This window comes from Amycolatopsis sp. NPDC028719 (assembly GCF_055565395.1).
The window spans coordinates 205,713-316,937 of the sequence record NZ_JBVHUL010000012.1 but is presented as its reverse complement, the minus strand read 5'-3'; the positions used below and the strand labels follow the sequence as shown (position 1 = coordinate 316,937).

The 111,225-nt window shown below is 71.9% G+C and carries 97 protein-coding genes and 1 other RNA gene; 35 read left to right on the top strand and 63 right to left on the bottom strand.

Features of this window, described 5'->3' with window-relative positions:
• Positions 1-91: 91 nt before the first annotated feature.
• The gene (locus ACZ4TR_RS41755) at positions 92-1,558 is read right to left on the bottom strand and encodes an alpha/beta hydrolase (protein WP_465293657.1); all 1,467 of its coding nucleotides are present in this window, start codon (positions 1,556-1,558) and stop codon (positions 92-94) included.
• Positions 1,543-3,105 (bottom strand): alpha/beta hydrolase, encoded by a 1,563-nt coding sequence (locus tag ACZ4TR_RS41750; protein ID WP_465293655.1) that lies wholly within the window; start codon positions 3,103-3,105, stop codon positions 1,543-1,545. Before ACZ4TR_RS41750 ends, ACZ4TR_RS41755 begins: the two co-directional genes overlap by 16 nt.
• Before the next feature lie 156 nt (positions 3,106-3,261).
• Here ACZ4TR_RS41750 and secA2 point away from each other — a divergent pair, with 156 nt between their 5' ends.
• Positions 3,262-5,601 (top strand): accessory Sec system translocase SecA2, encoded by a 2,340-nt coding sequence (gene secA2 / locus ACZ4TR_RS41745; RefSeq protein WP_465293653.1) that lies wholly within the window; start codon positions 3,262-3,264, stop codon positions 5,599-5,601.
• Positions 5,602-5,654: 53 nt separating this feature from the next.
• Here secA2 and ACZ4TR_RS41740 read toward each other — a convergent pair whose 3' ends face one another.
• Positions 5,655-6,200, bottom strand: coding sequence for a hypothetical protein (locus tag ACZ4TR_RS41740; protein WP_465293651.1), 546 nt, complete (start codon positions 6,198-6,200; stop codon positions 5,655-5,657).
• Positions 6,201-6,317: 117 nt separating this feature from the next.
• On the opposite strand from ACZ4TR_RS41740, the gene ACZ4TR_RS41735 reads away from it, so the two are divergent.
• Complete coding sequence (locus ACZ4TR_RS41735) at positions 6,318-8,039, top strand: NAD+ synthase (protein WP_364520012.1); 1,722 nt, start codon at positions 6,318-6,320, stop codon at positions 8,037-8,039.
• Between the two features lie 58 nt (positions 8,040-8,097).
• On the opposite strand, the gene ACZ4TR_RS41730 is transcribed toward ACZ4TR_RS41735, so the two are convergent.
• Together ACZ4TR_RS41730 and ACZ4TR_RS41725 are read right to left on the bottom strand one after the other, a co-directional pair.
• Positions 8,098-8,712 carry a VOC family protein gene (locus ACZ4TR_RS41730; RefSeq protein ID WP_465293650.1) on the bottom strand — a complete coding sequence of 205 codons (615 nt, stop codon included), beginning with the start codon at positions 8,710-8,712 and terminating at the stop codon, positions 8,098-8,100.
• Between the two features lie 7 nt (positions 8,713-8,719).
• Positions 8,720-10,060, bottom strand: coding sequence for a S8 family peptidase (locus ACZ4TR_RS41725; protein WP_465293648.1), 1,341 nt, complete (start codon positions 10,058-10,060; stop codon positions 8,720-8,722).
• 91 nt (positions 10,061-10,151) lie between these two features.
• Here ACZ4TR_RS41725 and ACZ4TR_RS41720 point away from each other — a divergent pair, with 91 nt between their 5' ends.
• Complete coding sequence (locus ACZ4TR_RS41720; RefSeq protein WP_465293646.1) at positions 10,152-10,685, top strand: methylated-DNA--[protein]-cysteine S-methyltransferase; 534 nt, start codon at positions 10,152-10,154, stop codon at positions 10,683-10,685.
• A gap of 155 nt (positions 10,686-10,840) precedes the next feature.
• On the opposite strand, the gene ACZ4TR_RS41715 is transcribed toward ACZ4TR_RS41720, so the two are convergent.
• A complete protein-coding gene (locus ACZ4TR_RS41715) occupies positions 10,841-11,431 on the bottom strand; it encodes a DinB family protein (protein ID WP_465293644.1) in 591 nt (196 codons plus the stop codon).
• An 81-nt stretch (positions 11,432-11,512) separates the two neighbouring features.
• On the opposite strand from ACZ4TR_RS41715, the gene ACZ4TR_RS41710 reads away from it, so the two are divergent.
• On the top strand, positions 11,513-11,959 hold the full coding sequence (locus tag ACZ4TR_RS41710; protein ID WP_465293642.1) for a MarR family winged helix-turn-helix transcriptional regulator: 447 nt from the start codon (positions 11,513-11,515) through the stop codon (positions 11,957-11,959).
• On the opposite strand, the gene ACZ4TR_RS41705 is transcribed toward ACZ4TR_RS41710, so the two are convergent.
• Positions 11,922-12,494, bottom strand: coding sequence for a hypothetical protein (locus ACZ4TR_RS41705; protein ID WP_465293640.1), 573 nt, complete (start codon positions 12,492-12,494; stop codon positions 11,922-11,924). The genes ACZ4TR_RS41710 and ACZ4TR_RS41705 overlap by 38 nt on opposite strands.
• Positions 12,495-12,558: 64 nt before the next feature.
• On the bottom strand, positions 12,559-15,882 hold the full coding sequence (gene lysX, locus ACZ4TR_RS41700) for a bifunctional lysylphosphatidylglycerol synthetase/lysine--tRNA ligase LysX (protein WP_465293685.1): 3,324 nt from the start codon (positions 15,880-15,882) through the stop codon (positions 12,559-12,561).
• Between the two features lie 238 nt (positions 15,883-16,120).
• On the opposite strand from lysX, the gene panB reads away from it, so the two are divergent.
• A complete protein-coding gene (panB, locus tag ACZ4TR_RS41695) occupies positions 16,121-16,984 on the top strand; it encodes a 3-methyl-2-oxobutanoate hydroxymethyltransferase (RefSeq protein WP_465293638.1) in 864 nt (287 codons plus the stop codon).
• Positions 16,985-17,088: 104 nt separating this feature from the next.
• Here panB and ACZ4TR_RS41690 read toward each other — a convergent pair whose 3' ends face one another.
• Positions 17,089-17,955, bottom strand: coding sequence for a cytochrome c oxidase assembly protein (locus tag ACZ4TR_RS41690; protein ID WP_465293636.1), 867 nt, complete (start codon positions 17,953-17,955; stop codon positions 17,089-17,091).
• A 1-nt stretch (position 17,956) separates the two neighbouring features.
• On the bottom strand, positions 17,957-18,883 hold the full coding sequence (locus tag ACZ4TR_RS41685; protein WP_465293634.1) for an undecaprenyl-diphosphate phosphatase: 927 nt from the start codon (positions 18,881-18,883) through the stop codon (positions 17,957-17,959).
• Between the two features lie 431 nt (positions 18,884-19,314).
• Between ACZ4TR_RS41685 and pip the strand changes: the two genes are divergently transcribed.
• On the top strand, positions 19,315-20,259 hold the full coding sequence (gene pip / locus ACZ4TR_RS41680; protein WP_465293632.1) for a prolyl aminopeptidase: 945 nt from the start codon (positions 19,315-19,317) through the stop codon (positions 20,257-20,259).
• Here pip and ACZ4TR_RS41675 read toward each other — a convergent pair.
• Positions 20,245-20,799, bottom strand: a complete 555-nt coding sequence (locus ACZ4TR_RS41675) for a TetR/AcrR family transcriptional regulator (protein WP_465293630.1) — start codon at positions 20,797-20,799, stop codon at positions 20,245-20,247. The genes pip and ACZ4TR_RS41675 overlap by 15 nt on opposite strands.
• Positions 20,800-20,858: 59 nt before the next feature.
• On the opposite strand from ACZ4TR_RS41675, the gene ACZ4TR_RS41670 reads away from it, so the two are divergent.
• Complete coding sequence (locus tag ACZ4TR_RS41670; RefSeq protein ID WP_465293628.1) at positions 20,859-21,638, top strand: SDR family NAD(P)-dependent oxidoreductase; 780 nt, start codon at positions 20,859-20,861, stop codon at positions 21,636-21,638.
• Here the strand turns inward: ACZ4TR_RS41670 and ACZ4TR_RS41665 are convergent.
• Genes ACZ4TR_RS41665 through ACZ4TR_RS41645 form a run of 5 tightly spaced genes read right to left on the bottom strand, consistent with a single transcriptional unit; the run spans position 21,635 to position 26,997 of the window.
• Positions 21,635-22,432: an ABC transporter permease gene (locus ACZ4TR_RS41665; protein WP_364387683.1), complete on the bottom strand. Its 798-nt coding sequence runs from the start codon at positions 22,430-22,432 to the stop codon at positions 21,635-21,637. The genes ACZ4TR_RS41670 and ACZ4TR_RS41665 overlap by 4 nt on opposite strands.
• Before the next feature lie 9 nt (positions 22,433-22,441).
• Positions 22,442-23,281: an ABC transporter permease gene (locus tag ACZ4TR_RS41660; protein WP_465293626.1), complete on the bottom strand. Its 840-nt coding sequence runs from the start codon at positions 23,279-23,281 to the stop codon at positions 22,442-22,444.
• A 1-nt stretch (position 23,282) separates the two neighbouring features.
• Positions 23,283-24,485 (bottom strand): ABC transporter substrate-binding protein, encoded by a 1,203-nt coding sequence (locus tag ACZ4TR_RS41655; RefSeq protein WP_465293624.1) that lies wholly within the window; start codon positions 24,483-24,485, stop codon positions 23,283-23,285.
• 17 nt (positions 24,486-24,502) lie between these two features.
• Positions 24,503-25,567, bottom strand: a complete 1,065-nt coding sequence (locus ACZ4TR_RS41650; protein WP_465293622.1) for an ABC transporter ATP-binding protein — start codon at positions 25,565-25,567, stop codon at positions 24,503-24,505.
• Between the two features lie 8 nt (positions 25,568-25,575).
• Entirely contained in the window at positions 25,576-26,997 is a 1,422-nt protein-coding gene (locus ACZ4TR_RS41645; RefSeq protein ID WP_465293620.1) for a gamma-aminobutyraldehyde dehydrogenase, read from the bottom strand.
• A 109-nt stretch (positions 26,998-27,106) separates the two neighbouring features.
• Between ACZ4TR_RS41645 and ACZ4TR_RS41640 the strand changes: the two genes are divergently transcribed.
• Positions 27,107-27,835, top strand: coding sequence for a FadR/GntR family transcriptional regulator (locus ACZ4TR_RS41640; protein WP_364520046.1), 729 nt, complete (start codon positions 27,107-27,109; stop codon positions 27,833-27,835).
• 34 nt (positions 27,836-27,869) lie between these two features.
• Positions 27,870-28,577: a cache domain-containing protein gene (locus tag ACZ4TR_RS41635; RefSeq protein ID WP_465293618.1), complete on the top strand. Its 708-nt coding sequence runs from the start codon at positions 27,870-27,872 to the stop codon at positions 28,575-28,577.
• Positions 28,578-28,586: 9 nt separating this feature from the next.
• Here ACZ4TR_RS41635 and ACZ4TR_RS41630 read toward each other — a convergent pair whose 3' ends face one another.
• Positions 28,587-30,026: a PucR family transcriptional regulator gene (locus tag ACZ4TR_RS41630; RefSeq protein ID WP_465293616.1), complete on the bottom strand. Its 1,440-nt coding sequence runs from the start codon at positions 30,024-30,026 to the stop codon at positions 28,587-28,589.
• A gap of 106 nt (positions 30,027-30,132) precedes the next feature.
• Here ACZ4TR_RS41630 and gabT point away from each other — a divergent pair, with 106 nt between their 5' ends.
• Both gabT and ACZ4TR_RS41620 read left to right on the top strand, forming a co-directional pair.
• Positions 30,133-31,488, top strand: coding sequence for a 4-aminobutyrate--2-oxoglutarate transaminase (gabT, locus tag ACZ4TR_RS41625; protein WP_465293614.1), 1,356 nt, complete (start codon positions 30,133-30,135; stop codon positions 31,486-31,488).
• Positions 31,485-32,912: an aldehyde dehydrogenase family protein gene (locus ACZ4TR_RS41620; protein WP_465293612.1), complete on the top strand. Its 1,428-nt coding sequence runs from the start codon at positions 31,485-31,487 to the stop codon at positions 32,910-32,912. The genes gabT and ACZ4TR_RS41620 overlap by 4 nt, the downstream gene beginning before the upstream one ends.
• On the opposite strand, the gene ACZ4TR_RS41615 is transcribed toward ACZ4TR_RS41620, so the two are convergent.
• Together ACZ4TR_RS41615 and ACZ4TR_RS41610 are read right to left on the bottom strand one after the other, a co-directional pair.
• Positions 32,884-33,657 (bottom strand): helical backbone metal receptor, encoded by a 774-nt coding sequence (locus tag ACZ4TR_RS41615; RefSeq protein WP_465293610.1) that lies wholly within the window; start codon positions 33,655-33,657, stop codon positions 32,884-32,886. The genes ACZ4TR_RS41620 and ACZ4TR_RS41615 overlap by 29 nt on opposite strands.
• Positions 33,654-35,060: an RNB domain-containing ribonuclease gene (locus tag ACZ4TR_RS41610; protein WP_465293683.1), complete on the bottom strand. Its 1,407-nt coding sequence runs from the start codon at positions 35,058-35,060 to the stop codon at positions 33,654-33,656. Before ACZ4TR_RS41610 ends, ACZ4TR_RS41615 begins: the two co-directional genes overlap by 4 nt.
• A gap of 130 nt (positions 35,061-35,190) precedes the next feature.
• Here ACZ4TR_RS41610 and ACZ4TR_RS41605 point away from each other — a divergent pair, with 130 nt between their 5' ends.
• The gene (locus tag ACZ4TR_RS41605; RefSeq protein WP_465293609.1) at positions 35,191-36,135 is read left to right on the top strand and encodes an ATP-binding protein; all 945 of its coding nucleotides are present in this window, start codon (positions 35,191-35,193) and stop codon (positions 36,133-36,135) included.
• Here ACZ4TR_RS41605 and ACZ4TR_RS41600 read toward each other — a convergent pair.
• Positions 36,132-36,329, bottom strand: coding sequence for a hypothetical protein (locus ACZ4TR_RS41600; RefSeq protein WP_364520062.1), 198 nt, complete (start codon positions 36,327-36,329; stop codon positions 36,132-36,134). The genes ACZ4TR_RS41605 and ACZ4TR_RS41600 overlap by 4 nt on opposite strands.
• Before the next feature lie 1,687 nt (positions 36,330-38,016).
• Here ACZ4TR_RS41600 and ACZ4TR_RS41595 point away from each other — a divergent pair.
• A complete protein-coding gene (locus ACZ4TR_RS41595; RefSeq protein ID WP_465293608.1) occupies positions 38,017-38,391 on the top strand; it encodes a hypothetical protein in 375 nt (124 codons plus the stop codon).
• 1,358 nt (positions 38,392-39,749) lie between these two features.
• Here the strand turns inward: ACZ4TR_RS41595 and ACZ4TR_RS41590 are convergent.
• The 11 genes from ACZ4TR_RS41590 to ACZ4TR_RS41540 form a co-directional block, all read right to left on the bottom strand.
• The gene (locus ACZ4TR_RS41590; RefSeq protein ID WP_465293681.1) at positions 39,750-40,736 is read right to left on the bottom strand and encodes a C40 family peptidase; all 987 of its coding nucleotides are present in this window, start codon (positions 40,734-40,736) and stop codon (positions 39,750-39,752) included.
• A 17-nt stretch (positions 40,737-40,753) separates the two neighbouring features.
• The gene (locus ACZ4TR_RS41585) at positions 40,754-41,353 is read right to left on the bottom strand and encodes a hypothetical protein (protein WP_465293607.1); all 600 of its coding nucleotides are present in this window, start codon (positions 41,351-41,353) and stop codon (positions 40,754-40,756) included.
• A gap of 3 nt (positions 41,354-41,356) precedes the next feature.
• Positions 41,357-43,441 carry a magnesium transporter gene (locus ACZ4TR_RS41580; protein ID WP_465293606.1) on the bottom strand — a complete coding sequence of 695 codons (2,085 nt, stop codon included), beginning with the start codon at positions 43,439-43,441 and terminating at the stop codon, positions 41,357-41,359.
• Positions 43,438-46,422 (bottom strand): ATP-binding protein, encoded by a 2,985-nt coding sequence (locus ACZ4TR_RS41575; protein WP_465293605.1) that lies wholly within the window; start codon positions 46,420-46,422, stop codon positions 43,438-43,440. Before ACZ4TR_RS41575 ends, ACZ4TR_RS41580 begins: the two co-directional genes overlap by 4 nt.
• Positions 46,423-46,425: 3 nt before the next feature.
• A complete protein-coding gene (locus tag ACZ4TR_RS41570) occupies positions 46,426-46,902 on the bottom strand; it encodes a hypothetical protein (protein WP_364520072.1) in 477 nt (158 codons plus the stop codon).
• Positions 46,903-46,911: 9 nt separating this feature from the next.
• On the bottom strand, positions 46,912-47,178 hold the full coding sequence (locus ACZ4TR_RS41565) for a hypothetical protein (RefSeq protein ID WP_004562703.1): 267 nt from the start codon (positions 47,176-47,178) through the stop codon (positions 46,912-46,914).
• A 453-nt stretch (positions 47,179-47,631) separates the two neighbouring features.
• The gene (locus ACZ4TR_RS41560) at positions 47,632-48,489 is read right to left on the bottom strand and encodes an SCO6745 family protein (protein WP_465293604.1); all 858 of its coding nucleotides are present in this window, start codon (positions 48,487-48,489) and stop codon (positions 47,632-47,634) included.
• Positions 48,490-48,617: 128 nt separating this feature from the next.
• An RNA gene (gene rnpB, locus ACZ4TR_RS41555) (RNase P RNA component class A) lies at positions 48,618-49,024 on the bottom strand.
• Between the two features lie 81 nt (positions 49,025-49,105).
• Complete coding sequence (locus ACZ4TR_RS41550) at positions 49,106-50,356, bottom strand: NAD(P)/FAD-dependent oxidoreductase (protein ID WP_465293603.1); 1,251 nt, start codon at positions 50,354-50,356, stop codon at positions 49,106-49,108.
• Positions 50,353-51,159 (bottom strand): 4Fe-4S domain-containing protein, encoded by an 807-nt coding sequence (locus ACZ4TR_RS41545; RefSeq protein ID WP_465293602.1) that lies wholly within the window; start codon positions 51,157-51,159, stop codon positions 50,353-50,355. Before ACZ4TR_RS41545 ends, ACZ4TR_RS41550 begins: the two co-directional genes overlap by 4 nt.
• An 8-nt stretch (positions 51,160-51,167) precedes the next feature.
• Positions 51,168-51,845 (bottom strand): DUF4142 domain-containing protein, encoded by a 678-nt coding sequence (locus ACZ4TR_RS41540; RefSeq protein ID WP_465293601.1) that lies wholly within the window; start codon positions 51,843-51,845, stop codon positions 51,168-51,170.
• Between the two features lie 237 nt (positions 51,846-52,082).
• Between ACZ4TR_RS41540 and ACZ4TR_RS41535 the strand changes: the two genes are divergently transcribed.
• The 5 genes from ACZ4TR_RS41535 to ACZ4TR_RS41515 all read left to right on the top strand — a co-directional run bounded on the left by ACZ4TR_RS41535 (position 52,083) and on the right by ACZ4TR_RS41515 (position 58,564).
• Complete coding sequence (locus ACZ4TR_RS41535) at positions 52,083-52,661, top strand: sigma-70 family RNA polymerase sigma factor (protein ID WP_465293600.1); 579 nt, start codon at positions 52,083-52,085, stop codon at positions 52,659-52,661.
• A complete protein-coding gene (locus ACZ4TR_RS41530) occupies positions 52,658-53,152 on the top strand; it encodes a hypothetical protein (protein WP_465293599.1) in 495 nt (164 codons plus the stop codon). The genes ACZ4TR_RS41535 and ACZ4TR_RS41530 overlap by 4 nt, the downstream gene beginning before the upstream one ends.
• A 31-nt stretch (positions 53,153-53,183) precedes the next feature.
• A complete protein-coding gene (locus ACZ4TR_RS41525; RefSeq protein ID WP_465293598.1) occupies positions 53,184-55,964 on the top strand; it encodes a LuxR C-terminal-related transcriptional regulator in 2,781 nt (926 codons plus the stop codon).
• A gap of 57 nt (positions 55,965-56,021) precedes the next feature.
• Positions 56,022-57,134, top strand: coding sequence for a dimethylsulfone monooxygenase SfnG (sfnG, locus tag ACZ4TR_RS41520; RefSeq protein WP_465293597.1), 1,113 nt, complete (start codon positions 56,022-56,024; stop codon positions 57,132-57,134).
• Positions 57,135-57,322: 188 nt separating this feature from the next.
• Entirely contained in the window at positions 57,323-58,564 is a 1,242-nt protein-coding gene (locus ACZ4TR_RS41515; protein WP_465293596.1) for an SLC13 family permease, read from the top strand.
• Positions 58,565-58,609: 45 nt separating this feature from the next.
• Here the strand turns inward: ACZ4TR_RS41515 and ACZ4TR_RS41510 are convergent, their stop codons facing one another.
• The 4 genes from ACZ4TR_RS41510 to ACZ4TR_RS41495 all read right to left on the bottom strand — a co-directional run bounded on the left by ACZ4TR_RS41510 (position 58,610) and on the right by ACZ4TR_RS41495 (position 63,223).
• Positions 58,610-60,352 carry a hypothetical protein gene (locus tag ACZ4TR_RS41510; protein WP_364520088.1) on the bottom strand — a complete coding sequence of 581 codons (1,743 nt, stop codon included), beginning with the start codon at positions 60,350-60,352 and terminating at the stop codon, positions 58,610-58,612.
• A gap of 181 nt (positions 60,353-60,533) precedes the next feature.
• Positions 60,534-61,658, bottom strand: a complete 1,125-nt coding sequence (locus tag ACZ4TR_RS41505) for a bifunctional RNase H/acid phosphatase (RefSeq protein WP_465293595.1) — start codon at positions 61,656-61,658, stop codon at positions 60,534-60,536.
• Positions 61,655-62,392: a zinc ribbon domain-containing protein gene (locus tag ACZ4TR_RS41500; protein ID WP_465293594.1), complete on the bottom strand. Its 738-nt coding sequence runs from the start codon at positions 62,390-62,392 to the stop codon at positions 61,655-61,657. Before ACZ4TR_RS41500 ends, ACZ4TR_RS41505 begins: the two co-directional genes overlap by 4 nt.
• 9 nt (positions 62,393-62,401) lie before the next feature.
• The gene (locus tag ACZ4TR_RS41495; protein ID WP_465293593.1) at positions 62,402-63,223 is read right to left on the bottom strand and encodes a Nif3-like dinuclear metal center hexameric protein; all 822 of its coding nucleotides are present in this window, start codon (positions 63,221-63,223) and stop codon (positions 62,402-62,404) included.
• A 31-nt stretch (positions 63,224-63,254) separates the two neighbouring features.
• Between ACZ4TR_RS41495 and ACZ4TR_RS41490 the strand changes: the two genes are divergently transcribed.
• Positions 63,255-63,812, top strand: a complete 558-nt coding sequence (locus ACZ4TR_RS41490; protein ID WP_465293592.1) for a chorismate mutase — start codon at positions 63,255-63,257, stop codon at positions 63,810-63,812.
• Here ACZ4TR_RS41490 and ACZ4TR_RS41485 read toward each other — a convergent pair.
• Positions 63,789-63,920 (bottom strand): hypothetical protein, encoded by a 132-nt coding sequence (locus ACZ4TR_RS41485; protein ID WP_364520098.1) that lies wholly within the window; start codon positions 63,918-63,920, stop codon positions 63,789-63,791. The genes ACZ4TR_RS41490 and ACZ4TR_RS41485 overlap by 24 nt on opposite strands.
• Positions 63,921-64,044: 124 nt before the next feature.
• Between ACZ4TR_RS41485 and ACZ4TR_RS41480 the strand changes: the two genes are divergently transcribed.
• From ACZ4TR_RS41480 to ACZ4TR_RS41470, 3 genes are read left to right on the top strand one after another with little or no spacing between them, the layout of a single operon-like run.
• Entirely contained in the window at positions 64,045-64,506 is a 462-nt protein-coding gene (locus tag ACZ4TR_RS41480; RefSeq protein ID WP_465293591.1) for a low molecular weight protein-tyrosine-phosphatase, read from the top strand.
• 60 nt (positions 64,507-64,566) lie between these two features.
• A complete protein-coding gene (locus tag ACZ4TR_RS41475; protein WP_465293590.1) occupies positions 64,567-65,403 on the top strand; it encodes an SURF1 family cytochrome oxidase biogenesis protein in 837 nt (278 codons plus the stop codon).
• 50 nt (positions 65,404-65,453) lie between these two features.
• Positions 65,454-66,074, top strand: coding sequence for an FMN-binding negative transcriptional regulator (locus ACZ4TR_RS41470; RefSeq protein ID WP_465293589.1), 621 nt, complete (start codon positions 65,454-65,456; stop codon positions 66,072-66,074).
• Between the two features lies 1 nt (position 66,075).
• On the opposite strand, the gene ACZ4TR_RS41465 is transcribed toward ACZ4TR_RS41470, so the two are convergent.
• Together ACZ4TR_RS41465 and ACZ4TR_RS41460 are read right to left on the bottom strand one after the other, a co-directional pair.
• The gene (locus ACZ4TR_RS41465) at positions 66,076-66,966 is read right to left on the bottom strand and encodes a cobalamin biosynthesis protein CobD/CbiB (RefSeq protein WP_465293588.1); all 891 of its coding nucleotides are present in this window, start codon (positions 66,964-66,966) and stop codon (positions 66,076-66,078) included.
• Between the two features lie 84 nt (positions 66,967-67,050).
• The gene (locus ACZ4TR_RS41460; protein ID WP_465293587.1) at positions 67,051-67,734 is read right to left on the bottom strand and encodes a FadR/GntR family transcriptional regulator; all 684 of its coding nucleotides are present in this window, start codon (positions 67,732-67,734) and stop codon (positions 67,051-67,053) included.
• A gap of 102 nt (positions 67,735-67,836) precedes the next feature.
• On the opposite strand from ACZ4TR_RS41460, the gene ACZ4TR_RS41455 reads away from it, so the two are divergent.
• The 4 genes from ACZ4TR_RS41455 to ACZ4TR_RS41440 all read left to right on the top strand — a co-directional run bounded on the left by ACZ4TR_RS41455 (position 67,837) and on the right by ACZ4TR_RS41440 (position 70,631).
• Positions 67,837-68,331: a gluconokinase gene (locus ACZ4TR_RS41455; protein WP_364520110.1), complete on the top strand. Its 495-nt coding sequence runs from the start codon at positions 67,837-67,839 to the stop codon at positions 68,329-68,331.
• Positions 68,328-69,695, top strand: a complete 1,368-nt coding sequence (locus tag ACZ4TR_RS41450; RefSeq protein ID WP_465293586.1) for a GntT/GntP/DsdX family permease — start codon at positions 68,328-68,330, stop codon at positions 69,693-69,695. Before ACZ4TR_RS41455 ends, ACZ4TR_RS41450 begins: the two co-directional genes overlap by 4 nt.
• Before the next feature lie 106 nt (positions 69,696-69,801).
• Positions 69,802-70,122, top strand: a complete 321-nt coding sequence (locus ACZ4TR_RS41445; RefSeq protein ID WP_465293585.1) for an ArsR/SmtB family transcription factor — start codon at positions 69,802-69,804, stop codon at positions 70,120-70,122.
• On the top strand, positions 70,119-70,631 hold the full coding sequence (locus ACZ4TR_RS41440) for an SRPBCC domain-containing protein (RefSeq protein WP_465293584.1): 513 nt from the start codon (positions 70,119-70,121) through the stop codon (positions 70,629-70,631). The genes ACZ4TR_RS41445 and ACZ4TR_RS41440 overlap by 4 nt, the downstream gene beginning before the upstream one ends.
• Before the next feature lie 48 nt (positions 70,632-70,679).
• Here the strand turns inward: ACZ4TR_RS41440 and ACZ4TR_RS41435 are convergent, their stop codons facing one another.
• From ACZ4TR_RS41435 to ACZ4TR_RS41410, 6 genes are read right to left on the bottom strand one after another with little or no spacing between them, the layout of a single operon-like run.
• On the bottom strand, positions 70,680-71,648 hold the full coding sequence (locus ACZ4TR_RS41435) for an N-acetylglucosamine kinase (RefSeq protein ID WP_465293583.1): 969 nt from the start codon (positions 71,646-71,648) through the stop codon (positions 70,680-70,682).
• Complete coding sequence (locus ACZ4TR_RS41430; RefSeq protein WP_465293582.1) at positions 71,645-72,910, bottom strand: 6-phospho-beta-glucosidase; 1,266 nt, start codon at positions 72,908-72,910, stop codon at positions 71,645-71,647. Before ACZ4TR_RS41430 ends, ACZ4TR_RS41435 begins: the two co-directional genes overlap by 4 nt.
• Positions 72,907-73,797, bottom strand: coding sequence for a carbohydrate ABC transporter permease (locus ACZ4TR_RS41425; RefSeq protein ID WP_465293581.1), 891 nt, complete (start codon positions 73,795-73,797; stop codon positions 72,907-72,909). The genes ACZ4TR_RS41430 and ACZ4TR_RS41425 overlap by 4 nt, the downstream gene beginning before the upstream one ends.
• Positions 73,794-74,777 (bottom strand): carbohydrate ABC transporter permease, encoded by a 984-nt coding sequence (locus tag ACZ4TR_RS41420; RefSeq protein WP_465293580.1) that lies wholly within the window; start codon positions 74,775-74,777, stop codon positions 73,794-73,796. Before ACZ4TR_RS41420 ends, ACZ4TR_RS41425 begins: the two co-directional genes overlap by 4 nt.
• Positions 74,774-76,132, bottom strand: coding sequence for an extracellular solute-binding protein (locus ACZ4TR_RS41415; protein WP_465293579.1), 1,359 nt, complete (start codon positions 76,130-76,132; stop codon positions 74,774-74,776). Before ACZ4TR_RS41415 ends, ACZ4TR_RS41420 begins: the two co-directional genes overlap by 4 nt.
• Positions 76,133-76,155: 23 nt before the next feature.
• Positions 76,156-77,397 (bottom strand): ROK family transcriptional regulator, encoded by a 1,242-nt coding sequence (locus tag ACZ4TR_RS41410; protein WP_465293679.1) that lies wholly within the window; start codon positions 77,395-77,397, stop codon positions 76,156-76,158.
• 202 nt (positions 77,398-77,599) lie between these two features.
• Between ACZ4TR_RS41410 and ACZ4TR_RS41405 the strand changes: the two genes are divergently transcribed.
• Positions 77,600-77,923 (top strand): hypothetical protein, encoded by a 324-nt coding sequence (locus ACZ4TR_RS41405; protein ID WP_465293578.1) that lies wholly within the window; start codon positions 77,600-77,602, stop codon positions 77,921-77,923.
• A gap of 139 nt (positions 77,924-78,062) precedes the next feature.
• On the opposite strand, the gene ACZ4TR_RS41400 is transcribed toward ACZ4TR_RS41405, so the two are convergent.
• From ACZ4TR_RS41400 to ACZ4TR_RS41375, 6 genes are all read right to left on the bottom strand, one after another.
• Complete coding sequence (locus ACZ4TR_RS41400) at positions 78,063-78,791, bottom strand: dienelactone hydrolase family protein (RefSeq protein WP_465293577.1); 729 nt, start codon at positions 78,789-78,791, stop codon at positions 78,063-78,065.
• Between the two features lie 170 nt (positions 78,792-78,961).
• Positions 78,962-79,981 carry an NAD(+) diphosphatase gene (gene nudC, locus ACZ4TR_RS41395; RefSeq protein ID WP_465293576.1) on the bottom strand — a complete coding sequence of 340 codons (1,020 nt, stop codon included), beginning with the start codon at positions 79,979-79,981 and terminating at the stop codon, positions 78,962-78,964.
• The gene (locus tag ACZ4TR_RS41390; RefSeq protein ID WP_465293575.1) at positions 79,981-81,360 is read right to left on the bottom strand and encodes a M16 family metallopeptidase; all 1,380 of its coding nucleotides are present in this window, start codon (positions 81,358-81,360) and stop codon (positions 79,981-79,983) included. The genes nudC and ACZ4TR_RS41390 overlap by 1 nt, the downstream gene beginning before the upstream one ends.
• The gene (locus tag ACZ4TR_RS41385) at positions 81,357-82,649 is read right to left on the bottom strand and encodes a M16 family metallopeptidase (protein ID WP_465293574.1); all 1,293 of its coding nucleotides are present in this window, start codon (positions 82,647-82,649) and stop codon (positions 81,357-81,359) included. Before ACZ4TR_RS41385 ends, ACZ4TR_RS41390 begins: the two co-directional genes overlap by 4 nt.
• 9 nt (positions 82,650-82,658) lie before the next feature.
• Positions 82,659-84,257, bottom strand: coding sequence for a DUF2207 family protein (locus tag ACZ4TR_RS41380; protein WP_465293573.1), 1,599 nt, complete (start codon positions 84,255-84,257; stop codon positions 82,659-82,661).
• A gap of 2 nt (positions 84,258-84,259) precedes the next feature.
• The gene (locus tag ACZ4TR_RS41375; RefSeq protein WP_465293572.1) at positions 84,260-85,978 is read right to left on the bottom strand and encodes a DUF2207 domain-containing protein; all 1,719 of its coding nucleotides are present in this window, start codon (positions 85,976-85,978) and stop codon (positions 84,260-84,262) included.
• A 501-nt stretch (positions 85,979-86,479) separates the two neighbouring features.
• On the opposite strand from ACZ4TR_RS41375, the gene ACZ4TR_RS41370 reads away from it, so the two are divergent.
• Entirely contained in the window at positions 86,480-87,574 is a 1,095-nt protein-coding gene (locus ACZ4TR_RS41370; RefSeq protein WP_465293571.1) for a neutral zinc metallopeptidase, read from the top strand.
• Positions 87,575-87,760: 186 nt separating this feature from the next.
• On the opposite strand, the gene ACZ4TR_RS41365 is transcribed toward ACZ4TR_RS41370, so the two are convergent.
• Positions 87,761-88,831 (bottom strand): RDD family protein, encoded by a 1,071-nt coding sequence (locus tag ACZ4TR_RS41365; RefSeq protein ID WP_465293570.1) that lies wholly within the window; start codon positions 88,829-88,831, stop codon positions 87,761-87,763.
• A 33-nt stretch (positions 88,832-88,864) separates the two neighbouring features.
• Here ACZ4TR_RS41365 and ACZ4TR_RS41360 point away from each other — a divergent pair, with 33 nt between their 5' ends.
• Positions 88,865-89,872, top strand: coding sequence for a stage II sporulation protein M (locus ACZ4TR_RS41360; RefSeq protein WP_465293569.1), 1,008 nt, complete (start codon positions 88,865-88,867; stop codon positions 89,870-89,872).
• On the opposite strand, the gene ACZ4TR_RS41355 is transcribed toward ACZ4TR_RS41360, so the two are convergent.
• Genes ACZ4TR_RS41355 through ACZ4TR_RS41335 form a run of 5 tightly spaced genes read right to left on the bottom strand, consistent with a single transcriptional unit; the run spans position 89,869 to position 95,092 of the window.
• Complete coding sequence (locus ACZ4TR_RS41355; RefSeq protein ID WP_465293568.1) at positions 89,869-91,161, bottom strand: DUF58 domain-containing protein; 1,293 nt, start codon at positions 91,159-91,161, stop codon at positions 89,869-89,871. The two genes, ACZ4TR_RS41360 and ACZ4TR_RS41355, sit on opposite strands and share 4 nt — an antisense overlap.
• A 1-nt stretch (position 91,162) precedes the next feature.
• Complete coding sequence (locus tag ACZ4TR_RS41350; RefSeq protein WP_364527252.1) at positions 91,163-92,128, bottom strand: AAA family ATPase; 966 nt, start codon at positions 92,126-92,128, stop codon at positions 91,163-91,165.
• Entirely contained in the window at positions 92,125-93,264 is a 1,140-nt protein-coding gene (locus ACZ4TR_RS41345) for a DUF4350 domain-containing protein (protein ID WP_465293567.1), read from the bottom strand. Before ACZ4TR_RS41345 ends, ACZ4TR_RS41350 begins: the two co-directional genes overlap by 4 nt.
• Complete coding sequence (locus ACZ4TR_RS41340; protein WP_465293566.1) at positions 93,261-93,902, bottom strand: DUF4129 domain-containing protein; 642 nt, start codon at positions 93,900-93,902, stop codon at positions 93,261-93,263. Before ACZ4TR_RS41340 ends, ACZ4TR_RS41345 begins: the two co-directional genes overlap by 4 nt.
• A complete protein-coding gene (locus ACZ4TR_RS41335) occupies positions 93,896-95,092 on the bottom strand; it encodes a hypothetical protein (protein ID WP_364527243.1) in 1,197 nt (398 codons plus the stop codon). The genes ACZ4TR_RS41340 and ACZ4TR_RS41335 overlap by 7 nt, the downstream gene beginning before the upstream one ends.
• A gap of 250 nt (positions 95,093-95,342) precedes the next feature.
• Between ACZ4TR_RS41335 and ACZ4TR_RS41330 the strand changes: the two genes are divergently transcribed.
• Positions 95,343-96,362: a neutral zinc metallopeptidase gene (locus ACZ4TR_RS41330; protein WP_364527240.1), complete on the top strand. Its 1,020-nt coding sequence runs from the start codon at positions 95,343-95,345 to the stop codon at positions 96,360-96,362.
• Here the strand turns inward: ACZ4TR_RS41330 and ACZ4TR_RS41325 are convergent.
• Together ACZ4TR_RS41325 and ACZ4TR_RS41320 are read right to left on the bottom strand one after the other, a co-directional pair.
• Positions 96,355-96,783, bottom strand: a complete 429-nt coding sequence (locus tag ACZ4TR_RS41325; RefSeq protein WP_465293677.1) for a hypothetical protein — start codon at positions 96,781-96,783, stop codon at positions 96,355-96,357. The two genes, ACZ4TR_RS41330 and ACZ4TR_RS41325, sit on opposite strands and share 8 nt — an antisense overlap.
• 105 nt (positions 96,784-96,888) lie before the next feature.
• Positions 96,889-97,968, bottom strand: coding sequence for a potassium channel family protein (locus ACZ4TR_RS41320; RefSeq protein ID WP_465293565.1), 1,080 nt, complete (start codon positions 97,966-97,968; stop codon positions 96,889-96,891).
• 92 nt (positions 97,969-98,060) lie between these two features.
• On the opposite strand from ACZ4TR_RS41320, the gene ACZ4TR_RS41315 reads away from it, so the two are divergent.
• On the top strand, positions 98,061-98,378 hold the full coding sequence (locus ACZ4TR_RS41315; protein ID WP_465293564.1) for a DoxX family protein: 318 nt from the start codon (positions 98,061-98,063) through the stop codon (positions 98,376-98,378).
• A gap of 94 nt (positions 98,379-98,472) precedes the next feature.
• On the opposite strand, the gene ACZ4TR_RS41310 is transcribed toward ACZ4TR_RS41315, so the two are convergent.
• Positions 98,473-101,721 carry an ATP-dependent helicase gene (locus ACZ4TR_RS41310; protein ID WP_465293563.1) on the bottom strand — a complete coding sequence of 1,083 codons (3,249 nt, stop codon included), beginning with the start codon at positions 101,719-101,721 and terminating at the stop codon, positions 98,473-98,475.
• Between the two features lie 103 nt (positions 101,722-101,824).
• Entirely contained in the window at positions 101,825-105,037 is a 3,213-nt protein-coding gene (locus ACZ4TR_RS41305; RefSeq protein ID WP_465293562.1) for an ATP-dependent helicase, read from the bottom strand.
• 223 nt (positions 105,038-105,260) lie between these two features.
• On the opposite strand from ACZ4TR_RS41305, the gene ACZ4TR_RS41300 reads away from it, so the two are divergent.
• Positions 105,261-105,584 carry an MGMT family protein gene (locus ACZ4TR_RS41300; RefSeq protein ID WP_465293561.1) on the top strand — a complete coding sequence of 108 codons (324 nt, stop codon included), beginning with the start codon at positions 105,261-105,263 and terminating at the stop codon, positions 105,582-105,584.
• 28 nt (positions 105,585-105,612) lie between these two features.
• Positions 105,613-106,476 (top strand): siderophore-interacting protein, encoded by an 864-nt coding sequence (locus ACZ4TR_RS41295; RefSeq protein WP_465293560.1) that lies wholly within the window; start codon positions 105,613-105,615, stop codon positions 106,474-106,476.
• Between the two features lie 3 nt (positions 106,477-106,479).
• Here ACZ4TR_RS41295 and ACZ4TR_RS41290 read toward each other — a convergent pair whose 3' ends face one another.
• Both ACZ4TR_RS41290 and ACZ4TR_RS41285 read right to left on the bottom strand, forming a co-directional pair.
• Positions 106,480-107,286, bottom strand: coding sequence for a uroporphyrinogen-III synthase (locus tag ACZ4TR_RS41290; RefSeq protein WP_465293559.1), 807 nt, complete (start codon positions 107,284-107,286; stop codon positions 106,480-106,482).
• The gene (locus ACZ4TR_RS41285) at positions 107,279-108,247 is read right to left on the bottom strand and encodes a helix-turn-helix transcriptional regulator (RefSeq protein ID WP_465293558.1); all 969 of its coding nucleotides are present in this window, start codon (positions 108,245-108,247) and stop codon (positions 107,279-107,281) included. The genes ACZ4TR_RS41290 and ACZ4TR_RS41285 overlap by 8 nt, the downstream gene beginning before the upstream one ends.
• Positions 108,248-108,310: 63 nt before the next feature.
• Here ACZ4TR_RS41285 and ACZ4TR_RS41280 point away from each other — a divergent pair, with 63 nt between their 5' ends.
• Complete coding sequence (locus tag ACZ4TR_RS41280) at positions 108,311-108,706, top strand: DUF3224 domain-containing protein (protein WP_465293557.1); 396 nt, start codon at positions 108,311-108,313, stop codon at positions 108,704-108,706.
• A gap of 9 nt (positions 108,707-108,715) precedes the next feature.
• Positions 108,716-109,813, top strand: coding sequence for a DNA glycosylase AlkZ-like family protein (locus ACZ4TR_RS41275; RefSeq protein WP_465293556.1), 1,098 nt, complete (start codon positions 108,716-108,718; stop codon positions 109,811-109,813).
• 265 nt (positions 109,814-110,078) lie between these two features.
• On the opposite strand, the gene ACZ4TR_RS41270 is transcribed toward ACZ4TR_RS41275, so the two are convergent.
• The gene (locus ACZ4TR_RS41270) at positions 110,079-111,104 is read right to left on the bottom strand and encodes a uroporphyrinogen-III synthase (RefSeq protein ID WP_364602123.1); all 1,026 of its coding nucleotides are present in this window, start codon (positions 111,102-111,104) and stop codon (positions 110,079-110,081) included.
• Positions 111,105-111,225: the final 121 nt, after the last annotated feature.

Sequence of the window (111,225 nt, the reverse complement as noted above, 5' to 3'; positions counted from 1 at the left end):
GGCTGCATACCTACAATCACCACCGCGGACACACCGCACTCGCAGGCCAATCACCCGCCAGTCGCGTCCCCAACCTCACGGGGCAATACAGCTAGCAGCGGGCGTCGGCGGCGGTGCCGCCGATCAGGTAGCCGATGCCCGCGCGGTCGACGCACGCGTTGCCGCCGAGGAAGACCGTGTGCTGGACCCCTTCGTAGGTCAGCAATGCGCTCTTGAGGTACTTCGCGAGGTCGACGCCCTGCTGGTACGGCGTCGCGGGGTCGTGCGTCGTCGAGATGACCAGGGTCTTCGGCAGCCCTTCGACGCGCGGCACGTGCTCGGCCGACGTCGGCGGGACCGGCCAGGTCGAGCAGATGTCCAGTTCGCTCGTGTCGGGCGTGCCGCCGGTCAGAAACGGCGCGCCGGCCAGCATCTCCCCGTGCGCGCGGTCGATCGCGGCCCGGTCGGTGACGCGGGTGTGGTCGACACAGCGGACGGCGAAGTACGCGTCGACCGCGCCCGCGTAGTGCCCGTCGTGATCGCGGCGGTAGTAGTCGTCGGCGAAGGCCAGCAGGGTCCGCCCGTTGCCCTCGGCCACCTGCGCGAGCGCGGCTTTCAGCGCGGGCCAGTCGGCGCGTGAGTAGAGCCCCGCGAACGTGCCCGTGATCGCGTCCTCGAACGACAGCTTGCGGTTCCCCGCGGGGAGGGGCTTCGTGCTCAGCGGACGCACCAGCCGCTGGAACGCTTCGGTACGGCCGGCGAACGGGCACGCGCACCACCTGCCGAACTCGTTCAGTGCGTCCTGGAAGCCCGCGGCCTGCGTGACCAGCGAGTTCACCAGGCCCTGGGCGGGGTCGACGGCGCCGTCGAGCAGCAGCGCGCGGACGTTGCGCGGGTACGCCTCGGCGTAGGCCGCGCCGATCTGCGTCCCGTACGAATAGCCGAGGTAGGTCAGCTTCTCGTCGCCGAGCGCGGCGCGAAGGACGTCGAGATCGCGTACGACGTCTCGTGTGCCGACGTTCGCGAGCAGCGTTTTGCCGTACTTCGTCGCTTCGGCGCACTTCGCGCCGTACGAGGTCGTCTCGGCGAGCTGCTTCTTCACCCCATCGGGCGACATGTCGCTTTCGATGTCGGACGCACGGTCGGCGTCCTGCTCGGCGTCGGTGCGGCAGATGATCCGGGGTTCGCTGGTGCCGACGCCGCGCGGGTCGAAGCCGACCAGGTCGAAGCGGTCGAGCAGGGGCGCGGCGGCCGGCGACTTGGCCAGCGCCGCGGCCGTCGACGTGCCCGAGCCGCCCGGCCCGCCCGGGTTGACGACCAGCGAGCCGATCCGCTGTTTCGTGGCCTTGTGGCGCAGCAGGCCGACCGAAATCGCCGGTCCGTCCGGCGCCGCGTAGTCCAGCGGCACGGTCAGGTGGGCGCAGTCCAGGGAATCGCCGCACGGACTCCACGCGAGCTGCTGCCGAGTGAACTTTCCCGGGTCAGGCGGCCGGGAAGCGGGCGGCGGCACGGGCGCCGGAGCACTCGTGCACGCCGCCAGCAGCACCGCCAGGGCGGTCAGACCTACTGCCCGGTGCACCGGGTCCCCTCCGGCGGCACCGTGCCGTCGAGGAGGTAGTCCGTGCCCGCCTGGTCCACGCACTTCACGCCCTGCAGGAACACCGTGTGCTGCGTGCCCTCGAAGGTGAGCAGCGCGCCCTTCAGGCCCCTCGCGAGGTTGACGCCGGCCTGGTACGGCGTCGCCGGGTCGTTGGTCGTCGAGATGACCAGCGTCTTCGCGAGGCCTTCGACGCTCGGCACGTGCGGCTCCGACGTGTTCGGCACCGGCCAGAACGCACAGGCGTCACGAGCCGCCGAAGCCGGGCGGCCGTCGTCGAGGAACGGCGCCACCTTCACGTACTCCTCCTGCGCCTTGAGGATGACGGCCGGGTCGGTGACGCGCGGGTCGTCGACGCAGCGGATCGCGGTGAAGGCGTCCTGCGTGGTGCCGTACTTGCCGTCGGTGTCGCGCTCGTTGTAGATGTCCGCGAGCTTCTCCAGCGTCACGCCGCGCTGCTGCCTCAGCTCGTTCAGGCCGGTGTTGAGCGTGTCCCAGAGGCTCTCCTGGTAGAGCGCCTGGATGACGCCGGTGGTCGCGTCCTCGTAGGAGAGCTTGCGGCCGTCGCCGACCTGCACCGGGAAGTCGATCAGCGGGCGGACGAGGTCCTGGAACGCCTTCACCGCGGTGTTCGCGTCCTGGCCGAGCGCGCAGTCCTGCTGGGCGGTGCACCACTTCGCGAACTGCGTGAACGCCGTCCCGAAGCCCTGGCCCTGGGCGACCAGCGACTCGACCGCGTCCTGCTCCGGGTCGACCGCGCCGTCGAGGATCATCGCGCGGACGTTCTTCGGGAACGCCTCGGCGTAGGCCGAGCCGATCCGGGTGCCGTAGGAGTAGCCCAGGTAGGTGAGCTTTTCGTCGCCGAGGACCGAGCGGAGGACGTCCAGGTCCTTCACGACGTCCCGGGTGCCGACGTTGGCCAGCATCCCGGTGCCGTCGTCGGTGCGCTGGGCGCACTTCGCGGCGAAGTCCTTCTCCTGGGCTTCCTGCTTCAGCACGCCCGCCGGCGAACCGTCGGTCTCGCTGTCGTCGGCGCGGTCGGCGTCGCGCTCCTGATCGGTGAGGCAGTGGATGGCCGGCTGACTCGCGCCGATCCCCCGCGGGTCGAAGCCGACCAGGTCGAACCGCTTGCCGAGGCCGGTGCTCGTCGTCGGCTTGACCAGGCCGGCGGCCGCGACCATGCCTGACGCGCCCGGCCCGCCGGGGTTGACCACGAGCGACCCGATCCGGGAGCCCTCGTCGGTCGCCTTGTGCCGGAGCAGGCCCAGCGTGATGGTGTCGCCGGCCGCTTTGGCGTAGTCCAGCGGCACGGTCAGCCGGGCGCACTGGACGTCTTTCGCCTGGAACGCCGACCGCGCGTCCTCCGACGTCGCGTAAGGTGCGCAGTCGCCCCAGCTCAGGCTCTGGCCGTAGAACCGCTCCAGACCGGCGGGGACGGGCCCGGACGGCGGGTGCGACTCGGTCGTCGGCGCGGGCGCCTCCGGCTTGCCGGTGGACGTGCAGGCGGCCAGCGAGGCCGCGATCAGCACGGATGTCGCAATTGCGGTGATCCGGAGACGACCGGACCTGGCGCTGGGATGAGGGAACACGGTTGGATCGTCCCATCCGGCCGCGGAACTCGAACGCACCACCATCGCGTTGGGTGGTGGAAGGCCGGTCGAGCGAGAGAGAACGGGAGACCAGGGGTGGCAGCACTGATCAGCCGGGTGGGCAAGAAGCTCCGCCGGATCATCCAGCGGCCGGGCAGCGTCGAGCTGACCCGCTACGAAGCACTGCTGCCCGCGGTCGAGAAGCTCGAACCCGAGCTCGAGAAGCTCTCCGACGAGGAGCTGACCGAGCGGGCGGGCAAGCTCCGCGAGAAGCTGAAGGACACCGCCTTCGGCGACGACCAGCTGGTCGAGGTGTGCGCGCTGGGGCGCGAGGCCGCCCGGCGGGCGCTCGGCGAGCGCGCGTTCGACGTCCAGGTGCTCGGCACGATGGGCCTGCTCAGCAAGCACGTCGTGCAGATGGAGACCGGTGAGGGCAAGACGCTCGCCGGGGCGCTGGCCGCGGCCGGCTACGCGATCCGAGGGAAGCGCGTGCACGTCGTCACGGTCAACGACTACCTGGCCCGGCGCGACGCGGAGTGGATGGGCCCGGTGTACGCCCTGCTCGGCGTGTCGGTCGGGTGGGTCGAGCCCTCGCACTCACGCGAGGAACGCCGCGAGGCCTACGCCAAGGACGTCACGTACGGCGCCGTCGCCGAGATCGGCTTCGACGTGCTGCGCGACCGGCTGGTGACTTCGGTCGACGACCTGGTCCAGCCCGACCCCGAGGTCGCGATCGTCGACGAGGCGGACTCGGTGCTGGTCGACGAGGCCCGCGTCCCGCTGGTGATGGCCGGCTCGATCGACCACACCGACGCCGACGAAGAGGTCGCGAAGGTCGTCCGGCGGCTGCGGCTCAACCTGCACTACGAGACCGACAGCGAGGGCCGCAACGCCTGGCTGACCGACGCCGGCGCGTCCGTCGTCGCGAAGTCGCTCGGCCTGGAGGTCGACGACCTCTACGGCGAGACGGCGTCGGACCGGCTTCCCGCCGTGAACGTCGCCCTGCACGCGCACGCGCTGCTCACCCGCGACGTCGACTACCTCGTCCGCGACGGCAAGGTGCAGCTCATCAACGCCGCCCGCGGCCGCGTCGCCGAGCTGCAGCGCTGGCCGGACGGCCTGCAGGCGGCCGTCGAGGCGAAGGAGCAGGTCACCGCGACCGACCGCGGCGAGATCCTGGACTCGATCACCGTCCAGGCGCTGCTGGCGCGCTACCCCGAGGTCGCCGGCATGACCGGCACCGCGGTCGCCGTCGCCGAGCAGCTCCGCGAGTTCTACGAGCTCGAGGTCGCGGTCATCCCGCCGAACACGCCGAACATCCGCGAGGACCTCGAAGACCGGATCTTCGCATCGCCGTCGCAGAAGCTGCGGGCGATCGAAGAAGAGATCCGCACGGTGCACGAGACCGGGCGGCCGATCCTCGTCGGCACCCAGGACGTCGCCGAGTCCGAAGAGCTGGCCGAGAAGCTGGCGAAGGTCGACCTCGAGTGCGTCGTGCTCAACGCGCGCAACGACGCCGAAGAGGCCGCGATCATCGCCGAGGCCGGCAAGAAGGGCGCGGTCACCGTGTCCACGCAGATGGCGGGCCGCGGTACCGACATCCGGCTGGGCGGCACCGACGGCGCGTCCCGCGAAGAGGTCGTCGAGCTGGGCGGGCTGCACGTCATCGGCACCGCGCGGTACCCGTCGAGCCGGCTCGACGGCCAGCTGCGCGGCCGCTCCGGCCGGCAGGGCGACCCGGGCAGCGCGATCTTCTTCGCGAGCCTGAACGACGAGCTGGTGCTGTCGAACGCGCCGGACGTGCCCGAGGGCATCGTCGACGACGAAGAGACCGGCGAGATCACCGACAGCGCGGCGCTGCGGCAGCTCAACCACGCCCAGCGCGTCGCCGAGGGCGTCGACCTGGAGATCCACCGCAACACGTGGCGCTACACGCGGCTGATCGAGCGGCAGCGCCGTGACCTGCTGGTGCACCGCGACAAGGTGCTTCGCACCGCGTACGCGGCGGAGCAGCTGGAGAAGGCGCACCCGGAGAAGTTCGGCGAGCTGAAGGAAAAGCTCGACGACCAGGACAAGCTCGAGCAGATGTGCCGCGAGGTGCTGCTGTTCCACGTCGACCAGCTGTGGTCCGACCACCTGGCGTTCCTGACCGACGTCCGCGAGAGCATCCACCTCCGGGCGCTGGCGCGGGAGACGCCGCTGGACGAGTTCCACCGCGCGGCGATCCCGGAGTTCCACAAGATCATCAACGAGGCCGACACGCGGGCGGCGAAGACGCTCGAAGAGGCCGAGCTGACCGACGAGGGCATCGACCTGGGCGAGGCCGGCGTCCGGCGGGCGAACACGACGTGGACCTACCTGGTGCACGACAACCCGTTCGACTCCGACTTCGAGCAGACCATCAAGAAGGTCCGGAGCATGATCAAGCGGAAGTAGCCTTCTTCGCCGAAGCCGGGGGTCTCCGTTCGCGGAGGCCCCCGGTTCGCGTTTCAGGACGGCACGGTGATCCCGGAGATGCAGTAGGTCTGCTGGATGCGCTGCACCCGCAGCTCCCCCTGCACCGGCTCGCGCCCGATCGTGCCCGTCAGCGGGACGCGGATCTCGTCCGCTCCGGCCCGGCTCGGCGCGCCCGCGCTGAGCTGGGCGTTGCGGCTGCCGAGCGTCCTCACCGCACTGGCGACGACGCCTTCCGCGGACGCGCACGCCGCTTGGCGGGCCCCCGTCGCGTCGTCGCCCAGGACGGCGAGGATGAACTTGCCCGCGACGACGCTGCCCGAGTCGAGGTCGAGCGGAGGTCCGTCGGTGCCGCGCGAAGCCGGCCGGCCGTCGGGGACGAGGAAGCCCGGCGCGAAGAAGCCCGTGATCACGAAGATCACCACGAGCAGGAAGCCGACGCTGCCCGCGATGAGGCCGATGAGCAGGCCGTTGCCCTTCTTCGGCGGCATCCCGCCGTACTGCTGCGGATAGCCCGGCGGCGGGTAGCCCGGGTGCTGCTGGTGCGGGTACTGGCCCGGCTGCTGCGGCGGGTACGTCACGGCTCTCCCTGTCCGGTTGGTCCGGTCGGCGGCAACCTACTCGCGGCCGGAAACCGGCCGTGGCGTTTCGCCCACATTCGCTCGGCCGGCCGGGTGGCCGTGCGTCAGAATGGCCGTATGCCGCAACTGCGCATCGCGCTCGCCCAGGTCAACCCCACCGTCGGCGACCTCGACGGCAACGCCGACCTGCACGTCGCCTGGACCCGCCGGGCCGCCGAAGCCGGCGCCCACGTCGTCGTCTTCCCCGAGATGTCCCTGACCGGTTATCCCGTCGAGGACCTTTCGCTGCGCAAGACCTTCGCCGCCGCTTCCCGGCAGGGCGTCGAGTCGCTGGCGCGCCGCCTCGACGAGGCCGGCTGCGGCGAAGTTCTGACCTACATCGGCTACCTCGACCTCGACGAAGTCGGCCCGCGCGACGCGGCCGCGGCGCTCTACCGCGGCGAGGTCGTCGCGCGGCAGTTCAAGCACCACCTCCCGAACTACGGCGTGTTCGACGAGCACCGCTGGTTCAAGCCGGGCACCGAACTCGACGTCGTCCGGTTCCACGGGCTCGACATCGGCATGGTCATCTGCGAGGACATCTGGCAGGACGGCGGCCCGATCTCGGCGCTGGGCCGCGCCGGCGTCGACCTCGTGGTGGCGCCGAACGCGTCGCCGTACGAGCGGTCGAAGGACGAGCAGCGGCTGCCGCTCATCGCGCGCCGCGCCGCCGAAGCGGGCGCCCCGCTGGTCTACACCAACCAGGTCGGCGGCCAGGACGACCTCGTCTTCGACGGAGACTCGCTCGTCGTCCGCGCCGACGGCACGGTGCTGGCGCGCGCGCCGCAGTTCGTCGAGCACCTGCTCGTGCTGGACATGGACCTCACCGCGGGCGGCCACGCCGGCGACGGCGAGCTCGACGGCCTGCACGTCCGGCGCCGGGTGCTGAGCTCGGACCCGCTGCCCGCCTACGAGCCGACCGCCGAGCCGGTGATCAGCGAGCCGCTGTCGGACGAGGCCGAGGTGTGGTCGGCGCTGGTCGTCGGGCTGCGGGACTACGTGCACAAGAACGGGTTCACGTCGGTGACGTTCGGGTTCTCCGGCGGCATCGACTCGGCGGTCTGCGCTTCGCTGGCCGCCGATGCTTTGGGCGGCGACAACGTCTACGGCGTCTCGATGCCGTCGCAGTACTCGTCGGGCCACTCGAAGGACGACGCGGCCGACCTCGCGCGGCGCATCGGGGCGCACTACCGCGTCGAGCCGGTCGAGGACATGGTCCGCGTGTACGTCGAGCAGCTTTCCTTGACGGGGCTGGCCGAAGAGAACATCCAGGCGCGGACGCGGGGCATGCTCCTCATGGCACTGTCCAACCTGGACGGTCATCTGGTGCTGGCCACGGGCAACAAGACCGAGCTGGCGGTCGGGTACTCCACGATCTACGGTGACGCGGTCGGCGCGTTCGCCCCGATCAAGGACGTCTTCAAGACGCACGTGTGGCAGCTGGCGCGGTGGCGCAACGCCGAAGCCGTCAAGCGCGGTGAAACCCCGCCGATCCCCGAGAACTCGATCTCGAAGCCGCCGTCGGCCGAGCTGCGGCCGGGTCAGATGGACTCCGACTCGCTGCCGGACTACGCGCTGCTCGACGACATCCTCGACGACTACGTCGAGGGCGACCGCGGCTACGCGGACCTCGTTTCGGCGGGGTTCGAGCCGGAGACGATCGACCGCGTGGTGCGGATGGTCGACAAGGCCGAGTACAAGCGGCGCCAGTACCCGCCGGGCACGAAGATCACGTTCAAGGCGTTCGGCCGGGACCGGCGGCTGCCGATGACCAACCTGTGGCGCGAGGGCAAGGCCTGAAGTCCGTGAAGGCCTCCTTACCGGCATCTTGAGCCGGTGAGGAGGCCTTCACGGCTTTTCAGCTGAGCGCGACCTGACGGCCTTCCGGGGTCCGGAGAGCGGCGGTCAGGCCCGCCCTGTCCGCGCGGCGGACCAGCAGTTCGAGGCCGAGCGCGTCCGTCACCGCGAGGACCGAGTCCGGGTCCGGGTGCGTGCCCGTCACCATCAGCAGCGGCAGGGACGGCAGGCCGCGCGTCGTCGGGTGCGGGGTGCTGCCCCAGTCGATGAGGAACGGGTGGAGCGTGCCCGGGGTGCTCGGTGGGGTCAGCCGCCAGCGCAGCAGTTCGCCGTCGCCGGTTTCGCGGGACATCTCCCGCGCGTCGCCCGGGTCGAAGCCGTGGGCGCGGGCGTTCTCGATCGTCGTGTCGAGGTCCGTGGTGCGGACTGCCCACGCGACGAGCGCGGGCTCGGTGAGGTCGTCGATGCCGAACGGCCGGGGCGCTTCGGGCTCCGGTTGCGCCGGGTCCGGGCCGATCACCTCCAGGTACATGCCGGCGCCGAGGTCGGCGAGGTGGTTGGCGGTGCCGAGGCCGACGTGGCTGCCGCCGGGCGCGGGCGTGACGCCGGTGAGTTCGGTGACGCGGGCGACGGCCTCGGCGAGGTCCGGCCCGGCGTAGAGGAGGTGATCGAGCACCGCGCCATCATCCCGCGCCGACGGCGCTCGCCGCATCGACCATCCCGTGGCCGTAGTAGGTCGTGCCTTGCTTTGTCGACTTGCAGACGGTGTCCGGACACGGGAGCGGCGTCGCCGTCTCGTAGAGAGCGCGCTTGATCCGTTCGGCACCCCAGCGCGGGTGCTCGCTCGCGATCAGCGCGGCGACGCCGCTCGCGTGCGGTGCGGCCATCGACGTCCCGCTCGCCGAGCGGTATTCGCCGTTCGGCCAGGTCGACCAGACGCGTGCGCCGGGGGCCGCGACGCTGATCCGCGTCGCCGAGTAGTTGGAGAAGCTCGCTTTCAGCGCGTTTTCGTCGAGCGCGCCGGTGCCGACGACGCCGGGCAGCTCGTGCGGCAGGCGGGTGCACGTCGGGTCGATCGGGCGTTCCACCGGGGTGCTGTCGGCCGGGCTTTCGCGGTCGACCGAGCGCGTGTCGAGGTTGATCCCGGCGTTGCCGGCGGAGGCGACCACGAGGACGTCGCGACGCTGGGCGTAGGCGACCGCGCGGCCGACGGCGAGCTTGGCCGCGGCCTGGTCGGGCTGGTCGTCGCAGTTGTAGCGCCACGGGATCGAGCGGTAGCTGTTGTTGGTGATCGCGAAGCCGTGTTCGGCGGCCCAGACGAACCCGCAGACCATGCTTTCGGCCGTCTCGGTGTCGTCGAGTTCGGCGAGTTTCACGGCGGCGATCCGGACTCCGGGTGCGACGCCGACGACGCCGGATCCGTTGCGGGCCGCGGCGATCGTGCCCGCGACGTGCGTGCCGTGGCCGTCGAGCGTCGGCCGCCAGGCGCCGGGGCTGCGGTCGGCCCAGCCGGAAAGGCAGGACACGGAGTCCTTCGCGTCGAAGGCCGGTTTCAGGTCCGGGTGGGTGTCGTCGACGCCGACGTCGAGCACGCCGACGACGGTGCGCCTGCTGCCTTCGGTGACCTCGTGCGCTTCGGGCAGGTGCAGCGCCGGGGCGTCCCACGCGGTGCCCTCGGGCGGGACCTGGCCGGAGTTCGGCGAGTTCGGCCCGGTGTAGCGGACATCCTTGCGGGGCGCGAAAAACTCCTTCGGGATCTTCGCGGTGCGCGTCGCGCCGACAGCGTCGATGCCAGGTGTCCTTCGGACCTTCGCGGCGAAGTCGTCCTTCGCCGTGTACGCGACCACGACGCCGATCTGCGGGTAGCTCGCGACGACCGTGCCGCCCGCTCTGTGGACGGTCCATTCGGCCCACCACGTGTTGTGGGCGACGACGACGTGCGGCATGACGAGCGGGTCCGCTGTCGCTGTCGCGGGTGTCATGATGCCGAGCAGGACCGCTGCCACCAGGATCGCGCGTCGCACCGAAAGCCTCCTCGAACTCGGCAAACCACCCAAAGCGAACCTAGCGATCAATCGTCTCCGCGGTACCCCTCTTCGGTCGTAGGCTGATCGCATGACAACGGGGTTCACGGTGTTCGACACGGCGCTCGGGCCGTGCGGGCTGGCGTGGCGGGACGACGTCGTGACCGGGACGTCGCTGCCCGACGGCGGCGCGGCCGGCCTGCGCGCCCGGCTGGCCCAGCGGTTCCCGGACGCCGTCGAAAGCCGGCCGCCGGCACCGGTCCGAGCGGCGATCGACGGGATCACCGCACTGCTGACCGGCGCGCGTGAGGACCTGGCTTCGGTCCGGCTGGACTTCACGGGCGTCCCGGAGTTCAACCGCCGCGCGTACGAGATCGCGCGGACGATCCCGCCGGGCAAGACCCTGACGTACGGCGACATCGCGCACCGGCTGGGCATGCCGGGGTCGGCGCAGGCGGTCGGGCAGGCGATGGGGAACAACCCGTTCCCGATCGTGGTGCCGTGTCACCGGGTCATGGCGGCGGGCGGGAAGGACGGCGGGTTTTCGGGGCGGGGCGGGGTCGCGACGAAACGCCGGATGCTCGTGATCGAAGGCGCGCTGGCGGACGAGCCGACCCTGTTCTGACCCGGTCCGAGCGCGGAAGGGTCAACTCACGTGATTCGAGGGTCGACACGGCCCGGCGGACGTCGCCGCCGGGCCGGGGCCGGGGTCGCGAACGGACGACGCGTACCTGGAGGGTCGGCTCGCGTACCCAGGCGGTCGGCCTGGGGGCCTGGGGGTCAGGCGGGGTGGGGGGTTGGGGTCCAGGGCTTGATCCACGGGGTCTCCGGCCAGCCCTCCGCCGCCGCCATCAGGGGGATCGCCGTGCCGCCGTCGACGTGCTCGCGGATGATGTCCGCGTGGCCCGCGTGGCGGGCCGTCTCCTCGATCAGGTGCAGCAGGACCCAGCGGACCGACCACGCCTCGACGTCCTGCGGGTACCAGGGCACGCCCTTCGGGACCGGGACCGCCTGGCCGAGGTCCTCGATCCCCGCGATCACCTCCGCCGTGCGGGCCGCGACCTCGTCGTAGCGGGCCAAGACGCCGGCCAGCGTCTCCGACGGCCCCAGGCTGTACGCGTCCTGGTACTCGGCCATCGCCTGGTCGAACGGCTTCTGCGGCAACCGCAGCAGGATGTCGATCCAGCCGTCCTCCGTCGAGGCCACGTGCTTGACCAGGCCGCCCACCGACAGCGAGCTCTTCGTCGGCGTGAGCCGGGCCTGCTCGTCCGTCAGCCCGTGGGCCGCCACCTTCAGCACGTGCCGCTGCTGCTCCAGGTACCGCAGCAGCCCGTCACGCTCGTCGGCCACCGGGGGCACGTTTCCCGCCATCGAGATCAGCTCCTTCGCGTTCGTTGCCGGGATCCTCCCACCTCCCCCCGACAATTCGGGCGCACTTCTACAGTTGGCGAAGTGTCCACCGAGAACATCCCCACCGGGGCGGAGCTGGCCGACGCGCTGCGGCGCATCACGCACGTCCTGCGCCGGTACGCGGGCGCGCCCTACGCCAAGCGGGGCTGGCCGGCGGCCCAGGTCCAGCTGCTGCTGATGGTCGACCTGCTCGGCGACCGGCCGCGGATGGGCGAGGTCAGGCGCCGCCTGGGCGTGACCGGCCGGGCGATCACGTCCGCCGTCGACGCGCTCGAGCGGGACGGCCTGCTGCGGCGCGAGCCGGACCCGACCGACCGGCGCGCGAGCCTGCTGGCCGTCACCGAAGCCGGCCGCGCCCGGCTCGAGGAGATCGAAGAGATCCAGCACGGGCACGCCGACGAGACGTTCAGCGTGCTCGACCCGGCCGAGCGCAAGACGCTGCTGGAGCTGCTCAGCCGCCTCGAGGCGCATGTCGGGGCGCGGGCTTGATGAAGGCGTACGCCCCGCCCAGGCCGTAGAGGACCGCGCGCACCCCTTGCTCGACCCGGCTGACCACGCCTTCGGCGGTGTCCAGCTGCCGCGCGAGCACGAGGGCGGCCCAGGTGACCAGCACGACCACGAGCCCGGCGACGGCGAACGCGCGCCAGCCCGGCGGCCACCACAGGATCAGGCTGACCACGCCGACCGTGAGCACGACGGTCGCCAGCGACGAGAGCAGGACGCTCTGCTCCGGGTACGCGGCCTGCAGCAGCGCGACCAGGCCGAACACGCTCACCGAGATCGAGCTGAGCCGCGCCGTCCAGTGGACCGGGCCGAGCCGGTGCAGCGGCGGCCCGGCGAGCAGGAACGCGACCCCCGAGACGGCCAGCAGCACGCGGAACACCGGCGGGCCGCTCAGCAGCGCCTCGACCGGGTCGTGCACCGGCGAGACGCCCGTCGGCAGGAAGAATTCCAGCAGCCATGCCGAATACGCCAGCACGGCCAGTCCCATGAGGAGGGCCGAGGCGATCCGAGCCGTGCGCACGTGGCACACATTAAGCGACCCGGGCCCCCTGGGCCGCATCACCGTGATCAGATCGATCGAAGCGTTATGCCTGCGGCCGGACGAAGGGAAAGAGGACCGTCTGGCGGATGGAGGCTCCGGTGAGCATCATCAGCAGCCGGTCGACGCCCAGGCCGAGCCCGCCGGTGGGCGGCATGCCGTGCTCGAGGGCCAGCAGGAAATCGTCGTCCAGCTCCATCGCTTCGACGTCGCCGCTCGCCGCGCGCAGCGACTGCGCCTCCAGCCGCCGCCGCTGCTCGATCGGGTCGGTCAGCTCGGTGTAGGCGGTGCCGATCTCGGAGCCGAACGCGATGAGGTCCCAGCGCTCGGCCAGCCGCGGGTCCTCGCGGTGCTGGCGGGTGAGCGGCGAGACGTCGGTCGGGTAGTCCGTGTAGAAGGTCGGCAGCACGGTCGCGCCCTCGACGAGGTGCTCGAACGCCTTGAGGACGAGGTCGCCGTGGCTCGGGTCCTCCCCCACCGGTACGCCCGCGGCGAGGCACAGCCGGCGCAGGTCCGCCACCGAAGTCCCCGAATCGACCCGCTCCCCGAAGGCCGCCGAAACGGCGTCGTGCACGGTGATCACCGGCCAGTCGCCGGAGATGTCGTGCTCGACGACCTTGCCGTCCGCGTCGGGCCTGCGCACGACCTGGGCGCCGTACGCCGCTTCGGCCGCGTGCTGGACGAGCTCACGCGTCAGCGTCCGCATCGTGTCGTAGTCCGCGTACGCCTGGTACGCCTCGAGCATCGTGAACTCGGGGTTGTGCGTCGCGTCGACGCCTTCGTTGCGGAAGTTCCGGTTCAGCTCGAAGACGCGCTCGACGCCGGCCACGCACAGCCGTTTCAGGTACAGCTCGGGCGCGATCCGCAGGTACATCCGCATGTCGTAGGCGTTGATGTGCGTGACGAACGGCCGGGCGTTGGCGCCGCCGTGGACCGTCTGCAGCATCGGGGTCTCGACCTCGAGGTAGTCGGCGTGGTGCAGCCGATCGCGCACCGCGCGGACCACTGTGGACCGCAGGCGCAGCATCGCCGTCGAGTCGGGGTTGACCGCGAGGTCGAGGTAGCGCTGCCGCACCCGCGTCTCTGGGTCGGTGAGGCCCTTCCGCTTGTCCGGCAACGGGTGCAGGCACTTCGCGGTGACCGTCCACTCGTCGACGAGGACCGAGAGCCCGCCCCGCTTCGACGTCACGACCTGGCCGCTCACGCCGACGTGGTCGCCGAGGTCGACGCCGGTCCGCCAGCCCGTGAGGTCGAGTTCGCCGGCCTCCAGCATCAGCTGGATCTCGCCGCTGAAGTCCTTGACGCGCGCGAAGCACAGCCCGCCGAGCGTGCGCATCGCCAGCACGCGCCCGGCGATCCGGACGCGGTGGCCGGTCGCGCTGTCCGGCCGCAGGTCGCCGAACTTCGCCACGACGTCGCCGATGTGGTCGTCCCGGCGGAACCCGACCGGGTACGGGTCGATGCCGGCCTCGCGCAGCTTGGCGAGCTTGGCCATGCGGACGCGGACCTGCTCAGGCCGCCGCGCCTGCTTCGCCGCCGGGACCGCCGCGGACTCCTCGATCTCCCGGACGCGCGCGACGAAGTCGTCGCCGACCGTCTCGAGCCGCAGCGCCCGCGACCGTCCGGTCGGGACGAACCCTTCGAGCGCGCCCGCGACGATGCCGACGCGCGGGAGGCGGCGCGCGGAGGAGTAGCAGAGGAACCGCGGCTCCCAGTCCGGCCCGTACTTGGCGTTGGACCGGTACAGCGACTCCAGCTGGAAGAACCGCGACGCGAGGCTGAGGACGCCGCGCCACGCCCGCAGCACCGGGCCGGCGCCGATCCGCTCGCCCTCGGAGAAGACCGCGCGGAACATCGCGAAGTTGAGCGAGATGCGCTGCGCGCCCAGGTGCTGCCCGGCCGCGACGACCTCGGCGATCATGAACTCGTTGAGGCCGTTCTCCGCGTCGCGATCGCGGCGCATGAGGTCCAGGGAGAGGCCCCGCCGGCCCCACGGGACGAACGACAGCAGGCCGCGCAGCTCGCCGTGGGCGTCGTAGGCCTCGACCATGACGCTGCGGCCGTCGCTCGGGTCGCCGAGCCGGCCCAGCGCCATCGAGAAGCCGCGTTCGGTCTCGGCGCCGCGCCAGGCCTGGGCGCGGGCGAGCAGCTCGGCCATCTCGTCGTCGGGGATTTCGCTGTGGCGGCGGACCTGCGAGGTGTACCCGACGCGCTGGATGCGCTTGACGGCCTGGCGCACCGAGCGCCGTTCCGGCCCGGCGAGGCTGAACTCGCGGATGTCGAGCACCGCTTCGTCGCCGATCTCCAGGGCGCGCAGGCCGGCGTCGGTGTACGCCTTCGCGCCGCGCTCGCTCGCCCCGAGCACGCCGGGTGTCCAGCCGTAAGTGCGTGTCTCGTCGAGCCACGCGCGGACGGCGTCCGGCCACGCCTCGGGGTCGCCGACCGGGTCGGCGCTGGCGACGCTGGTGCCGCCGAGCACGCGGTAGGTGACCGCCGCGCGGCCGTTCGGCGAGAAGACGACGCTCTTGTCGCGCCGGGTGGCGAAGTAGCCGAGGGAGTCGTCTTCGCCGTGCTGGGCGAGCAGCCGGCGCACGCGAAGCTCTTCTTCGTCCGTCCGCAGGCGACGGCTGCGGACGCCGCGGAAGAGCATGTACAACGCGGCGGTGGCGACGGCCGTCGCGCTCAGGTCGATGAGCACGTCCAGCCAGGCCGGCCCTTCGCCGACGCCGATCCGGCGCAGCTGCAGGTTCTCACCGGTGGCGTGGTTGACGACCCAGGCGAAGCGCTCCCACGAGTCGCCGAGGTGGCCGGGAAACGCTTCCGCGAGTCCCCAGCCGACGAGGATGACGGCCGCCAGCCCGCCGAAGAGCATGGCCAGGCCGTCGCGCCAAGCGCTCGGCGCGAGCCGGGCGGGGAACGCCTTGCGCAGCGCGAGCAGGAAGAAGATCAGCGCGACCGACAGCACGTCGGCCACGGTGAGGGCCCACAGCTGGACCGGGATGTGCCGGACCTGTTTGGACCCCAGCGAGAGCAGTTCGGGCGACCACAGCAGCGTCGCCTGCAGGGCGAGGGTGAGCACCAGCCCGACGACCTGGAACAGCACCAGCGTGTACAGCGCGGCCTTCTTGCGGCGGCGCAGCGCGGCCCCCAGCACCACCAGCAGCAGCACCATCACCAGGCTCGCGCTGGTCGGCACGCTCAGGCTCGAGAAGGCCATGTCGATGCCGTTGAGCAGGTGCCCGTGCGGGCCGTTGGTGAACAGGAGCAGCACCGAGAAGACCGCGGCCAGCTGGACCACGGTCGCGACGATGCCGCCCGCTTTCGCCTTCCAGGCGGGGAGGCGCGGGCGTGTGCTCGCGAGGGTTCCCATCGTTGCTTTCGTCGCCTTTCGCGGCCGGTCGGTCGTCATGCCCTCTTCTTGACGTGAGTGAACACAGGTTGGTTGTCCCCCGGCATCAACCTGAAGGCTGACGCCCCCTGCTACCCGGGGGTGTGAAGCTGGTCGCACGGGGTTGGGGCCGGTCCGGGGGCGTGTCACGCTTTGAGACGCCTCTGCTCCACGACCCGGGGACCTCACCGAGGCCTCGAGGGAAGGACGGTCGACGACGATGTCTGCCAGCGCCGAAGAACCCGCCCCCTACGGCACCGGACCCGCCGCCAAACCGGCGCCGGGCCGGAAGGTCCGCGTCCACCACCTGCGCGAGCTCAAGGAACGCGGCGAGCCGTGGCCCATGCTCACCGCGTACGACATGTACACCGCCGCGCTGTTCGACGAGGCCGGGATCCCCGTGCTGCTCGTCGGCGACTCCGCGGCCAACAACGTCTTCGGCTACGACACCTCGCTGCCGGTGACGGTCGACGAGCTGCTGCCGCTGGTCCGGGCGGTCACGCGGTCGGTCAAGCGGGCCCTCGTGGTCGCCGACCTGCCGTTCGGCTCCTACCAGCTCTCGCCGCAGCAGGCGCTGGAGACGTCGGTGCGGTTCATGAAGGAGGGCCGCGCGCACGCCGTGAAGCTCGAAGGCGGGCGGCGGTTCGCCGCGCACGTCGAGGCGCTGACGTCGGCCGGCGTGCCGGTGATGGGCCACATCGGATTCACCCCGCAGAGTGAACACAACCTCGGCGGCTACCGGGTGCAGGGGCGCGGCGAAGCGGCGGACGTGCTGCTCGCCGACGCGCTGGCGCTGCAGGAGGCCGGGGCGTTCGCGGTGGTCATGGAGATGGTGCCCGCCGAAGCCGCCAAGCGCGTCACGGCGGAGCTGAAGATCCCGACGGTCGGCATCGGCGCCGGTCCGGACTGCGACGCGCAGGTGCTCGTCTGGCAGGACATGGCCGGGCTGCGGCGCGGGAAGGCACCGCGGTTCGTCAAGCGCTACGCCGACGTCGCGTCGGTGCTGCAGGACGCGGCGACGGCGTTCGCGGAGGACGTCCGCCGCGGCGAGTTCCCGGCGCCGGAGCACGCTTTCCACGACTGACCGCGAGCGCCCCAATGTGGCCTTCGGTGCGTTGAACGCACCGAAGGGCCCCTTGGGTGCGTTCAACGCAACCAAGGCCACATTGGGGCGCTTGAGAACCTCGGTCACCGGCGCTTGAACCGCTCGGCGAGCCCCGGGTCGTTTTCCCACCACAGGCCCGATGTCGAGGCGGCGCCCGAAGCGGCTTCTTCGTCCAGCTGGACGTCGATCTGCTTCGCGCGCCGCTCGTCGTCGCGGGCCCAGCGGACGAACAGCGCCACCACGAACGGCAGCCCGGCGACGTCGCCGCCGATCCACAGGACGCCCGCGCCGATGATCTGGTCGGTGCGCGGGTCCGGCCCCCGCCCCGGGTGCGCGGCCGCGTAGTGCGCCGGCGCCAGCAGCGGGCCGAGCCACAGCACCAGGCCGAGCGCGCCGTCGAAGATCACCTCCGTGAACGCGATCCACACCGAGACCAGGTGCGGGTCGCGCCGCGGGGTCGGGTCGAGCCCCAGCCGGGTCCAGAAGTAGACGAACCCCGCGAGCACGAGCGCGAGCCGGACCAGGCCGTCGGCGAGCGAGGACCGCAGGGTGAGGTCGTAGAGCGGGGTCAGGTAGAGCACCAGCACCGGCACGACCAGCGTGAGCGTGACGACCGGCGGGAACGTCAGCGCCCGCGCCGCCTTGCCACGGCCGTGCTCGCGCAGCCACCGGGCGGGGACGGTGTCGAGCAGCAGCCGGATGGGTGAGCCCAGCGCCAGCAGCAGGGGCGTGATCATGAGCAACGTCGTGGTCTGGACCGCCCGGACCCAGAAGAACGTCGTGTCGTAGACGGCCAGCGGCGAGCACGTGACGAGCACGATCGTGACCAGGCCGGCGAGGAACGCCGCCGTGCGGCCCGGCGGCCAGCCGCGGCGGTGGGCGGCGCGCACGTAGAGCGCGCCGAGGACGAGCACGACGAGGACCGCCGGGGCGTCGAACGTCAGCGGCACGTCAGACCGCGAAGAAGATCAAGCTGCCGATTCCGGCAACGACGCAGTAAATGGCGAACGGGGTCAGCGTGCGCGTTTCGAAGTACCCGGTGAGGAACCGGACAGAAATGTACGAAGCGACCCCGGCGACGACGCTGCCGACGAGGGCCGGCCCGAGTGAAGCGTGGTTCTCCGGGGCGAACAGCGTCGGCAGCTTCAGCACGCCCGCGGCGAGGATCACCGGCGTGGCAAGGAGGAACGCGAAGCGCGCGGCGTCCTCGTGGCCGAGGCCTCGGCGCAGTCCGGCGACCATCGTGATCCCCGAGCGGCTGATGCCCGGCAGCAGCGCGAGGATCTGCGCGGCGCCGATCAGGACCGCCTCGCCGACCCGCAGCTTCGCCAGCCGGACGTCGGTCCGCTCGTCGACCGAAATCGCCCGCATGACCAGGGTCTCCTCGGTCGAGAAGTCCACAGTGTCCTCGTCCGCCGAAGGCTTCTTCCGGGAGAACTTCTCGGCGGCGTAGAGGACTCCGCCGTTGAGCGCCAGGAAGATCGCCGACGGTACCGGCCTGCCGAGGTAGTCGCGCAACAGGCTTTCGAAGAGCAGACCGGCCAGCCCGACCGGGATCGTGGCGAGCACGAGCAGCCACGCCAGCCGCTGGTCGGGCGTGCGGACCTCGCGGCGGCGCAGCGACGTCCACAGCCCGCCGATGATCCGCACCCAGTCCTTCCGGAAGAACAGCACGAGCGCGAGCGCGGTGGCGACGTGCATCGCGACGAGCACCGCGAGGTACGGCGAATCCTTCCCGATGCTCAGGTCCCGCTGCCACGACCCGCCGAGCCAGGCGGGCAGCAGGATGCTGTGGCCGAGACTGGACACCGGAAACAATTCCGACACCCCCTGCAAGGCGCCGACGACAATCGCCTCGAAATAGGTCACCGCGGACATTCCGAGCCTTTCCGTGCCACTTTTCGAAACCCCGACACCGGAACGTACCGGCCCATTCGTTAAGCACCGGCAAGGGGCACGGCCACGCTCAGCGTCCTCTCAGCGGGCGTTCACGTATATGAACTTCAATCATGTTCTTGACTGACGTTCGGACCTTGGCTTAGCGTTTAGCCCGTCGCCGCCACGACGAAGCTTCGCAACCTCGACGAGGAGGACGGAAATGCGTGTGCGGACCACCGGCCGTCGTGACCACCCCGACGGCGCCGTTCCTCCTCGCCCGGACCTCAGCCGCAGGACGTCCGAGCCCCACTGACTGGGAGCCCGCTCAGCCCGGCGGCGGGGGCGGGCTCCCACCTTTCTTGGTCGTCGTCCCGGCCTCTGGCGGCGGGGTGTCGGGACGGCGGCCAGGACCCTCCGGCACAGTGAACGGCATGGACGAGCTCTACCCGCCGATTCCCGCGCGGGCCGAAGGATTCCTCGACGTCGGGGACGGACACCGGATCCGGTGCCAGGAGGCGGGCAACCCGGCCGGGAAGCCCGTCGTGGTGCTGCACGGCGGGCCCGGCAGCGGGATCGCACCCATGGCCCGGCGGCACTTCGACCCCGCGGCCTACCGGATCGTCCTGTTCGACCAGCGCGGGTCGGGACAGTCGACGCCGGGCGCCGAGGACCTCACCGCCAACACCCTGTGGCACCTGGTCTCCGACATGGAGGCCCTGCGCGAGCGGCTCGGCATCGAGCGCTGGCAGCTCTTCGGCGGCTCGTGGGGCGCGACCCTCGCCCTCGCCTACGCGCAGACGCACCCTGCGCGCGTCAGCGAAATCATCCTGCGCGGCGTGTTCACCGTGCGGCGGAGCGAACTGGACTGGATCTACCGGGGCGGCGCCGCGAACCTGTTCCCGCGCGAATGGGAGGCCTTCCTCGCCCCGCTCCCGGCCTCGCAGCGAGACGATCCCCTCTCCGCGTACAGCGGCCTCCTGAACGACCCGGACGAGGAGGTCCGGCACCGCGCGGCGATCGCGTGGAGCACCTGGGAAGGCGCGACGGTTTCCGTGCAGCCCCAGGAGTCCCTCGTCCGCCAGTACGCGGAACCGGCGTTCGCGCTGACCTTCGCGCGGCTCGCGGTCCACTACTTCCGCCACGGCGCGTGGCTCGAGGACGGGCAGCTGATCCGCGACGCGGGCAAGCTCGCCGGCATCCCGGGCGTGATCGTGCAGGGCCGCTACGACACGGTGTGCCCACCGGTCACCGCGTACGAGCTGCACCGAGCGTGGCCGGGTTCGGAACTGAAGCTGCTGGAAGGCGCCGGGCACGCCGTGACGGACCCCGGCGTGCTGGCCGCCCTGCGAGCGGCGACGGACTCATTCCGCCAGTAGCACCGCGAAGACCTTTTCGAGCTTGGCCCTGAGCACCGCTTCGCCGGCGCGGGCGAGCTCTGTGCTGCCGATGAGCGTGCGCATCACCCAGAAGCCGGCGATCACCGCGAGCACCAGCGCGGGGCCCTCGGCGTTCTTCTCCGCCGGGAGGACGTCGGTGAGGTGCTTCTCGACGTGCCGCTCGATGCCCGCGCGCAGGATCTCCGCGGCGCGCGGGTTGGGCGCCGACCGCAGCATCAGCAGGAACGGGTCGAGCCGCCCGGCGTCCGGCGCGGTCCGGCGCACCAGCACGGCCGCGATGTCCGCGGCGAGCGTCGCCGGGTCGTCCGTGAGCACGGTCCGCTCGGTCATCGCGGCTTCGACGACCTCGGCGAAGAGTCCTTCCTTCGAGCCGAAGTAGCGGTTGACGAGCATCGCGGTGACCCCGGCGGACTCGGCGATCTCGCGCACGCCGACGGCGTCGTACCCGGCCCGGGTGAAGGCTTCGAGCGCCGAGTTCAGGATCGCTTCCCGGGTCGCGGCGGCGTTGCGAGGTCTCATGTATACGAGTGTAGACTTGCACTAAGTCTACAGGTGTATACCTCTGCGGAAGGTGGTTCATGGAACTCGAACTCGCTGGTAAACGCGCTCTCGTCACCGGCTCCAGCGCGGGTCTCGGCGAAGCGATCGCGCGGTTGCTGGCCGCCGAAGGCGCTTCGGTGGTCGTTCACGGCCGGGACGCCGACCGGGCTTCGCGGATCGCTTCGTCGATCGGCGCGGTGGGCGTCGCGATCGGCGACTTGTCGACCGACGCCGGTGCGGACGCCGTGGCCGCCGCGGCCGGCGACGTCGACATCCTGGTCAACAACGCCGGCTCGTACGACCACCTGGGGTGGACCGACGCGACGCCGGAGGCCTGGGCGTCGACCTACGAAGCGAACGTCGTGTCGGCGGTCCGGATGATCCACCGGTTCGTCCCGGGCATGCGCTCGCGCGGCTGGGGCCGGGTGGTCCAGATCGGCGGCGGGCTGGCGATCCAGCCGATGGCGATGCAACCGCACTACACGGCGACGCTGGCGGCGCGGCACAACCTGGCGGTGTCCCTGGCGCGGGAGCTGGCGGGGACGGGCGTGACGTCGAACGTGGTGTCCCCGGGCGCGATCCTCGTCGACTCGGTGCGCGAGCTGCTGACTTCGATCGCCCCGGAACACGGCTGGGGCACGTCGTGGGCGGACATCGAACGCCGGGCGGCCCAGGACCTGGTCCCGAACGACGTCGGCAGGCTGGGCCGCCCGGAGGAGATCGCGGCCGCGGTGGGCTACCTGGTGAGCCCGGCGGCGGCCTACGTCAGCGGCGCGACGATCCGCGTGGACGGCGGCACGATCCGGTCAGTGCACTAGAGCCGTCCGCCGGACGCCGTGTCGCCGGACAGGCGCTGGGCCAGGTACACCGGGACCGTCGACACCACGATCAGCACCGCCGCCACCACGTTCACGATCGGGGCCTGGTTGGGCCGGAACAGGTTGTTGTAGATCCAGATCGGCAGCGTCTCCATGCCCGTGCCCAGGGTGAACGTCGTCACGATGATCTCGTCGAACGACAGCGCGAACGCCAGCAGCCCGCCCGCCAGCAGGGCCGAGCGCAGCATCGGGAACGTCACCAGGCGGAACGTCGTGAACCCGGTCGCGCCGAGGTCCATCGACGCTTCCTCGAGGTTGCCGCCCATCCGGCGCAGGCGCGCGACGACGTTGTTGAACACCACCACGATGCAGAACGTCGCGTGCGCGATGATCGCCGTCAGCAGGCCGAGGTCGATGCCCAGGATCGTCCGGAACGCGTTGTTCAGCGCGATGCCCGTGACGATCCCCGGCAGCGCGATCGGCAGGATGATCAGCAGCGACACCGGGTTGCGCCCGAAGAACCGGTAGCGCTGCAACGCGAACGCCGCCATCGTGCCCAGCACCAGCGCGATCGCCGTGGCTGCCAGTCCCGCTTCCACGCTCGTCCACAACGCGTTCAACGCGCCTTCGTTCGACGAAGCACGGCTCCACCACTCCAGCGTGAACCGGGTCGGCGGGAAGCCGAACGTCGTGTCCGCGTTGAACGAGTTGAGCAGCACCACCAGCAACGGGAAGTAGATCACCGCCAGGCCGAGCCCCAGCGCCGTCCACAGCACCACCCGGGAGGTACGCATGAAAGGCTCCTAGAGGTTGTCCAACGCGCCGGTGCGGCGCACCGCGGCCAAGTACACGAGCATGATCACGACCGGCACCGTCGCCACCGTCGCCGCGAACGGCAGGTTGTTGGCCGCGCCGATGTTGTCGTAGACGACGTTGCCGAGCATCTGGGACGTCCCGCCGACGATCTTCACCGCGATGTAGTCGCCCAGGGACAGCGAAAACGTGAAGATCGAGCCCGCCACGATCGCCGGGAACGTCAGCGGCAGGATCACCGACCGGAACGTCCGGAACGACTTCGCGCCGAGGTCGCCCGAAGCGTCCACAAGGGAATCCGGCAGCCGGTCCAGGCCCGCGTAGATCGGCAGGATCATGTACGGCAGCCATAGATAGGACAGCGTGATGATCGTGGCCGTGACGCCGTAGCCCGGCGAGAGCCGGCTCAGGGCGCCGTTGCCGGACAGCATCGACCGCCACGCGTACGCCTTCACCAGGTAGCTCGCCCACAACGGCGTCATCACCGCGATCACCAGGATCCGTTGCGCGCGTGGCGAAGCGAGCTTGGCCATCGCGAACGCCATCGGGAACGCGACGACGGCGTCGATCACCGTCACCAGCGCCGCGATCCCGACCGTGCGGAAGGTGATCGTGCGGTAGACCGCGTCGCTGAACAGCGTCTTGAAGTTGTCCAGCGACCACTCGATGGCGACCTGGCCGGTGAACGTGTCCGTGTGCCAGAACGCCGTGACGAACAGAGCGGCCAGCGCGCCCAGGTAGGCCAGGCCGAGCCAGAGCAGCGGGGCCGAGAGCAGGAAGCCCAAGCGCAGCCTGGGCTTCCGGTAGAAGAAGGCCGAGAACGCGGTCATGTCAGCCCTTGATCTCGGTCCAGGCCTTCGTCCACTCGCCGTAGTCCTTGCACTTGACGTCCGTGCGGCCGTCGAGGCACTGGGGGATCGGGGTGGTCCAGTAGGCGATCTTCGACGCGTAGGCCGCGTCGTTGGCGTGGTAGGTGTCGCAGAGCGTCTTGTCCGTCATCTCCGCGCACGCCTTCGTGTTCGCCGGCGCCTCGCCGAAGTACTCGGCGACCTGGGCGTTGACCTTCGGGCTGATGATGTAGTCGAGCCACTTGTACGCGCACGTCTTGTGCGCCGACTTCGCCGCGACCATCCAGGTGTCCGACCACCCGGTCGCGCCCTCGCTCGGCACGGCGGACTCGAGCGGCGCGCCCTCGCCCTTGGTCAGGTTGACCGTGACCTGCCAGGCGGTGCCGACGACGGCGTCGGCGTTCTTCAGCGCCTGCGACTCCTTGAGGTAGTCCGACCAGTACTCGGACACGAGCGGACGCTGCTGCTTGAGCAGGTTCACCGCGGCGGTGAACTGCTTGTCGTCGAGCGAGTACGGGTTCTTGATGCCCAGGTCCGGCTGGTGCGCCATCAGGTACAGCGCGGCGTCGGCGATGTAGATCGGCGAGTCGTAGGCGATCACCTTGCCCTTGTACGGCGAGTTCGCGTCGAACATCACCGACCACGACGTCGGCGCCGGTGTCACCTTGTCGGTGCGCCAGGTCAGCAGGTTCGCGCCCCAGCCGTGCGGGATGCCGTAGGAGACGCCGCCGACGCTGTTCCACGACTTGTCCTTGAGGAACGGCTGGACGTCGGCGTAGTTCGGCACCAGCGCGGTGTTCACCGGCTCGGCGTCCCCGGAGGCGACCAGCCGCAGCGACGCGTCACCCGAAGCCGAGACGACGTCGTACTGTCCGGTCTTCATCAGCGTCACGGCCTCGTCGGACGTGCCGAACGGCTTGACGTTCACCTTGCAGCCGGTCTGCTGCTCGAACGGCGTGACCCAGTTGACCTTCGGGTCGTTCGAGCCGTTCTCCGCGTACCCCGGCCAGGCCAGCACGTTCAGCTGCCCTTCCGGCTGGCCGAGTGCCTTGAGCGCCTCCAGCTTCGGCGGGGTGAACCCCTGCGCGCCGGGCGGCGCGGCGGAGTTCGTGCCCGATGTGCCACATGCAGCCAACAGCAGGCTGGCGCCGAGAACCCCGGCAAGCCGCGTCTTCCTGTTCTTCATGGCATCCCTTTCGAGGACTACTGGACCTGAAAGCTGTGTTCGTTCCGCCAGCTGAGCCGGACGCGGCCGTCCGCCAAAGCGCCGTCGGTGTTCTGCCGGACGACCGAGAGCTGTCCGCCGGCGTCGAGCGCGACGGCGTACCGCACGGTCGCCCCGGCGTAGACGACGTCGGTGACCGTGCCGGTCGCGCTGGTCTCCCCCACCGCCGCGGGCTCGGACAGCTCGCCGTCGATGCGGATCTTCTCCGGCCGGATGCTGAACAGCCCCGGCCGGCCGATCACGGACTCGGCGCCGCGCCCGCCCAGCAGGTTGGACGTCCCGACGAACCCGGCGACGAACGCACTGGCGGGGCGCTCGTAGACCTCTTCCGGCGGCCCGACCTGCTCGATCCTGCCGTCGTTGAACACGGCGATGCGGTCGCTCATGGTGAGCGCTTCGTCCTGGTCGTGGGTGACGAAGACGAACGTGATGCCGACGTCGCGCTGGATCTGCTTGAGTTCCAGCTGCATCGCCTGCCGCAGCTTGAGGTCGAGCGCGCCGAGCGGTTCGTCGAGCAGCAGCACCTTGGGCCGGTTGACCAGCGCGCGGGCGAGCGCGACGCGCTGGCGCTGACCGCCGGACAGCTGCGCGGGCTTGCGCGGGCCGTAGTCCGCCAGCCGCACGGTCTCCAGCGCCTCGAGCGCCCGCTCCCGGCGTTGCTGCTTCGGGACGCCCTTGACGCGCAGGCCGTACTCGACGTTCTGCCGCACGGACATGTGCGGGAACAGCGCGTAGTCCTGGAACACCGTGTTGACGTCGCGCTCGAAGGGCGCCAGCCGGCTGACGTCCCGGCCGTCGAGCTCGATCGTGCCCTCGGTGGGCAGCTCGAAGCCGGCGATCATGCGCAGCACGGTCGTCTTGCCGGAGCCGGACGGGCCGAGCATCGAGAAGAACTCGCCGGGCGGGATGTCGAGGTCGACGCCGTCGACCGCGTGGACGTCGCCGAAGTGCTTGCGCAGCCCGGAAAGCCGGATGGCCGGCCCCGTGGTCTCGCTCGACGGCGCGGGGTCCTCCCGCGTCTCGGCAGGTGCTTGGTTCGGCATCGCCAGCCTCACAGAGCGCTCATCACGTGCTTGACGCGGGTGTAGTCCTCGAGCCCGTACAGCGACAAGTCCTTGCCGTAGCCGGACTTCTTGAACCCGCCGTGCGGCATTTCGGCGACCAGCGGGATGTGCGTGTTGATCCAGACACAGCCGAAGTCGAGCTTCGCCGCCAGGCGCATCGCGCGCTGGTGGTCGCGGGTCCAGACCGACGACGCGAGGGCGTACTGGACGCCGTTCGCGGACTTCAGGGCCTCGGCTTCGTCGGAGAACCGCTGGACGGTGATGACCGGGCCGAAGATCTCGTTCTGGCTCATCTCGTCGTCCTGCTTGAGCCCGGAGACGACGGTGGCCTCGTAGAAGTAGCCTTCGTCGCCCACACGATGTCCTCCACAGTGGACGGTCGCGTGCTCCGGCAGCCGGTCGATGAAGCCGGCCACCTTCTCCAGCTGGGCCGCGTTGTTGAGCGGGCCGTACGCGGCGTCTTCGTCGTCCGGCTTGCCGGTCTTGGTGCTCCTGGCCTGCCGGGAGAGCGCCGCGACGAAGGTGTCGTGCACCTCGTCGGCGACCAGCACCCGGGTGGCGGCCGTGCAGTCCTGACCCGCGTTGAAGTAGCCCGCGACGGCGATGGCCTCGGCGGCCGCTTCGAGGTCGGCGTCAGCGAAGACGATGACCGGCGCCTTGCCGCCCAGCTCCAGGTGCACGCGCTTGACGTCGCTCGCCGCACTGCGCGCGACCTCGATGCCGGCGCGGACCGAGCCGGTGATCGACACCATCGCCGGGATGTCGTGCTCGACCAGCGCGCGGCCGGTGTCGCGGTCGCCGCAGACGACGTTGAACACGCCCGGCGGCAGGAACTCGCCGGCGATCTCGGCCAGCAGCAGCGTCGACGCCGGGGTCGTGTCGGACGGCTTGAGCACGACCGTGTTGCCGGCGGCGAGCGCGGGCGCGATCTTCCAGATGGCCATCAGCAGCGGGTAGTTCCACGGGGTGACCTGCGCGCAGACGCCGATCGGCTCGCGGCGGACGAAGGACGTGTGGCCTTCCAGGTACTCGCCCGCGGCCCGGCCTTCGAGGACGCGCGCGGCCCCGGCGAAGAAGCGGACCTGGTCCAGGATCATCGGGATCTCTTCGGCCATGGTCAGCGCGAGCGGCTTGCCGGTGTTCGCCGACTCGACGGCCACGACCTCCTCGGCGCGGGCTTCCAGCGCGTCGGCGAGCTTGAGCAGCGCGAGCTGGCGCTGGGCCGGGGTCGTCGCGCGCCAGGTCTCGAACGCGGTCGCGGCGACCTGCAGCGCGTTGTCGACGTCTTCGGGGCCGGCGATCGGCGCGGTGCAGTAGGGGCGCCCGGTGACCGGGTCGACGATCTCCGCCGTCCGGCCCGACTTGGACTCGACGTACGCGCCGCCGACGTAGTGCTTCAGCTCATGCACGGTGACTCCTCGGTGCTGGCGGAGCTAAAACATATAAGTCCATATGTAATAGGACAAGAGGATCAGGCAAGATTGGTGCGAACGGGTACTCGACGGGCGAAGGATCACGATGCGTCAGGGCATGTCGCACAGCGCGCGGTCCGCCATGTTCGCGCCGCTCGGCCAGGTCGGGCGGGCGGAAGCGGTGGCGGCGCGGCTGGCCGACGCCATCACGCTCGGCCTGCTCGCCGACGCGGAGCAGCTGCCCAGCGAAGCCGACCTGGCCGCGCAGTTCGGCGTCTCGACCGTGACGGTGCGGGAAGCGCTCGTGGCGCTGCGGCAGCAGGGGCTGGTCGAGACGCGGCGGGGGCGCAGTGGCGGCAGCTTCGTCCGCGCGCCGGCCAACCCGCCCCCGGACGAGTGGCGCTCGCGGCTGCGCGAAGTGTCGCTGTCGGACCTGCGCGACGTCGGCGACCACTACCTGGCGATCGCCGGGGCCGCCGCGAAGCTGGCCGCCGAACGCAGCTCACCCGAGGACGTCGCCCGGCTGCGGCTGGCGACCGACGACCTCCGCACGGCGCACGGCATCGACTTCACGCGGGCGGAGCGGCAGTTCCACCTGGAGGTCGCGGCGGCGGCGCAGTCACCGCGGCTGACGCACGAGGAGCTCCACCTGCAGAGCGAGCGCGGCGGCCTGCTGTGGCTGCCCCTCGGCGCCCACCCGCACGAGGAGCACGCGGCGATCACCGCGGCGATCGCCTCCGCGGACGGCGAGCTGGCCCGCAAGCTCACCGAGGAACACATCCTCGGCGCGCTCGACCGGCTCGCGGACGTGCACCTGGACCTGCTCGCCCCCTAAACTCCGCATTACTCCGCGCATCGAGGTGAGCACCGTGAACGACACCCGCACGCTGGCCGGCGACGAGGTCGTCGAGCAGGTCTCGGCGTTGGTGGAAGGGGTCTTCGAACGGCTGAAGCCCCTGCTGGCGGCGGCCGAGTCGGTGCTGGCGGACACGCCTTCCGCGGCGGCGCTGCACCGGATCCGGCCGCAGGTCACCGAGGCCCTCGGCGGCCTGGTCGTCGGCGCGGGCTTCGTCAGCGCGCCGCACGTGCTGTCCGACTCGGAGTTCGGCTTCGAGTGGTGGACGGGCTCCGCTTCGGATCCGTCGCAGCTGTTCATCAGCCTGGACCCGGGCGCGGAGAACTTCCTGGACTACACGCGCCAGTCGTGGTTCACGGTCCCGCGCGACACCGGGCGGCGGCACATCAACGGCCCGTACGTGGATTACCTGTGCACCGACGAGTACACGCTGACGTTCACGATCCCGGTGCTCCTCGCCGGCTCCTTCGCGGGAGTCGTGGGCGCGGACGTGTACGTGCGCGAGTTCGAGCGCGCGGTGCGTCCCCGGCTGCGGTCACTGGGGCGCGGAGCGGCGTTGCTCAACGCGCAGGGGCGGGTGATCGTGTCCAACAGCGTCCGCCAGCCGACGGGGTCGCTGGTGCGCGAGGCCGACGTCCCGGCGTGGTGGTCGGCGGGCGCGGAGCCGAGCCCGGTGCTGCGCCGCTGCGGGGACTCACCGATCGTCCTGGTGACCGGGTAGCCGAGCGGGTCAGGTCTGGAGCGCGACCCAGAGTTCCGCGCGTACCCCGGGTGAGTCGAGATCGCGGCCCAGCAGCTCTTCGGCCTTCTTGATGCGGTTCCGCAGCGTGTGCCGGTGGACGCCGAGGCGCACGGCCGCGACGTCCCAATGACCGTGGTGCTCCAGCCAGCAGCGCAGCGACGTCTCCAGATCGCCGCGGCCCGTCTCGTCGTGCTCCCGCACCGGCGCCAGCATCCCGCGCGCAAACGCTTGCGCCACCGTGGGTTCGATCAGCGACAACAGGCCGCGGCCCGTGTGTTCCGCCGCCGACACCAGGGCCTTGTCCTCCGCCAGTGCCGCCTGCGCGGCCAGCTCCGCCTGCTCCAGCCCCGCGGCGAAGTCCGTTGTGGACACCGGGCCCGCCAGTCCGCCGTGCAGGCCGCCGATCCGCGCCGCGGCCTCCGCCGCCGGATCGGCGGGGCCGATCACGACCACCGACGAGCCGCGCCGCGCCGCGAACACCGCTTCGCCCTCCAGCGCGTCGAGCAGCTTGCGCCGCGCGGCGGGCGCCCCGGCGAACACCACCACCGACCACGGCGCGCGCGGTGGCTCGCCGCCGGTCTCGGCCAGCACCCGCAGCGCCAGCTCGGCCTGGCCGCCCACCAGCAGCTCCAGCAACCCGGACCGCAGCGCCTGCCGCGCCGCCGCCTGAGCGCGATCCTGTTCCAGCGCCAGGGAAAGCACCGAGACCGCGGTGTTCACGATGTGCCGCCCCGCCGAGTCGAGCGACGCCCCGACCGCGAGCACCCGGCGCGCGCTCGTGTCCAGGGTCTGCAGCACGACTTCCTGGCCGTCGAGCGGCGCCACTCGCGTACCCGTGCGAAGGCGCTCCAGCTCTTCGCGCAGCGAAGGGCCGTACGCACGCGCACCCGACGGAGCCGCTTCGGTGATGGTGGTGCGGTCGAAAAGCAGCACCCAGCCGTCAACGAGCTTCGCCAGCTTCCGCAGCACTCCCGCCGGCCCGCCCTTGCCGACCGCCGTGCGGGTCAGTTCCTGCTGGGCGCGGCCGATCCGGACCGTCGTGGCGTACTCGTCGGCCGCCACCGCCCGGGAGACCGCGCGGGTGATCGCGATGAACGGCGTCTCGCGCGGCACCTCCAGCACCGGGAGCCCCACCTCGGCCGCGGTCGCCACGAGCGCGGCCGGGACGAACTCGTGGCTCAGCCCGACGCCGAAGCCGAGTCCCGCCACCCCGGCGTCGACCAGCCGGCGCACGTAGGCCGGCGACGTCTCTTCGTCCAGGGCCAGCCCGGTCGTCAGCAGCAGCTCGCCGCCTTCGAGGAACGCCTGCGGGTCGGTCAGCTCCGTCGGGTGCACCCAGCCGATCGGGCGATCCAGAAGATCGTCGCCGGTCAGCACGCGCAGCCCGAGCGGGCGGTCGGCGGCGAGTCCGGCGAGCGTGAGTGCCATAACGGCCAATTCTACGCCCCGAACTGACCAGAAAGGCCACCTGACGGCCGTCCCGCGACCGCTCATCCTGAGGACGTCCACCCACCCGCGTCCGCAGGAGCACGCCGTGACCGCAAGCACCACCGCCGAGCCGCAGGCCCCGGCACCCCGGCAGCGCACGCTGCGCACCGAGATCCCCGGCCCGGTCTCGCGCGAGCTGCAGAAGCGCCGCGCGAACGCCGTCGCCGCCGGGGTCAGCTCGGTGCTGCCCGTCTACGTCACGTCCGCCAGCGGTGGCCTGCTCACCGACGCCGACGGCAACGTCCTGATCGACTTCGGCTCCGGCATCGCGGTGACCAACGTCGGGCACTCCGCACCGGCCGTGGTGGATCGCGTCCGCAAGCAGGCCTGCTGGTTCACCCACACCTGTTTCATGGTCACGCCGTACGAGGGGTACGTCGAGGTCTGCGAGGCGCTGGCCGAGCTGACGCCGGGCGACCACGCGAAGAAGTCGGTGCTGTTCAACTCCGGCGCCGAGGCCGTCGAGAACGCCGTGAAGATCGCGCGCGTCGCGACCGGGCGCCAGGCCGTCGTCGTGTTCGACCACGCCTACCACGGCCGCACCAACCTCACCATGGGCATGACCGCGAAGTCGGTGCCCTACAAGCACGGCTTCGGGCCGTTCGCGCCCGAGGTCTACCGCGTACCCGGCTCGTACCCGTACCGCGACGGCCTGTCCGGCCCCGAAGCGGCCGCGCTGGCGATCGACCGGATCGAGAAGCAGATCGGCGGCGACCAGGTGGCCGCAGTTGTTTTGGAACCGATCCAGGGCGAAGGCGGGTTCATCGAGCCCGCGCGCGGCTTCCTGCCCGCGATCGCGGCGTGGTGCCGCGAAAACGGCGTCGTGTTCGTCGCCGACGAGGTCCAGACGGGCTTCTGCCGCACCGGTTCCTGGTTCGCGTCCACCGACGAAGACGTGGTACCGGACCTGATCGCGACGGCCAAGGGCATCGCGGGCGGCCTGCCGCTCTCGGCGGTCACCGGCCGCGCTTCCCTGCTCGACGCCGTCGGCCCGGGTGGTCTCGGCGGCACCTACGGCGGCAACCCGATCGCCTGCGCGGCCGCACTGGGCTCGATCGAAACGATGAAGACCGAGAACCTCGCTTCGTCGGCGAAGCGCATCGAAGGCGTTGTCCTGCCACGGTTGCGTGCGCTGGCTGACAAGACCGGCGTGATCGGCGACGTCCGCGGGCGCGGCGCGATGCTGGCCGCGGAGTTCGTGAAGCCCGGGACCACCGAACCGGACGCCGACCTGACCAAGCGCGTCGCGGCGGCCTGTCACCGGGCCGGCGTGGTGGTGCTGACCTGCGGTACCTACGGCAACGTCGTCCGGCTGCTGCCGCCGCTGTCCCTGTCCAACGACCTGCTCGACGAGGGCCTCGCGGTCCTCGAGCACGCTGTCCGCACGGAGGCTCGCGCATGACCTTCCCCTTCTGGGTCGCCGGAAAGCCGGTGACCGGCGGTTCGACAGCCCTCGTCCGCCACTCCTTCGACGGTTCCGAGGCGGGCTCCCACTTCGTGCCTTCGGCCGAGGACGTCGAGGCCGCGGTCCAGGCCGCGCACGACGTCGCCGGCGAGTTCGCGACGCTGCCCGCGCACGTCCGCGCCGGGGCGTTGGACCACGTGTCCCGGACCTTGGGCGAACGGTCCGAAGAGATCGCACAGCTGATCACGGCCGAGTCCGGCAAGCCGCTCAAGTGGGCTCGCGGCGAGGTGGGGCGCGCGGTGTCGACGTTCCGCTGGGCCGCCGAGGAGGCGCGGCGCTTCTCGGGTGAGCTGCAGCGGCTCGACACCGACCCGGGCGGCACCGGCCGGCTGGCGCTGGTCCGGCGGGTCCCCCGCGGGCCCGTCCTGGGCATCACGCCGTTCAACTTCCCGCTGAACCTGGTGGCGCACAAGGTGGCCCCGGCGATCGCGGCCGGCGCGCCGATCGTGCTCAAGCCCGCGCCGGCGACGCCGCTGACGGCGTTGCTGCTCGGTGAAATCCTCGCCGAGACGGACCTCCCGGCCGGGTCGTGGTCGATCCTGCCGGTGGACAACGAGACGTCGTCTCGCCTCGTCGAGGACCCGCGGCTGCCGGTGGTGTCGTTCACCGGCTCGGTGCCGGTCGGCTGGGCCATCCGCGACCGCGTGCCGCGCAAGCACGTCGCCCTGGAGCTGGGCGGCAACGGCGCGGTGCTCGTCTGTCCCGATTGGACGGACCTCGACTTCGCGGCGCAGCGGATCGCGACGTTCGCGATGTACCAGGCGGGACAGTCGTGCATCTCGGTGCAGCGGGTGTACGTGCACGCTGACGTTTACGACGCTCTTGCCGACAAGGTCCTCGCGCAGGTCCAGGCGCTGCGCACGGGCGACCCGCGCGCCGAGGGTGTCGATGTCGGGCCGCTGATCAACGCGGACGCGGCTGCGCGTGTCGAGTCGTGGGTCGCCGACGCGGTCTCGGCCGGCGCCACGCTGCTGACCGGCGGCGGTCGTTCGGGCGCGACGGTGGAGCCGACGGTGCTGGCGGACGTCCCGGAGGACGCGTCGGTGCTGGCCGAGGAGGTGTTCGGCCCGGTGGTTTCGCTGGTCCGGGTGGCTTCGGTGGCCGAGGGCGTCGAGCGGATCAACGCGTCGCGCTTCGGTTTGCAGGCGGGGGTGTTCACGCGCGACCTGCCGACGGCGTTCGAGGTGTCGGCGGCTTTGAAGGTGGGCGGGGTGCTCGTCGGCGACGTGCCGAGCTTCCGCGCGGACCAGATGCCCTACGGCGGGGTGAAGGACTCCGGCGTCGGCCGCGAAGGCCCGGCGTCGGCGATGGCGGACTTCACCGAGGAGCGGGTCACGGTCCTGACGGGATTGACGCTGTAAGGGCCGCGTGGGCCTCGACGAGTGATGGCCCGTACCACGTGAGGTGGCGGCCCGAGACCAGGACGTACCGCGCGTCCGGGAAGTGGTCCGGGCCGTCCTCCGCCGTGAACAGGTACGGCTCGTCCGGCAGCACCAGCAGGTCCGCGTCCGCCGCGAAGTGCGCCCGCAGCTCCTCGACGTCCGGCCTCGGATACCGCTCCCCGGAAGCCGCGTAGACGTTCGCCACGCCGACGCGGCGCAGGACGTCGCCGCCGAAGGTCTCGCGGCCCAGGACGATCCACGGCTTGCGCCACACCGGGACGACCGCGTGGAACCGCACCGGCCGGACGTCGCGCCAAAGGTCCTCGGCCTCGACCAGCCAGTCCGGCTCCTCGAGCTCGTACGCCTGGGTGAGGATCCGGCGCAGTGAGCCCAAAGCGGCGGGCACGGACGCCGACGCGGCCATCACCCACACCGGGATCCCGTTGGCGCGCAGGCGTTCCACGTCCTCGGGGCGGTTCTCTTCCGAGTTGGCCAGCACCAGGTCCGGGGCCAGCTCCAGCACGTCGTCGATCTTCGGGTACTTCGACCCGCCGACCCGCGGGACGTCCAAAGTGGACGGGTGCGTGCAGTAGTCGGTGGCGCCGGCGAGCCGGCCGGGCGCGCTGACTTCGACCGCCTCGGTCAGCGACGGCACCAACGAGACCACGCGGGAAGCCGGGCCGCTCAACGGCACCGGCTCCCCGAGATCGTCGACGAGGTTCATGCGCGCTCGAACGACACCTTCCGCTTCTCGACGTCGACCGCGGTCAGCCGGACCCCGATCCGCTCCCCCGCCGTCAGCTTTTCCCCCGCACACTTCGCCATCACCGTCGGGTCCTCGACCAGGATCTCGGCCTTGTTCTCGTCCGCACGCAGCACCACCGCGCTGAACTCGCCGCCGATGTGCTCGGCCAGCACCCACGCTTCGACCTGGTCGATGCACGCCCGCTCGACCTTCGCGGCGAGGGTGTCCGAGGCCGTCATGCGCTCCGGGACGTCCGCGAGCGCCGCCCGCACCCATTCCGACACCTCGCGCCCGGCCGAAACGGCGAGGCAGATCTCCGTCGCGAACCGGTCGACCAGCCGCCGGATCGGTGCCGTCACGTGCGCGTACGCGCCGCCGATGCCCGCGTGCGTGGTCAACGCCGGCAGCTCGCCGTCGAACGCCGTGTAACCCGCGCCGCGCAGCAGGCGCGTCGTGTCGGCGTAGAGCGCCATCGACGCCGGCTGCCCGGGGTCCAGCCGGGACAGGAACTCCGACACGGTCGTCTCGCGCGCCCAGGTGATGCCCAGCGCTTCGGCCGAGCGACGCAGCCAGTCGACGGCCTCGGGCTCCGGGTCGGGCAGCGTGCGCAGGACGCCGACCCGCGCGTCGATCATGATCCGGGCCGCGGCCATGCCGGTGAGCAGCGAGATTTCGGCGTTCCAGGCGTCGACGGCAGTACGCGGCCGGCGGGCGAGCACCCAGCCGCCGTCCGGGTCGCCGCTGATCTCCTGTTCGGGCAGCTGCAGTTCGACGGCGCCGCGACGGACGGCCAGCTCGCGCCGGCGCCGTCCGAGCTCCGGCAGCGCGGCCACCGACGGGTGCGGGTTGCCGGCGTCGAGCGCGGCCTGCACCGTCTCGTAGTCGAACTGCTCGGTGGACCGGACCAGCGCGCGGCGCACCCGCGTCGCGGTCGGCTCACCCGCTTCGTCGGTCTCGATGGTCCAGAGCACCGCGGGCCGGATCTCGCCGGGGAGCAGGCTCGCCGCGCCTTCGGACAGGACCGGCGGGTGCAGCGGGACGTTGCCGTCCGGCAGGTAGAGCGTCTGCCCGCGGGAGCGCGACTCGCGGTCGAGCGCGCCGCCCGGCGGGACGAACGCGGCCAGGTCGGCGATCGCGTAGTGCACGCGGAAGCCGTGCGCGGTCCGCTCGACGACCATCGCCTGGTCGAGGTCCTTGGAGCCGGGCGGGTCGATGGTGACGAACGGCAGGTCCGTCGCGTCCTCGCGCGGCCCGGCGCTCGCGAGCGGGTCGAGCACCGCGGCTTCCGCCTCGGCCAGCACCTCGGGCCCGAACGACTCCGGCAGCGAAAACTCGGCACGCAGGGGGCCGAAGTCCCCGCCCGCCGAGTGTGTCCTGATCACGAGGGGAGGCACCCCCCAACCCTAACCCTCGAAGGGCCTTGTGATCGCCCGATCGGGCGTGGGCCGGTCGGGTGTACGTTGGCTTCCGCAATAATGAAAACCGTCTTCATTTCCAGAAAGGGCTCCGACCGTGAAGATCGCGTTCGTCGGCAAGGGCGGCAGCGGCAAGACCACGCTGTCGTCGCTGTTCGTGGCGTACCTCGCCGACGCCGGCCTGCCGGTGCTGGCCATCGACGCCGACATCAACCAGCACCTCGCCGTGGCGCTCGGCGCGTCCGAGGAAGAAGCGCTGGCCTGGCCGACGCTCGGCGACAACATGACCCTGATCAAGGACTACCTGCGCGGCGACAACCCGCGGATCCCGGACGCCGCGTCGATGATCAAGACGACGCCGCCGGGACGCGGGTCGCGGCTGGTCCGGCCGTTCGAGGACAACCCGGTGTTCGACGCGTGCTTCCGGCAGCTGGGCGGCGTGCGGCTCGGCGTCACCGGGCAGTTCGACGAGGACGACCTGGGCGTCAAGTGCTACCACTCGAAGGTGGGCGCGGCCGAGCTGCTGCTGAACCACCTGGTCGACGTCGAGGGCGAGTACGTCGTCATGGACATGACCGCGGGTGCGGACGCGTTCGCGTCGGGGCTGTTCACGCGGTTCGACGTGACGTTCATGGTGTGCGAGCCGACGGTCCGCAGCGTGGGCGTGTACCGGCAGTACGCGGACTACGCGCGCGACTTCGGCGTGCGGCTCGTGGTGGTGGGCAACAAGGTCACCGACGCCGAGGACGTCGAGTTCCTGCAGGAGCAGGTCGGCGACGCGCTGCTGGGCTGGATGTCGGCTTCCCGCCACGTGCGCGCGGCGGAGCGCGGCACGGCCCGGCCGATCACCGAGCTCGAGCCGCGCAACCTCGCGACACTGTCGTCGATGCGCTCGGCGGTGGACGCGGAGCAGCGCGACTGGGCGCGCTACCAGCGTCAAGCGGTCGAGTTCCACCTGCGCAACGCGGCGGCGTGGGCGGGCGACAGCCTGGCTTCCCAGGTGGACCCGGAGTTCGTGCTGGGCCCGGGGCTGTCGGTCTAGTCGTCGTTCCAGGCGGCGTCGGCGGCATCGGCCTGCTGGGTGCGTTCCTTGGCGATGTCGAGCGCCCGGCGGGCGGTGGCCTCGTCCGGGTACGGGCCGAGCAGGTCGATGCCGCGGCCGCGTTCGAGGTGCTCGACCTGTTTCGTGCGGGTGTTGTAGTACCACCCCTGGTCCGGGTTCGGGTCGTTGGACATGGTCCTAGGTTCGCACCACCGGGCCGGGTTGTCAGCGCTTGTACCGATAGGGGATCTCGGTCGGCGTCCCGGTGGGGCCGAAGTCCTGGCTTTCTTCGGCGTTTTCCGGCGGCGGCTGGTCGGTGAACTCGTCGAACCAGCCGCGGGGCGTGCCCCGGGGCGGGGTGGGGGGTTCCTGTCGCGAGGGTTGCGGGAGGGCGGTGTCCCGGCCGGGGAAGACGGGAGGGGCGGTGTTTCCCGGGGTCGGCGGGACCGGGGGCATGGTGCCGGGGCCCGGGAAGACCGGGCGGGCTGGGGCCGCGTGCCGGGTCGGCAGGGGCTGGGGGGTGGACTCCGGGCCGGGGAAGACCGGCTTGGAGCGTGCCGGCGGGGTGGGGGCCCAGGGAGAGTTGACGGGCGGGCCGGTAGGTCGCTGCTGTGCCGCGGGCGGTTGCTGCTGGGCCGGCGGGGGCTGAACTGCGGGTGGCTGGTGGTGGATCGGTGACAGCGGCTGCGGCTGCTGCGGAGCCGGAGGTTGCTGCGGCGCGGCAGGCTGCTGCTGCTGCTGGGAAGGCTGCTGCTGGCCCGGTGCGTGCGAGCCGGCAGGCGACTGCGCGGCAGGGATCTGCGAAGCGGCAGGTTGCTGCGGAGCCGGGGGCTGCTGCGGCGCGGCAGGCGGCTGCTGGCTCAGTGCGTGCGAACCGGCAGGCGACTGCGCGGCAGGTTGCTGCGGAGCCGGGGGCTGATGCGGGGCCGATGCCTGCGAACCGGCAGGCGACTGCGCGGCAGGCGCTTGCTGCTGCGCGGCAGGCGGCTGCTGTAGGACCGGTGCCTGCGAACTGGCAGGCTGCTGCGCGGCAGGGGCCTGCGAACCGGGAGGTTGCTGCAGGCCCAACGGCTGCGAAGCGGCAGTGGACTGCTGCGGGGCCGGTTGCTGGGCGCTGGAGGGCGGTTGCTGTTGGCCTGCTGACTCGGACTGCCCAGCAGCCGACTGCATCTGAACCGGTGCCGGCTGCTGCTCAACCGGCGCCTGCTGCGCGGCAGGTTGCGGCTGGGCCGATTCCTGCGAACCAGCAGATCGCTGCCCGGCGGGCGACTGTGGCTGGGCCGACGACGGCTGCGCGGCCGGCGGTTCTGGCTGGTCCGGCGCCTGCGAATCAGTAGGTTGCTGCTGGCCCAGTGGCTGCGCACCGGCAGCGGGCGGCTGGTCCGACAACGGCGATCCCGCTGGCAGTGGCGGAGCCGTAGCCAGCGAGTGCGGCAAGGTCGGCGGCTGTTGCTGGCTCTGCGGTACCGCAGGCGACTGCCCGGCGGTAGCCGGCGACTGCGGCTGCGGCTCAACGGGCGGTTGCGGCTCACCGGCAGCAGTCGGCTCCTGGGCTGAGGGTGACTGCACCTGCGATGCGGCCGTCGACGAAGACGGGAAGGCCGACTGTTCCGGCTGCGAGACAGCAGACGGTTGCGGCTGCACGCCGGCCGCCTCCGGATTCGGCGGTTCCGTAGCGGGCACCGCAGCAGCTTCCGACTCCGCGCTATCACGCAGCTCAACATCAACTGGCGAAGGCGCACCTGCTTCGGGCTCGGCTACCTCCTCCGGCGCGGGCTCAGCCGGTGAAGGCACAGCCGTTTCGGACTGAGCCGCTTCCAGTGACTCGTGGTCGGCCACGGCCGGTTCAACCGCTTCCGGTTGCACCGCATCTCGCGGCTCGTGCTTGACCGCCCCAGACTCAGCCGCTTCCGCCTCAACGGCACCCCGGGACTCCTGCTCAGCCACCGCAGACTCAACTGCTTCCGCCTCAACGGCACCCCGGGACTCCTGCTCAGCCACCGCAGGTCCAGCCGCTTCCGGCTCAACGGCACCCCGGGACTCCTGCTCAGCCACCGCAGGTCCAGCCGCTTCCGGCTCAACGGCACCCTGAGACTCCTGCTCGGCCACCGCAGATTCAGCCGCTTCCGGTTGAACGGCATCCGGAGCCTCGGGCTCAGCCGCCACCGGCTCACCCGCTTCAGGCCGAACCTCACTCAGGGCCTCGACTTCGGCCGGCGCCGATTCGGCTACCTCCGGCTGAACCAGACCTCGTGACCCGGCTTCGGCAGGCGCAGGCGAATTCGCATCCCGGGGTCCGGCGGCCTCCGGCCGGACCGCTTCCCAGGACTTCGACTCCACCGCCGCCGCAGACTCGGCGGTACCATCCGGCACCGTCGCCGCGGCTCCATCCCGCAACTCCGGCGCCTCGCCCCCATCAGTCTCGACCGGTTCCGGCGAAGACCCCGCCGCCTCGACCACGTTCCTCCGCTCCGGCTCGGCCGGCCGCGGTGCAGACTCCAAAGCCTCCGCCTCAGGCGCCGGCTGGTGGGCCACCGCAGGTTTCTCAACCGGCCCAGGCGCGGACTCAGCGAACGGCGCCCGCTCAGGCGCCCCTGGGTCCGGACGCAACTCCGACCGGCCCACCTCAGGCTGTCGCAAGCCGGTCTCCCCGGGAACCCCGGGCTCCACCGACCGGCCCACCTGCGCGGAAATCCCCGGCGAGGTAGCAAACGTCGGCGGGCCAACCGCCGGCTCAGGTCGTTTCCAGCCGGCCTCGACCGCCGCATGCGCGCCCCGGGCCTCGACAGCCGGAGGCTCCGGAGCCTCCGGAGCCGCGTGACGAGCCTTCGCCGGGCCCGGCAAGTCCGGCTCCGACCACTCGCGGTCCTCCTGGGGACGTCCCTGGCCCCACGCCGAACTCGACCCCGACCGACCGGGCGGCGGCACGTGCTGCTCAGGCGGGGGCGGCTGGGGCACCGTCCGCCACACCGGGGCCGGGCCGATGTTCATCGGGGCCGGCGCCTGGCCGGGCGGCCGCGCTCCCGGAGGCGGGGGCGACGGCCTGGCCGCCGGCTTGGGGATCGGGTCCAGGGACGACACCAGGACCGACGTGTTCTCCGGGTCCTCGACCTTCCGGCCACTGCGCTCGCGGTAGACCATCTCGCCGTCGGCGTCCATCTCGACCAGGTAACCCGCCTCCGCGAGCTGCTCCTCGTCGAGGTCCGCCAGCCTCTCGTAGCGCGAAGGCACCACTCGATAAATCGGCCACGCCAGCGAAGCGTGCTCGGCGTGGAACTGGGCCAGCAACGCCGCCATCTGGTGCTGCCACGGCAGCGACATCCCCTCGGCCAGCGACCGGGGCAGCACCACGTACCCCGCGTCGACGCCCGGGTAGCCCTGGCTCAGCTGGTCGGACAGGGGCGTGCTGGACGCGGGGCGAGCCGACTGCCGGGGCGGCTGGGGCGCGCCGAACAGCGCCGCCGGGTCCTGGGGCTCGCCCGGGCCGGGCTTGCCTCGCTTGCCGAATTTGCGTCCCACGTGCTCATCCTCTGCCAGTACGCGGCCACCTGCTCGTGGAAGCGCCGCGACGTCGGTGAATCGGCCGATTCGTGTCAAGGCCCTCGAGACCCATGCTAAACGCCGGGGCGGACCGCCTGCGGCACCACTTCGGCCTCGTCGAACGAGAACGGCCGCGTGTGCACCGGGACGCCGGTCTGCTGCGCCTCGACGATCTTGCCGTCGCCCAGGTACATCATCACGTGGTGGATCGTGTCCGGGTTCGACGGGTCGTTGGCGAGGAACAGCAGGTCACCGGGCTGCGCGTCGCGCACCGGCAGCAGCGCGCCCGCGTGGTACTGGTCGCGCGAAACGCGCGGCAGGATGATCCCGGCCGACTCGTACGCCCGCAGCATCAGGCCCGAACAGTCGTACGAATTCGGGCCCGTGGCGCCCCACACATACGGCTTGCCCTGTTCGCCCAGCGCGAAGCTGATCGCCTTCCCGGCGGCCTGGCTCGGCGGCAGCAGCTGTCCCATCCCGGTGCCGCAGGCGACGACGTCGACGACCTGGCCGACGTTCTCCACCAGCGTCGCCGCCATCGGCTCCCACTTGTGGTACCGGTCCGGGAAGCCCGACCGCTCGACGGCCTGCGCGGCGTCGCCCGGGCGCTTGTTCTCCCAGTCCGGCACCGCCAGCAGCACGTCGTAGAACTTGTTGACCGCGTACGTCGGGTTGGTGACCTCGGAGATCGAGCCCCAGCCCATCGACGGGCGCATCTGGAAGATGCCCTGGGAGTCGCGGTCACCGTAGGTGAGGTTGTGCAGCCCGGACTCGGTCATCCCGGCCTGGATGGCGACCTGCCACGCGCGCGGCGCCAGCGACCGCTGCTTGCCGATCGTGATGATCAGCGCGACGGTGCCCTTCTGCTCGTCGTCCAGCTTCGACGCGTCGACCGTGCCGCGCTCGCCCTCGCCGGGCTGAGTCGGCCCGACCGAGGCGTCGCAGCTCATCAGCGACACGCCCCGGGCCTGCGCTTGCTGGTTGTCGATGACGACCTTGGCGGCGACGGCGGTGACGACCAGGGCGCCGATCGCGACGAACACGACCAGCCCCAGCCACAACCCCAGCCGCCGCACGGTCAGCTCGCCTGGTCGTAGTCGGCGACGCGCCAGCCGGCGTTGGTGTTCACGACCGTGATGGCCAGCTTGGGCCCGTCGGTCGGGATCGTCAGCTGCACCGAGCTGGTGTACGACGTGCCGACGACCGGCTCACCGGTGACCTTCGTCGCCGGGATGTTCGCCGGGTCGACCGACGCCATCACCGGCAGGTACTCCTCGGTGGTGAAGGGCTTCAGCTTGGCCAGCCACTGGTCGGAGGTGATCCCGGCCGGGTGGTCGACCCAGGCCGCGGCCCACTCCTTGGCGACGCGGACGGCGTCCCCGTTCGGCGCCGCCGTCGTCGGGGTGGCCAGCGGCGCGGACAGCCGCGTCGGCAGGTTCGACGTCGGCACCGGCGCCGCGACCCCCGGCGCGGTCGCGGTGACGGAGGTGGTCGTGCCGGTGGCGGGCGAGGCCTTGGCCTGCGGCTTGCCGACCGCCTTGGGCAGCACGATGCCGAGCGCGGTGACGAGGATCGCCAGGAAGACCAGCGTCCCCATCAGGTGGCGGGGCGAGCGCAGCGGCCAGCCCCACAGGCGGCGGTAGACCGCGGCGCGGCCGCGGTTGGTGCGGATCGGCATCGGTCACCGCCCCATGACTTGGTCGGTGTCACGCGGTTCTTCGCGCACTTCGATGCCCCGCGAAGGCCGGTACAGCACGAAGACCGGCTTGCCGGCGACGACCTCGGGGTCGACGCGGCGCGGCTGCGCCCGCACGCCCGGCGTCCGCGGCACGTCCTGCGGCGTGTAGTCGTTGAAGCCGGATTCGGGGGTGCGCAGGTCGGACGGCACGACGACGGGCTCGGGCTCGTCGGTCCAGCGGCGGTCGGCGACCGGGGAGGTGTCGACGCGCCGGCTTTCCTCGCGCCGGAGCGTCGGCCGGCCGCCCGCGCCGACCACGACGTAGTCGCCGGGGTCGCCGTTGGCCGGGTTGTACTGGCCGTACACCGGGGAACCGGGGCGTCCGCCCGCGGGCAACGCCCCTGCCGGGCCGCCGTTGATGGCCCCCGGCCAGGCGCCGGACCAGGCGGCGGCCGGGCGGCCCGCGCCCGAGGTGTTGTCGAGCCGCTGGGCGTTGGCGAAGATCGTGGCCTCCGGCCGGAACCGGCCACCACCGGCGGTGGCGCCGAGCGGGCCGCGCTGCTCGCCGTCGACGACGTCGTCGGTGTCGCGCACGTTCTGCCAGAACTCGTCCTGCGGCGTCGGGCCGTTGCGGTTGCGCTTGAAGCGGGAGAAGATCCCGCCCCCGGGCGACGGCACGGCGGCGCCGACCATGCTGACCGACATCTCGACCATCTGCCACAGGCGCCGGACCGGCCGCCCGACCATGAACAGCAGCACGGTGATGAGCCCGGCGAGGACCATCTGCGTGAGCATGTTCAGCGAGTTGCCGGCGTCGAAGATGGCCTGCAGCAGCAGCGCGTGCACCCCGGCGAGCACCGAGAGCACGACGAGGTTGAAGGCCACCCCGCCGGCCACCTTGAGCACGCGGCGCAGGATCTCCGGGTGCAGCAGGGCGACGAGCCCGATCAGCGGCGCGGTGAGCGCGAAGAGGCGGATCAGGACTTGGGCGAGGAGGACCGACGCCTTGGCCAGGAGCTGGAAGAGGGAGTAGACGAGGGCTTGGCCGAGGGAGAGGAAGCCGGCTCCGGTGCGGCCGCCGGCCTCGCCGGTGAAGTAGCCGGTCGCGGGGCCGAGCTTGGTGGAGATGTCCTTGTAGGCGTTCTTCTTGCCGTCGATGACACCCTGGTTGCCGTCGTCGCCGTTGCGCAGCTGCGCCCACGTGAACGCCTGCGCGTCCAGCAAGGGGCGGCCGAACTGGTCGGCCTGCGGCGCGGTCGGCGAGCCGAACTCCCCGCGGATCCAGTTCTTGTAGACGATCTCGTTGTGCAGGTTCGTCGGCAGGACGTGCCGGATGACGCGGTCGTTGGAGTCGTCGACGAACCCGGCCTGGATGTTCGTCGTGGTCTGGACGATCGCCTTGTCGATCGGGTCGAAGTACCGCAGCATCGCCAGCGACGACGCGGCCAGCCAGACGCCGGCCAGCGCGTACAGCGCCCGTTTGCTGACCGCGGCGAGGTCGCCGCGCCAGATGTTGCGGAACAACATGATCGACATGACGAGCGCGACCAGCCCGAAGAGCTGGGCGTAGATGTTGTTGTAGACCTTCTCCGCGCCCGACTTCACCGCGCTGTACAGCGGGTTGAGCAGCCCGCCCTCGAGCACGGTGTAGTGCAGCGAGTTCGTCGCGCCGACGATGTTCTTGCCCAGGTTGAACAGCTGGTTGCCACCCCAGGTGTCCAAAGTGGACCCGGCGGGGGTGAGGTTGATCCCGGAGCAGTTCGTCTCGAAGGTGTTCCAGACGAACCCGGCGTAGCTGTAGTCGACGTACGGGCTGCCGGCCTCGCCGTGGCCTTCCGCGGGGTCGATCGCGCCGACCATGCCCGCTCCCGGGCGTTCGGGGTTGGGCGCCTCGCCGCAGGCCGCCGCGCTCGCCGCCGGGGCGGTCGCGATCGCCTGCAGCCCGAGCACGAGCATGACGGCGAACATCGTCGCCTTGCGCCCCGGCGTGCGCCGCCCGGGTCGCGGACCTTCCTTGATCCGCCGCTTGAGCGACTGCCACCCCGCGGCCAACGTCAGCAGGACCGCCAGCGTCAGCGCCGTGTTCATGCGGCGTCCCGGCCGGTGCCGCCCTTTCCACCCGTGCGGGCGTGCTGCTGGCCGCCGTGGCCGTTCTGGCCGTTCTGGCCGTTCGGGGAGACTCCGCCCTCCACTTCGCCCGTTTCGGTCGCCAATGGGTCCGGGGCTCCGAGGAGGTTCTCGTCGGCCAGGCCGACCTCCAGCTCCGCCGCCAGCTCGAAGTCCTGCTCCAGCTCGATGTCGTCCTCCGGTGGGGACGCCACGAACGGCTTCTTCTCCTCCGTGACCGGCAGCGCCAGCTCGTTGCCCGGGCGACGCGAAGGCGCCGCGTCCTTCGAACCCGGCGTCGTGTCCATGACCGCCCTCAGGTGGTCCAGGTGCGGGCCGGAGAAGTCGACGCGGATGCGCTCGACCCCGCCCGCGCCGTCGCCGAAGATGAACTGGCGGGGCTCGACGTCGCGCTCGACGCCTCGCTGCTGGGAACCCGGACGACGGCCCAGGGCCGCCACCACCTGCTCGTACCCCACCCCGACCGGCACCTTCAACAGCCGCAGGGCGTCGGCCTGGGCGTCGTCGTCGTCGAGGCGGCCCACGAACACCGAGTCCAGCAGGGCCACGAAACCCTGGATCTTCAGGAAGTCCGCCGGGATCTGGGACGACAGCAGCACCCGGACGTTCCACTTGCGCGAGTCACGCGCGAAGCGGTTCATCAGCACACGCCCGGTCGGGACCTCGGACAGGAAGAACGCCTCGTCGATCCAGACGCCCTTGCGCATCTCCTTCGGCTTCTCGTACACCGACCGCTGGGTCAGCCACGCCGCCAGGTTCAGCATCTCGACGCCGAGGGACTCCGCATCCGTCCAGTACTCGCGGGGGACGCCGTCCTTCGGCAGCGTCAGGCCCGCCATCGTCAGCACCGTCAGGCGGTCGTCGCGCGTCTCCGAGTACGGGTCCGCGTCGGACTCCGGGATGAGCAGCGCCATCCGCTCGCGCATCTCGTCGAGGAAGTCCGCGACGACGCCGGCGTGCTCGTGGTGTTCCGAAGAATCCCGGCGCAGGGCATCGATCACCTGGCCGGGGTCGGCGTCGAACCGGCCGCCGACAGTGCGGACCGCGCGCAGCAGCACGATCCGGGTCTGCGCCATGCGCGACACCTCGTACGGCAGGACACCCGTCAACACATCCAGCACGAGACGACGCCGCGTCGCGCCCGCCAGGGCCTTCTCGCGGCGCCAGGACCGCTCCGGGTCGTCCTCGTCCATGAAGTGCTCGATCAGCGGCTCGGCGACCACCCGGTACGGGTTGAGGATCCCCGGCTGGGCGTTGAGCAGGTTGATCGGCCGCGCGTACGGCCGCAGCTCCGGCAGGTCGCACAGACGGGACAGCGGACCCGAAGGGTCGAGGATCGTCCAGTTCGCGCCCGCGCGCAGCGTCTTGTAGACGATGCCGCCGCCGAGAAACGACTTACCGCCACCCAGGCCCGCCACCATGGCCGTCAGGCCGGAGCCGTCGCGGATCTCCTGGGCCATCCACGGGTCCCAGGCCACCGGGCGCCGCGTGGCCGTGCACGTCTCGCCGAGCAGGATGCCGCGGCGGTCGCCGACCTCCGCCGTCGCCGTCGGCACCGACGAAGCCGCCCAGACCACCGACCCGCGGCGCATGTACGCCGCCGAGGCCAGCGGCTCGCCCGGGATGAACTCGCGGGCCAGCGCGTACTGGGCCTCGGGGTGCTCGATGGCGATCTTCGGCTTGTAGAGGTCCAGCAGCTGCTGGGCCAGGCGCAGCGCGTCACGCTCGGTCGGGCCGGACACCGCCAGCCGCCACCACGAGCGCACGCGGGTGGCGAGCGCGGTGAAGCCCGACGTCATCTCGTCGTCGATCTCCAGCACGCGCCCGGCCTGGCGCGACAGCGACTGCGGCGGCTCCAGCTCGTGCTCGTCGGTGTAGTGCTTGACCTGCGAACGGACCTTGTTCATCTGCCGTTGGAGCTCGCCGGCCACTTCCTCGGGGCGCCGGACGTAGATGCGCGCGGAGACTTCGACCGCGGCGGGCAGGCGGTCGGCGTGCTGGATCCACGGGTCGTCGACTTCGGGGATCTGCAGGCCGTGCATCTGCCCGACGGTCAGGATCGCCAGGTGCCGTGAGACGCCGGCGTTGGAGCCGGTGCGGCCGCGGACGGTCACGGTCGGCGCGTACGGGTCGGCGTAGTAGTCGGCGGCGTCGGTGAAGCTGGCCAGGTCTTCGGGTTCCCAGGCCGCGCCCGGCACGGCGGGCATGTTCCGCGGCGCGGGCAGGCCGAGCGAGCACGAGCGGTGCATCAGCCAGGACATCTCTTCGGCGTGCACCGGACGGCCTTCCAGCCCGGCGCTGCCGATGACCTGGTCGAGGTGCTCGACCTCGGAGTCCAGCGCGGTCAGCTCGGCGTCGACGGCCTCGGGCAGGATCTTGCGCAGCACCGGCGCGGCCCGCTCGACCGCGCGGTCGACCATCCGCCGGGTCTGCACCTGGACGCCCAGGTAGACCTCTTTTTCGGCCATCGAGCGGCCCATGAGCTGCTGCTGCTCGCCGATCAGGTAGTCGTCGAACGACAGCGCGCCCGGGACGTCGCCGGGGCGGCCGTGGGCGTTGTAGACGTGCGCCTCGGCCCACATCCGGATCGGGTACGGCCGGTTCGTCACGCGCAGGTGCAGCCAGCGGCCCTGCAGCTCGGCGTACTGCCCGGCGATGGCCGCGACGAGGTCGCGGCGCTGGGAGTCCGAGCGGAACGACCAGCGCTGCGGCGCCAGCCGGTACCAGGCGTAGACTTCGACGCCCGTGCGAACCAGGTGCCCGTCGATGCTGCGCACCGCGATCGACGGGGTATAGGCGGGGATCGCCTGCTCACCGGTCAGGCGGCGGCCGTTGCCGCCCCCTGAGCCGTTTCGCGCCGCGCGGACCTGCTCGGGCGGCTGCCATGCGCCCGAGTGTGCGTCCCGACCCCGTTTTCCTCGGCTACCGCCGCGACCGAACAACGACTACCTCCCGGCCCGAGCCGCGTTGCCGCGGCTCCGGCGCGCTCGTGGTGTTCCCTGGATCGCACCCGGCGGCCCGCCGTGGTGCTGGTACTGCCGCTTCCGGCGGTGCTTCGGCAGCGGGCGCTCGGCCCGTACCCGGACCCGGCTGGCGCTGACCGCGCCGCCGGTGCCCGTGGTCCGTTCGCGGGGGGTGTTGAGCTCGCGCCCGGCCATCGAAACCACGGTGCCCAGCGGACGCTCGTGGCTGATCTTGGCCGTGAGCAGCCGGGTGATCACGATGGTGGCGACGAACGCCCACGCCGTCGAGAAGAACCCGAAGCTCCACCCCGCCCAGCGTTCGACGCCGAGGACGACGAAGAACGCCGGGATGCCGATGAGCCACGCGACGTAGCGGGCTCTCCAGGGAAAAGTCGCTTTCGGCGGGCCGAGCCACACGGCGTCGACCCGGTAGACCTCGTCATCGGTCCTGATGCGCACGCCGCCGCCTCAGCCGGTGAACAGGCCGGCGATCCACTGGCCCACGTTCACGCCCGCGCCGCTGACCGCGAGACCGATGATGGCGAGCGCGATGACCACGCCGGCGAGCCGCCGCATGACACCGGCGTTGTCGCCCTTGCCGCCGCCCAGCCACAGAAGCAGGAGAGCAACGGCCAGCAGCACCAGGGGGATGACGTTGTCGAGCAGCCACTGGCGCACGTTTCCCGTGCCCAGCTCGCCGGCGGCCAGCGTGTCGAGGGTGGTCAAGGTCATCATCGCGTTACTCCCGGTGCGCGGTGGGGCCCGCGCGGCTCTGGCTCAGGCGGTGCTTCGAACAACATCATGACGGCTACGAGGGGTAGTGGTCAAAGCGCGCTGCGTAGATGACGGCTGGCTTGTCAACCGGTGTGGCGGCCACGGTAAACGAAAACTCCACGCCCACCATCATCGCGGCAAGGGCCCTCGGGTTAAAGCCCGGGCACCCATACTTCTCAGTGTGCTGACGAACTCACCCCATTGCCCGGGATTTGCTCACTGTGGGTACTTGCGCCGTGGCCGTCGTGCGGCCTGAGACAGTGTGACATGACCCGAACGGCCCCGTCGCGCGAGTCCGCTCTGTGACGGTGCTTCGGCCGGTCGGCACACATGTCGATCTTGACCGGTCCGGCCGTCCGTCACACGGCGCTCAAAACCTCACACGAGTTTCACTACATAGCGTGATCTTGGACCTCAAGCGCGACGCTGAGCGAAAATACCCGCCGGGAACGCGCCGGCGGCGACCACGCGGCGGGTGAGGTCCCGGCCGAGCTCCTCCAGCCGGGCCAGCTTCGCCGGCCCGAGGTGGTCCCACGGCGCCGTCGCGGCGGCCTCGGTCGCGACTTCGACGCGGTCACGCAGCGCGACACCTTCGGCGGTGAGCGCACCGTCGCCGTCGAGGATCCCGCGGTCGCGCAGGCCCTGCTCGGCGGCGGCCCACTGCTCGTCGCTCCAGCCGCGCGTCAGCTTGGCCGCGTCGAGGGTGAACCCGGCGCCGGTGGCCACGTGGGTCACGAGGGCTTCGACGCCGCTCAGGCCGTTGAGGACGAGGGCGGCGATGTGGCCGTCGCCGCGGTGCTCGCGCAGCAGCGTGATGGCGTGCCAGAGCGCGAGGTGCGGCGGCTCGGGCCAGTCCAGCCCGGCGTGCGCGGCGTAGAGAGGACGTCCTTCGGCGGTGCACCCGGCGGTGGCCTCGCGGGCGAGCTCGGCGGCCTCGACGACCTGGTCGCTCTTGAGCTCGCCTTCGCCGAGGAGCCGGGTCAGGGCCGCGTCGACGCCCTCGAGCCGGGCCTTGAGGACCTGCTCCGGCGTCGCGAGGGTCCAGGCGCGCGGAATCACGCGGGCGACGACCTCGGGGTTGAAGTTGTAGAAGGTGGCGGCGACGACCTCGGGCCCGACCGGGCCCATCGCGGCCGAGCGGCCGGCGAAGTAGGGCATCCGCCCCGGCCGCAGCCCGATGCCGGTGAGCGCCTGGTCCACTTCGGGCGCGAAGTACGCCAGAGCGTGCAAGGAATCGAAGGCCGACTTGAACCGCTTCTCGTCACCCGCCATAGCGGCACCCTACTACCGGGTAACCACGCCGGGAAGGGAGCACTGAAAGGCACCTTCCGTGCGTCTGACGCGCTGAATGGCACCTTCGGTGCATCAGATGCGAGGAAGGTGCCCTTCAGCGCGTGGGGCGGACGAGCCGGCATGTAAGCCGGATCCTGTTCCCGGGTCGCCTCGCGGCTCGCCGGGCGGCGGCCATCCATCTCGGCCTGCCGTCGCCGGCAGGCTCCAGCGGCCTACCCGCAGGCTCGGACGGGCCGTCCTCGAACGCCTGCGCAGAAGCCCGGGGGCTTCCTCTTGGCCTTGCTCCGGGTGGGGTTTACCCAGCCGCCCCGGTCACCCGGGACGCTGGTGGTCTCTTACACCACCGTTTCACCCTTACCCCGGCCCTCGTGAAGCACACAGGCCGTGGCGGTCTGTTTTCTGTGGCACTTTCCCGCGGGTCACCCCGGGTTGCCGTTAGCAACCACCCTGCCCTGTGGAGTCCGGACTTTCCTCGAGCCGGGTCGCCCCGGCCCGCGACCGCCCTGCCTGCTCGTCCGCGGGAGAGATGGTAGCCGAGCGCCGGGCGGCCGCCCGGCGGCGGGCTCGGACGCCTGCCGGGAGCTTGACCGCGACCTCAGTACCCGGCTGCCGCCCGGCTGTGGTGTCGGGGGCGCTCCGGTTCCGGCGGCCGCTGGGGCGGCACGATCGACGGCGCCGGGCGCCGGCGGGCCAGCTCGGCCGTCCAGTGCAGCACCGCGGCCGGGCTGTCGAGGCCGATGAGCCCGACGAGCCGGCCGTCGCGCACGGAGCCCGTGATCGGCCGGGTGCCGGCCACCGGCGACTCCAGCAGCACCGTGTCCGTCCCGAGCATCGGCCGGCCGGCCACCTGGATCCGGACGCCGTGCTGCTCGGACCAGTACCGCGGCACCGGCGTGTACGCCGGGGAGCCGGCCGGCCCGGCCAGCAGGTTCTCGGCCGCCGCCCGGCTCATCTCCACCGCGTTGAGCCAGTGTTCGTCACGCCGGGGCGTCGCGTCGTAGCGGAGGTTGGGCCAGCGGGCGACGTCGCCGGCCGCGACGATCGTGTCCGAGCCCACGACGTGGCAGGTCGGGCCGCAGACGACGCCGTCGTCCAGCGGCAGCTTCGCCCCGCGCAGCCAGGACACGGCCGGGACGCTGCCGACGGCGACCACGACGCAGGCGACGTCGAGGGCACGTCCGTCGGCGAACTCCAGCCCGACCGACGTCGTCCCCGGGTGCCACCGGCGGATGGTGGTCCCGAGCTCCAGCCGGACGCCGTGGGCGGTGTGCAGCGCCGTGAGCCAGTCGCCGATGTCGGGGCCGAGGACGTCGGCCAGCAGCGCCCGCGACCGGCCGATCAGGACGACGTCGCGGTCCATCTCGCGCAGGCTCGAAGCGACTTCACAGCCGATGAAGCCGTCGCCGATGACGGCGACCGGACCGGAGCCGGTGGCGAGCGCGCGCTGGAGCGCCGTGGTGTCGGACAGGGTCCGGACGACGACGACCCGCGGGTGGCCGTGCGGCGCGCCGGGCAGCCGGCGGGGTTCGACGCCGGTGGCGATGATCAGGCCGTCGTAGCGGACCTCCTCGTCGCGGAGGTGGACGACCTGCCGGTTCGGCGACAGAGCCGTGACCGGGGTGTCGAAGTACCACTCGGCGTCGACCTCGAGGGGATCGGCGAGCAGCGTCTGGGCCCGGCTGACCGCGCCGGTCAGCAGGCTCTTGGACAGCGCCGGGCGGTGGTAGGCGATGTCGGGCTCGGCGCCGAGGACGACGACTTCGCCGTCGAACCCGAGCTCGCGCAGCCGTTCGGCGGCCCGCAGGCCGGCGAGGCCGGCTCCGGCAATGACGATGCGTTCGCTCACGAAGTGGCTCCCAACAGGTGGATGGCTCGCATGGGACAGGCGCGCGCGGCCGCGCGGACGTTCGGTGCTTCCCCGGCTCCGGGCCGTTTCTCGTACTCCAGCTGCCCGTCGTGGCCGAGCTGGAAGACCCCGGGCGCCTCGGACTGGCAGATGCCGTAGGAGTGGCAGCGGTGGCTGTCGACGTCGACGCGCAGCGCGCTGACCTCGGGCTCTTCGGGCACGGGGGCGATCAGCCCGGCCCGGGCGAGCGCGGCGGCGGGCAGCACCCGCAAGGCGGAGAGGAGCACCGGCGGCACGAGCAGCGTGATCCCGGCGAGCCAGACGACCGACAGGTGCCCGCTCGAGACGGCGCCGAGCCAGGCGTGCACGGCGAGCAGCCCGATGGCGAGGTAGCCGAACTGGTGGAAGCGCAGCCACCGGCCTTCGCGCGCGCCGCGGCGCAGGCCCGCCGTGATCGACACGGCGAGCACGAGCTCGAGGCCCGCGATGCCGAGCGCGTGGCGCGGGGTGCCGTCGTAGAACGGGAGCAGCAGGTCGGCGGCGCCGAACGGGTCGTCCTCGAGGAAGAGGAACGTCAGGCCGTGCACGGTGCCGGTGGCGAGGGTGAACGCGGCGAGCAGGACGTGGCCGGCGCGCAGCGCGTCCTGGCCGCTGAACCGGCGGACCCAGCCGGTGGCGGCCAGGACGCCCCAGCACAGCGTCAGGCACATGCAGAGGTAGGTGAGGCGGCCGGACAGCGCGGCGGCCTCGGCGATCCCGGTGTCGTGCGGGGACACCGGGAGCAGCGCGGCGGACGGGGACATGGGCGGGCTTACCTCCGGGTGCGCGGCGAGGTCCTGCCGGGGGTTCCGAGCAGGCGGAGCAGGCCGAACGTGGCGACGGCGGCGAACGCCACGAAAACGGCGCCGAGGGCGAGGTTCCCGCCGCCGAGGGTGTCGTCGGTGCCGTCTTCGGTGGCGGAGACGAGCAGCGACGTGGTCTCGGCGAGCCCCGTGCTCTCGAGGAGCGTCAAGTGGCCGAGCGCGGTGTCGACGGCGGTCTGGGCGAACGCGCGGACGTCGTCGTCGCGGGTGCCGGCGCGGACGTCGGAGGCGAGCCCGAAGAGGGAGCCGTACTCGGCGCGCAGGCGGTTGACGTAGGTGCGGTCGAACGCGTCCCCGGAGTCCTTCGAGAGCTCGGCGGCCCAGCCGCGTTCCTGCTCGGTGGGCCCGGCGGGGAGCGAGATGGCGAGCCGGTCGGCGACCGCGCGCAGGGCGACGTCGAGGCGGGCCTGGTCGTCGGCGATGCGGACGGCGACCGCGCGCACGCGCTGGTTGGTCGCGCGGTCGGCGGCGAGCCGGCCGGCCGGGATGGCCCACAGCGTGTGCTGCTTCAGGCGCGCCAGCAGGGTCCGGTCGGCCTGCTGCAGTTCGCCGGCGGAGGCGGGCAGGGCACAGCCGAGCACGAGCGCGGTCGTGGCGGCGAACAAGGCCACGAATCGGAGCGGCATCCCCGTTTTCCCTTCGCGAAGGAGGTCTTATCGGGAGTTACGGAAGAACGGCGTTCACCGGTTCTCTCCGTCACCTTTTAGAGACTGTGACGTACATCACAAGACACAATTTGAACCGGCCGGTTCGTACCCCGCCGCTAATGGGGTACGGAAACTAATGCAGATGGCCTATCAAGTGTTTTTGCGCTACGCTCCGGAGGCCCCACAGTCCGCCAGTCAGGTGAGGTTGCGAGCTTTATGGAAGCACCGGGCAGAGAAAGTCGCGGCCACGTCGGCTCCAGCTCGTCCGCCACGGCGGTGCAACCGCGCCCCGACACGGCGGACGACCTCGTCCCGCTGCTGTACAAAGACTTCCGCGCCACCCTGTTTTCGCAGGTACTGGCCCTGACGAACCACGACCGGCAGTGGACCGAAGACGTCGTGCAGGAGACCATGATCCGCGCGTGGCAGCACTCCGGCACGCTCGAACGCGAGCCCGGAATGCTGCGCGGATGGCTGCTCACCGTGGCGCGCCGGATCGTCATCGACGGCTGGCGGAATCGCCGGGTCCGCCCGCAGGAGGTCGCTCTGGAGATCCCGGAAAACGCCGAGTCCACCGAGCGCGCGGACAGTTCGTTAGCCGCACTGACGATCAGCCGGGCATTGTCGGAACTGGATGAGAAATATCAGTCCGTCATCACCGTCACTTACCTCGCCGGAAACACCGTCCGGCAGGCCGCGACAATTCTGGGAATTCCCGAGGGAACCGTCAAATCGCGGTTGTACACGGCGATGCGGCAATTGCGGAAGGCACTCGGCGAAATGGCGGTGCGATGAGGCGGGAGCACCGCGATGCCGCGGCCTACGAGCTCGGCGTCCTCGACGACGCGGAAGAGTTCGAAACGCACCTGGCCGGCTGTCCCCGGTGTCAGGAGCTGCTCACGGGCTTCCGGCCGGTGTCGGCGGCCCTGGCGGAGGCGGCCCGGCTGGGCTACCTGCCGGGCGGCGGTGGTCCGCCGGCCTCCGGCGACCCGGCGGCCACCGGGTCTTCCCCGCGGTCGGGCGCGGCCGGCCCGGGTTACCCGCCGCCCAGCGGCGGCGCGGCCCGGCGCCGGAAGCCGTGTGTGTTCACCGGCCGGGAAGGTCCGGCCGCCGGGGCGCTCCTGCTGCTCGCGGTGGGCATGGCCGTGACGATCGGCTGCGCGGCCCGGCCGGCCACCGCGAGGACCTGGTTCGCATCCGCTGCGTCCATCGTCTCCCCTGCTCAGGTGGTGACCGGTACCGGCCATGACCTGCGGGATCTCCCGTGGTCAGCCGGTTTCCAGTAGTCTGCCCCAACCCAACATGAAAGTCTTTACGGTGGATACCGAAGTAAATCCCGAGCAGCCCGTCAGCGGGCCTTCGGTACCGAAGCGCCCCGCCCCGCGGCTCCCCGGCCGCGAGCCCGAGCTCAGCCGCCTGACCAGCCTGTTCCCCCTCGCGCTGGGCGGCACGGCCGCGAGCGCGGTGCTGGTCGGCGAGTTCGGCATGGGCAAGAGCGCCACGCTCCACACCGCCGCCGCGCTCGCCGCGGACGCCGGCTTCACCGTCGCGATCGCCACCGGGTCGCGGCTGGAGAGCCACCTGCCCGGCGGGCTCGCCCGCCAGCTGGCCGACGCGCTCTACGAGCCGGGTGTCCCGCGTCCGGGCTTCGCCGAGCAGTGCGGCCCGGCCGGCGAGAGCGAAGCGCTCGAGCACTTCTTCGGCCTCGTCCGCGACGCGACCGAGCGCGGCCCGCTGTTCCTCGGCATCGACAACGTGCACCTCGCCGACGCCTGGTCGATGCGGTGCCTCGCCTACATCCGGCACCGCGTGCTCGACCTGCCGGTGTTGATCATACTCACCTCCCTGATCGGCCACCCGCCGCACCGCGAGGTGGCGCTGCTGGAGATGGCCGGCTGCACGCCGGCGACGATCACCCTCAACGGCCTCGGCGACGCCGCCGCGGCGGAGATCCTCGGGCTCGCCCAGGGCGAGCTCGCCACTGCCTGCCGCGAAGCGACCGGCGGCAACCCGTACCTGCTGAACGCGCTGCGGCCGCGGCTGCTGCCCGGCGCGGACCCGCACGAGCTGGGGTCGTCGCTGATCGGGCAGGTGCTCCACACGCGGATGCACGAGTTCCCGGACGCACCGGCGATCCTGCACGCCGCTGCGATCCTCGGCGAGGACGCCGGGTTCGACCTGCTGGCCCAGCTCGCCGGCGTCGACGAGCTCGAGGCGCTGCAGGCGATCGACACGATGGTCCGGCTGCACGTGCTGAACAACAGCAACGCCCCGACGCTGACCTACCCGTTCGTCCGCAACTCCCTGCTGCGGGACATGCCGAAGACCACGCGGGCGGTCAACCACGCGCGGGCGGCGAAGCTGCTGTCCGAGACCGGCGCGGCGGCCGAGCGCGTCGCCGCGCACCTGCTCGAAGCGACGTCGATCCGGATCCCGTGGGGCGTGGACGTCCTGCGGCTGAGCGCGCGCGACGCGGTGTTCTCCGGACGTCCCGAACTGGGGGCGCGGTACCTGCGACGGGCGCTGGAAGAGCGGCTGACGTCGGGGCGCCGGGTGGCCGTGCTGCTGCAGCTGGCCCACGCGGAGTTCCAGCTCGACCCGCCCGCCGCGGCGCAGCGGGTGCGCGAGGCCGTCGACACCATCGGCAACCGCGACACGGCCGCGTTCATCGCGTCGGCGATGCTGCTGTCGCTGTGCGGCGGCCAGGACGCGCGGCTGGCGATCAGCGCGGCCGGCCAGATCGCCGCGCGGCTCGACGCCGGCGGCCCGGACGCCGTGTGGCCCCTGCTGTGCATGACGTACCTGGCCGAGGCCGGCAGCCGGCTCGGCCCGCCGCCGGAGTTCCGCGACTTCGAGGACCAGTGGGCCCCGCTGACCGAACCCGCGGCGCAGCGCAGCCGGTCGGCGCTACTGGCCTTGGACGCGGTCCGCAGCGGCGAGTCGGCGCAGGAGGCCGTCGGGCACTTCGCGGCCGCCATGACGGGCGACGACGGCGACCTCTTCGAGCAGCACTACTTCTTCACCCTGGCCACGGCGGTGCTCGCGGACGAGCCGGCGCACGTCGACCGGCTGTGCCGGGTCCTCGACGTCGAGCGCGAGCCGTGGGACGTGCACGTGCCGCACGGCGCGCTGCCGACGCTGGCCCGCGGGATCGCGCTGCAGGCCAGCGGCGACCTGCAGCGGGCGAGCGTCCACTTCGAGTCGCTGCTGCGCCGCTTCGACGAGCGCGGCGGGACGACGACGTGCCCGGTCGGCGTGCTGTGCGCGGCCAAGCTCGTCGAGTGCTGGGTGGACCTGGGCCGGTTCGAGGCGGCGACGTCGTTGCTGGACCGGATGGACTTCGTCGCGAGCCAGGGCCTGTTCACCCACACCTACCTGCTGTACGCGCGCGGCCGCCTGCGCGTCGCGACCGGGTACACGCGCTTCGGGTTCGAGGACCTGCTCAGCTGCGGGCGCCGGCTCGCGCACCACGGCATGCGGTTCCCGGGTTTCGTGCCGTGGCGCGCGCACGCGGCGCGGGCGGCGCTGGCGCTGGGCCAGGCCGAAGACGCGGCCCGCCTGGCCGAAGAGGACATGACCGCCTCGACGCGCTGGGGCGCGGCGCGGCCGCTGGGCACGGCGCTGACGACGCTCGGGCTCGTCCGCGAGGACGACGAAGCCGAGCGGGCGCTGAACAAGGCGATCACGACGCTCAAGTCGTCGCCGGCCCGCTTGCAGCTGGCGGCGGCGCTGACCGAGCTCGGCACGCTGCACGCCCGGCACGGTCAGTCCGAGAAGGCCATCGAGACGCTGCGGCAGGCGGTGGAGCTGAGCGAGCACTGCGGCGCGCGTCCGCTGGCCCGGCGCGCGGCGGAGGAACTGCGTTCGGCGCGGCGCGCGCTGACACCGGCCAAGGACAACGAACACGGCTTGACGCGGCAGGAAAACCGGGTCGCCGTCATGGCCGCACAGGGGCTGACGAACCGGGAGATCGCGACCGCGCTGCACCTCACGCGGCGGACCGTGGAGCTGCACCTGTCCGGCGCGTACCGCAAGCTCGGCATCCCCGGCCGCGCGGAACTCGGTGGCGCGCTGGCGAAATCCCACCGCGGCGGGTGAGTTCCCACCGCGTGGACGCGCGTTGACCGGCTCCGGCGTCGTTGCTCTACTCGGGCCATGTCCCTCGAAGAGCCGTTGAAATTCGCCTACTGGGTCCCGAACGTGAGTGGTGGCCTCGTCACGTCCGACATCGAACAGCGGACGGACTGGGGCTACGAGTACAACCGGGATCTGGCCGTCCTCGCCGAGAACAGCGGGTTCGAGTACGCGCTTTCGCAAGTGCGGTACACGGCCAGCTACGGCGCCTCGTACCAGCACGAGTCCACCGGGTTCAGCCTGGCGCTGCTGCTCGCGACGCAGCGGCTCAAGGTGATCGCGGCCGTCCACCCCGGACTGTGGCACCCCGGCGTGCTGGCGAAGTTCATCGCCAGCGCCGACGTCATTTCGGGTGGCCGCGCGGCGGTCAACGTGGTGAGCGGGTGGTTCAAGGGCGAGTTCACCGGCCTCGGCGAGCCGTGGCTGGAGCACGACGAGCGCTACCGGCGGTCCGAGGAGTTCATCCGCGTGCTGCGCGAGCTTTGGACGAACGACCACGCCGAGTTCCGCGGCGACTTCTACCGGATCCACGACTTCGACATCAAGCCGAAGCCGGTGGCGGCCCCGCACCCGGAGATCTTCCAGGGCGGCAACTCGACGGCGGCGCGCAAGCTCGCGGGCAGCGTCTCGGACTGGTACTTCAGCAACGGCAAGGACTTCGACGGCTTCAGCGAGCAGGTCTCGGAGGTTCGCGGTTACGCTTCCGAGAACTCGCGCACTGTCCGATTCGGACTGAACGGGTTCGTCATCGCTCGCGAGACCGAGAGCGAGGCGCGCGCGGTCTTGCAGGAGATCGTCGCGAAGGCGAACGTCGAGGCGGTGGAGGGCTTCCGGTCGGCCGTGGCGCAGGCGGGGAAGTCCACTTCGGACTCGAAGGGCATGTGGGCCGACTCGGAGTTCGAAGATCTGGTGCAGTACAACGACGGCTTCCGCACGAAGCTGATCGGCACGCCGGAGCAGATCGCCGACCGGGCGATCGAGTACAAGAAGCGCGGGGCTTCGCTGTTGCTGCTCGGGTTCCTGCACTACCTGGAGGACGTCGAGCACTTCGGCAAGCACGTGCTGCCGGTGATCCGGGCGAAGGAGCAGGACCTGGCGCGGGGCGCGGCCACCCCGGAGCCGCTCGGCGTCTGACCTGCCCGGTTGACCGCCGCCCGCCGGGGCGCCCCCCCCGTTTTCCACGATACTCGAGGGCACCGACAAAACCCGCCCACGCTCGAGCGGCCGCCGCCGGGCTCGCGGAATTGTCGGTGCCTTCCGGTAGCGTGGAAACCGGGGGCGCCCCCGGTGGGCCCGCGCCGGGCGTCGATTAGCGTGGGAGCGTGAACTTCTGGGCCGGAGCGGGAAGCCTGGCGCTCCTCGCCGCCGTGCTGGTCTTCGCGATCGTGCGGCCGCGGGGCTGGCCCGAAGCGGTGGCCGCGGTGCCGGCGGCGGGCGTCGCGCTCCTGCTCGGGCTCGTGCGGCCGGAAGCGGCCGGGGCCCGGGCCGTCGAGATCCTGCCGACTTTGGGCTTCCTGGCCGCGATTCTCCTCGTGTCCTTTTTGGCCAGTGTCGACGGTGTGTTCACCTGGCTCGGCAACCGGCTCGCGGAGGCGTGCCACGGCCGGCCGCGGCGGCTGCTGGTGCTCACCTTCGCCGCGGCGGCCGGGGTGACCGCGGTCCTCAGCCTGGACGCCACGGTCGTCCTGCTCACCCCGGTGGTCCTGGCCACGGCGACGAGCCTGCGCCTCCCGGCCCGGCCGCACGTCTACGCGTGCGCGCACCTGGCGAACTCGGCGTCGACGCTGCTGCCGGTGTCGAACCTGACGAACCTGCTGGCGTTCGGCGCGTCGGGGCTGACGTTCGCCGGGTTCACGGCGGCGATGGCGTTGCCGTGGCTGGTCACGGTCGCCATCGAGCTGGTGGTGTTCCTGCGGTTTTTCGCCGCCGACCTGCGGCCGCGCTCGACGGCGGAGCCGGCCCAGCACCTGGAGACGCCGACGTTCTCGCTGGTCATCTTGGGTCTGACGCTCGCCGGCTTCGCGCTGGGGCCGCTCGGCCACGTCGAGCCGGTGTGGATCGCGGCGCTGGCCGCCCTGATCCTCGGCACCCGGGCGCTGGCGCAGGGCAAGATCCGGCCGTGGCAGCTGCTGACGGAGGCGGCGCCGCAGCTGTGCCTGTTCGTGCTGGGCCTGGCGGTGGTGGTCGAGGCGGTCTCGGAGCACCTGCTCGGTGGCCTGCTGCGCGACGTCCTGCCGTCCTCGACGAGCTTGGCCGACCTGCTCGTGGCGGCGGGGGTGGCGGCCCTGCTGGCCAACCTGGTGAACAACCTCCCGGCGACGCTGATCCTGCTGTCGGTCCTGGGCCCGCACCCGGCGCCGGGGGTGTTGCTGGCGGTGCTGCTGGGGGTCAACATCGGCCCGAACGCGAGCTACCTGGGCTCACTGGCGACGCTGCTGTGGCGCCGCACGCTGCCGGAGCACCCGTCGGCGAAGACGTTCCACGCGCTGGGGGCGATCACGACGCCGCTGTGCCTGGTGGCGGCGACCGGGGTGTTGTGGCTCAGCCTGGGCCTGGTGACGTAACCCGCAACCGGCGTGATCAGAACCGGATCTCGCGAGTTGCGGGACTCAGCCCGGCATCGTGATCGTCTGGCCCGGCTTCATCGTCGCGCCGCAGTCGTCCAGCGGGCCGCCGAAGCGGTCCGCCGCCACCGCCGGGATCGTCTTCGCCGCGTAGTCCTGTGCCGCCTTCAGCTTCGCCGGGTCGGTCACCGCGTCGCGCCGGACCCAGTCGCCGTTGCGCAAGCCCTCGATCGGGGAGCTGTAGATCAGCACGTAGTCGCGGTCCAGCCGCGGGTCCAGCGCGATGCCGTTGCCGGCCGCCCACGGGCCCCACGAGTGGATGAACGTCGGCTTCACCGTGTCGAACACGTAGTCGCGCAGGCCGGCCAGGTCGTTGTCGTGGACCAGGTCGGCGATCGGCTTGTTGACCAGGCCTGCCATGTCGACCAGCTCGAGCCGGCTCGTCATCGACGAACCGCCGAGATCCGGCAGCAGCAGGGACGCCTTCTGGATGCCCAGGATGTCCGCGTAGGTGTTGAACCCGCGGCCGAAGCGGTCGGCCACCAGGCACGCCGTGATGTTCGGGTTCTTCGCGAACTTGTCCGCGGCCTGCGCGAACCCGATCGCCGACGGGACAAACGCCCCCACCAGCACCACGACGATCCCGATCCGCAGCAGCGCCCGGCGGTGCTTGAGCAGCTCGCCCGCCGACAACGTGCCCGCGATGATCGCCAGCGGCCAGATCGGGCTGGCGAACCGGTGCTGGTACATCCAGTCGGCGACCATCACGCCGTACGCGACGATCCCCAGCGCCAGCGGCACCAGCAGTGCGATCAGCGGACGCCGCCACGGCGCCTTGACCAGCGCGAACGCGATCACCAAGGCCAGCAGGACCACGCCCGCCCAGCCCGCGTAGCCGGCCAGCTCGAACGGCCGCTTCACGGCGTCGAAACCGGGCAGGCCCTGCTGCTTGGCCACCGACGGGTTCGCCAGCAGCCGCCCGAACTCCGAGTACCGCCAGACGACGTACGCGCCGAACGGCACGGCGAACGCCGCCACCGACAGCAGCGCCAGGCGGAAGCTCTTCCAGAACAGGCCGCCACGCAGCAGGAACAGCGCCGCGAGCGGGTACGCGCCCGCGTAGATGAGCCCTTCCGGCCGGGTCAGCGCGGCGAACGCGACCAGGACGCCCGCCCACAGCGCGACCTTCGGCGTCAGCAGCTTGTCGCGCTTGACCGAGACGAACAGCGTCACCGCCAGCGTGACGACCGCGAACGCGAACAGCGAGTTCTCCAGGCCGGACACGACCCAGATGACGAACGACGGGACCGTGGCCAGGGTCAGGCCCGCGACCAGCGTGACCAGCCAGGCGAAGCGCGTGAAGACCTGCTTCGCGGCGATGTAGCACGCGGTCAGGATGCCGCCGGTGAACAGCAGGCCCAGCAGCTTCGGGAACAGCACGTAGTCGGGCAGGCCGAACAGCAGGCCGTGGTCGAAGAGGCCGACGAGCTTGCCGACGCCGAGCAGCACCATCCACGTCGGGTCGGAGAAGCCCTCGACCGGCGGGGCGCCCGGCTGCAGCACCGGGCCGAGGCCGTCGGCGAAGCTGCGGGCGTAGGAGAAGGTGATGGCGGCGTCGTCGACGATCCAGTGGCCGTACCGCGTGGCGTGGGCGGCGACCGCCGCGACGCCGGCGAGCACGGCCAGCACCGGCGCCAGCCGCGCGCCCCAGCCCCGCGTGGTCGTCGCGGGTGCCGGGTCCTCGGGGACGTCGCTCGGGGAGGTCTCGGTGAGTGCGCTAGCCGTCATGTCCTCGTCACTGTTCCGCCCGCAGGCTTCTGCCGGTGGGATACGCGCGAGCCGGCGCCCCATGAAGTGGACCCAGCGGATCCGCCACCGCGGCGACGCGGTCGGGACACTGTAGCCAATACCCCATGCGGGGTCCGCCACGCGTCGGCATTGAGCGTGATCCACCCCACATTGCCGCCGGTCAGGCCAGGTGCGAGGTGTCGTTGACCAACCGGACCGAAGCGTTGCCGTCCGGGTAGAACTCGACGATCGACAGCGACGCCAGGTCCAGGTGCAGCCGGAACAGCAGCTGCGGGCCCGCGTCGAGGCCCATCCGGAGCAGCGTCTTGATCGGCGTCACGTGGCTGACCAGCACCAACGTCCGGCCGCCGTGCTCGGCGATGAGCTCGTCACGAGCCTTGCGGACGCGCCGGTGCACGACGTCGAAGCTCTCCCCGCCGGGCGGCGGGACCGAGCTGTCGCCCAGCCACGAACCGTGCAGTTCGGGGTCGCGCTCGGCCGCTTCGGCGAACGTCAGGCCCTCCCAGTCACCGAAGTCGGTCTCGATGAGGCCGGGGTGGGTCTCGACGCGGCCGCCGAGCGCGTCGGCGACGGCCTGCGCGGTCTGCTTGGTGCGGGTGAGCGGCGAGGAGATGATCGGGACGGATTCGCCGTCGACGACCAGGCCCTCGGTCGCGGCCAGCCGCTTGGCCGCCGCCGCGGCCTGCGATCGGCCCAGTTCGGTCAGCGGGACGTCACCGCGGCCGGAGTAGCGGCGCAGCGCCGACATCTCCGTCTGGCCGTGGCGCAGCAGGAGCAGCCGGGTCGGGGTGCCTTTCGCGCCGGTCCAGGCCACGGCCGCGCGGTCCGGGCGGCGGGTCGGCAGCTTCGGCGCGGGCTTGCCGGCGGCGGGCTTTCCGGTGGCCGCATCCATGGCCTCGTTCGCGAGCCGGTCCGCATGGGAGTTCTCCGCGCGCGGGATCCACTGGTACTTGACGCGGGAGAAGCCGGCGGCCAGCTCCTTGGCCCGCTCGGCGAGCGGCTGCATGTCCGGGTGCTTGATCTTCCAGCGGCCGGACATCTGCTCCACGACGAGCTTCGAGTCCATCCGGACGTCCACAGTGGACGCTCCGAGCTCGGCCGCGGCGGCGAGCCCGGCGATCAGGCCGTTGTACTCGGCGACGTTGTTCGTGACGACGCCGAGGCTTTCCTTGCGCTCCGCCAGGACCTCGTCGGTGGCGGCGTCCTTGACGACCGCGCCGTAGCCGGCCGGGCCCGGGTTGCCCCGGGAACCCCCGTCGGCTTCGACGATGACATGCGACGTCACAGACCCGACTCCAGGGTCCGGACCAGGATCGCCCCGCAGTTCTCGCACTGGATGACGTCGTTCTCCGGCGCGGCCTTGATCTCCGCGATCGTGTTGCGGTCCATCTCCAGCTGGCACGCGCCGCACCGGCGGGACCGCAGCAGTGCGGCGCCGATGCCCTTGTGCTCGCGGACGCGCTCGTACAGCTTGAGCAGCGGCTCCGGGAAGCGCGGCAGCAGCTTCGCGCGGTCTTCGTCGCGGCGCGCGCGGGTGGTGTCGAGGTCCTTGAACATCTCGTCGCGGCGGGCGATCGCGGCGGCGACCTCGGCCTCGGCCTTGTCGACCTCGGCGCCGGTGCGCTGCGCGTCCAGGCCGAGGGCCTCGCGCTGCTCCATCAGCTCCAGCAGGTCGTCCTCCAGCGCGCTCTGCCGGCGCTGCAGGGTCTGCAGCTCGTGCTCGATGTCGGTCATCTGCTTCGAGTTGACCGACCCGGACGCGAGGAGCTTGCGGTCGCGGTCCTCGCGGGCGCGCACCGACTCGATCTCCTTCTCCTGCCGGGCGATCTCCCGGTCGAGGTCGGACGAAGCGGTCTCCACGGACACGAGCGCGTCGCGGCGCTCGCGGGCGGTCTTCTCCCCCGCGTCGATCTCGGCCAGTTCGGGCAGGGTGCGACGGCGGTGCGCGGTGCGCGAGAGCTCGGCGTCCACCTTGGCGAGCTCGAGCAACTGGCGCTGCACGGCGGGTTCGGCCTTCACGGTGCTCCTCTAAATCGATGTGCGCTCGGCGCGGACGTTCCACGGGTCGGTGCACCGCGTGGAGACGCAGATGTCGACGTTACCCGCAAACGCCTGCGCCACGACCGCCGAGGCTTGCCCGCACCACGGCCATTCGCTGGCCCAGTGGGTCAGGCCGACCAGCGCGGGCACGGCGCCCGGGTGCGCGAGGTGCTCGCCGGCGGGGTGATGCCGCAGGTCGGCGGTGACGAAGGCGTCGACGCCGGCCGCGGTGGCCTGCTTCAGGTAGGAGTCCCCGGCTCCGCCGGACACGGCGACGGTGCGGATCGGGCGGTCGGTGTCCCCCGCGCCGAGCACGCCGGGCACGGTCGCCGGCAGGGCGTCGGCGACGCGCTGGACGAACGTTCCGAACGGCTCGGCTTCGGGCAGCTCGCCGAGGCGGCCGATGCCGGTGACGCCGTCCTCGTTGGGCGCCAGCGGGCCGGTGACGCGCAGCCCGATCGCCGCCGCGAGGGCGTCCGAGACGCCGGGGTCGGCGGAGTCGGCGTTGGTGTGCGCGCAGTAGAGGGCGGTGCCGGTGCGGATCATCCGGTGCACCAGCGAGCCCTTGGCGGTGTCCGCGGGGACGCCGTGCACGCCGCGCAGCAGCAGCGGGTGGTGCGCGACGATCAGCTGCGCACCGAGGTCGGCGGCCTCGTCGACGGTCTCCTCGACCGGGTCGACGCAGAACAGCACGCTCGTGACTTGCTCGGCGGGGTCGCCGCAGACGAGGCCGACGGCGTCCCACGACTCGGCGAGCGCGGGCGGGTAGGCCTGCTCCAGGACGGTGATGATTTCGGAAAGCGCGGGCACCCGGGGATCTTCGCATGTACGGTCGCGGGCCATGCGAGTACTGGCTGTGCTCTTCGCGGTGGTGTCCGGCCTTTTCCTGGCTTCGATCCCGGCCTCGGCTTCGAGCTCGTCGCTGTGGCAGCTGACGGATCTGGCGGCCCAGCGGGTCGCGATCGCGGACCAGGTGGCGGCGGCGAAGTACGGCACGCCGTCCCCGATCGACGACCCGGTGCGCGAGCAGCAGATCTACGACTCGGTGGCGGCGCGGGCGCCGGAGCTGGGCCTCGACCCGGCGGACGCGGTGCGGTTCTTCCGCGCCCAGATCGAGGCGAACAAGATGGTCCAGCGCGGGTTGTACGCGCGCTGGGACGCGCACCCGTCGCAGGCACCGTCGACGAAGCCGGACCTCGGCGAGATCCGTCCGGTGATCGACCGGCTGAACACGGGCCTGCTGACCGAGCTGAGCTCCTCGCTCAGTGTGCGGAAGGCCCGCTCGTGCCCGACGCGCCAGCTCGTGGCGGCGGGCGTGGCGGACGTCGTGCACCGCTTCGACGTCCTGCACGCGCGTGCCTTGGGTGAGGCCACGTCAGCGACGTGCATCACTCGTTAGGGGGCGCTCCGGCGGCGGGTCCACCGCCGCCGCCGCGAGCGCCGGGTTGAGCGTCAGTTGCAGTTGCCGCAGCAGCCGCAGCCCTGTCCGGTGCACTTCGAGCAGCACCCGTGCATGATCGCTCTCCTTCCGGTTCGCGTCCTCGCGGAAACGACGCTAAGTGGCCGCGCGGGGCAGCGGGTACCGCCGAGTGAGCGGGTGACCGGGTGAACCGGCCGGTTACGCTCAGGACGTGTCGCACCTCGTCTTCGTCTGCTCCGGCAACATCTGCCGCTCCCCGATGGCCGAACTCGTCTTCCGCGCGCGGCTCGAGGACGCGGGCCTCGGCGACGCCGTCCGCGTCTCCAGCGCCGGCACCGGTCCCTGGCACGCCGGGGAACCCGCGGACAAGCGGGCCCGCGCGACGCTCAAGGCGCACGGCTACCCCACCGCGCACGTCGCCTCCGAGGTTTCGGACGAAGACCTCCGTGCCGACCTGCTGCTCGCCGCCGACGAAGGGCACGCGGAGTTCCTGCGCGCCCGCGTCGGCGATCCCGCGAAGGTGCGGCTGCTGCGGTCGTTCGACCCGTCGGCCCCCGAGGGCGCCGAGGTCCCGGACCCCTACTACGGCGGTGACGACGGCTTCGAAGACGTCCTCGGCATGATCGAACGCTCGGTGCCCGGTTTGCTGGATTGGGTGCGTTCGCGCGGGTAGAAGTCACAGCGGGCGGAGGTCGGCGGGCGGACCGGGCGGGGCACGGCCTACCGTGGTGGGGTGCGGTTGCGGTTCCTGCTCAAGCCCGGGTGGCTGGCGCTGACGGTGGTGGTGTTCACCTTCGCCATCTGCTGCTTCACGCTGCTTTCACCGTGGCAGTTCAGCCGCAACACCGAACGCGAGCAGCAGAACTCCGCGCTGGAGGCGTCGTTCACCGCACCGCCTCTGCCGCTGGCGCAACTGCTGCCGCCGGGGAGCGAGCCCGACCAGCACACCGAGTGGCACCTCGTCTCGATCACCGGCCAGTACCTCGCGGACAAGGAAGTCGTCGCGCGGCTGCGGACGGTCCAGGGCGAGGGCGCCTTCGAGGTACTGACGCCGATGCGGACCACCGACGGCACGGTCGTCCTGATCGACCGCGGGTACGTCCGGCTCGACAGCAAGTCCGGCGTGCTGCCGTACGCGCCGCCGCCGGCCGGGACGGTTTCCGTGACGGCCCGGGCGCGCGTGGACGAGACCGACCCGAAGAACCGGGACGCCTTCGCCGACGCGTCGACCGGCGGGCAGCTGCAGAGCTACGTCGTCGACTCGCGGGTGGTCGCGCGGGCCGGGAAGCTCGACATCCGGCCGGGGTACTTTCAGCTCGACACCGGCCAGCCCGGCGTGCTGGGCGCGCTGCCGCTGCCGCAGACCGACTCGGGGCCGTTCCTGTCGTACGCGCTGCAGTGGATCGCGTTCGGCGCGATGGCGCTGCTGGGCTGGCTGTACTTCACCGTGCGTGAGCTGAAGCCGGGCGGTGCGCTGGTCACTTCGTCGGAGCCTTCCTCGACTCGCCGGAAGTCCGTCGCGGAGATCCTCGCCGAAGACGAACTCGCCGAAAGTGGCCATCAGAAATAGCTCGTTATTGGCCCTTCTTCCGGGCCACTTGCGGACGTGAGACTGGGGTCATGCTGATCCACCCGTGGGACGCCGCCGACGACGCCGAGTGGCGCGAGTGGCTGTCGGAGCGCGACTTCGGCCAGCTGATCGCCGGCGGCGCGGGCCGCGACCTGCCGGTGGTGACGCCGGCGCACTTCGCGTTCGACGGCGACCACACGGTGGTGACCCACCTGGCCCGGCCGAACCCGATCTGGCCACTGCTGGAGGAACACCCCCGAGCGCTGCTGACGGTGGTCGACGACTACACGTACATCCGCGCGGACTGGAACACGGCGGCGGACCCGGCGTTCGGGGTACCGACGTCGTACTACGCGACGGTGCAGCTCGAGGGCGATGTGCGGCTGGTCGACGATCCGGCGGCGAAGGCTGCGTTGCTGGAGAAGCAGTTGCGCCACTTCGAGACGGATGGTGCGCGGGCGACGGTGAGTGCTTCGCCGGAGTCGCCGGACCGGCGGCTGCTGCCGGGGATCCGCGGGATCGAGTTCACGATCACGGGAGTGCGGGCGAAGTTCAAGTTCGGGGGCAACAAGACGGCGGAGGACCGGGCGCGGATCGGGGCTCGGTTGGCGGACCGCGGTGGACGGTTGGACGCGGGAGCCTTGGCGCAGCTGCGCCGCCGCCGCAGTTGAGTCAGCGGGACCGGCGCCGGAACCCCGCCACCACGGCCAAAACCACCGACGTCACCGCGGCCAGCCACCCCACGACCCGGGACAGCTCCACCGCCCGCGTCACGTGCCCGGCGTCCGGGTTCCGCCCCACTCCGAGCACCGGCAGCTCCGCCACCCCGTGCGGGTACACCGTCCGGCCGCCGACGCGGACCTCCAGCGCCCCCGCGAACGCCGCCTCCACGCGGCCCGCGTTCGGGCTCGGGTGGGCGATCGTGTCGCGGCGCCAGGCCCGCCATGCCCCTCCCGCCGAGCCGCCGACCACCGGGGCCGCCAGCACCGTCAGGCCCGCCGCCACGCGGGTCGGGACCAGGTGGACCAGCTCGTCGAGCCGGTCGATCGCCCAATGTCCTCGGCGCCCTGCGCGCGCCCGGCGGAGCAGGCTCACCGCCCGGGCGCCGAGCAGGCCCGGGACCCCCGCCACCGCGCCCCAGACCAGGGGCGCCACCACCGCGTCGGACGTGTTCTCCGCCAGGGTCTCCACCGAGGCCCGCGACAGCCCCACCAGCTCCAGGCCGTCGGCCACGCGCGGGTCCAGTTCGGACAGTGTCGCGCGCGCCGGGTCGAAGCGGGATTCCTCGAGGTCGCGGGCCAGTTCCGTGCCCTGCACGGCCAGGCCGGCCGCGCCGAGCACCGCCCACGTCGTCACCGCCGTCGCCGATGCCTGCACCAGCGGGCGGCCGCGGCCGGCGCGCTCGAGCAGCAGACCGGCGGCCACCGCGGCGCCGGCGACCGCGGCACCCCGGCCCGGCGCCAGACGGCGGAACGCCGTCACCGAGGGCCGGCGGCGCGGGTCGCCGAGGGCGCCGTCGGCCGCCACGCCCAACACCAGTCCGATCGCGCGCGCCGCGCTCACCCGTGCCCCCCGGCAGAAGAAAGTCCAGTTCCCGAGCAGGCTACTCGCCCCCGGAACCCACCCCACCCCGGACGAGCCGAAGCCCTACTCGACCAGCGCCGCGATCTCCTCACGCGCCTGGACGACGATGTCACGCATCGCCCGCTCCGCCCGGTCCGCGTCCCCGGCCGCGACCGCCGCGGCCACCTCCAGGTGCAGCGCCACGGCCTCGGGCTGCGGCTCCGGCGGCATCAGCCCGTGCCCGGTCCGCCCGGTGAGCACCTCCGCGACGACCTCGGACAGCTGCGCGAACATCGAGTTCCCGGACGCGCCGAGCAGCAGGTCGTGGAACGCGATGTCGAACTCGAGGAACGTCGTGAGGTCGCGGGCCCGGGCCGTCCGCGCCAGCCGCTCCCCCAGCGCGCCGAGCCGGCCGCGCTCCTCCGGCGTCGCGCGCAGGGCCGCGTACCGGGCCGCGCACGGCTCGATCGCCGAGCGCAGCTCGTTCAGCGTCGCGAGCGCCGCCGGGCGCGCGGGGCCGTCGAGCTGCCAGCGGATCAGCCGCGGGTCGTAGTGGTTCCATTCCGCCGGCTCCCGGACCGTCACCCCGACCCTGCGCTTGCTGCTGGTCAGCCGCATCGTCTCGAGCACGCGGACGACTTCGCGCGCCACCGTCCGCGAAGCGCCGAAGCGTTCTTGGAGCTCTTCGGAGCGTAGAACGGTGCCGGGCGTCAGCGCTCCGTTCGCGATCGACGCGCCGAGGGCGTCCAATACCTGCTCATGCCTCACCCGGCCAACCTAACCACCTGATTCGATTAAGTAGTACTTCATCTTGAATAAGTAGTACTTTTGAGTTTGACTCACCTGGGCACAACGAAGTGGGAGGTGCGGATGACCGTCATCGTGGTGATGGGGGTGTCAGGCTCCGGCAAGACGACGATCGGCACGGCGCTCGCGCGGGCGCTGGACGTCGAGTACGCCGAAGCGGACACGTTCCATCCGCAGGCCAACATCGACAAGATGACCGCGGGGCACCCGCTGAACGACGAGGACCGCGCCCCCTGGCTCGAAGCCATCGCCGGCTGGATCCGCGAGCACCAGGCGTCCGGCGGCGTCGTGACGTCGTCCGCGCTCAAGCGCCGGTACCGCGACGTACTGCGGACCGGCGGGAACGTCTGGTTCGCGCACCTGCACGGCGACCGCGAGATCCTCGCCGAACGCATGCAGTCCCGCTCGGGTCACTTCATGCCGGTGTCGCTGCTGGACTCCCAGCTCGCCGACCTGGAACCCCTCGAGCCGGACGAGCCCGGCGCGATCTTCGACATCCGCGACACGCCCGCGGAGATCACCGAAGCCGCACTGACCGCCTTCCGGGAGCACGCATGACCACCGTTCTCGCGGCCGCCTGGACCGGCCACGACACCCGCCTCATCGCCGCGACCCTCGTCGCGATCGCCGTCATCGTCGTGCTGATCACGAAGGTGAAGCTGCACCCGTTCCTGTCGCTGGTAATCGGTTCGCTCCTACTCGGCCTGACCGCCGGGATGCCGATCGCCGACGTGATCAAGAAGTTCTCGAACGGCGTCGGCAGCACGGTCGCGTCCGTCGGCATCCTGATCGCCCTCGGCGCGATGCTGGGCAAGCTGCTGGCCGACTCCGGTGGCGCCGACCAGATCGTCGACACCGTGCTCGGCAAGGCCCGCGGTGCCGCGCTGCCGTGGGCGATGGCGCTGGTCGCGGCGCTGATCGGGCTGCCGATGTTCTTCGAAATCGGGCTCGTCATGCTCATCCCCGTCGTGCTGCTGGCGGCCAAGCGCACGGGAAAGCCGTTGATGCTGCTGGGGATTCCGGCCGTCGCCGGGCTTTCGGTGCTGCACGGCCTGGTCCCGCCGCACCCGGGCCCGCTCGCCGCGGCGGGCGCGCTGAACGCGAACGTCGGGATCACGCTGGCGTTCGGGCTGCTCGTCGGCATCCCGACGCTGGTGATCGCGGGCCCGCTGTTCGGCAAGGTGGCCGCCCGGCTGGTCCCGGACGCGCAGCCGCCCGAGCGCCTGATCCCGGAGCGCGCCGACCCGGACAAGCCGCGGCCGAGCTTCGCCGCGACGCTCACGACGGTCCTGCTGCCGGTCGTGCTCATGCTGGCGAAAGCGCTCTCGGACATCTTGCTGGCCAAGGAAAGCGAGGCGCGCAAGATCCTGGACTTCGTCGGCGACCCGCTGATCGCGCTGCTCGTGGCGGTGCTGGTGGGCATGGTCCTGCTCGGCCGCCCGGCGGGTCTCGACCGCTCGCGGCTGTCCACTGTGATCGGTGACTCGCTGGGCCCGATCGCGGGGATCATCCTGATCGTCGGCGCGGGCGGCGGGTTCAAGCAGACCCTGGTCGACGCCGGCGTCGGCGACGTCATCACCGGCCTGGCCAAGGACGCGAACCTGTCGCCCCTGCTGCTCGGCTGGCTGGTGGCGGTGGCGATCCGCCTGGCGACGGGCTCCGCCACGGTCGCGACGGTCTCGGCGGCGGGCATCGTGGCACCGCTGGCCGCGGACATGGACCCGTCACACAGTGCACTGCTGGTGCTCGCGATCGGCGCCGGTTCACTGTTCTTCTCGCACGTCAACGACGCCGGGTTCTGGCTGGTCAAGGAGTACTTCGGACTGTCGGTCGGCCAGACGCTGAAGAGCTGGTCGGTGATGGAGACGCTGATTTCCGTGGTGGCGATCGCCCTGATCCTCCCCCTCTCCCTGGTCGTCTAGCGCAAAGCCGTGAAGGCCTCCTTACCGGCTCAAGAAGCCGGTAAGGAGGCCTTCACGGCTTTTTGGCCCGTTGACATGTGACCTTTTGGTCACCTATGTTGGGTGGGTGCAAGACGACCTGGTGTTCAAGGCGCTGGCGGATCCGACCCGCCGGTTCCTGCTCGACCTGCTCTTCGAGCGCGACGGCCGCACGCTCACCGAGCTGGAGACCCAGGTCGACATGACCCGCTTCGGCGTCATGAAGCACCTGAAGCTCCTGGAAGAGGCCGGGCTCGTCGTCGCGCGGAAGGAAGGCCGCGAGAAGCGGCACTTCCTGAACCCCGTGCCCATCCGGCAGATCCACGACCGGTGGATCGACAAGTACACCGAACGCCACGTCACCGCCCTGCTCGACCTCAAGAACGAACTGGAAGGCGAAGAACCATGACGACCACCGTGCAGGTCCACCGCGTCTACATCAAGGCCACCCCGGAACGCGTCTGGGAGGCCATCACCAAGCCCGAGTGGACGCGGAAGTACGGCTACACCGGCCTCGCCGACTTCGACCTCAAGGTCGGCGGCAAGCACCGCACCCGCCCCACGCAGGAGTTCATCGACGCCGGGTTCACCGGTGACCTCGTCGACGGCGAGGTCCTGGAAGTCGATCCGCCGCGCAAGCTCGTCATCACCTGGAAGCTGCTCATGGGGCCCGAGGAGATGTCCGCCGAGCCGTACACGACGCTCACCTACGACATCGAGGCGACGAAGACCGCCGGCACCAGGCTCACCGTCACCCACGACGTCACCGGCGCGCCGCTCACCGGCGAAATGGTCAGCGGCGTGCACGAGGACGTCAACGCCGGCCCGGGCGAGAACGCGGGCGGCGGCTGGGACTGGATCCTCTCGGACCTCAAGTCCCTGCTGGAGACCGGCGAAATCCTGGTCCCCGCGCCGTGAACGGGTCTGGTGGCCTGCCTCGCGCCGCTTCGAGGCAGGCCACCAGGTCTATGCGCGCTGGGTCGCCGCCTTCAGCGACGCCTTCGCGGCGTCCGACGCGCCCAGCGTGTCCAGCCCGAACAAAGCCGCCCCCACCACGGGGTTCACGTCGACGACGCGGACCACCGCCCGCGGCGCGACCTTGAGGCACCGGCGTTCGATCTCCGCGATCACCGGCGCGCCGATCCCGGTCAGCACCCCGCCGCCGAGGACGATCTCGGGCGCTTCCTCCGTCAGCTCGAGGTTCCGCAGGATCACCGCCGCGAACACGCTGACCTCTTCGACGAACCGGGTGACGATGTCCGACGCGACCTCGTCGCCGGCCGCCGCGACCTCGAACAGCAGCGGGCACAGCCCGTGGATCGAGGCGGCGGGAATTTCTTCGAAGTGCAGCCCCTGCACGACGTCCAGCAGCGTCGGCTTGCCGAAGTAGGCCGCCACCGCCGGCATCAACGCGGTCCGCGGGCCGCGGCCGTCCTCGGCGCGCACGGCCCACCACAGGGCCTCCTCGCCGAGGCGGTAGCCACCGCCCCAGTCGCCGGAGATCTTGCCCAGCGCGGGAAAGCGGTGGACACGGCCGTCCGGGCCGACGCCGGCGCCGTTGATCCCGGCGCCGCACACCACGGCGACGCCCACCCCCGCGCTGCCCGCCCGAAGCAGCGCGAGGGTGTCGTTGCCGACGGTCAGGGTGTCACTCCACCCGCGCGCCGCCAGTGCCGCGTGCAGCGCCTCTTCCTCGCGCGGGAAGTCCAGCCCGGCGAGGTACGCGGAAGTGTGGACCGCGAACGGCCTTTCGCCGAACCCCGGAAACGCTTCCAGGACCAGGCCTTCCAGCGCCGTGACGCAGGCGGCGACGCCGATGTTCTGCGGCGACGCACCAGGGCCACGCGACTTCCCCAGCACGACGCCGTCTTCCGAGACCACCAGGACCTCGGTCTTGCTGTTGCCGCCGTCGATCGCGATGATGGCAGGCTTCATCCGCGCGCCCAGGGCAGGTACTCGCGGTTGATCTGCACCAGCGAATCGGCGAGGGTGTCGGCCTTGGTGTACTGGCCGACCAGCGGGTGCGCCAGCAGGGCATCGGCCACGCGGTCCCGGCCACCCTTGACCGCAGCTTCCAGCGCCAGGAACTCGTACGCGGTCGTCGCCGCGATGAGCCCGGAGAACTGCGGTTCGACCGGCGGCTGCGCGATCGGCACAGCGCCCGAGGAGTCCACAGTGGATCGCGACTCGATGACGGCGTCGTCCGGCAGGAACGGGAAGGTGCCGTCGTTGCGGACGTTCACGACGTGCTCCTCGGCCGGGCCACCCGCGGTCAGCGCATGCACCAGCTGCACAGCGGCTTCCGAGTAGTACGCCCCGCCGCGCTTTTCGAGGGACTCCGGCTTCGTGTTCTGCTCCGGGTCGAGGTAGATCTTCAGGAGCTCTTCCTCGACGTCGGACACGACGTCCGCGCGCGGCCGCTCGGTGCGCTGCTTGGTGACCTGCTCGTCGTGCGCGTAGAAGTACTTCAGGTAGTACGACGGCACGACGTTCATCCGCCGCAGCCACTTCTCGGGCACGCTGACCTCGTTGGACAGGTAGTCCAGGTGCTGATCCAGCAGCTCGGGCAGCCGGTCGACGCCGTCGACGAGCGCGCCGCGCTCCCAGCTCAGGTGGTTCAGTCCGGTGTGGACGAGCTTGACGTCGTCCGCGCCGACACCCAGCAGCTTCCCGAACTGGCGCTGCAGGTTGATGGCGACGTTGCACAACCCGACCGCGCGGTGGCCTTCGTTGAGCAGCGCGCGGGTGACGATGCCGACCGGGTTGGTGAAGTTCACGATCCACGTGTCGTCCCCGGCGATCTTGCGGACGCGCTCGGCGATGTCGAGCACCACCGGCACCGTGCGCAGCGCCTTCGCGAGCCCGCCGGCGCCGGTCGTCTCCTGCCCGACGCAGCCGCAGACGTGCGGGAACGTCTCGTCGGAGCGCCGTGCCCGCTGCCCGCCGACGCGCAGCTGGATCAACACGGCCGAAGCGCCGTCCACGCCCTCCTCCAGGGACTGCGTGGTCCGCACCTGCGCGGGGTGCCCGGCGTGCGAGAGCAGCCGCCGGCTGAACCCGCCGACGGCCTCGACGCGGTAGGCGTCCGGGTCGACCAGCACGATCTCGTCGACGTCCAAAGTGGACCGGCGACCGGCGATCCCGTCGATCAGCTCCGGCGTGTAGGTGGACCCGCCACCGACGACTGCCAGCTTCATCCCTTGACTCCCGTGAATGTGATGCCCTTGACGAACGACTTCTGCGCGAACACGAACAGCACGATGACCGGCGCCATGATCAGCGCGGTCGCCGCCATCGTCATGTTCCACTCGACGTGGTGCATGCCGCGGAAGGACGCGATCGCCAGCGACAGCGGCCAGTGGTCCTGGTTCTCGCCGGTGTAGAGCAGCGGACCGAAGTAGTCGTTCCAGGTGAACAGGAAGCAGAACATCGCGGTGGCCGCGATCCCCGGCTTGGCCATCGGGATCAGCACCCGGACCATCGCCTGGAACTCGTTGCAGCCGTCGATCTTCGCGGCTTCGAGGTAGTCCTTCGGAATGGTGAGGAAGAACTGCCGGAGCAGGAAGATCGAGAACGCGTCGAAGAAGAAGTACGGCACGATCAGCGGAACCAGCGTGCCGGTGAGCCCCATCCGGACCCACAGGTCGTACAGCGGCACGATGGTGACCTGCGGCGGCAGCAGCATCGCCGCCACGGTCAGCATGAAGAACAGGTTCTGCCCGCGCCACCGCAGCTTCGCCAGCGCGTACGCCGCCGGGATCGCCGAAAGCAGCGCGCCCACCGTCGCCAGGGCCGAATACAGCAGGCTGTTGCCGAAGTACTCCAGCAGCGGCGCCTTCTTGAACACCGTCACGAAGTTCTCGAAGTGCCATTCGGACGGCCACAGGCTCGCCGTCATGGCCTGGTCGCTCTTCATCACCGCGGTGAGGAACACGAACAGCAGCGGCAGCATGAAGATCACGCCGAGCGCGATCCCGATCGCGTGCGTCGCGATGTAGGACAGCCGCTTGTCCCAGTTGCGCTTGAACCGCACCCGCGGCGGCACGCCCGCCGGTTTCTGCGGCGCTTCGGCCAGTGCGGTCATGCCCCCTCCTCCTGGTGCTGGGATTTGCGCAGCTGCCGCACGAGAATCCACGTGAAGGCGGCGCTGACGATGAACAGCAGCACGGCCATCGCGGCCGCGTAGCCCATGTTGAAGTAGCGGAAACCCTGCACGTACAGCCAGATCGGGTACGTCAGCGTCGAGTTCTGCGGCGCCCCGATGAGTTTCGAGTTGCCGGCGACGTCGGCCGTGCCCGCCGAGGCGGACGCCGCGACGATCGCCTGCGTGAAGAACTGCAACGCGTAGATGATCGAGTTGACCACGCCGAACAGCAGCACCGGCGAGATCGACGGCAGCGTGACGTGCCAGAACCGGCGGACCGGGCCGGCGCCGTCGAGCTCGGCGGCCTCGTACTGCTCGGTCGGGACGTCGAGCAGCGCGGCCAGGATGATGATCATCAGCTCGCCGGAGCCCCACAGCGCGAGCAGCGTCAGCGCGGGCTTCGACATCGCCGGGCTGTTGAACCAGAGCCCGCCGTCGATGCCGACGAGCCGCAGGAACCGGTTGACCGGCCCGAACTCGGGGTTGAACACGAAGACGAAGGCCAGCGTCGCCGCCGCGGGCGGGGCGAGCGTCGGCAGGTAGCACAGCGTCCGGACGAGCCCGACGCCCGACTTGAGCCGTGAGATCACCGACGCGATGCCGAGGGAGAACGTCACCCGGCAGACCGTCAGGACGACCACCAGCCACAGCGTGTTGTACGCGGCCGTGCCGACCAGGGGCTCGGAGGTGAACATCCGGACGTAGTTGTCGAACCCGATGAACTGCGGCGGGTTGATCAGGTCGTACCGGGTGAAGGAGTAGTAGACCGTGGCGATCAGGGGGTAGCCGAAGAAGATCAGGAACCCGAGGAACGCCGGGGCCATGAAGAAGAAGACGGTCCGGCGGCGCTTGGCCCGGCGGGCCCCCGCCCGCACCTTCGCAGGTGCGGACGGGGAAGCCTTTTCGGCGAGCGTCGTCATCCGCCCGCGCCCTTCTGCTTCAGCTCGTCGTCGATCTGCGCGTCCACCTTCTTCAGGCCTTCCGTCAGATCGGGCACCGAACCGGCCTGCCACTTCTCGGCGAAGTCGTTGACCGCCTTGAGGTGCGCGTCGCCGATCGGGGTGGTCTGGTTGGCCACCAGCTTGCCGCTGTCGTAGATGTCGAGGAACGTCTTGAACTGCGGCTGCAGGTCCAGCTTCGGCGAGGTGAGCGCCGCCTTGGTGCTGGGCACGTTCTTCAGGCCGTTGGCCATGTCCACCAGGGTGTCGGTGTCCAGGGTGACCTGCTTGATGAGCTCCCACGCGGCGCCGGGGTTCTTGGCGCCCTTGGGGATCGCGATGATCGTGCCGGTGGTGAAGCCGCCGCCGTAGTGGTCGGCCATGGTGTCGAGCACCGGCGCGGGCGCGGTGGCGTAGTTGACGTTCGGCGCCTGGTCCTTGAGGAACGCGGTGCGGAACTCGCCGTCGTAGATCATCGCCAGCTTGCCCTTGTGGAAGCCGTTGTCGGCGGAGTACTCGTCACCGAGCCCGGCCTTGAACTGCTCGACCTTGTCGTGGCCGCCGTAGAAGTCGATGAGCTGCTTCTGGAACTCGAACATCGCCTTCCAGCCGGGGTTGGTGGCGAGATCCGACTTGCCGTCCGGGCCGAGGAACGGCGCGCCGAAGTTCGGCGCCCAGTACTGGGCCTGGTTGGCGTAGAACGGCATCGAGGGCAGGAAGCCGGCGACCTTGATCGACCCGTCCGGGTTGAACTCGGTGAGCTTCTTGGTGGCCTCGAACAGTTCCGAGGTGGTCTTCGGCGGCGACGTGACGCCCTTCGCCGCGAACATGTCCTTGCTGTAGTACAGCCCGTAGACGTCGGCGAGCATCGGCATCGCGCACCGCTTGCCCTGGTACTCGGTGTAGTTGCGGACGGCTTCGGGGATTTGGTTCAGGTCGATCTTGTCGCGGTCGATGTAGGGCTTGAGGTCCTGGAAGCTGCCGGTGGAGCACCAGGCGCCCAGGTTGTCGGTGTAGAAGGAGATCGCGACGTCGGGCGGGTTGCCGCCGCGGATCGACTGGGTGAGCTTGTCGTCGTCCTGGTTGCCCTCGTGCTTGATCTCGATGTTCGGGAACTTCGCCTTGAGCTTGTTCAGGCCCGCGGTGACCACGCCGTACTCGCGGTCGGTGAACTTGGAGTACACGGTGATCGTGAGCTTGTCGTCCTTGCCGGGCGCGGCGGCCACGTCACCACCGCTCGGGGCGGCGGCGCCGGAGCACGCGCTCGTCAGCAGGACGGACGCCGCGGCGACGGCCACTGACAGGGCGCCTCGGCGGGTCCGGGTGGTAGGGGGCATGGCCCTCCTCCTCATCGGTTGGGCTACTCGGTTGGGGACGGGGCGGAACGGGTGTTCGGGAGGGCCTCCGGGGTCTTGCCGAGTGGCTCTCCGACCGCGGGCCTGCGCGACCCGAGGAGCGTGGGGGTGACGACGCCGAAGACGTCCTCACGGGCGGTGGCCAGCGCGGACTGCAGCGCGCCGGCGCGGACGGCGTTGCCCTGCACCGAAGCGCAGCCGACGGGCGTGCGCGGCAGGACCAGCTCGTGCAGCTTTTCCTGCACCAGCGCGGCGAAGTTCTCGCCGCCGGCGCGGCTCGTGTCGCCGCAGAGGAGCACGAGCTGCGGGTCGGCGACCGCGACGAGGTTGGCGATGCCGCCGGCGACGCGCCGGGCCAGGTCGTCGAGGAACGGGTGCCGATCTCCGGCTTGGGTGACGGCGTCCCACGCGGTTCCGGCGGTGATGCCGTGCGCGGCGGCGAGGCGGCAGACGGCGGGCGAGTCGACCAGGTTGCCGAAGCGGGCGCCGGCCTCGGGCCAGACGTCGCCGGTGTCGACGGTGGCCGGGTCGGGCACGCGCATCCAGTCGATCTCGCCGCCCCCGCCGGTGGCGCCGCGCAGCAGCCGGCGGCCGATCACGACCGCGCCGCCGACGCCTTCGGACAGCCACACCATGACGAAGTCGTCGACGTCCTGGGCCTGCCCGACGCTCATCTCCTCGACGGCGACGAGGTTGACGTCGTTCTCGATGAGGACGTCGACGCCGAGGTCGTCGCTGAGTTTCTGCGGGACGTCGAAGCCGAGCCAGCCGGGGATGTGCGGGGCGGAGGAGAGCAGGCCGGTCCGCGGGTCGAACGCGCCCTGCGCGCCGATCACGACGTGGGCGAGCTGGTCGCGGGTGATCCCGGCTTCCCCGGCGACGTGGCTGAGGGCCTCGCCGAAGGTCCCGACGACGTCGGCGCCCGCGTGGACGGGCAGCGGGGTCCGGTACTCGGCGAGCACGATCCCGGCGACGTCGGCGACGACGAAGTCGGCGACGTGCGGCGTGAGGTCCACGGCGGCGACGAAGGCGAGGGCGCCGTTGGCCGCCCAGAGCTGGGCGCGGGGACCCCGTCCGCCGCCGCGCACTCCGGCCTTGACGACGAGGGTGTCCTGCTCGAGCCGGGTGATGAGCTGTGCGGTGGCGGGCTTGGACAGCCCGATGGCGAGCTCGAGCTCGGCGCGCGTGAGCGGGCCCTCACGCAGGAGGACCTCGATGGCGGCGCGATCGTTGATCTCGCGCAGCATCCGCGGGCTACCGGCTCGCACTCGTCGTCTCCCGACTTAATTAGGATACTTTACAGACGGTTTCGCAGGACTGTAGTGAGCCGGAGCACAGCCGTCAACGGCCTCCGGAAACGGCCAGGTAACGCTTGGGGGCGCGCTGGGCCACGTGGCGGAAACACCGGTGAACGGGACTTCCGCTTGCGGCGACGAGGACGCTGGAGACATGACCTCGACCGTTCCGCCGTGGGACGTGCTCGGCTGCCCGGTGCCGATCGCGCGGTTCGTCGCGCGGACGGACCTCGCCGTCGTCGCGCTTCAGCACGTCGTCGCCTATCCGGGCGGCTGTGCTCTGCACCTGCACCTCAGCGTCCGGCGGGGGTCGCTGGACCAGACCACCTGGGACGGCATCGGCGAAAGTCACGCCGGCGGGTTCCACGGCCCCTCCGACGACAGCCTGCAGTTCCGGGTCAGCCAGGGTTCCCTGACCGAGATCGGCGGCGGCGCGAGCTACGACGACCGCCACTACCGGGGCGACCGGCAGCTCTAACTTTCACCGCTGCCGGCCGGCCCCTTCGAGTTCTCGGTGGAGTGGCGGCGGGCCGGTCTCGACCGCACCGCCGCCCTCCTCGACGGACCGGCCATCGCGGACGCGGCTCAGCGAGCCACGCCCTACTGGCCGTAGCCCGCTACTTCAGGTGCCGGGCGAAGAACCGGCTCCCGTCGTCCCCCTCGAACGCCGGGATGCCGGTGTGCCCGCCCATGTTGGCGTGCAGCGTCTTTTCCTTGGAGCCCAGGGCGTCGAACACGTCCAGGGCCAGCTGCCGGTCGTTTCCTTCGTCGTCCCACTGCAGCAGGACCAGCAGCGGGATGGTGACCTGCCGGGCCTCGTCGAGCATGCTGCGCGGCACGAAACTGCCGGCGAACAGCACGGCGGCCGCGATGCGCGGCTCGACCACCGCGAGCCGGACGGCGATGGCGAGCACCCCGCCCGAGAAGCCGACCGGGCCGTCGATTTCCGGCAGGGCGAGGAGGGCGTCCAGGGTCGCCTGCCATTCCGGGACACCCTGGTCGACGAGCGGGAGGACGAGCCGCTCGACGATCTCGTCGCCGACCGGCTCGCCGGCCTGGATCGCCCGGCGCAGGTCGGCGCGGGCCTCGTCGACGGCGGGGAGCCGGGGCCGGTCACCGCCGCCGGGAAGCTCGATGGTGGCCGCGGCGTAGCCCTCGGCCGCGGCGGCCCGGGCGCGGGCCGCCAGCCGGGGGTACATCTTGCCCAGTCCACCGGGATGGCCCATCAGGATCAGCGGGACCGGTGCGGACGTGGCGGGCGTCCACAGGATGCCGGGGATGTCGCCGAGAGTGAACTCGCGCTCGAGGACGTCGTCGCCGAGGCGCTGTTCGGTCGTGAATCGCATGGTCGTGCCTTTCGGGAGTGCGCTTGAACGGCGCTCCCGGACGACCTATCGCCCAGCCGTGACCCCGGAGGGGAGCACCCACGTCGTAACGTTCACGGGTACCACCTCCTCGTTCGCTCGCACGGCCGCCGCGAGGTTAGCAGCAGCGGCCGGGCGAGCGCCAACGAGTTTCACTCCTCCGCGTCGGCCCAGGCTTTGAGCATCACGCGGGCGATGGACGAGTTGCCCGGCAGGATGATCTCCGCCGCACCGCCGGCGATGGGCGTCGGCTTCGAACCCTCGCCCCGCACCGTGCTGTTCGCGAACGCCGCCCGCACTTCGTCGCGCGACACCCACAGTGCCTCTTCGATCTCGCCGTCCGCCGGCACCAGCGGCAACGACCGGTCCGCCCGGGCGGTGAAGCCCAGCATGATCGACCGCGGGAACGGCCACGGCTGGCTCCCGAGGTAGCGGACGTCCGACACGACCGCCCCCACCTCCTCGCGGATCTCGCGCAGGACGCACGCCTCCAGCGACTCCCCCGCCTCCACGAACCCGGCCAGCACCGAATACCGCCCGGCCGGCCAGATCGGCTGGCGCGCCAGCAGCACGTGCGAGCCGTTGACGCCCTCCTGCGAGTGGACCAGGCAGATCACCGCCGGGTCGGTACGCGGGTATTCTTCGCGGCCGTCGTTCGTGCACTTGCTCGCCCAGCCGAACTGGATCAGCTCCGTCGGGTGGCCGCAGCGCGTGCAGAACTTCGCCTGGCGACGCCAGTTCCGCAGTGCCTGCGCCGTCGTGAACAGGCCCGCCGACGTGTCGTCCAGCAGGTCCCCGTACCCGCGCAGCTCGACCCAGATCTCGCCGTCGGCGCTGGGGACCTCCTCGACGAAGCCCCAGCTGCCCGCCATCTTCACCGTGCCGGCGTCACCCGACGGGCCGCCCGGCAGCGACCAGTAGTCGGTGTCCTGCCACTCGCCGAGGAACACCGCGTCGGCGGGCGGCTCCGAGCCGAAGTCGATCGCCTTCCGGAACGCCAGCACGGACGAGCCCTCGACGACCGGGGTGCGCCCGGTGTCGTCCAGCAGGACGACCCGGGCGTCCGCCCAGCGCGACACCAGTCGCGAAGGGTTGGTGCGCAAGCCCTCCTGACGGTCCACAGTGGACCGCGACAGGGTAGGCAGGTCACCCAGGGTGAACGGGACGGACATCAGGCCGGCTCACCCACGACGACGTCGCCGAGCGCGAGGAGCTTGCGTTCCAGCACGGCCGCGTCCCCGACCACCACGCCCGTGAACCGCTGGGGGGTGAAGTACTTCAGCGCCGCTTCGGCCACCTCGTCGGCGGTCACCGCCGCGACCCGCGCCGGGTGCTCGATGAGCCACTCCAGGCCCAGGCCGGTCGAGGCCAGCGCCAGCACCTGGCCGGCCAGCCCGGACTGCGACGACGTCGACGTCAGCAGCGAGCCGATCGCGTACTGCCGCACCGACTCCAGCTCGTCGCCGGCCGGCGGGACCTGGCCGAGGCGGCCCAGCTCGTAGCGGGTCTCCAGCAGCGCCGGCGCGGTCGCCTCGGTGGCGGTGTCCGCGTCGACATTGACCACCGCGGTGCCGTCGGTGAACTCGAACCCGGAGTGCGCGGAGTAGGTGTACCCCTTGTTCTCGCGGATGTTCTCCACCAGCCGCGACGAGAAGTACCCGCCGTAGGCCAGGTTCGCCAGCTGCAGCGCCGCGTAGCCCGGGTCGGTGCGCGGCACGGTCTGCGCCGAAAGCCGGATCTGCGACTGCACGGCCCCGGCGCGCGGCACCAGCCGCACGCTCGGGCCGGTCAGCTCCGGCAGCGGCGGCAGCCGCACGGCGGACCGGTCGGACGCCCAGCCCCCGAGCACCTTCTCGAGCTCGCCGACGACAGCCTGCGGGTCGATGTCACCGATGAGCACCAGCACGGCCCCGCGCGGCAGCACCGACGCCTGGTGCAGCGCCCGGACCTGCTCGGGCGTCACGACCGCGACGTCTTCGGCCTTCGGGACCTCGCGCGTGGCCGGGTGGTCGCCGTAGCGGTGCTTCTGCAGCGCCTCCCGCGCGATCGTGCGCGGCTGCGTGCGCGACACGGCGATCCGCTCGACCAGCCGTTCCTTCTCGCGCGCGATCTCGTCGTCGGCGTAGGTCGCTCCGGTGAGGACGTCGCCGAGGACGTCGAGGAACGTCGGCAGCTTCTCGGCGAGCGCGGATCCGGTGAGCACCAGGCGTTCCGGGTCGACGCCGGCGCCGATGTCGCCGCCGATCAGCGCCAGCTCGGCGTCGATCTCGATGCGGTTGCGGCGCGCGGTGCCGGTCAGGATCGTCTCGGCAAGCACCTCGGACGTGGCCGGGTGCAGCGCGTCGTCGCCCGCGAACGGGATCCACAGCCGTGCCTCGACCATCGGCACGGTCGCCTTGCGCACGGCCAGCACGCGCAGGCCGTTCGAGAGCTCGGTGTCCACATGGGACAGGTCGCCGGCGGCGCGCTGCTCGCCCAGCGGGGGCAGCGGGCGCGGGCCCCGCGTGGTGCGGCCGATCTCCTCGGCCGTGCGGTGCGTTGCAGAAGTCACTGCTCGTTGTTCCCTTCCGAAGCGGGCTTGACCACCAGCACGGCGCGCGCGTCCGGGCGCAGCGCCTTCGCCGCGGCCGACACGGCTTCCGAGGTGACGGCGGACATCCGGTCCGCGAGCCGGTACACCAGCGACGCGTCACCGTAGAGCAGTTCGAACGAGCCGAGCGCGAGCGTCCGGGACACCAGCCGGTCGTGCTCGGAGTGCAGGCTCGCCGTCCAGCGGGCGGTGACCTTCCGCAGCTCCTGCTCGTCCGGCGGGTTCTCGGCGATCTTCTCGAGCTCGTCGTCCAGCGCCGCCAGCACGCGCTCGCGCGGCACCTCGTGCGGGTGGATCAGGGTGATGGTGAACGTGTCCGGGTCGCGGGCCTCGAACGGGCCGAACAGCCCGGCGCCGGCGCCGATGTCGACGACCAGGGGCTCCTTGTGCACCAGCCGCTGCTGCAGGCGGGAACCGTCGCCGTCGGTCAGGACGCCGGCGAGCACGAGGTAGGCCAGGTAGCCGTCGATGTCGTTGATCGGGTCCGGCATCCGGTAGCCGATGCCGAGCGCGGGCAGCGGGGCGTGCGGGTCTTCGACCTCGCCGCGCAGCTCGGTGGTCGGCAGCGGCTCGGCGAAGGACGGCCGCTGCGGCGCGGGCCGGTGCGGGACGTCGCCGAAGTGGTCCTCGATCAGCTTCTTGGCGTTGCCCACCTCGAAGTCGCCGGCCACCGTCAGCACCGCGTTCGCCGGCGAGTAGTAGGTGTCGAAGAACGCCGCGCAGTCGTCGACCGTGGCGCTCTCGAGGTCTTCGAAGCCGCCGTAACCGTTGTGCGCGTTCGGGAACGTCGAGTACAGGACCGGCGGCAGGGTGATCCACGGGAACCCGCCGTAGGGCCGGTTCAGCACGTTGAGGCGGATCTCTTCCTTGACGACGTCGATCTGGTTCGCGAGGTTCTCCGCGGTCAGCTTCGGTGCGCGCATCCGGTCGGCTTCGAGGAAGAGCGCGCGCTCCAGCGCGGCGCTCGGCAGCACCTCGAAGTAGTCGGTGTAGTCGGGGTGCGTCGACCCGTTGAAGGTGCCGCCGCTGGACTGCACGTGCCGGAAGTGGGCGAGCTTCTCCAAGCTTTCGGAGCCCTGGAACATCAGGTGCTCGAAGAGGTGCGCGAACCCGGTGCGCCCCTCCGGCTCGGAGCGGAAGCCCACGTCGTAGTGGACACTGACGCCGACCACCGGCGCGGTCGCGTCGGGTGCCAGTACCACGCGCAGACCGTTGTCGAGGGTGTATCGGACGAGCTCGGGATCGGCCATGGCCCCACCCTACGACGGCTCGGCGCCTCCTGGCTTCCCGGCTGGCGGGTGAGAACCGGTGTCCGCGGCCACCACGGCGAGCCGGCGCCCGCGGCGGGCACCGGCGAACGTGCCCGCGAGCGCCGTCGCGAAGGATCCGGCCTGGTCAGGGCGGATCTCGCCGTCGTGCCAGTACACCGGTGGCGGGTGTTCGAGGCCCTCGAAAGCGGCCACCCACGGCCCCTGTTCGCCCAGAGCCAACGCGTACGGCAGGCCGCGGGAGAACACCAGTTCGCGCTGGGGCTTGTCGAAGTCCTTCGCCCGCGTCGCGGCGAGCTGGTCAGCGATACCGCGGAGCCGTCGTGCGACCTCGGCGCCCGCGCGACGGCGCGCGGGCAGCGCGGCCGAGGCGGCGACGGCGGCGGCCCCGGCCAGCGCGAGGATGACGCCGAGCTGGGCGTACCCGGCGGTCAGCGCGAGCAGGATCGTCAGGAACACGCCGTAGAAGACGACCCGGGTCCCGGCGCGCCGGAGCCGGCCCGTCGCGAACCAGCCGCGCCGGACGACGTCGGCGTCCAGTTCGGCTCGTGGGACTTCGACGTGACGCTGCCGCAGTTCGGCGAGCGTCACCGAGTCCGGCCCGTCCGCCGGCAGGACGGCTTCGAAAACGGCACGCTCGAAGGGCGTCAGGTGCTCGTCGGCGGGGTTGCGACGGGTCAGCCGGGAGCCGTCGCTGACCCAGAGGTAGTTGCGGACGGCGAGGTCGAGCACGGTGGCGGCCAGGTCGGCGGCCCCGGCGCGGCCGTGCAGCAGCACTCCGACGTGCCCGGGCAGCACCCCTTCCGGCGACGCGAACTCACCCGTCGCTTTCACGAGAAAGCTCCCACCTGGGGGCGGAGTTTTCACGGGAAAGCTCCGCCGTCGGGCGAACGCGACGCAGGCCGCGGCGGCGAGCAGGAACGCGCCGAAGCCCGTCCAGGCCCAGCCGACCGGGGCGGTGAGCACGAACGCGCCGGCGATCGTCTTGGCGGGCACGAGTTCCGCGTTCTCCGGGACGGTGCCCGCGGGCAGCTCGACGGTCGTCGTCATCCGCTCGCCCGCCGCGAGGTTCTGCTGGCTGAACCGGGTCAGCCCGGCGTGGTCGATCTGCGCGGCGCCGCACGGGAAGTCGGAGTCCGGCGGCCCGGCGAGGCAGTCGACGGCGGTGGGGATGTCGGGCGTCGCGAAGGAGGCGCGGATGAACTTCAGGTCGGTGCTCCAGCCACCGGCCAACTCCCAGGTGACCCGGTTCCCGGCGACCGCACCGTCCACTGTGTATCGGACGATCGACGTGCCGGCGGTGAGGCGGACGGTGAACGCGTCCGCGTCCACCTGGGCGTTCCCGCTGCCTTCGAGGACGACGTCACGGACGCCGTAGACGCGGTCGCGGTGGTGCGGCGCGGCGACCCGCAGCGGGACGCGGCGGTCCATCGTGACGCCGTCGGGCACGGAGATCGCTTCGGCGACCGAGAGCGAGCCGTCGCGCTCGACCTTGAGCTGGATCTCGGCGCTCTGCGGCACGGTCGGCAGCGGCGGCTCGTCCCCCGGCCCGGCGACCAGGAAGAGTGCGAGGACCGCTCCGGCGAGCACGGTCAGCGGGACGCGCGGGCGGACGCGGTGAGCAGCCCGTCGAGCGCCGTCAGGAACGACGGGAAGTGCGTGCCGAAGCGGCGCAAGTCCTGATCGGACTCCATGCCGCCGTACCAGTAGAGCCCGGCCGAACCGTCGGAGGCGGGGTTGAGCGCGGCGAAGGCGCCGAGCCAGCGTTCGGTGTCGCCCAGGACGACCGCGTACGGCAGGGAGCGCGAGAACACCATCTCGCGGTCGGCCGGCGGGATGTCCTCGGCTTTCGCGGTGTGGAGGTAGTCGAGCAGGCCGCGGACCTGGCCGACGAGCACCCGGCCGCGCGCGGTGCGCGAGGGCAGCAGCGCGGCCGCCGCGGCGACGGCGAGCCCGGCCAGCGCGACCGCGACGCCGAGGAGCGCTTCGCCGAGCGTGAAGGTGAGCACCGCGGTGGCGGCCGCGCCGAGCGCGAAGATGCCGGCGCCGAGCCAGGTCAGCCGGCCGCGGGCGGTGTCGGGGCGGCGGGAGAACCAGCGCTTGGTGACGACGTCGGCGTACATCGCGTCGCTGATCTTGCGCAGGTCGAGCCGGCCGCGGGCGCGCAGCTGCGACACGAGGACGGCGTCGGTGCCGGCCGGCAGCAGCGTCTCGTAGACCGCGCGTTCGAAGTCGTGCAGGTGCTCGTCCGGCGGGTTGCGGCGGGCGATCTGCCAGTCCTGTCCCGGTACTTCCGCCAGCCAGAGGTAGTTGCGGACGGCGAGGTCGACGACGGTGGCGCTGATGTCGACGACGTCGACGGTCTCGTCGACGACCGTGCCGACCTGGCCGGGCAGGACGCCGTCGGGGCTCGCGAAGAAGACGCGGTCGCCGTCGCGCAGGAGGACCTCGACCGGGCCGGTGGCGGTGGTGAGCGCGCCGGCGTCTTCCTTGCGGCGGCGCTGGACGTGGATCCCGCCGGCGATGAGGAAGACGAGCAGCAGGGCGAAAGCGATGCCGGTCAGCGGGGTGAAGGCGAAGGCGGTGGCGAAGAGGCCGACGTCGGCGAACTTCGCGTTGGCCGGGACGGTGTTCGCGGGGAGGCCGACGAGGAGGTCGACGCGGTCGCCGGGCCGGACGTCGTTCTGTTCGAGGCGGACGACACCGGTGTGGTCGAGTTCGGCGAGGGTGCAGCGCTGGCTGGAGCCGATCGGGCCGGCGAAGCAGTCCACAGGGGACAGCCGTGGCGACGGCGCGAGGAAGGAGGCGGTGAGCTTTTCCAGCGGGGTGTCGAAGCCGCTGGCGACTTGCCAGCGGGCTTGCTGGCGGCCGCTCTGGTCGGCGATGGCGCCGTCGACGGTGAACGTGGCGGTCGAGGTGCCGCCGGTGAAAGTGAGGACGAGCTGGTCGCCGGTGAGCTGGCTGGTGGCGGCGCCCTCGGTCTTGATGTCCCTGGCTTCGAAGACGCGGTCCTGGTCGTCGCCGGCCGCGACTTTCAGGGGGACGCGCGAGGTGAGCTGCTTACCGCCGGGGACGGTGACCTTCTCGGTGACCTGGAGCGAGCCGTCGCGGAGGACTTTGAGGGCGACGTCGGCGGTGGGGCCTTCGGGCGGCTGGATGTCTTGGCCGTTCAGCCGCTGGGGTTTCTTGGCCTGCTCGGAGGGTGCGTTCGGCAGGACGGGCCCGGCGGAAGGCCCTTGTGCGGCGGCGGGCCCGGCGGTCAGCACGGCGATCGCGGCGACCGCGGCCGCTGTCCCCCATTTGCTCAACACAGCACCACACCCTAGAGCACCCGCTCTATGCTGACGCCCGGAACGGCGAGATCTCCGCAGGTACGTCGCTTCCGACGGGGAAATCGCACGGGGGGTTCCGCTTTCATGACGCAAGGCCCGCAGGGTCCTGGCTCTGGTCCTGGCTCTGGTCCGCACGACCCGCGGCGGCCGGTGCCGCCACCGGGGCGGGGACCGTTGCCGCCGCCGGGGGCCCGGCCGTTGCCGCCGCCTGGGGTTCGGCCGCTGCCGCAGGGTCGGCCGGGGCAGGGACCGGGTGGACAACAGGGGCAGGCGCCGCGCGGCCCGGGATCAAGTCCGCACGGACCCGCCGGTGCGCCCGGGCGGCCACCGCAGCGTTCCGGCGGGCAGCCGCCGCAGTTCCCCGGCCAGCCGCCTCGGGGTCCACAAGGCACTCAGGGCTTTCCCGCCCACGGCCCGCCGTCCGGTGCCTACCCGCGCCCGGGCGGCTTCCCGGCGGGCGCGCCGCTTCCGCCGCCGGCCGTGGCGGCCCCGCCCGTCTTCGCTCCCACCTACGCCGGCCCGCCTCCCGGCGCTCCCTTCGGGCCCCGGTTCGCGCCCGGCTACCGGCCCTACGTCGCGAAGAAGTCGAACACCGGGGTCATCGTGGCTGTCGCGATCATCGGGATCGTCGCGGTCGTCGGGGGGCTCGTCGCGGCCATCGCGCTGATCGGGGGCAACACCCGGCACGTCGCCGACGCCGGGTACTCCAGCACCTACCCCTCGGACACCTACGAAACCACCTCCGCCGACGAGACCACCGCAACCACGTCGTCCGCCGAACGGACGACCACCAGCGAAACCACCGAGCGCACGACCCGCACGTCCGAAACCCCACGCGGTCCCCGTTCGGTCGTCGCCACCGGCAACAACCCGTTGTTCGCCAGCGCCGACTACGGACTGCAGAACGTCCCCTGCTCGCTGAGCCGCTGGGCGACCGACCAGGCCGGCGCGACCCGGTTCTTCCAGTCCGGGATCGCCTGCCTCGACGCGATGTGGTCACGCATGCTCGGCGCCGTGGACCTGCCGTTCCGGTCGCCGAACCTGTCGGTGCCGCGGTCGCTGTCGGAGTCGTCGACGCCGTGCGGCAGCGGGGGCACGACGACCGGCGTCACGCCGTTCTACTGCTCCTCGAACGACACGATCTACATGCCGATGGACCGCATCGAGATCGACTCGTGGGGCAACCACCCCGGGCCGTACCTGTCGATCCTGGCCCACGAGTACGGCCACCACGTGCAGAACCTGGCCGGCATCACCGAGGCGTACGGCAGCCAGCGCTACGACGCCGGCGCCGACTCGGCGGCCGGCCTGGAGCTGTCCCGGCGGATGGAGCTCGAGGCGCAGTGCTTCTCGGGCATGTTCCTCGGCTCGGCGTCGGTCTCCGGCGGATCGGTCGACAAGAACATCTACAACGAGGCCTGGAACGCCCAGGACCGCGGCGACGACTACGCCCGCAACGGCAAGCGCGACCACGGCAGCGCCAGGCACAACATCTCCTGGTGGCAGCACGGCGCGACCAAGAACCGCAACCAGCAGTGCAACACGTGGCTCGCGGCCTCGGCCGACGTCTCCTAGCGCCCCAATGTGGCGTTCGGTGCGCCCCACGCACCCAATGTGGCGTTCGGTGCGCCCCACGCACCCAACGTGGCGTTCGGTGCGCCCCACGCACCCAACGTGGCGTTCGGTGCGCCCCACGCACCCAACGTGGCGTTCGGTGCGCCCCACGCACCCAACGCCACATTGGGGCGCTTGAAACCCGGGTCAGCTCGGCGGGGTGAAGGGGTTCTCGGCGGGAGGGGCCGGAGTTCCGGACGGCGGAGTCGGCGGATCCGCCTCGGCCGCCGAGCCGGCGGAGCCCGGCCCGGCGGAGCCCGGCCCGGCCGCGGCGGCAGCCGGGGCAGCGGCAGCCGGGCCGGGGGCAGCCGGCGAGAGCGAAGGCCCCGCCGGGGCAGCCGACCACGGCGAAGGCTGAGCCTGCGAAGCCGCGTAAACCGGCCCACCCGTGGCCGCGTACCCCGCTTGATCCGAAGGCAGCTGCCCCCGCGCCGCCGCCACCTGGGCCGCGTAGGCCCGCACCGCCCGCGCGTGGTCGCGGTTCCGCCGTTCCGCCAGCACCGCCGCCAGGAACGCCCACGGCGGCACCCCGGGCGGCACCGGCGTCCCCAGCGCGTTGCCCACCTGCTGCGCCAGCTTCCAGCCCAGCGCGTGCGACGCCTCCGGGGCCAGCTGGCCGAACCTCGCCAGGAACTGACGGCTCGCCAGCGCGAGGTCGTCCGGGAGCCGGGTCAGGTCGAGGCGGGCCGCCCAGCCCTCGAGGCCCGGGGGCATGCCGATCGCCGGGTAGGCCACGCTTTCCGGCGCGCGGTCGCGGACCACCAGCGTCCCGGCGAGGAAGTCGCCGACGCGGCGGCCGTCGGACGAACACAGGGACACGATCACCGCCACCGCCCCGAAGACGCCGAGCGCCCAGAAGTCGATGACGAACCCGGCGAGCCCGCGCGTGAGGGCGTGGCGGAAGCGGATCGGCCCGCCGTCGACGCGCACCACGCGCAGCCCCACTGCCATCTTGCCCAGCGAACGGCCGCGCGAGAGCGTCTCGAACAGCACCGGGTAGCCGACCATGATCAGCACCAGGAACACCAGGATGAGGGTCAGCGCGAGCGACTCGTCCTCGCCCGGCACGGTGAGCGTGAGCACGAAGAACGTGCCCAGCAGCAGCGCGAACTGCACGAGGACGTCGAGCACCATCGCCAGCGCGCGGCTCGCGAGCTTGGCGACGTGCAGGTCCAGGACGACGGCTTCGCCGGTGACCAGCTCGGATTCCTCGTGCACCCGGCCCAGCCTAGCGACGGATAGGCTGACCTCGTGGATGTGGACGTCTTCGTCGCGACGCACTCGGCGGAGTGGAACCGGCTCGGCGAGCTGACCCACCGCGGCGGCAAGCTGACGGGGGCGGAGGCCGACGAGCTGGTGACGCTCTACCAGCGGACCGCGACGCACCTGTCGATCGCGCGCTCGGTCGCGCCCGACCCGGCGCTGGTGAGCCGGCTGTCCGGGCTGGTCGCCCGCGGGCGGAGCGCGATCTCCGGGTCGCACAACCCCGCGTGGCGCGAAGTCGCGCTGTTCTTCACGCGTCGTTTCCCCGCCGCCGTGTACCTTTCGCGGCGCTGGTGGATCCCGGCGGCGCTGGTGTCGATCGCAGTGATGGCGGTGATCGCCGTGTGGGTGGCGCGCGACCCGAACGTCCGCGCGTCGATCGGGTCGGCGGACGAGCTCAACCAGCTGACCAAGCCCGGCGGCGAGGCCGAGAGCTACTACTCGACGGGCCCGGCGACGTCGTTCGCGGCGCGCGTCTGGACGAACAACGCCTGGGTGGCGGCGACCTGCCTGTTCCTCGGGGTCGCGCTGGGCCTGCCGGTGATCGGCGCGCTGTGGATGAACTCGCTCAACGCCGGGCTGATCATCGGCGCAATGAGCGCGGCCGGCCGCGGCGACGTGATGATCGGGCTCCTGCTCCCCCACGGTCTCCTGGAGCTGACGGCGGTGTTCATCGCGGCGGGCACCGGGCTGAAGCTCGGCTGGACGGTGGTCGACCCCGGCCGCCGCTCTCGCACGAAAGCGCTGGCCGAGCAGGGCCGCTCGGTGGTCGTGATGGCGCTCGGGCTGGCGTGCGTGCTGTTCGTGTCCGGGCTGATCGAGGCGTTCGTGACGCCGTCGGGCTGGCCGACGTGGGTCCGGGTGGGAATCGGTGTCGCGGTCGAAATCGCGTTCCTGGTCTACGTTTTCACGCTCGGCCGCCGCGCGGCGAAGGAAGGCGAGGTCGGCGACCTCGACGCGCGCGACGCCGGGGACGCCCTGCCCGAAGCGGCTTAGAGCCGCCCGGCCGCCTTCAGCGCCAGATAGCGATCCGCCAGCGCCGGCGGCAGTTCCTCCGGCACCGCGTCCACCACGCCGACCCCGTGCCGCGCCAGGCGTTCCGTCACCCGCTGCCGCTCCGCCGTCGTCCGCGACGCCGACGCCGCGTCGTAAACCGCCTCCGCGGCACCCCGGCCGGCGAGCATCTCCGCGACCCGCGGGTCCGCCACCGACGCCACGATCAGCTCGTGCCGCGCGGTCAGCGAGCTCAGCACCGGGAACAGCCCCTCCTCCAGCGGCGCCGCGTCGAGGCCGGTCAGCAGCACCACCAGCGAACGGCGGCGGGTGCGCTGGAGCACCTCCGCGACCATCCCCCGCGCGTCCGTCTCCACGAGCGAAGGCTCGATCGGCGCCATCGCGTTCACCAAGGACGACAGCAAAGCGGCCCCCGACGAACCCTGCACGGCGGCCCGCAAGCGGCGGTCGTACGCCAGCAGGTCGACGCGGTCACCGGCCCGGGAAGCCAGTACTGCCAGCAGCAACGCCGCGTCCATCGCCGCGTCCAGGCGCGGGGCGTCGCCGACGCGGCCCGCCGACACGCGGCCCGTGTCCAGCACCAGCACGACGTGCCGGTCGCGCTCCGGGCGCCAGGTCCGGACCATCACGTCCGCCGCCCGCGCCGTCGCTCGCCAGTCGATCGAGCGGACGTCGTCGCCGATCACGTACTCGCGCAGCGAGTCGAATTCCGTGCCCTGCCCGCGGATCAGCACCGCGCTGCGGCCGTCGAGCTGCTGCAGCCGCGCCAGTCGCGAGGGCAGGTGCTTGCGGCTGTGGAACGGCGGCAGCACGCGGACCGTCCACGGCACCTCGTGCGAACCCTGCCGCGCGGCCAGCCCCAGCGGCCCGACCGACCGGACCGTCACCCGCGCCGCCGTCCGGTCACCGCGGCGCGTCGGCCGCAGCGAAGTCACCAGCGCCCGGCGTTCCCCCGCCGGGACGCGCAGGACGTGCCGGTCCTCGGCGCCCGCGCTCGGCGGCCACGCGTCACGCAGCTGTCCGCGCACCGGGCGGCCACCGGGGTTGGCGACGACCAGCGTCACCTCGCACGGCTCGCCGAGCCGCACCGACGTGGCGCCGGACCGCTGAAACGTCAGCGACCGCACGCCTCCGGCCAGCACGAGATCGGCGACCACGAGCAGCAGCAACACCCCGCCGACCGCCAGGATCCCGGTCGTCGACGGCACGAGCAGCCCGACCACCAGCGCGCCGAACAGCGCCAGGAGCCCGAGCCTTCCGGTGACGGCCATGTCAGCGCGGCACGGGCACGGACGCGAGCACGCGGTCGAGCACGCCGTCCGCGGTGACGCCCTCCAGCTCGGCCTCCGGCCGCACGTCCAGGCGGTGCCGCAGCGCCGGCCGCGCGAGCGCCTTGACGTCGTCAGGGGTCGCGTAGTCGCGTCCGGCGAGCCACGCCCAGGCCCGGGTCACCGCGAGCAACGCCGTGGCGCCACGCGGGGAAACGCCGATCCGCACCGACGGCAGCTGCCGCGTCGCCCGGCACAGGTCGACGACGTACCCGATCACCTCGGGCCCGATCGTCACGCGGGCCACGGCTTCCCGCGCGGCCGCCAGTTCCGGCGCGCCCGCGACCGCCTTGAGCCCCGCCGCCGCGAGGTTGCGCGGGTCGAAGCCCTGCGCGTGCCGCCAGAGGATGCCGATCTCGTCCTCACGCGAGGGCGCCGGCATGGTCAGCTTCAGCAGGAAGCGGTCCAGCTGCGCCTCCGGCAGCGGGTAGGTGCCCTCGTACTCCACCGGGTTCTGCGTGGCGATCACGATGAACGGGTCGGGCAGCGGCCGCGTCTTGCCGTCGAGCGAAACCTGCCGCTCCTCCATCGCCTCCAGCAGCGACGACTGCGTCTTCGGCGGCGTCCGGTTGATCTCGTCGGCGAGCAGCAGGTTCGTGAACACCGGCCCCTCGCGGAAGGAGAACTCGCCGCTGTGCGCGTCGTAGACGATCGAGCCGGTGACGTCGCCGGGCATCAGGTCCGGCGTGAACTGCACCCGCGTGGTCTCCAGGCTCAGCGACGCGGCGAGCGCCCGCACGAGCAGCGTCTTCGCCACGCCCGGGACGCCTTCGAGCAGCACGTGCCCCCGGCAGAGCAGCGCCAGGATGAGCCCGGTGACCGCGGCGTCGTTGCCGACGACGGCCTTGCCGACCTCGGCGCGCAGCGCGATCAGCGCGTCCCGGGCACCACTCGCGTTCTCGCTGGTCAAGATCGCCCCACCTCTCGTTCCACCTGGTCCAGTTCGCCGGCCAGCCGGACCAGCGCGGGGTCGTCCGCCGCCGGCGGGCCGTAGAGCACCGCGCCGACGTCGTTGGCCGGCCGGCCGGTACGCGTGCTCACCGCGGTCACCAGCGCCGCCGCGTCGGCGTCGCGCGGCAGGCCCAGCGCGGTCCGCAGCCGGCTCCGCGCCGCCTCCCGCAGCGTTTCGCCCGCGTGTCCCGCGGCCTTCGCCCGGCGGTACAGCCGGGCGCGTCCTTCGGCGGTTTCGGCCGCGCGCACGACGATCGGCAGCGGCTCGGTGACGACCGGGCCGAGCCGGCGCGCCCGCCACAGCGCCAGCAGCGCGACGGCGATGAACGCCTGCGCGGCACCGTAGTACCAGCCGTCCGGGATCAGCTCGAAGATCGACTTGCGGGTGTCGTCCAGCGCCGGGTCCGCCGTGGACGGCAGGTACCAGACGAGCTTCGGGTGCTGCCCGAGCAGGTGCAGCCCCAGCGCCGCGTTGCCCTGGTCGGCGAGCCGCGAGTTGGTCAGCGGTGCCGACGAGCCGAGCAACGTGGTCAGGCCGCCCGAATCGGCGAGCTGCAGCAGCGTGCCGCCGCCGTCTTCGCCGGGGTAGCACGACCGCGCGCCGGGCGAGGCGTACCCGATGCCGCCGAGGGTGACGTCGCCCGCCGCGACCGCCGCGGCGACCGTGCACTGCGGGCTGAGGGTGCCGAGGTCGCTCTGCCCGACCGGGTGCACCAGCGGCAGCGAGTCGCGCAGTGTCGGCGCTCCCGGGGTCACGAGCACGACGTCCGCGGCGTGCTGCCGCAGCGCGTCGAGCCGCTTCGCCGGGACGAGGTCGGGCTGGGTGACCAGCAGCGTCGCGTCTTCGGCGATCGCGTCGTCCGCTTCGGCGGCGGTGTGTGCCGTCCGGACGTCGACGCCCTGGTCCTGCAGGAGCTGCGCGAGCGCGTGGGCGCCGCCGGGTTCGTACGAGCCGGGTTCGAGCGCGCCGTGGGTCTGCTCGCCGCGCCCGAGCAGGAGCAGGGCGCCGGCGGCGAAGATCAGGGCGACGAGGGCCAGCGGAATGCGGACACCGCGCCAGATCCGGCGCACGTCCGGCGAAACCGAGGTGCTCACGAGCCCGCCATGGCGACGGGACGTTCACGACGGCAGCGTTCGTCCAGCTCGGTCAGCGTGCGATAGGCCGCTTCGGTGCCTTCGCGGCCGCCGTAGTGGACGTCGTCGAAGAGCCGCGCGCCTTCCCGCAGTTCCGCGGCGACGTTCGGCAGCAGGACCCCGGCTTCGGCGGCGGCCTCGTCGGCCGTCCGGCCCGAGCGGGCGTCGAGCAGCGCGCGTTCTTCGAGGGCCCGCACGACGGCGCGGAAGCGGTCGCGGACGGCGTCGCCGTACCGCCCGCCCGCGGCGGCTTCGGCGGCCGAGCGGCGGTAGTCGTCGGCGCTTCGGCGCTTCCCGCCGAACACCGTCCCCCCGGCCCGGGCCGCGCGGGCGACCTTGCCGGTGCGCAGGCGGACCACGACGACGAGCACGATCAGCACCACGAGGACCAGCAGCACACCCCAGATCCCGCCCGGGACGACCGAGGACATGCCGTTGAGCAGCTTCTCCAGCTGCTCGCCGAGCCACTGCCCGATCTGCTGCAGGAGGTTCGGCTTGGCGTCCTGGTACTTCGGGTCGGTCAGTTCTTCCGCCGCCGCGCGGCGGGCAGCGTCCCGGTCGATGTCGACCGGGACGTTGGTGAGGACCAGCGTCACCATGCCTGCGGCGGCTGCACGCCGGCCGCGCGGGCCAGCTCGATGTCCATGCCTTCGCGGCGCATCCGCTGGTCGAGGTAGACGATCACCGTCACCAGCGCGACGAACGGGATGGTGATGGTGCCCGAGATGATCTGGCCGGCCGCCTGGAGCAGCAGGTCACCGGTGCCGGGCACGACCACCCGCGACGGGTTGAAGAGTCCGTCGAACAGGCCGCTGCCGACGTTGAACGGAATCTGGATGATGGTGCTGACCAGCCATTCGAGCAGCCCCGCCAGCAGCAGGATGCCGAACACCCGCCAGAACGCGCCCTTGACCAGCTTGGCCGACCTCGAGAACGCCTCCCGGAGCGTGCCGCGCTCCAGCACCAGCGCCGGGTTGGCCAGTGACCAGTACACGTAGGCGATGATGCCGGGCACGAAGCACAGCAAGCCGCCCACTGTCGTGGCGATCGCGTAGAGAAGCCCGACTCCGAGCAGCGGCAGCAGCCGCGGCTGTACCTCGCGCCAGGCGATCGCGAAGGTCACTTCACGCCCGAGCACGGCACGGCCCATGACGGCGGCCAGCAACCCGTTCGCCACCGCCATGAACAACGTGGTCAGCAGGGCTGTCGGCACCAGCGCGAGCAGTATGTCGCCGAGGGCGCCGAACGCGGCTGTGGCCACCTCCTCGTCGGTCGAGCCCGGGCCGAGTTCGGCGGTCGAAGCCAGATCCTGCAGATCGGCGAGGACGAACTTCTGCACGAAGAACGTGATCGCGGCCGTGACCACGGCCATCACCGCGCCGATGCCGAGGATCAGCAGCGGGTGCCGGCGGATCGCGGTGATCGCGCCGTCGAGGATGTCGCCGATGTTGAGCGGCCGCAGCGCGATCACGCCGGGCTTGCCGAGCCCGTGCGGGCTCCAGCCCCGCGGCTGCTGATAAGGCTGCTGGTACTGCTGCTGCCCGGGGAACTGCGGTGGCGCCTCCGGCTGCCAGCCCGGCGGGCGCTCCCAGCCCGGGGGCGTCGCCGGTCCCGGAGCCGCCTGGGCGTCCGGCGGCTGCCACCCGCGCGGCGGCGTCGCCGGTGACGCGGAGTGGTCTTCGGCCGGCTGCGCATCACCCGATCCGGGTGCGGGAATCTTCGGGACGCCCTGGCTGGGCGTCGGCGTGTCGTCGCCCTGGCCGCCGGGCGCGCCACCGGTGTCTGTCATCGAAGCCCCTCGCCTGCAGTACCTGGTTGCCGACACTCTTTCAGAGCCGGTCGCACCCGGCCAGACCTGGGGTGACGTCCGTCCGCGGTAACGCCGTGCGCACGGACGGGTGCGAGAGGCCCCGTTCCCCCGATATGCTGAACCGCGGGATCGGGTACCCCCGGTCCGTACCGAGACCCTTCGGGACTGCCCAGTGACGCAACCGCCCCACGGCCGGGTACCGCCTCGCGGAACCGTCCAGCCGCCGCCGGTGCCGGATGCGCAACCGGATCTTCCCTGGCTGGGCCGTCCGCACACCGTGTCCCCGCCGCGACGCCGGTCTCCGGCGGCAGTGATCGGGGTGTGCCTCGGAGCGGTGGCCGTGCTGGTGCTCGGGCTGGTCGCGATCGTCGTGCTCAACCGCGCCGAGACACCCCTCGCCAACCCGAACTTCCGGGATGCTCCGTCGTCCCAGGACGTCCCTTCGCAGCCGCAGCCCGGCGGCGCGGGTGCCCCGGCTTCGGCGTCGAGCCCGCCGTCCGAGACGTCGGCACCGAGCGCGACCGGGCCGCAGAAGATCCTCAAGCTGGCCGACCACCCGATCCTGCAGGACCCGAACGCCGGTCTGCAAAACCGCGTCTGCACGCTGCCGACCTGGCAGAGCACGCAGGCGGGTGCGGAAGCGTTCTTCACCGCGGCCAGCAAGTGCCTGGACGCCGCGTGGGGCCCGTTCCTCACCGCCTACGGCCTGCCGTTCACGCCGCCGGCGCTGCACTTCCCGACCGGCGCCAGCTTCGAGACCGAGTGCGGCACCATCCAGGTCGGCATCGCGACCGCCGCGTACTACTGCGAAAACAACCTGTACGTCCCGTTCCGCGGGCTGCAGACCGACCAGTACGGCAACAACCCCGGCGTCTACCTGGCCCTGTTCGCCCACGAGTACGGCCACCACGTCCAGGAGGTCGCCGGCCTGATGGACGCGGCCTGGCAGAAGATCTACGAGGCCGGACAGAACAGCCCCGCCGGGCTGGAGATGTCGCGGCGCAAGGAACTGCAGGCCCAGTGCTTCTCGGGCATGTTCCTCGGCGCGCACGTCGACCAGGGCGGCACGATCAGCCGCGACATGTACAACAAGGCGTGGAACGACCAGGAGACCCGCGGCGACAACACGTCCCGCAGCCACGACCACGGGACGAACGCGCACTACGCGTCGTGGTGGCGGGCGGGCGCGACGAGCAACCGGATCGCCGACTGCAACACCTTCGCGGCGCCGTCGTCCGAGGTCAGCTGACCTTCGCCGCCGGTTTCGGCCGCAATGGGATGCTCAGCCAGAGGTAGACGAACATCCCGCCTGAGAAGCACGCGAACACCAGCAGGGCCATCCCGATCGGGCGCCGGGCGTCCGAGGCGCCCGCCGACGTGTCCGCGGCGCGGACGGTGACCGTCCCCTGGTCCGGCAGCACTTCCGGCACGCCGACGTCGACGCGCTCGCCTTGGCCGTGTCCGCAGCCGTTCAGCGTGCCCTGGTGGGTCTTGCCCGCGATGGTGAACTTCACGGTCTCGACGGCGTCCGGGCGGTCGCACGGCGCGGGCTTGGTGACCTCGGCCGTCACCGGGGCGCCGAGGTCGTCGTTGGAGATGCCCAGCAGCCCCGGGCCGGCGAGCCAGGCGAGCAGTACCACGAGCACGCCCGCCGCGGCGGGGATCGCCACCGTGGGCCACTTGAGATCGAGTGATCGCGGGGGCACTTCGCCATGGTTCCAGATCCGGCGGGCAAAACCCAGGCGCCCTGGTTCCGGTCACCGGCGAAAGTGGACCTACCGCTCGATCTTCTCCGTCTGCGTGACCTTCTTGACGTAGAGCAGCTTGTCGCCCGGTTCGATGGCGTCGGCCTGCGGGGCGTCGATGCGGTAGAGGACGCCGTCGCGGACCAGGCCGAGGACGAGGTCGGACAGGTGCCGCGGCGACCCGCCCTCCTCCGCCGGCTCGACCGGGCGCTCGGCGATCGCCAGGCCCGATTCGGGCGTCAGCAGGTCCTCCATGATGTCCACGACCAGCGGCGTCGACGTCGCCATGCCAAGCAGCCGCCCGGCCGTCTCGCTGGAGACGACGACCTGGTCCGCCCCGGACTGCTTGAGCAGGTGGACGTTTTCCGCCTCCCGCACCGACGCCACGATGTGCGCCTTGGGCGCCAGCTCGCGGGCGGTGAGCGTGACGAGCACCGCCGTGTCGTCGCGGTTCGGGGCGACGACGACCGCGCGCGCGTGCTGCACCGCGGCGACGCGCAGGACGTCGGAGCGGGTGGCCGAGCCGTGCACGGCGACGAGGCCGAGCGCGCTCGCCGCGTCGAGGGCCTGCTGGTCGGTGTCGACGACGACGATCTGCCCCGGGGCGATGTTCTCGTCACCGAGCAGCGCGTTGACGGCGGACCGGCCCTTGGTGCCGAACCCGACGACGACCGTGTGGTCGCGCACCTTCGTCCTCCACTTCTGGATCTTGAACGCCTGCCGGGAGCGCTCGGTGAGCACTTCCAGGGTGGTCCCGACCAGGACGATGAGGAAGAGCACCCGCAGCGGGGTGATCACCAGAACGTTCACCAGCCGGGCGGACGAGGTGGCCGGCGCGATGTCGCCGTAGCCGGTGGTCGAGAGCGAGACGGTGGCGTAGTACAGGCTGTCCAGCAGGGACAGGCCGTCACCGTTGGCGTCGCGGTAGCCGTCGCGGTCGAGGTAGACGATGATCACCGTCAGCAACAGCGCGAGGGTCGCGCCGACGACCCGCTTCAGGATGGAGCGGAGGGGACTGACCGTCAGCTCGGGCATCCGCAGGACGCCGACGAGCTCGTGGTCCGGCCGATCGGTGAGACTGCCGAGCGGCAACCGCCTCAGGGCCTTCATGCACCGGCTCCCAGCGGCAGGTGTCGAGCGTCACTCACGCCCGGAGGATAGCCGAACCGGGTGGCGGGCCGCCGCGTGGAACGATGAAGGCCATGGCTGCCGCACAACGGCCCGCGCACCTCCTGGCCGGCGTGCTGGGCACGATGGGCGTCCTGCACCTCGCCGTGCCGAAGCCGTTCGACGGGCTGATTCCCGCTTCGCTCCCGGGATCCCGGCGGGCGTGGACGTACGGATCGGGCGTCGCCGAGCTGGCCGTGGGGGTCGCGCTGGCGGTCCCGCGGACCCGCCGGCTGGGCGGTTCAGCGGCGGCGCTGATGTTCCTCGGAGTCTTCCCGGGGAACGTGAAGATGGCGGTGGACGCTTCTTCCGCTCCGCGTCCGCGACCGCGCGTAAAGAGGCATCACCCGTGATTGAGCGGGCATCATGCGTGATTGAAGGGGCATCACGGCGATGCCCTCCTGATCACGAGTGATGCCCCTCCAGACACACGTAATGCCCCGCGGGTCACGCCTCGGGGATGTCTCGGAGGAGCTGCCGGAGGCCTTCCGGGTCCAGGAGGTCGGCCGGGCGGATCGTGCGGTTCGCGCGGACGTAGTGGAACGCCGCGCGGACCTGCTCCACCGGGACGTTCTTCAGCGCCGCCCACGCCATCCGGTACGCCGCGAGCTGGACGGCCAGCACCGGCAGCCGGGACTCCGGCGGGACCGAGCCCGTCTTCCAGTCGACCACTTCCCAGTAGCCGTCGGGATGCCGGAAGACCGCGTCCATGCGGCCGCGCAGGGTGATGCCCTCGACGTCGGACGAGAAGGTGACCTCCACCGCGTGCGGGACCCGCGTGGCCCACTCGCTCGCCTCGAACGCCTCCCGCAGCTCTTCGAAGTCCGAGTCGGGCGCCTCGCCGAAGTCGGCCGCGCCCGGGAGGTCGTCGATCTCGATGAGCTGGTCGCCCGCGAACCGGCGCTCCAGCCAGCCGTGGAACTCCGTGCCGCGGCGGGCGAAGCTGTTGGGCTCCATCGGGAGCGGGCGGCCGAGGTCCGTCGCGAGCCGGTCGGCGTCGTCGGCAAGAGCGACCAGCTGGCTCACCGAAAGCTTCGACGGCAGCGGGACCCGCCGGACGCGGTCGTCCTTGCGCGCCCACTCCGCCAGCAGGACGTCGGTGTCGGTCAGCCAGCCGTCCGGGTCATCCTCTTCGGACTCTCCATCGTCCGAAGAGGAGTCCGAAGAGGACAGTGCCTCGGACACCAGCTCCACCCCGGTCTGCACGCCGGTGCGGCGGTCGGCCAGCGGATCGACGGGCCAGCGCGCCGTCCGCGTATCCGACACCAGCGGATTCTCGTCCTCCGCGGCCGGCTCCGGCGCCCACTCGGCGAGCTGCCCGACACCGGTCTCGCGCAGGACGTCGCCGATCTCCGTCAGGAACTCCGACGGTCCCTTGAACCGGCTGCTGCTCTCGTTCCACCAGTGCCCGGACACGATCAGCGCGTGCTCGGACCGCGTCAGCGCGACGTAGCAGAGCCGCCGTTCCTCCGACTGCTCCCGCTCGACGAACCCGGCCTCGTGCAGCTCCAGTCCTTCTTGGACTTCCTTGCGGTCGTAGCCGTCGGCGATCCGCAGTTCCGGCAGGTCCTGCGAGTCACCGCGCAACGCGGCGGGCAGCGACGTCGCGGTCCGCAGCCACGACGACGACCGCCGCCGGCCCGGGAAGACGTCCTGCACCAGGTGCGGGACGGCGACGACCTCCCACTCGAGGCCCTTCGCCGAGTGCACGGTGAGCACCTGCACGCGGTCCGGCACGACCTCGACCTCGCCGGGCGTGAGCCCGTCTTCGGCGTGCGCGGCAGTGTTCAGATAGTCCACAAAGGACAACAGGGTCGCCGTCGGGGCCGTCTCGGCGTAGTCGGCGACGACTTCGGCGAACGCGTCCAGGTGCGCGCGCCCGGCGGATCCCTGGCGCGCCAATGATTCCACGTCCAGCAGCATCGTGCGTTCGACGTCGGCGACCAGCTCCGGCAGCGACTGGTCGAGCCGCCGCCGCAACGCCGACAGCTCCCAGCCGACCCGGCGGATGCGCTTGTAGCCCTCTTCGGAATACCGCTCCGGCGAACCGGGCTCGTCGATGGCGTCGATCAGCCCGGCCTGCTCGACGCGTTCGACGACCAGTTCGGGCGCGTCCGGCTTTTCCGGGCTCGACAGCTCGCCCGCGCGCCGCCACAGCGCGGCTACGTCGGCGGCCGCGAGCCGCCAGCGCGCGCCGGTCAGCAGCCGGGCCGCCGCGCTGCCCGACAACGGATCGGCGAGCACCTTGAGCGTCGAAACGAGGTCCGCGACCTCGGGCTCGTCGAGCAGCCCGCCGAGCCCGACGACCTCGACGGGCAGCCCGCGCGCCCGCAGTTCGGCGGCGATCGGCGCCATGTCGGCGCGGCGCCGCACGAGCACCGCGGCGGTCGGCGGCTTGCCGGTCTCCTCCTGTTTCGCGTGCCAGCGCCGGGCGAGGGCGTCGGCCACCCAGTCGCGTTCGGCGCGGATGTCCGGCAGCAGCGCGCAGGCGATGTCCGCGGGCCCGGCGCCTTCGCGCGCCCGGAGCCGTTCGACGCCGAGGCCGCGGGCCCGCAGCGGTTCGGCGATGGCGTTGGCGAGGTCAAGGATCTCCGGCGGGTTGCGGAAGCTCGTCAGCAGGCCGAAGTCGTGGGCGGGGACGAGCCGTTCGCCGTCGTGGCGCGGGAAGTCCGTGGTGAAGCGGGGCAGGTTGGCCGCGCTGGCGCCGCGCCAGCCGTAGATCGCCTGGGCCGGGTCGCCGACCGCGGTGACCGGCATCGGCTGGTTCTCGACGCCGCCGAACAGCGCCCGCAGCAGGACGCGCTGGGCGTGCCCGGTGTCCTGGTACTCGTCGAGCAGCACGGCACCGAAGCGCTCACGCTCGCCGCGCACGACCGACGGGTAGTTGCTCGCCAGCTGGGCGGCCAGCGACATCTGGTCGGCGAAGTCGAGCGCGCCTTCGTTGCGCTTGCGCCGGTGGTACTCCTCGACCAGCGGCAGCAGCGCGAGCCGGAAGTGCTGCGCCGCCATGATTTCCGTGAGCTTCTGCGGCAGCGCGGCCCGCTGTCCCTTGGCGCGCGGCGCGTTCTCGATGACGCGGCACATCCACGTGGTGTATTCGGCGAGCTGCTCGGTGGAGACGAGGTGCTCGCCCAGCTCGCCGGCGAGCTGCAGGACGTCCGCCGTGACGGTCGGCGGTACGCGGTCGGTGTCCAGCTCGTTGTCCCAAGTGGACACGACGCGGTGCGCGATCTGCCACGACGACGTCTCGGACAGCAGCCGGACACCGGGCTGGACGGGCAGGCGCAGGCCGTGTTCGGAGAGCAGGCGCCCGGCGTAGGCGTGGTAGGTGAGGACGGTCGGCTCGCCGGCGACCACAGTGGACCGCAGGCCGCCGGAAGGGTCGAGCCGGTCGAGCAGCCCGGACCCGGCCAGGCGCCGCAGCCGCGCGCGCACGCGTTCCCCGAGCTGGCGCGCGGCCTTGCGGGTGAAGGTGAGGCCGAGAACGCGGTCGGGGCTGACGATCCCGTTGGCGACGAGCCAGACGACCCGCGCGGCCATGGTTTCGGTCTTCCCGGCCCCCGCCCCGGCGACGACGAGGGAGGGTTCGACCGGCGCGGCGATGACGGTGGCCTGCTCGGGAGTCGGCCGGTGCAGGCCGAGCGCGTCGGCGAGTTCGGCGGGTTCGACGGGATTGGCGACGACGAGCGGACTCACGCGCCCCCCTCGCGAAACCCGGGCGCCGCACTTTCACGTGAAAGTGCGGCTCTGCGGGACAAAGCGGCACTTTCACGTGAAAGTGCGGCGGTGGTCGAGTCGGTCACGGGCCCGGCACCTGCCTGCCCTCGGGGCGCAGCGGGCAGCACCCGCGCGCGGGACAGCGGTCGCAGTCCGGGTTCTCCTGCGCCTGGTAATCCGGCCCCGCCGCCGATGCCGCCGCGTCACGGACCAGCTCCAGCCACTGCTTGCCGCCCACCTCGTCGAGCGGGGGCTGGGACCGCTCGGTCGAGCCCGTCTTGTTGTTCGCCTTCGCGACGTACACCAGCCGCGCGCCGCCGGGCTCGTTGCTGCCCTTGATCGCGCCCAGCAGCACCGCCAGCTGGTACGCCGCCAGCTGCGGGTGCGCCTCCGCGTCCGCCCCCGACACCGGGACCTTGCCCGTCTTGATGTCGACGATCACCGGGCGGCCCTCGGAATCCAGCTCGACCCGGTCGACCCGCCCGCGCAGCAGCACCCGGACTTCGTCGGCGCCGCCCGCCGGGAGCTCGACCTCGATGTCCTGCTCGACACCCGCCGCCTTGAGCTCCGCCCGGCTGCGCTCCAGCCACGTGACGAAGTTCTGCAGCATCTGCTCGACCCGCCGCCGCTCGCGCCGGGAGAACCACGGCGCACCCGCGTCGACGCGCACCCAGGCCTCGTCCAGCGCGGCCTGCAGCTCGGCGTCCGTCTTGCCGGACGCGACGGACTCCGCCAGCCCGTGCACCAGCGTGCCGGTCACCGCGGCCAGCTGCGCCGGGTCGCTGCCGCCGTGGCGCTCGATCATCCAGCGCAGCGGGCACTTCGTCAGGATTTCCACTGTGGACGGTGAGATCCGGATCAGGTCACCCGGCCGGTGCACCGGCTCGTCGGTGGACGCCGGCAGCAGGCCGTACCAAGTGGACGGATGCGCGCCTGGCACCTTCGCCTCGGCCAGCCGCGCGAGCTGCTTCGCGGCCCGACGCCGGCGGGCCGGCTCGGCCTTGTCGTCGCAGACGACCTCGCGCAGCTCGCCCACCAGCTCGGCCAGCACCAGCGACCGGCCGGGCGGCTTCATCCGCGAGTCGAGACCGCCGTCGTCCGCGCCGTTCGCCTCGAGGTCGTCGAGGAACCGCGACGGCTGTTCGTCCTCTCCGGACACCGCGGTGACCAGCAGCGTCTGCTTCGCCCGGCTCATCGCGAGGTAGAACAGGCGCCGTTCTTCGGCGAGGATCGGCGCGGTCTGGGAGACGGCGTCATCGTCCACTCCGGACATCAGGTCCTTCAGCCGTTCCACGCCCAGCACGGATCCGCGCAGCCGCAGGTCCGGCCACGCGCCTTCCTGGACGCCGGCGACGGCCACGACCGTCCACTCGCGACCGGCGGCGGCGTGCGCGGTGAGCAGCGAAACCCCGTCGGACGGGACCGCGGCCGGCGCGAGCGTGTCCCCCGCGATCTGTTGCGCGCCCAGATAATCCGCGAAGGACGCGACACTCGCGCGAGGCAGCCGGTCGACGTACCGGCCGGCCGCGTCGAACAGCGCGACGACGGCGTCGAGGTCGCGGTCGGCCTGCGCGCCCAGCGACCCCCCGCGTTCGACCTGCTTCAGCAGCTTCTCCTGAAGACCGCTCTCCTGCCAGAGCTGCCACACGACCTGCTCGACGCCATCGCCGCGGGCCACGGCCTGGTGCGTGACGCGCAGCAACGCGCCGACGCGCCGCACCGGTTCGGCCTCCGCATCGGCGAGCCCGACGAGGATGTCCCCGCCGCGCAACGCTTCCACGAGCAGTTCGTCGCTCGAGCGCTGCCCGCCACCGGCCAGCTCGAGCCGGCGCAGACCGCGTCGCAACCGCCGCAGCGCCAACGGGTCCGCGCCGCCGAGCGACGACGACAGCAGCATCTCGGCGAGGTCGATGTCGAGCAGCTCCGGCGACGGCGCGAGCTTCAGCACGGCCAGCAGCGGCCGCACCGCGGGCTGCCGAGCCAGCGGGAGCTCCTCGGTCGCCGACCCGATCGGGACGCCGGCCGCGCGCAAAGCGCGTTGCAGCACCAGGAAAGTCCGCGCGGGCGACCGGACGAGCACCGCGATCTCCGACCACGGCACGCCGTCGATGAGGTGCGCGCGGCGGAGCTGGTCGGCGATCCAGCTGGCCTCGGCGGCGGGTGTCGGCATCACGCGGACCCGCACGTTCCCCCCGGAAGCCCCCGCGGGCGGCACGATCTTGCGATGCTGCGATGCGCCGGGCAGCGTCGCGCCGATCTTCGCGACCGCCAGGCGGACGGCCGGGGCGAGCCGGTGCGACGTCGTGAGCGTGACGGTCCGGCTGCCGTCCGGGTCGGCGTCGGCGAACAGGCTCGCGTCGGCGCCGCGGAAGGAGAACACGTTCTGGTCGGGGTCGCCGGCGACGACGAACTCGGCCGCGCTGTGCCCGATCATCCGGACCAGGCTGGTCTGCAGCGGGTCGAGGTGGTGGGCGTCGTCGACGAAGAGGTGCCGCACGCGGGTGCGCTCGCGGTCGCGCAGCTCGTCGTCGTCCTCCAGGGCGAGCAGCGCGGAGGTGACCAGCTCGGCGGCGTCCAGCGCCGGGGCGCTCGCCACGCCGAGCGCGTTGCCGCCCGCGCCCTGCAGCTGCGTGACTTCTTCGTACTGCGCCCAGAACTGCCCGGCGGCGATCCACTCCTCGCGGCCCCGGCGGCGGCCCAGCTCGGCGAGGTCCTCCGGGCCGAGCCCGCGCTCGGCGGCGCGCATCAGCAGGTCGCGCAGCTCCTCGGCGAACCCGGGGACCATCAGCGCGGGCCGCAGCTGCTCGGGCCAGTACCCGGCCCCCTCGTCGAGGTCGCCGGCCAGCAGCTCGCGGACGACGACGTCCTGCTCGGCACCGGCGAGCAGGCGCGGCGCCGGGAGCTCCTCGGCCATCGCTTCCAGCCGCAGCAGCGAGTAGGCGTACGAGTGGACCGTGCGGACGAGGGGTTCGCGGACGGTCCGGGGCAGCGGCCGCGCCTGGTCGGGGTCGAAGGTGAGCCGGCGCGTGATGTCGGCGCGCAGCGCGTCGGCGGCCTTGCGCGACGTCGTGAGCACCAGCACGCTCTCCGGGTCGGCGCCCTCGGCGATGCGGCGGGTGGCGGCCGACGCGAGCAGCGCCGTCTTGCCGGTACCGGGACCGCCGAGCACGCGGCGGAAACCCCCGGGTGCGGAAAGCACCCGCCGGGCGCCTTCGTCCCAGGTGAACGTGGGTGCGTCGGCGATCGGCGTGCGGACCAGCCGCGCGTCCGCCTGCGCCGTTCGCCTCGCGTTCACCCAGCGATGGAACCACGACCGGAGTAACCGGCGTGGCACCGGCACACCTTAACGGCGGCGCGTTCGGTGAAGGTGCCTGTGCGTGCGGCGGGCGGCTACGAAATGAGGCTTATTTCGGTTAGGCCGGCGCTGCGGACCGTAACTCGCCTCCGGAGTCGCGGCTCGCGTCGGCCGACGGCGGAATAAGCCTCACTGTGTCGTACCCGTGCGGCAGAGTGGTGGCATGGACGACGTTCTGCACGAGCGCGTGCGGGAGATCATCGAGTCGGTGCCGGCCGGCACGGTGGCCACGTACGGCGACATCGCGGCGCTCGCCGGCGCGCCCTCGCCGCGGATGGTCGGCGCCATCCTGGCCGAGGACGGGCACGACCTGCCGTGGCACCGGATCCTGCGCGCGAACGGGACGCCGGCGCCGCACCTGGTGCACGACCAGCTGGAGCGGCTGCGCGCGGAGGGCGTGCTGGCCGACGGCCAGCGCGTCGACCTGCGGAAGTACCGCTGGAAACCGGACGGTGACGAAGATCCCGATGAGGAGGGACTGTTCTGAACCCTGATCCTTAGGTTCGCCTCGCCTAATGACGACGCAGGTGGAGCGACCGGCCCTGACGTACCACCGGGCCCAGGTGACCGCGGTCCGGCCGATCACGCCACACATGGTGCGGGTGACCTTCGAAGCGGCCGGCTTCCGCGAAGTCCCGGCCGGGGCGCCCGACCAGTACGTCAAGGTCTTCTTCCCGCAGCCCGGCCAGGAAGCGCCCGAGCTGCCGGAGACCGGCTCCGACGTCATGTCGTGGTACCGCACGTACCTGGCGATGCCCGACGACGTCCGGCCGCCGATGCGCACGTACACGGTGCGGGCGCACCGCCCGGCGTCGGCGGAGATCGACGTCGACTTCGTGCTGCACGGCGACACCGGCCCGGCCTCGGCGTGGGCGTCGCGGGTGACACCGGGTGACCGCGTGGCGTTCCTCGGCCCGCACGGCCTGTACGACGTGCCCGCCGGCACCGACTGGCAGCTGCTGGTCGGCGACGAAACGGCGTTGCCCGCGATCGGCGCGATCATCGAAGGGCTGCCGGCCGGCACGCGCGTTTCGGCGTACATCGAGGTGTCGGAGCGCGAAGAGCGCCAGACGTTCGAGACGCGCGGAGCGGTCGAAGTCCACTGGCTGCTTCGCGGGTCGCGCTCGCGGGGAGAGGCGTTGCTGGACGCGGTGCGCGCGGCGACTTTCCCCGGCGGAGCGCCGTACGCGTGGGTGTCGGGCGAAGCGGGTGTCGTGAAGCTGGTGCGGCGGCACCTGGTGCGGGAGCGGGAGGTCGACAAGCGACGGATCTGCTTCACCGGCTACTGGCGCGCAGGGATCAGCGAGGAGGCGGCGAGCCGGGAAGCGGTCCGCGCGGCCGAAGCAGGCGAAGTCCCGGCCGACGAGGACTGCGCTTGAAAGCTACGTCCCGAGCGTCGTGACCAGCAGTTTCACCAGGGCGCCCAGGCGCTGCCGTTCCGGCTGCAGCGTCTCGACGCCCGCTTCTTCCAGCGGCGCCGCCGTCACCGGGCCCACGCACGCCACCACCAGCGGGCCGCGCAACGCCGTCAGCAGCTCGTCGTACCGGCCGTAGTCGCGGGCCAGCGTCAGGAAGTTCGCCGCCGCCGGGGCGCTCGTGAACGCGAGCGCGCCCAGCTCACCGGCCACGGCCGCGTCGATCAGGTCGTGCACCGGGGTGACGTCCGGCGGCGAGTACCACCGGTACGGCTGCACCTCCACCAGCCAGGCGCCCGCCTCCACCAGCGGCGCCGTGAACTCCGGGGCGGGCGTGCCGTGCAGCTGGACGGCCACCCGCTGCCCGAGCACGCCTGCCGCGGCGACGGCCTCGAAGAGCTCGGCGTTGGACTCGGATTCGGCCGAGAACGTCTCCCGCAGGCCGGCGCCGCGGACCGCACCCACCGCCTTGGGTCCGCGCGCGTAAATCCGTGACTCCCGCAGGCGGTCGAGCAGCGGCTGCCGGAGGCCCCACCCTTCGGCCGCGTCGAGCCAGCCGCGGAAGCCCGCGCCCGTCGTCACGACCGTGATGTCGACCGGGGACATCACCGTCTTCAGAGTCGCCGCGTGCAGCTCGGGGTCGGCGTCCAGGGGCACGATGGTGATCGTCGGCGCGTGGCGGACGTCGGCGTCGTGGCGTTCGAGGGCGCCGATGAACTCCTCGGCCCGGCGTTCGGCCGTCACGCCGATCGCGATCCCGCTCAGCTCACCCATAGATCGCACCCATCCGCTCGATCGCTTCGGCCAGCTCGGCCCGCAGGTCCGCCGGTTCGAGGACCTCCAGGTGCGGCCCGAACCGCAACAGCTCGCCGATGGCCGGTTCGCCCGGCTCCACCGGCAGCTCCACGGTGAGCCAGCCGTCCGCGTCGGGTTCGCCGGTCGCCGAGCGCAATGCGCGGGCGCCGACGGATCCCGCGTAGAACGGTACGAGAGCCTGCGCCCGCGGCGACAGCCGCACCACGGCGACGCGCGGGAACATCCGGCGTTCGAACTGCTCGGACCACGCCTGCCAGTACGCCGCGAGGTCGAACCCGGCGGGCCGCTCGAACTCCTCGCCGAGGTCCGTAAGCTCCAGCACCCGTGAGATCCGGTAGGTGCGGTCGGTGCCCTCGCAGCGGCCGGCGAGGTACCAGTTGCCCGCCTTGAGGATCAGGCCCAGCGGCTCGACGTCCCGCTCGACGACGCGTTGCCCCCAGCGTTCGTAGCGGATCCGGATCCGGTGCGACGACCACACGGCGTCGGCGATCGCCGACAGCGCAGGCAGGCTTTCGATGCCCCGGTGCCAGCCGGGGACGTCCAGGTAGAACCGCTCGGCGACGCGTCCGGCGCGGTCGCGCAGCTCCCGCGGCAACGCGGCGTACAGCTTGAGCTGGGCGGCGGCGAGGACGGTGCCGAGACCCAGCTCGGCCGCGGCCACCGGCAGCCCGGCCAGCGACAGCGACTGGGCCTCCTCCTCGGTCATCCCGGTGAGGCGGGTGCGGTAGCCGTCGACCAGGCGATACCCGCCGGTCCGGCCGCGATCGGCGTACACCGGGACGCCGGACGCCGACAGCGCGTCGATGTCCCGGTAGACCGTCCGCACCGAGACCTCGAGCTCCTCGGCCAGCTCCTCCGCCGTCATCCGGCCGCGGTTCTGCAGCAGGAGCAGGACGGACAGGAGGCGGCTGGCGCGCATGGAGGTCAGTTTGGCAGAAATACCTGACACAAGCTGACAGGTATGCCCGGCAGGGTGGTTCCCATGAACGCATTCACCATGAAGAACTGGGAAGAGAACATCGTCAGCGGGGGCGAAGGGGGGCCGCGAGTCGCCTACGCGCACGCCGCGATGGCCTACGACGGCGTCATCGAGGGTGAATCGGTCTGCGATCTCCTGCTGTACTACGCGGGCGAGGGCTACGAGAGCGGCACGACGACGTCGCCGAGCTTCGAGCGTTTCGAAGGCAAGGTGGACGGCCGCGCAGGGACGTTCGTCGTGAAGCACGAGTTCACGTTCGACGCGCAGGGCATCGCGTCGACGTTCAGCGTCGTGCCGGGCTCGGGCACCGGCGCGCTGGCGGGACTCACCGGAAGCGGCACCGTCGGCGGCACGATGGGTGAGGAGAAGATGGGGTACACCTTCGAGTACACGTTCTAGGAGTCGCACGTGGACCGTCGTCAGGTACTCGCCTACCGCATCGCCGAGCACGGGCTGCACCGCACCGCGCGGGACGTCACCGGCCTCGCGGTCGTGCGGGCCGGGCTGCAGGACAGCATGCGCGACACCGCGCTGCTCGCCCTCGTGGCCCGGCTCGGCGAACCCGTGTCCCCGGTGGACGACCCGCGGCTCGTGCTCGCGTGGACGTTGCGGGGCGCGCCGCACTACCACCTGGACCTCGCCGAGGTGACGCGCGCGCTGGTGCCCCTGGACGACGCGGACGCGCTGGCCCGGATGCTGTGGCAGCGCAAGGACCTGGCGGCGACCGGGCTCGCGGCGGCCGAAGTGGTGTTCACGGCGGCTGCCGCCCTCCGTGCGGTGGTCAAGGAACCGATGACGAAGGGGGCGGCCTCGGCGGCCGTGACGAAGAAGCTGCCGCCGGAGTTCTCCCGCTGGTGCCGCGGCTGCAACGCGACGCACATCCAGGAGCAGCTGATGCGCATCGCGGCGCCGCACGCGGGCGTCCGCCTGGTCGCCGGCGCGACGCCGGCGACCCTGGCGCCCCTCGAAGGGCGCGGCCGGATGCGCAAGACCCCGGACGTCGCCGCGGCGACCGCGGTGGTCGAGTCGTACCTCCGGCTCAACGGCCCGGCCTCGCCGGGTGAGGCAGCGGAGTTCGTGGGGACGGCGCGAGCGGTCGTGGACAAGACGTGGCCGGCGGACCTGGCGCCGGTGAAGGTGGAGGGGAAGACGCGGTACCTGCCCGCCGACCGGCTGACGGCTCTGGAGAACCCGCCGGAGCCGGACGTCGTGCGGTTGCTGCCACCGCTGGACCCGTTCATCCAGGCGCGCGACAAGGCGCTGCTGGTCCCGGATCCATCGCGGCGTAAAGAAGTCTGGAAGATGCTGGGCAACCCGGGTGTCCTGCTGGCGGACGGCGACATAGCGGGCACGTGGCGCACCAAGGGCAGCGGCGCGAAGCTGGCGTTCACGGTGACGGCGTTCGACCCGCTGCGCCCGGGGATCCGCGAGGAGGCCGAGGCCGAGGCGTCGCGGGTGGCGGCGGCGCGGGGATTCGAGAAGCACACGGTCACCTGGGTCGGCTGAGGCGCCTTGCCCGGCCCGGACCAGACCCCCGCCCTCCCTGGGGGGCGTGCCCTTGTCCAGCGTATCGCCGCGGCCGGACAAAAAACGCGCGAACCGGGCCGAGCCGCGAAGTTGTCCACATCCGCCGAAACCTGTGCACAACTCAGGCCTCCACCGGCGGCTCGGTTCGAACGCAGTGAATGACTCATTCCTGGCGTCCGGCGCCAGGAATGAGTCATTCACTGCGTCGGCCGCCACCGGCAACAGGTAACCGAAGGCGCCGGCTTCAGGCGTCCACCGCCAGCCGGTAGCCGCGCTTCACCACCGTCTGCACCACCTTCCCGCCCCCCAGGGAAGTCCGCAGCCGGCCGATCGCCGTCTCCACCGCGTGCTCCTCCCCGCCGCCCGGCAACGCCGAGATCAGCTCGCGCCGAGACACCACCCGACCCGGGGAAGCCGCCAGCGCCCGCAGCAACGCCATCGGCGCCGGTGCCACCTCACGCCACTCGCCGTCCACCACCGCCGACTGGCCGCGCAGCTCGATCGACAACCCTCCCGCCGAGAACCGCGGCGACCGCGCCAGCAGTGTCTCCGACACCGTCCGGGCCAGCGCTCCGATCCGGGCCCGGTGCGGCTGCACCGTCGGTACGCCGAGAGCCGCCAGCGGACCCGCCGTGATCGGCCCGACGCACGCCGCGACGACCGGGCCCGACAGCGCCGAGATCAACCCCGGCAGCCGGCCCGTGCGGCGGGCCAGCGCCACCAGCGAAGCCACCGCCGGCGCGCTCGTGAACGGCAGCGCGTGGATCGACCCGTCCAGCACCCCGTCGAGCAGCCGGTCCACCGGGCCGGGGTCCGCCGGGCCGACCCAGCGGTACACCGAGACCTCGATGACCTCCGCCCCGGCCGCGCGCAGCGCGTCCACGAAGTACGGCAGCGGCTCGCCGTGCAGCTGCACCGCGATCCGCTTGCCCGACACGTCCGTGGAAAGCAGGTGCTGCAACAGCTCCGCGTTGCTCTCGGACGCGGGCGAGTACGCCTCCGAAAGCCCCGCCGCCCGGATCGCGCCGGTCACCTTCGGGCCGCGCGCGAGCAGGGAAGACGACGACAGGCGCGACAGCAGCGCGTCACCCAGGCCCCAGCCCTCGGCCGCTTCGAGCCAGCCGCGGAAACCGATGCCCGTCGTCGCCACGACGGCGTCCACGTGGGACTCCAGGAACGACGCCGTCGCCCGGTGCAGCTCCCTGTCGTCGGTCAGCGGCACGATCCGGATCGCCGGGCCGTAGCGGACACTCGCCCCCTTGCGCACCAGTAGCGGGGGGGGGGGGGGGGGGGGGGGGGGGGGGGGGGGGGGGGGGAGGAGAAAGAGGGGGGGGGGGGGGGGGAGGGGGGGGGGGGGGGGGGGGGGGGGGGGGGGGGGGGGGGGGGGGAGT

What these genes read in the sequence shown, in the direction of transcription:
- ACZ4TR_RS41335 (WP_364527243.1), bottom strand. Translation starts at nt 95,092, where the DNA reads ATGACAGACACCGGTGGCGCGCCCGGCGGCCAGGGCGACGACACGCCG.
- ACZ4TR_RS41655 (WP_465293624.1), bottom strand. Translation starts at nt 24,485, where the DNA reads ATGAAGAACAGGAAGACGCGGCTTGCCGGGGTTCTCGGCGCCAGCCTG.
- ACZ4TR_RS41435 (WP_465293583.1), bottom strand. Translation starts at nt 71,648, where the DNA reads ATGAAGCCTGCCATCATCGCGATCGACGGCGGCAACAGCAAGACCGAG.
- ACZ4TR_RS41340 (WP_465293566.1), bottom strand. Translation starts at nt 93,902, where the DNA reads ATGGTGACGCTGGTCCTCACCAACGTCCCGGTCGACATCGACCGGGAC.
- ACZ4TR_RS41455 (WP_364520110.1), top strand. Translation starts at nt 67,837, where the DNA reads ATGACCGTCATCGTGGTGATGGGGGTGTCAGGCTCCGGCAAGACGACG.
- ACZ4TR_RS41400 (WP_465293577.1), bottom strand. Translation starts at nt 78,791, where the DNA reads ATGCGATTCACGACCGAACAGCGCCTCGGCGACGACGTCCTCGAGCGC.
- ACZ4TR_RS41640 (WP_364520046.1), top strand. Translation starts at nt 27,107, where the DNA reads ATGCGTCAGGGCATGTCGCACAGCGCGCGGTCCGCCATGTTCGCGCCG.
- ACZ4TR_RS41415 (WP_465293579.1), bottom strand. Translation starts at nt 76,132, where the DNA reads ATGCCCCCTACCACCCGGACCCGCCGAGGCGCCCTGTCAGTGGCCGTC.
- ACZ4TR_RS41470 (WP_465293589.1), top strand. Translation starts at nt 65,454, where the DNA reads ATGCTGATCCACCCGTGGGACGCCGCCGACGACGCCGAGTGGCGCGAG.
- sfnG (WP_465293597.1), top strand. Translation starts at nt 56,022, where the DNA reads ATGTCCCTCGAAGAGCCGTTGAAATTCGCCTACTGGGTCCCGAACGTG.
- ACZ4TR_RS41430 (WP_465293582.1), bottom strand. Translation starts at nt 72,910, where the DNA reads ATGAAGCTGGCAGTCGTCGGTGGCGGGTCCACCTACACGCCGGAGCTG.
- nudC (WP_465293576.1), bottom strand. Translation starts at nt 79,981, where the DNA reads ATGTCCGTCCCGTTCACCCTGGGTGACCTGCCTACCCTGTCGCGGTCC.
- ACZ4TR_RS41420 (WP_465293580.1), bottom strand. Translation starts at nt 74,777, where the DNA reads ATGACGACGCTCGCCGAAAAGGCTTCCCCGTCCGCACCTGCGAAGGTG.
- ACZ4TR_RS41285 (WP_465293558.1), bottom strand. Translation starts at nt 108,247, where the DNA reads ATGCGCGCCAGCCGCCTCCTGTCCGTCCTGCTCCTGCTGCAGAACCGC.
- ACZ4TR_RS41280 (WP_465293557.1), top strand. Translation starts at nt 108,311, where the DNA reads ATGAACGCATTCACCATGAAGAACTGGGAAGAGAACATCGTCAGCGGG.
- ACZ4TR_RS41565 (WP_004562703.1), bottom strand. Translation starts at nt 47,178, where the DNA reads ATGATGACCTTGACCACCCTCGACACGCTGGCCGCCGGCGAGCTGGGC.
- ACZ4TR_RS41385 (WP_465293574.1), bottom strand. Translation starts at nt 82,649, where the DNA reads ATGGCCGATCCCGAGCTCGTCCGATACACCCTCGACAACGGTCTGCGC.
- ACZ4TR_RS41685 (WP_465293634.1), bottom strand. Translation starts at nt 18,883, where the DNA reads ATGTCCGCGGTGACCTATTTCGAGGCGATTGTCGTCGGCGCCTTGCAG.
- ACZ4TR_RS41720 (WP_465293646.1), top strand. Translation starts at nt 10,152, where the DNA reads ATGACAACGGGGTTCACGGTGTTCGACACGGCGCTCGGGCCGTGCGGG.
- pip (WP_465293632.1), top strand. Translation starts at nt 19,315, where the DNA reads ATGGACGAGCTCTACCCGCCGATTCCCGCGCGGGCCGAAGGATTCCTC.
- ACZ4TR_RS41290 (WP_465293559.1), bottom strand. Translation starts at nt 107,286, where the DNA reads ATGGGTGAGCTGAGCGGGATCGCGATCGGCGTGACGGCCGAACGCCGG.
- ACZ4TR_RS41300 (WP_465293561.1), top strand. Translation starts at nt 105,261, where the DNA reads ATGGACGACGTTCTGCACGAGCGCGTGCGGGAGATCATCGAGTCGGTG.
- ACZ4TR_RS41405 (WP_465293578.1), top strand. Translation starts at nt 77,600, where the DNA reads ATGACCTCGACCGTTCCGCCGTGGGACGTGCTCGGCTGCCCGGTGCCG.
- ACZ4TR_RS41735 (WP_364520012.1), top strand. Translation starts at nt 6,318, where the DNA reads ATGCCGCAACTGCGCATCGCGCTCGCCCAGGTCAACCCCACCGTCGGC.
- ACZ4TR_RS41615 (WP_465293610.1), bottom strand. Translation starts at nt 33,657, where the DNA reads ATGAACCTCGTCGACGATCTCGGGGAGCCGGTGCCGTTGAGCGGCCCG.
- ACZ4TR_RS41600 (WP_364520062.1), bottom strand. Translation starts at nt 36,329, where the DNA reads ATGTCCAACGACCCGAACCCGGACCAGGGGTGGTACTACAACACCCGC.
- ACZ4TR_RS41650 (WP_465293622.1), bottom strand. Translation starts at nt 25,567, where the DNA reads ATGCCGAACCAAGCACCTGCCGAGACGCGGGAGGACCCCGCGCCGTCG.
- ACZ4TR_RS41410 (WP_465293679.1), bottom strand. Translation starts at nt 77,397, where the DNA reads ATGCTGCGCGAGATCAACGATCGCGCCGCCATCGAGGTCCTCCTGCGT.
- ACZ4TR_RS41425 (WP_465293581.1), bottom strand. Translation starts at nt 73,797, where the DNA reads ATGACCGCACTGGCCGAAGCGCCGCAGAAACCGGCGGGCGTGCCGCCG.
- ACZ4TR_RS41510 (WP_364520088.1), bottom strand. Translation starts at nt 60,352, where the DNA reads ATGACGGCTAGCGCACTCACCGAGACCTCCCCGAGCGACGTCCCCGAG.
- ACZ4TR_RS41620 (WP_465293612.1), top strand. Translation starts at nt 31,485, where the DNA reads ATGACCTTCCCCTTCTGGGTCGCCGGAAAGCCGGTGACCGGCGGTTCG.
- ACZ4TR_RS41670 (WP_465293628.1), top strand. Translation starts at nt 20,859, where the DNA reads ATGGAACTCGAACTCGCTGGTAAACGCGCTCTCGTCACCGGCTCCAGC.
- ACZ4TR_RS41545 (WP_465293602.1), bottom strand. Translation starts at nt 51,159, where the DNA reads ATGTCCCCGTCCGCCGCGCTGCTCCCGGTGTCCCCGCACGACACCGGG.
- ACZ4TR_RS41490 (WP_465293592.1), top strand. Translation starts at nt 63,255, where the DNA reads ATGCGAGTACTGGCTGTGCTCTTCGCGGTGGTGTCCGGCCTTTTCCTG.
- ACZ4TR_RS41450 (WP_465293586.1), top strand. Translation starts at nt 68,328, where the DNA reads ATGACCACCGTTCTCGCGGCCGCCTGGACCGGCCACGACACCCGCCTC.
- ACZ4TR_RS41540 (WP_465293601.1), bottom strand. Translation starts at nt 51,845, where the DNA reads ATGCCGCTCCGATTCGTGGCCTTGTTCGCCGCCACGACCGCGCTCGTG.
- lysX (WP_465293685.1), bottom strand. Translation starts at nt 15,882, where the DNA reads ATGGGAACCCTCGCGAGCACACGCCCGCGCCTCCCCGCCTGGAAGGCG.
- ACZ4TR_RS41295 (WP_465293560.1), top strand. Translation starts at nt 105,613, where the DNA reads ATGACGACGCAGGTGGAGCGACCGGCCCTGACGTACCACCGGGCCCAG.
- ACZ4TR_RS41580 (WP_465293606.1), bottom strand. Translation starts at nt 43,441, where the DNA reads ATGAACACGGCGCTGACGCTGGCGGTCCTGCTGACGTTGGCCGCGGGG.
- ACZ4TR_RS41560 (WP_465293604.1), bottom strand. Translation starts at nt 48,489, where the DNA reads ATGGCGGGTGACGAGAAGCGGTTCAAGTCGGCCTTCGATTCCTTGCAC.
- ACZ4TR_RS41585 (WP_465293607.1), bottom strand. Translation starts at nt 41,353, where the DNA reads ATGCCGATCCGCACCAACCGCGGCCGCGCCGCGGTCTACCGCCGCCTG.
- ACZ4TR_RS41355 (WP_465293568.1), bottom strand. Translation starts at nt 91,161, where the DNA reads ATGGCCGTCACCGGAAGGCTCGGGCTCCTGGCGCTGTTCGGCGCGCTG.
- ACZ4TR_RS41675 (WP_465293630.1), bottom strand. Translation starts at nt 20,799, where the DNA reads ATGAGACCTCGCAACGCCGCCGCGACCCGGGAAGCGATCCTGAACTCG.
- ACZ4TR_RS41530 (WP_465293599.1), top strand. Translation starts at nt 52,658, where the DNA reads ATGAGGCGGGAGCACCGCGATGCCGCGGCCTACGAGCTCGGCGTCCTC.
- ACZ4TR_RS41535 (WP_465293600.1), top strand. Translation starts at nt 52,083, where the DNA reads ATGGAAGCACCGGGCAGAGAAAGTCGCGGCCACGTCGGCTCCAGCTCG.
- ACZ4TR_RS41715 (WP_465293644.1), bottom strand. Translation starts at nt 11,431, where the DNA reads ATGGCGGGAAACGTGCCCCCGGTGGCCGACGAGCGTGACGGGCTGCTG.
- ACZ4TR_RS41315 (WP_465293564.1), top strand. Translation starts at nt 98,061, where the DNA reads ATGGCTGCCGCACAACGGCCCGCGCACCTCCTGGCCGGCGTGCTGGGC.
- ACZ4TR_RS41665 (WP_364387683.1), bottom strand. Translation starts at nt 22,432, where the DNA reads ATGCGTACCTCCCGGGTGGTGCTGTGGACGGCGCTGGGGCTCGGCCTG.
- ACZ4TR_RS41440 (WP_465293584.1), top strand. Translation starts at nt 70,119, where the DNA reads ATGACGACCACCGTGCAGGTCCACCGCGTCTACATCAAGGCCACCCCG.
- ACZ4TR_RS41660 (WP_465293626.1), bottom strand. Translation starts at nt 23,281, where the DNA reads ATGACCGCGTTCTCGGCCTTCTTCTACCGGAAGCCCAGGCTGCGCTTG.
- ACZ4TR_RS41320 (WP_465293565.1), bottom strand. Translation starts at nt 97,968, where the DNA reads ATGAAGGCCCTGAGGCGGTTGCCGCTCGGCAGTCTCACCGATCGGCCG.
- ACZ4TR_RS41630 (WP_465293616.1), bottom strand. Translation starts at nt 30,026, where the DNA reads ATGGCACTCACGCTCGCCGGACTCGCCGCCGACCGCCCGCTCGGGCTG.
- panB (WP_465293638.1), top strand. Translation starts at nt 16,121, where the DNA reads ATGTCTGCCAGCGCCGAAGAACCCGCCCCCTACGGCACCGGACCCGCC.